The organism is Oceanicaulis sp., from assembly GCF_051859625.1.
In the GTDB taxonomy this organism is placed as follows: Bacteria; Pseudomonadota; Alphaproteobacteria; order Caulobacterales; family Maricaulaceae; genus Oceanicaulis.
This window is the reverse complement of sequence record NZ_JBHYFH010000001.1, coordinates 620,443-730,811: the sequence shown is the minus strand read 5'-3', so window position 1 is coordinate 730,811 and position 110,369 is coordinate 620,443. Positions and strand designations below refer to the sequence as shown.

111 protein-coding genes, 2 tRNA genes, 1 pseudogene and 1 riboswitch (2 of these 115 only partly in view) are annotated in these 110,369 nt (G+C 62.5%); of the genes and pseudogenes, 81 read left to right on the top strand and 33 right to left on the bottom strand.

Features of this window, described 5'->3' with window-relative positions; all coding sequences use genetic code 11:
• Window positions 1-1,125, bottom strand: the 5' portion of a protein-coding gene (locus ACTIGF_RS03455) for a hypothetical protein (protein WP_439635544.1). 12 nt of this gene lie to the left of the window's left edge; 1,125 of the gene's 1,137 nt are visible here — the first part of the coding sequence; the start codon lies at window positions 1,123-1,125; the stop codon falls past the left edge of the window.
• A gap of 182 nt (window positions 1,126-1,307) precedes the next feature.
• Between ACTIGF_RS03455 and ACTIGF_RS03450 the strand changes: the two genes are divergently transcribed.
• Window positions 1,308-1,892 carry a TIGR00730 family Rossman fold protein gene (locus ACTIGF_RS03450; protein WP_439635543.1) on the top strand — a complete coding sequence of 195 codons (585 nt, stop codon included), beginning with the start codon at window positions 1,308-1,310 and terminating at the stop codon, window positions 1,890-1,892.
• Here the strand turns inward: ACTIGF_RS03450 and ACTIGF_RS03445 are convergent.
• Complete coding sequence (locus tag ACTIGF_RS03445) at window positions 1,889-2,821, bottom strand: tetratricopeptide repeat protein (protein ID WP_439635542.1); 933 nt, start codon at window positions 2,819-2,821, stop codon at window positions 1,889-1,891. The two genes, ACTIGF_RS03450 and ACTIGF_RS03445, sit on opposite strands and share 4 nt — an antisense overlap.
• Before the next feature lie 132 nt (window positions 2,822-2,953).
• Between ACTIGF_RS03445 and prfA the strand changes: the two genes are divergently transcribed.
• The 3 genes from prfA (at window position 2,954) to ACTIGF_RS03430 (ending at window position 5,753) form a co-directional block, all read left to right on the top strand.
• Window positions 2,954-4,027, top strand: coding sequence for a peptide chain release factor 1 (prfA, locus tag ACTIGF_RS03440; RefSeq protein ID WP_439635541.1), 1,074 nt, complete (start codon window positions 2,954-2,956; stop codon window positions 4,025-4,027).
• A gap of 5 nt (window positions 4,028-4,032) precedes the next feature.
• A complete protein-coding gene (prmC, locus tag ACTIGF_RS03435; RefSeq protein WP_439636643.1) occupies window positions 4,033-4,881 on the top strand; it encodes a peptide chain release factor N(5)-glutamine methyltransferase in 849 nt (282 codons plus the stop codon).
• A gap of 215 nt (window positions 4,882-5,096) precedes the next feature.
• The gene (locus tag ACTIGF_RS03430; protein ID WP_439635540.1) at window positions 5,097-5,753 is read left to right on the top strand and encodes a DUF4167 domain-containing protein; all 657 of its coding nucleotides are present in this window, start codon (window positions 5,097-5,099) and stop codon (window positions 5,751-5,753) included.
• 76 nt (window positions 5,754-5,829) lie between these two features.
• On the opposite strand, the gene ACTIGF_RS03425 is transcribed toward ACTIGF_RS03430, so the two are convergent.
• Complete coding sequence (locus ACTIGF_RS03425; protein ID WP_028284528.1) at window positions 5,830-6,906, bottom strand: glycosyltransferase family 4 protein; 1,077 nt, start codon at window positions 6,904-6,906, stop codon at window positions 5,830-5,832.
• Window positions 6,907-7,575: 669 nt separating this feature from the next.
• Between ACTIGF_RS03425 and putA the strand changes: the two genes are divergently transcribed.
• From putA to ACTIGF_RS03395, 6 genes are all read left to right on the top strand, one after another.
• Entirely contained in the window at window positions 7,576-10,719 is a 3,144-nt protein-coding gene (putA, locus tag ACTIGF_RS03420) for a bifunctional proline dehydrogenase/L-glutamate gamma-semialdehyde dehydrogenase PutA (protein ID WP_439635539.1), read from the top strand.
• Window positions 10,720-11,016: 297 nt separating this feature from the next.
• Window positions 11,017-12,897 (top strand): ribonucleoside-diphosphate reductase subunit alpha, encoded by a 1,881-nt coding sequence (locus ACTIGF_RS03415; protein WP_439635538.1) that lies wholly within the window; start codon window positions 11,017-11,019, stop codon window positions 12,895-12,897.
• 188 nt (window positions 12,898-13,085) lie between these two features.
• Entirely contained in the window at window positions 13,086-14,045 is a 960-nt protein-coding gene (locus ACTIGF_RS03410) for a lipid A-modifier LpxR family protein (RefSeq protein WP_439635537.1), read from the top strand.
• 52 nt (window positions 14,046-14,097) lie between these two features.
• Window positions 14,098-15,126 carry a lipid A deacylase LpxR family protein gene (locus tag ACTIGF_RS03405; RefSeq protein WP_439636642.1) on the top strand — a complete coding sequence of 343 codons (1,029 nt, stop codon included), beginning with the start codon at window positions 14,098-14,100 and terminating at the stop codon, window positions 15,124-15,126.
• A gap of 187 nt (window positions 15,127-15,313) precedes the next feature.
• Window positions 15,314-16,360 (top strand): ribonucleotide-diphosphate reductase subunit beta, encoded by a 1,047-nt coding sequence (locus ACTIGF_RS03400; RefSeq protein ID WP_439635536.1) that lies wholly within the window; start codon window positions 15,314-15,316, stop codon window positions 16,358-16,360.
• Between the two features lie 115 nt (window positions 16,361-16,475).
• The gene (locus tag ACTIGF_RS03395) at window positions 16,476-16,967 is read left to right on the top strand and encodes a GNAT family N-acetyltransferase (RefSeq protein WP_439635535.1); all 492 of its coding nucleotides are present in this window, start codon (window positions 16,476-16,478) and stop codon (window positions 16,965-16,967) included.
• Window positions 16,968-17,014: 47 nt separating this feature from the next.
• Here ACTIGF_RS03395 and ACTIGF_RS03390 read toward each other — a convergent pair whose 3' ends face one another.
• The gene (locus ACTIGF_RS03390; protein WP_439635534.1) at window positions 17,015-17,572 is read right to left on the bottom strand and encodes a GcrA family cell cycle regulator; all 558 of its coding nucleotides are present in this window, start codon (window positions 17,570-17,572) and stop codon (window positions 17,015-17,017) included.
• Between the two features lie 232 nt (window positions 17,573-17,804).
• On the opposite strand from ACTIGF_RS03390, the gene ACTIGF_RS03385 reads away from it, so the two are divergent.
• The 6 genes from ACTIGF_RS03385 (at window position 17,805) to ACTIGF_RS03360 (ending at window position 23,092) form a co-directional block, all read left to right on the top strand.
• Window positions 17,805-18,641 carry an ABC transporter permease gene (locus ACTIGF_RS03385; protein WP_439635533.1) on the top strand — a complete coding sequence of 279 codons (837 nt, stop codon included), beginning with the start codon at window positions 17,805-17,807 and terminating at the stop codon, window positions 18,639-18,641.
• Between the two features lie 63 nt (window positions 18,642-18,704).
• A complete protein-coding gene (locus tag ACTIGF_RS03380; RefSeq protein WP_439635532.1) occupies window positions 18,705-19,889 on the top strand; it encodes an aspartate aminotransferase family protein in 1,185 nt (394 codons plus the stop codon).
• Window positions 19,890-19,911: 22 nt separating this feature from the next.
• On the top strand, window positions 19,912-20,895 hold the full coding sequence (locus tag ACTIGF_RS03375) for an Hsp33 family molecular chaperone (protein ID WP_439635531.1): 984 nt from the start codon (window positions 19,912-19,914) through the stop codon (window positions 20,893-20,895).
• Complete coding sequence (locus ACTIGF_RS03370; RefSeq protein ID WP_439635530.1) at window positions 20,895-21,392, top strand: GrpB family protein; 498 nt, start codon at window positions 20,895-20,897, stop codon at window positions 21,390-21,392. The genes ACTIGF_RS03375 and ACTIGF_RS03370 overlap by 1 nt, the downstream gene beginning before the upstream one ends.
• A 124-nt stretch (window positions 21,393-21,516) precedes the next feature.
• A complete protein-coding gene (locus ACTIGF_RS03365; protein WP_439635529.1) occupies window positions 21,517-22,335 on the top strand; it encodes an ABC transporter permease in 819 nt (272 codons plus the stop codon).
• A 4-nt stretch (window positions 22,336-22,339) separates the two neighbouring features.
• Window positions 22,340-23,092, top strand: a complete 753-nt coding sequence (locus tag ACTIGF_RS03360) for an ABC transporter ATP-binding protein (protein WP_439635528.1) — start codon at window positions 22,340-22,342, stop codon at window positions 23,090-23,092.
• Here the strand turns inward: ACTIGF_RS03360 and ACTIGF_RS03355 are convergent.
• Window positions 23,089-24,546 (bottom strand): TrkH family potassium uptake protein, encoded by a 1,458-nt coding sequence (locus ACTIGF_RS03355; protein ID WP_439635527.1) that lies wholly within the window; start codon window positions 24,544-24,546, stop codon window positions 23,089-23,091. The two genes, ACTIGF_RS03360 and ACTIGF_RS03355, sit on opposite strands and share 4 nt — an antisense overlap.
• A gap of 19 nt (window positions 24,547-24,565) precedes the next feature.
• Window positions 24,566-24,958, bottom strand: coding sequence for a Co2+/Mg2+ efflux protein ApaG (gene apaG, locus ACTIGF_RS03350; protein ID WP_439635526.1), 393 nt, complete (start codon window positions 24,956-24,958; stop codon window positions 24,566-24,568).
• A 179-nt stretch (window positions 24,959-25,137) separates the two neighbouring features.
• On the opposite strand from apaG, the gene ACTIGF_RS03345 reads away from it, so the two are divergent.
• The 4 genes from ACTIGF_RS03345 (at window position 25,138) to ACTIGF_RS03330 (ending at window position 27,473) form a co-directional block, all read left to right on the top strand.
• A complete protein-coding gene (locus ACTIGF_RS03345) occupies window positions 25,138-26,160 on the top strand; it encodes a 2'-deoxycytidine 5'-triphosphate deaminase domain-containing protein (RefSeq protein WP_439635525.1) in 1,023 nt (340 codons plus the stop codon).
• A 72-nt stretch (window positions 26,161-26,232) separates the two neighbouring features.
• A tRNA-Gly gene (locus tag ACTIGF_RS03340) sits at window positions 26,233-26,306 on the top strand.
• Between the two features lie 93 nt (window positions 26,307-26,399).
• On the top strand, window positions 26,400-26,750 hold the full coding sequence (locus tag ACTIGF_RS03335) for a hypothetical protein (protein ID WP_439635524.1): 351 nt from the start codon (window positions 26,400-26,402) through the stop codon (window positions 26,748-26,750).
• 60 nt (window positions 26,751-26,810) lie between these two features.
• Window positions 26,811-27,473: a YqaA family protein gene (locus ACTIGF_RS03330; protein WP_439635523.1), complete on the top strand. Its 663-nt coding sequence runs from the start codon at window positions 26,811-26,813 to the stop codon at window positions 27,471-27,473.
• 68 nt (window positions 27,474-27,541) lie between these two features.
• Here the strand turns inward: ACTIGF_RS03330 and ACTIGF_RS03325 are convergent, their stop codons facing one another.
• On the bottom strand, window positions 27,542-29,113 hold the full coding sequence (locus ACTIGF_RS03325; protein WP_439635522.1) for a glycosyltransferase: 1,572 nt from the start codon (window positions 29,111-29,113) through the stop codon (window positions 27,542-27,544).
• A 59-nt stretch (window positions 29,114-29,172) separates the two neighbouring features.
• Entirely contained in the window at window positions 29,173-29,670 is a 498-nt protein-coding gene (locus tag ACTIGF_RS03320; protein WP_439635521.1) for a SixA phosphatase family protein, read from the bottom strand.
• 117 nt (window positions 29,671-29,787) lie between these two features.
• Here ACTIGF_RS03320 and ACTIGF_RS03315 point away from each other — a divergent pair, with 117 nt between their 5' ends.
• The 14 genes from ACTIGF_RS03315 to ACTIGF_RS03250 all read left to right on the top strand — a co-directional run bounded on the left by ACTIGF_RS03315 (window position 29,788) and on the right by ACTIGF_RS03250 (window position 38,190).
• Window positions 29,788-30,423: a peroxiredoxin gene (locus ACTIGF_RS03315; protein ID WP_439635520.1), complete on the top strand. Its 636-nt coding sequence runs from the start codon at window positions 29,788-29,790 to the stop codon at window positions 30,421-30,423.
• Window positions 30,424-30,568: 145 nt separating this feature from the next.
• Entirely contained in the window at window positions 30,569-30,718 is a 150-nt protein-coding gene (locus ACTIGF_RS03310; protein WP_439635519.1) for a hypothetical protein, read from the top strand.
• 35 nt (window positions 30,719-30,753) lie between these two features.
• Window positions 30,754-30,996, top strand: coding sequence for a hypothetical protein (locus tag ACTIGF_RS03305; protein ID WP_439635518.1), 243 nt, complete (start codon window positions 30,754-30,756; stop codon window positions 30,994-30,996).
• A gap of 32 nt (window positions 30,997-31,028) precedes the next feature.
• Window positions 31,029-31,436 (top strand): hypothetical protein, encoded by a 408-nt coding sequence (locus ACTIGF_RS03300; RefSeq protein WP_439635517.1) that lies wholly within the window; start codon window positions 31,029-31,031, stop codon window positions 31,434-31,436.
• Window positions 31,433-31,630, top strand: coding sequence for a helix-turn-helix transcriptional regulator (locus ACTIGF_RS03295; protein WP_022700250.1), 198 nt, complete (start codon window positions 31,433-31,435; stop codon window positions 31,628-31,630). The genes ACTIGF_RS03300 and ACTIGF_RS03295 overlap by 4 nt, the downstream gene beginning before the upstream one ends.
• The gene (locus tag ACTIGF_RS03290; protein WP_439635516.1) at window positions 31,614-32,306 is read left to right on the top strand and encodes a hypothetical protein; all 693 of its coding nucleotides are present in this window, start codon (window positions 31,614-31,616) and stop codon (window positions 32,304-32,306) included. Before ACTIGF_RS03295 ends, ACTIGF_RS03290 begins: the two co-directional genes overlap by 17 nt.
• Before the next feature lie 118 nt (window positions 32,307-32,424).
• Window positions 32,425-34,020: a lysine--tRNA ligase gene (locus ACTIGF_RS03285; RefSeq protein ID WP_439635515.1), complete on the top strand. Its 1,596-nt coding sequence runs from the start codon at window positions 32,425-32,427 to the stop codon at window positions 34,018-34,020.
• A 212-nt stretch (window positions 34,021-34,232) separates the two neighbouring features.
• Window positions 34,233-34,496, top strand: a complete 264-nt coding sequence (locus tag ACTIGF_RS03280) for a hypothetical protein (protein ID WP_439635514.1) — start codon at window positions 34,233-34,235, stop codon at window positions 34,494-34,496.
• 56 nt (window positions 34,497-34,552) lie between these two features.
• Window positions 34,553-34,828, top strand: a complete 276-nt coding sequence (locus ACTIGF_RS03275; protein ID WP_439635513.1) for a hypothetical protein — start codon at window positions 34,553-34,555, stop codon at window positions 34,826-34,828.
• A 291-nt stretch (window positions 34,829-35,119) separates the two neighbouring features.
• The gene (locus ACTIGF_RS03270; RefSeq protein ID WP_439635512.1) at window positions 35,120-35,371 is read left to right on the top strand and encodes a hypothetical protein; all 252 of its coding nucleotides are present in this window, start codon (window positions 35,120-35,122) and stop codon (window positions 35,369-35,371) included.
• A 50-nt stretch (window positions 35,372-35,421) separates the two neighbouring features.
• On the top strand, window positions 35,422-35,676 hold the full coding sequence (locus tag ACTIGF_RS03265; RefSeq protein ID WP_439635511.1) for a hypothetical protein: 255 nt from the start codon (window positions 35,422-35,424) through the stop codon (window positions 35,674-35,676).
• Between the two features lie 108 nt (window positions 35,677-35,784).
• Window positions 35,785-35,938: riboswitch (FMN riboswitch) on the top strand.
• A gap of 103 nt (window positions 35,939-36,041) precedes the next feature.
• Window positions 36,042-36,686, top strand: a complete 645-nt coding sequence (ribB, locus tag ACTIGF_RS03260; protein ID WP_439635510.1) for a 3,4-dihydroxy-2-butanone-4-phosphate synthase — start codon at window positions 36,042-36,044, stop codon at window positions 36,684-36,686.
• A 467-nt stretch (window positions 36,687-37,153) separates the two neighbouring features.
• Complete coding sequence (locus ACTIGF_RS03255; protein WP_439635509.1) at window positions 37,154-37,483, top strand: UrcA family protein; 330 nt, start codon at window positions 37,154-37,156, stop codon at window positions 37,481-37,483.
• Between the two features lie 176 nt (window positions 37,484-37,659).
• Window positions 37,660-38,190, top strand: coding sequence for an adenine phosphoribosyltransferase (locus ACTIGF_RS03250; RefSeq protein ID WP_028284521.1), 531 nt, complete (start codon window positions 37,660-37,662; stop codon window positions 38,188-38,190).
• A gap of 77 nt (window positions 38,191-38,267) precedes the next feature.
• Here the strand turns inward: ACTIGF_RS03250 and ACTIGF_RS03245 are convergent, their stop codons facing one another.
• Both ACTIGF_RS03245 and ACTIGF_RS03240 read right to left on the bottom strand, forming a co-directional pair.
• Window positions 38,268-39,761 carry a S10 family peptidase gene (locus tag ACTIGF_RS03245; RefSeq protein ID WP_439635508.1) on the bottom strand — a complete coding sequence of 498 codons (1,494 nt, stop codon included), beginning with the start codon at window positions 39,759-39,761 and terminating at the stop codon, window positions 38,268-38,270.
• A gap of 173 nt (window positions 39,762-39,934) precedes the next feature.
• Complete coding sequence (locus ACTIGF_RS03240; protein ID WP_439635507.1) at window positions 39,935-42,502, bottom strand: zinc-dependent metalloprotease; 2,568 nt, start codon at window positions 42,500-42,502, stop codon at window positions 39,935-39,937.
• Window positions 42,503-42,653: 151 nt separating this feature from the next.
• On the opposite strand from ACTIGF_RS03240, the gene ACTIGF_RS03235 reads away from it, so the two are divergent.
• The gene (locus tag ACTIGF_RS03235) at window positions 42,654-43,547 is read left to right on the top strand and encodes a 23S rRNA (adenine(2030)-N(6))-methyltransferase RlmJ (RefSeq protein ID WP_439635506.1); all 894 of its coding nucleotides are present in this window, start codon (window positions 42,654-42,656) and stop codon (window positions 43,545-43,547) included.
• Here ACTIGF_RS03235 and ACTIGF_RS03230 read toward each other — a convergent pair.
• The 5 genes from ACTIGF_RS03230 to ACTIGF_RS03210 all read right to left on the bottom strand — a co-directional run bounded on the left by ACTIGF_RS03230 (window position 43,544) and on the right by ACTIGF_RS03210 (window position 50,030).
• Window positions 43,544-44,791 carry a multidrug effflux MFS transporter gene (locus tag ACTIGF_RS03230; protein WP_439635505.1) on the bottom strand — a complete coding sequence of 416 codons (1,248 nt, stop codon included), beginning with the start codon at window positions 44,789-44,791 and terminating at the stop codon, window positions 43,544-43,546. The genes ACTIGF_RS03235 and ACTIGF_RS03230 overlap by 4 nt on opposite strands.
• A 47-nt stretch (window positions 44,792-44,838) precedes the next feature.
• A complete protein-coding gene (locus tag ACTIGF_RS03225) occupies window positions 44,839-45,714 on the bottom strand; it encodes an enoyl-CoA hydratase-related protein (protein ID WP_439635504.1) in 876 nt (291 codons plus the stop codon).
• A gap of 73 nt (window positions 45,715-45,787) precedes the next feature.
• Window positions 45,788-46,885 carry a redox-regulated ATPase YchF gene (gene ychF / locus ACTIGF_RS03220; protein WP_439635503.1) on the bottom strand — a complete coding sequence of 366 codons (1,098 nt, stop codon included), beginning with the start codon at window positions 46,883-46,885 and terminating at the stop codon, window positions 45,788-45,790.
• A gap of 100 nt (window positions 46,886-46,985) precedes the next feature.
• The gene (locus ACTIGF_RS03215; protein WP_439635502.1) at window positions 46,986-48,212 is read right to left on the bottom strand and encodes a methyl-accepting chemotaxis protein; all 1,227 of its coding nucleotides are present in this window, start codon (window positions 48,210-48,212) and stop codon (window positions 46,986-46,988) included.
• Between the two features lie 117 nt (window positions 48,213-48,329).
• Entirely contained in the window at window positions 48,330-50,030 is a 1,701-nt protein-coding gene (locus tag ACTIGF_RS03210) for a methyl-accepting chemotaxis protein (RefSeq protein WP_439635501.1), read from the bottom strand.
• Window positions 50,031-50,323: 293 nt separating this feature from the next.
• Here ACTIGF_RS03210 and mnmA point away from each other — a divergent pair, with 293 nt between their 5' ends.
• A complete protein-coding gene (gene mnmA / locus ACTIGF_RS03205) occupies window positions 50,324-51,460 on the top strand; it encodes a tRNA 2-thiouridine(34) synthase MnmA (RefSeq protein ID WP_439636641.1) in 1,137 nt (378 codons plus the stop codon).
• Window positions 51,461-51,526: 66 nt separating this feature from the next.
• On the opposite strand, the pseudogene ACTIGF_RS03200 reads toward mnmA, so the two are convergent.
• Window positions 51,527-51,895: pseudogene (locus tag ACTIGF_RS03200) on the bottom strand (CPBP family glutamic-type intramembrane protease); the annotation flags it as partial.
• 145 nt (window positions 51,896-52,040) lie between these two features.
• On the opposite strand from ACTIGF_RS03200, the gene ACTIGF_RS03195 reads away from it, so the two are divergent.
• Entirely contained in the window at window positions 52,041-53,228 is a 1,188-nt protein-coding gene (locus ACTIGF_RS03195; RefSeq protein WP_022700236.1) for a thiolase family protein, read from the top strand.
• A gap of 55 nt (window positions 53,229-53,283) precedes the next feature.
• Here ACTIGF_RS03195 and ACTIGF_RS03190 read toward each other — a convergent pair whose 3' ends face one another.
• A complete protein-coding gene (locus ACTIGF_RS03190; protein ID WP_439635500.1) occupies window positions 53,284-53,745 on the bottom strand; it encodes a hypothetical protein in 462 nt (153 codons plus the stop codon).
• A 277-nt stretch (window positions 53,746-54,022) separates the two neighbouring features.
• On the opposite strand from ACTIGF_RS03190, the gene ACTIGF_RS03185 reads away from it, so the two are divergent.
• The 17 genes from ACTIGF_RS03185 (at window position 54,023) to ACTIGF_RS03105 (ending at window position 73,097) form a co-directional block, all read left to right on the top strand.
• Entirely contained in the window at window positions 54,023-55,252 is a 1,230-nt protein-coding gene (locus ACTIGF_RS03185) for a thiamine pyrophosphate-dependent enzyme (protein ID WP_439635499.1), read from the top strand.
• 3 nt (window positions 55,253-55,255) lie between these two features.
• Entirely contained in the window at window positions 55,256-56,269 is a 1,014-nt protein-coding gene (locus ACTIGF_RS03180) for an alpha-ketoacid dehydrogenase subunit beta (protein ID WP_439635498.1), read from the top strand.
• Between the two features lie 2 nt (window positions 56,270-56,271).
• Window positions 56,272-57,567 carry a dihydrolipoamide acetyltransferase family protein gene (locus ACTIGF_RS03175; RefSeq protein WP_439635497.1) on the top strand — a complete coding sequence of 432 codons (1,296 nt, stop codon included), beginning with the start codon at window positions 56,272-56,274 and terminating at the stop codon, window positions 57,565-57,567.
• 526 nt (window positions 57,568-58,093) lie between these two features.
• Window positions 58,094-58,543: a DUF4442 domain-containing protein gene (locus ACTIGF_RS03170; RefSeq protein ID WP_439635496.1), complete on the top strand. Its 450-nt coding sequence runs from the start codon at window positions 58,094-58,096 to the stop codon at window positions 58,541-58,543.
• Window positions 58,543-59,163: a TetR/AcrR family transcriptional regulator gene (locus ACTIGF_RS03165; RefSeq protein ID WP_439635495.1), complete on the top strand. Its 621-nt coding sequence runs from the start codon at window positions 58,543-58,545 to the stop codon at window positions 59,161-59,163. The genes ACTIGF_RS03170 and ACTIGF_RS03165 overlap by 1 nt, the downstream gene beginning before the upstream one ends.
• Before the next feature lie 42 nt (window positions 59,164-59,205).
• Entirely contained in the window at window positions 59,206-60,303 is a 1,098-nt protein-coding gene (locus ACTIGF_RS03160) for a serine hydrolase domain-containing protein (protein WP_439635494.1), read from the top strand.
• A 57-nt stretch (window positions 60,304-60,360) separates the two neighbouring features.
• Window positions 60,361-60,558, top strand: coding sequence for a hypothetical protein (locus ACTIGF_RS03155; protein WP_439635493.1), 198 nt, complete (start codon window positions 60,361-60,363; stop codon window positions 60,556-60,558).
• Between the two features lie 115 nt (window positions 60,559-60,673).
• The gene (gene lpdA, locus ACTIGF_RS03150; RefSeq protein WP_439635492.1) at window positions 60,674-62,092 is read left to right on the top strand and encodes a dihydrolipoyl dehydrogenase; all 1,419 of its coding nucleotides are present in this window, start codon (window positions 60,674-60,676) and stop codon (window positions 62,090-62,092) included.
• Between the two features lie 55 nt (window positions 62,093-62,147).
• Window positions 62,148-63,122 (top strand): cation diffusion facilitator family transporter, encoded by a 975-nt coding sequence (locus ACTIGF_RS03145; protein ID WP_439635491.1) that lies wholly within the window; start codon window positions 62,148-62,150, stop codon window positions 63,120-63,122.
• Between the two features lie 173 nt (window positions 63,123-63,295).
• A complete protein-coding gene (locus ACTIGF_RS03140; protein WP_439635490.1) occupies window positions 63,296-63,625 on the top strand; it encodes an energy transducer TonB in 330 nt (109 codons plus the stop codon).
• 84 nt (window positions 63,626-63,709) lie between these two features.
• Entirely contained in the window at window positions 63,710-65,749 is a 2,040-nt protein-coding gene (locus tag ACTIGF_RS03135; RefSeq protein ID WP_439635489.1) for a methyl-accepting chemotaxis protein, read from the top strand.
• A 107-nt stretch (window positions 65,750-65,856) separates the two neighbouring features.
• Window positions 65,857-65,933 (top strand) — tRNA-Met (locus ACTIGF_RS03130).
• Between the two features lie 197 nt (window positions 65,934-66,130).
• On the top strand, window positions 66,131-67,129 hold the full coding sequence (locus tag ACTIGF_RS03125; protein WP_439635488.1) for an efflux RND transporter periplasmic adaptor subunit: 999 nt from the start codon (window positions 66,131-66,133) through the stop codon (window positions 67,127-67,129).
• Window positions 67,126-70,410 carry an efflux RND transporter permease subunit gene (locus ACTIGF_RS03120; RefSeq protein WP_439635487.1) on the top strand — a complete coding sequence of 1,095 codons (3,285 nt, stop codon included), beginning with the start codon at window positions 67,126-67,128 and terminating at the stop codon, window positions 70,408-70,410. Before ACTIGF_RS03125 ends, ACTIGF_RS03120 begins: the two co-directional genes overlap by 4 nt.
• 109 nt (window positions 70,411-70,519) lie before the next feature.
• Complete coding sequence (locus tag ACTIGF_RS03115; protein WP_439635486.1) at window positions 70,520-70,999, top strand: hypothetical protein; 480 nt, start codon at window positions 70,520-70,522, stop codon at window positions 70,997-70,999.
• Window positions 70,996-72,402 carry a peptidoglycan-binding protein gene (locus ACTIGF_RS03110; protein ID WP_439635485.1) on the top strand — a complete coding sequence of 469 codons (1,407 nt, stop codon included), beginning with the start codon at window positions 70,996-70,998 and terminating at the stop codon, window positions 72,400-72,402. The genes ACTIGF_RS03115 and ACTIGF_RS03110 overlap by 4 nt, the downstream gene beginning before the upstream one ends.
• A 26-nt stretch (window positions 72,403-72,428) precedes the next feature.
• Window positions 72,429-73,097, top strand: coding sequence for a hypothetical protein (locus tag ACTIGF_RS03105; RefSeq protein WP_439635484.1), 669 nt, complete (start codon window positions 72,429-72,431; stop codon window positions 73,095-73,097).
• 10 nt (window positions 73,098-73,107) lie between these two features.
• Here the strand turns inward: ACTIGF_RS03105 and ACTIGF_RS03100 are convergent, their stop codons facing one another.
• Window positions 73,108-73,677 carry a DUF3299 domain-containing protein gene (locus ACTIGF_RS03100; protein WP_439635483.1) on the bottom strand — a complete coding sequence of 190 codons (570 nt, stop codon included), beginning with the start codon at window positions 73,675-73,677 and terminating at the stop codon, window positions 73,108-73,110.
• 127 nt (window positions 73,678-73,804) lie between these two features.
• On the opposite strand from ACTIGF_RS03100, the gene ACTIGF_RS03095 reads away from it, so the two are divergent.
• Entirely contained in the window at window positions 73,805-75,652 is a 1,848-nt protein-coding gene (locus tag ACTIGF_RS03095; protein WP_439635482.1) for a sensor histidine kinase, read from the top strand.
• A 28-nt stretch (window positions 75,653-75,680) separates the two neighbouring features.
• On the opposite strand, the gene cutA is transcribed toward ACTIGF_RS03095, so the two are convergent.
• Window positions 75,681-76,016: a divalent-cation tolerance protein CutA gene (cutA, locus tag ACTIGF_RS03090; protein ID WP_439635481.1), complete on the bottom strand. Its 336-nt coding sequence runs from the start codon at window positions 76,014-76,016 to the stop codon at window positions 75,681-75,683.
• Window positions 76,017-76,064: 48 nt separating this feature from the next.
• On the opposite strand from cutA, the gene queC reads away from it, so the two are divergent.
• The 3 genes from queC to ACTIGF_RS03075 are packed head-to-tail and all read left to right on the top strand — an operon-like array spanning window position 76,065 to window position 77,952.
• The gene (gene queC, locus ACTIGF_RS03085; protein WP_439635480.1) at window positions 76,065-76,787 is read left to right on the top strand and encodes a 7-cyano-7-deazaguanine synthase QueC; all 723 of its coding nucleotides are present in this window, start codon (window positions 76,065-76,067) and stop codon (window positions 76,785-76,787) included.
• Window positions 76,784-77,413 (top strand): 7-carboxy-7-deazaguanine synthase, encoded by a 630-nt coding sequence (gene queE / locus ACTIGF_RS03080; RefSeq protein WP_439635479.1) that lies wholly within the window; start codon window positions 76,784-76,786, stop codon window positions 77,411-77,413. Before queC ends, queE begins: the two co-directional genes overlap by 4 nt.
• A complete protein-coding gene (locus ACTIGF_RS03075; protein WP_439635478.1) occupies window positions 77,410-77,952 on the top strand; it encodes a GNAT family N-acetyltransferase in 543 nt (180 codons plus the stop codon). The genes queE and ACTIGF_RS03075 overlap by 4 nt, the downstream gene beginning before the upstream one ends.
• Here ACTIGF_RS03075 and ACTIGF_RS03070 read toward each other — a convergent pair.
• The 6 genes from ACTIGF_RS03070 to ACTIGF_RS03045 form a co-directional block, all read right to left on the bottom strand.
• A complete protein-coding gene (locus tag ACTIGF_RS03070) occupies window positions 77,949-78,167 on the bottom strand; it encodes a hypothetical protein (RefSeq protein ID WP_439635477.1) in 219 nt (72 codons plus the stop codon). The genes ACTIGF_RS03075 and ACTIGF_RS03070 overlap by 4 nt on opposite strands.
• A gap of 90 nt (window positions 78,168-78,257) precedes the next feature.
• The gene (locus ACTIGF_RS03065) at window positions 78,258-78,956 is read right to left on the bottom strand and encodes a pirin family protein (RefSeq protein ID WP_439635476.1); all 699 of its coding nucleotides are present in this window, start codon (window positions 78,954-78,956) and stop codon (window positions 78,258-78,260) included.
• A 109-nt stretch (window positions 78,957-79,065) separates the two neighbouring features.
• Window positions 79,066-81,111, bottom strand: a complete 2,046-nt coding sequence (locus tag ACTIGF_RS03060; RefSeq protein ID WP_439635475.1) for a hypothetical protein — start codon at window positions 81,109-81,111, stop codon at window positions 79,066-79,068.
• Complete coding sequence (locus tag ACTIGF_RS03055; protein WP_439635474.1) at window positions 81,111-83,825, bottom strand: DUF4159 domain-containing protein; 2,715 nt, start codon at window positions 83,823-83,825, stop codon at window positions 81,111-81,113. The genes ACTIGF_RS03060 and ACTIGF_RS03055 overlap by 1 nt, the downstream gene beginning before the upstream one ends.
• Entirely contained in the window at window positions 83,822-84,712 is an 891-nt protein-coding gene (locus ACTIGF_RS03050) for a DUF58 domain-containing protein (RefSeq protein ID WP_439635473.1), read from the bottom strand. Before ACTIGF_RS03050 ends, ACTIGF_RS03055 begins: the two co-directional genes overlap by 4 nt.
• Window positions 84,713-84,719: 7 nt before the next feature.
• Window positions 84,720-85,718 (bottom strand): AAA family ATPase, encoded by a 999-nt coding sequence (locus tag ACTIGF_RS03045; RefSeq protein WP_439635472.1) that lies wholly within the window; start codon window positions 85,716-85,718, stop codon window positions 84,720-84,722.
• A gap of 66 nt (window positions 85,719-85,784) precedes the next feature.
• Between ACTIGF_RS03045 and ACTIGF_RS03040 the strand changes: the two genes are divergently transcribed.
• The 5 genes from ACTIGF_RS03040 to ACTIGF_RS03020 are packed head-to-tail and all read left to right on the top strand — an operon-like array spanning window position 85,785 to window position 90,068.
• A complete protein-coding gene (locus ACTIGF_RS03040) occupies window positions 85,785-86,369 on the top strand; it encodes a DUF1285 domain-containing protein (protein ID WP_439635471.1) in 585 nt (194 codons plus the stop codon).
• A complete protein-coding gene (locus ACTIGF_RS03035; RefSeq protein ID WP_439635470.1) occupies window positions 86,366-87,034 on the top strand; it encodes an NUDIX hydrolase in 669 nt (222 codons plus the stop codon). The genes ACTIGF_RS03040 and ACTIGF_RS03035 overlap by 4 nt, the downstream gene beginning before the upstream one ends.
• On the top strand, window positions 87,031-87,312 hold the full coding sequence (locus ACTIGF_RS03030; protein ID WP_439635469.1) for a hypothetical protein: 282 nt from the start codon (window positions 87,031-87,033) through the stop codon (window positions 87,310-87,312). The genes ACTIGF_RS03035 and ACTIGF_RS03030 overlap by 4 nt, the downstream gene beginning before the upstream one ends.
• A 15-nt stretch (window positions 87,313-87,327) precedes the next feature.
• Complete coding sequence (locus tag ACTIGF_RS03025) at window positions 87,328-88,554, top strand: CCA tRNA nucleotidyltransferase (RefSeq protein ID WP_439635468.1); 1,227 nt, start codon at window positions 87,328-87,330, stop codon at window positions 88,552-88,554.
• Complete coding sequence (locus ACTIGF_RS03020) at window positions 88,551-90,068, top strand: hypothetical protein (protein WP_439635467.1); 1,518 nt, start codon at window positions 88,551-88,553, stop codon at window positions 90,066-90,068. Before ACTIGF_RS03025 ends, ACTIGF_RS03020 begins: the two co-directional genes overlap by 4 nt.
• Before the next feature lie 4 nt (window positions 90,069-90,072).
• Here ACTIGF_RS03020 and ACTIGF_RS03015 read toward each other — a convergent pair whose 3' ends face one another.
• Window positions 90,073-90,897, bottom strand: a complete 825-nt coding sequence (locus ACTIGF_RS03015; protein WP_439635466.1) for a hypothetical protein — start codon at window positions 90,895-90,897, stop codon at window positions 90,073-90,075.
• Between the two features lie 84 nt (window positions 90,898-90,981).
• Window positions 90,982-91,881 (bottom strand): oxygen-dependent coproporphyrinogen oxidase, encoded by a 900-nt coding sequence (gene hemF, locus ACTIGF_RS03010; RefSeq protein ID WP_439635465.1) that lies wholly within the window; start codon window positions 91,879-91,881, stop codon window positions 90,982-90,984.
• A 154-nt stretch (window positions 91,882-92,035) separates the two neighbouring features.
• On the opposite strand from hemF, the gene ACTIGF_RS03005 reads away from it, so the two are divergent.
• On the top strand, window positions 92,036-93,466 hold the full coding sequence (locus ACTIGF_RS03005; RefSeq protein ID WP_439635464.1) for a sulfotransferase: 1,431 nt from the start codon (window positions 92,036-92,038) through the stop codon (window positions 93,464-93,466).
• Here ACTIGF_RS03005 and ACTIGF_RS03000 read toward each other — a convergent pair.
• Window positions 93,463-94,080: a TetR/AcrR family transcriptional regulator gene (locus ACTIGF_RS03000; RefSeq protein ID WP_439635463.1), complete on the bottom strand. Its 618-nt coding sequence runs from the start codon at window positions 94,078-94,080 to the stop codon at window positions 93,463-93,465. The two genes, ACTIGF_RS03005 and ACTIGF_RS03000, sit on opposite strands and share 4 nt — an antisense overlap.
• Window positions 94,081-94,163: 83 nt before the next feature.
• Between ACTIGF_RS03000 and ACTIGF_RS02995 the strand changes: the two genes are divergently transcribed.
• The 7 genes from ACTIGF_RS02995 (at window position 94,164) to ACTIGF_RS02965 (ending at window position 99,533) form a co-directional block, all read left to right on the top strand.
• Complete coding sequence (locus ACTIGF_RS02995) at window positions 94,164-94,607, top strand: PaaI family thioesterase (protein WP_439635462.1); 444 nt, start codon at window positions 94,164-94,166, stop codon at window positions 94,605-94,607.
• 281 nt (window positions 94,608-94,888) lie between these two features.
• Entirely contained in the window at window positions 94,889-95,506 is a 618-nt protein-coding gene (petA, locus tag ACTIGF_RS02990) for a ubiquinol-cytochrome c reductase iron-sulfur subunit (RefSeq protein ID WP_439635461.1), read from the top strand.
• 12 nt (window positions 95,507-95,518) lie between these two features.
• Entirely contained in the window at window positions 95,519-96,811 is a 1,293-nt protein-coding gene (locus ACTIGF_RS02985; RefSeq protein WP_439635460.1) for a cytochrome b, read from the top strand.
• Window positions 96,812-96,823: 12 nt separating this feature from the next.
• Window positions 96,824-97,633, top strand: coding sequence for a cytochrome c1 (locus ACTIGF_RS02980; RefSeq protein WP_439635459.1), 810 nt, complete (start codon window positions 96,824-96,826; stop codon window positions 97,631-97,633).
• A 92-nt stretch (window positions 97,634-97,725) separates the two neighbouring features.
• A complete protein-coding gene (locus ACTIGF_RS02975) occupies window positions 97,726-98,334 on the top strand; it encodes a GrpB family protein (protein ID WP_439635458.1) in 609 nt (202 codons plus the stop codon).
• Window positions 98,331-99,215 carry an S-methyl-5'-thioadenosine phosphorylase gene (locus ACTIGF_RS02970; protein ID WP_439635457.1) on the top strand — a complete coding sequence of 295 codons (885 nt, stop codon included), beginning with the start codon at window positions 98,331-98,333 and terminating at the stop codon, window positions 99,213-99,215. Before ACTIGF_RS02975 ends, ACTIGF_RS02970 begins: the two co-directional genes overlap by 4 nt.
• A gap of 60 nt (window positions 99,216-99,275) precedes the next feature.
• Window positions 99,276-99,533, top strand: coding sequence for a hypothetical protein (locus ACTIGF_RS02965; RefSeq protein WP_439635456.1), 258 nt, complete (start codon window positions 99,276-99,278; stop codon window positions 99,531-99,533).
• A 56-nt stretch (window positions 99,534-99,589) separates the two neighbouring features.
• On the opposite strand, the gene ACTIGF_RS02960 is transcribed toward ACTIGF_RS02965, so the two are convergent.
• The gene (locus ACTIGF_RS02960) at window positions 99,590-100,810 is read right to left on the bottom strand and encodes an alpha/beta hydrolase (RefSeq protein ID WP_439635455.1); all 1,221 of its coding nucleotides are present in this window, start codon (window positions 100,808-100,810) and stop codon (window positions 99,590-99,592) included.
• A 101-nt stretch (window positions 100,811-100,911) separates the two neighbouring features.
• Between ACTIGF_RS02960 and ACTIGF_RS02955 the strand changes: the two genes are divergently transcribed.
• From ACTIGF_RS02955 to ACTIGF_RS02945, 3 genes are all read left to right on the top strand, one after another.
• Complete coding sequence (locus tag ACTIGF_RS02955; protein WP_439635454.1) at window positions 100,912-101,688, top strand: hypothetical protein; 777 nt, start codon at window positions 100,912-100,914, stop codon at window positions 101,686-101,688.
• 140 nt (window positions 101,689-101,828) lie between these two features.
• Window positions 101,829-102,248 carry a hypothetical protein gene (locus ACTIGF_RS02950; RefSeq protein ID WP_439635453.1) on the top strand — a complete coding sequence of 140 codons (420 nt, stop codon included), beginning with the start codon at window positions 101,829-101,831 and terminating at the stop codon, window positions 102,246-102,248.
• Window positions 102,249-102,250: 2 nt separating this feature from the next.
• Window positions 102,251-102,478 carry a helix-turn-helix transcriptional regulator gene (locus tag ACTIGF_RS02945; RefSeq protein ID WP_439635452.1) on the top strand — a complete coding sequence of 76 codons (228 nt, stop codon included), beginning with the start codon at window positions 102,251-102,253 and terminating at the stop codon, window positions 102,476-102,478.
• A gap of 49 nt (window positions 102,479-102,527) precedes the next feature.
• On the opposite strand, the gene ACTIGF_RS02940 is transcribed toward ACTIGF_RS02945, so the two are convergent.
• Window positions 102,528-103,154 carry a S24 family peptidase gene (locus ACTIGF_RS02940; RefSeq protein WP_439635451.1) on the bottom strand — a complete coding sequence of 209 codons (627 nt, stop codon included), beginning with the start codon at window positions 103,152-103,154 and terminating at the stop codon, window positions 102,528-102,530.
• A 138-nt stretch (window positions 103,155-103,292) separates the two neighbouring features.
• Here ACTIGF_RS02940 and ACTIGF_RS02935 point away from each other — a divergent pair, with 138 nt between their 5' ends.
• Both ACTIGF_RS02935 and ACTIGF_RS02930 read left to right on the top strand, forming a co-directional pair.
• Window positions 103,293-103,643 carry a DUF952 domain-containing protein gene (locus ACTIGF_RS02935; protein WP_439635450.1) on the top strand — a complete coding sequence of 117 codons (351 nt, stop codon included), beginning with the start codon at window positions 103,293-103,295 and terminating at the stop codon, window positions 103,641-103,643.
• The gene (locus ACTIGF_RS02930; protein WP_439635449.1) at window positions 103,640-104,683 is read left to right on the top strand and encodes a quinone-dependent dihydroorotate dehydrogenase; all 1,044 of its coding nucleotides are present in this window, start codon (window positions 103,640-103,642) and stop codon (window positions 104,681-104,683) included. Before ACTIGF_RS02935 ends, ACTIGF_RS02930 begins: the two co-directional genes overlap by 4 nt.
• On the opposite strand, the gene ACTIGF_RS02925 is transcribed toward ACTIGF_RS02930, so the two are convergent.
• Together ACTIGF_RS02925 and ACTIGF_RS02920 are read right to left on the bottom strand one after the other, a co-directional pair.
• Entirely contained in the window at window positions 104,680-105,993 is a 1,314-nt protein-coding gene (locus ACTIGF_RS02925) for an MATE family efflux transporter (protein WP_439635448.1), read from the bottom strand. The genes ACTIGF_RS02930 and ACTIGF_RS02925 overlap by 4 nt on opposite strands.
• Before the next feature lie 43 nt (window positions 105,994-106,036).
• Window positions 106,037-107,032 carry an NAD(P)/FAD-dependent oxidoreductase gene (locus tag ACTIGF_RS02920; protein ID WP_439635447.1) on the bottom strand — a complete coding sequence of 332 codons (996 nt, stop codon included), beginning with the start codon at window positions 107,030-107,032 and terminating at the stop codon, window positions 106,037-106,039.
• Window positions 107,033-107,062: 30 nt separating this feature from the next.
• Here ACTIGF_RS02920 and ACTIGF_RS02915 point away from each other — a divergent pair, with 30 nt between their 5' ends.
• From ACTIGF_RS02915 to ACTIGF_RS02895, 5 genes are all read left to right on the top strand, one after another.
• A complete protein-coding gene (locus ACTIGF_RS02915) occupies window positions 107,063-107,491 on the top strand; it encodes a thiol-disulfide oxidoreductase DCC family protein (RefSeq protein WP_439636640.1) in 429 nt (142 codons plus the stop codon).
• Window positions 107,488-107,649 (top strand): DUF2256 domain-containing protein, encoded by a 162-nt coding sequence (locus ACTIGF_RS02910; RefSeq protein WP_439635446.1) that lies wholly within the window; start codon window positions 107,488-107,490, stop codon window positions 107,647-107,649. The genes ACTIGF_RS02915 and ACTIGF_RS02910 overlap by 4 nt, the downstream gene beginning before the upstream one ends.
• Before the next feature lie 140 nt (window positions 107,650-107,789).
• Window positions 107,790-108,143: a UrcA family protein gene (locus tag ACTIGF_RS02905; protein ID WP_439635445.1), complete on the top strand. Its 354-nt coding sequence runs from the start codon at window positions 107,790-107,792 to the stop codon at window positions 108,141-108,143.
• A gap of 256 nt (window positions 108,144-108,399) precedes the next feature.
• Window positions 108,400-108,714, top strand: coding sequence for a UrcA family protein (locus ACTIGF_RS02900; protein ID WP_439635444.1), 315 nt, complete (start codon window positions 108,400-108,402; stop codon window positions 108,712-108,714).
• Window positions 108,715-108,860: 146 nt separating this feature from the next.
• On the top strand, window positions 108,861-109,583 hold the full coding sequence (locus ACTIGF_RS02895; protein ID WP_439635443.1) for a tetratricopeptide repeat protein: 723 nt from the start codon (window positions 108,861-108,863) through the stop codon (window positions 109,581-109,583).
• 58 nt (window positions 109,584-109,641) lie between these two features.
• On the opposite strand, the gene ACTIGF_RS02890 is transcribed toward ACTIGF_RS02895, so the two are convergent.
• Window positions 109,642-110,369 carry the 3' portion of a TonB-dependent receptor gene (locus ACTIGF_RS02890; protein WP_439635442.1) on the bottom strand. The gene runs 1,510 nt beyond the window's last position, so the window shows 728 of its 2,238 coding nt (coding positions 1,511-2,238); the start codon falls outside the window, past its right edge; the stop codon is at window positions 109,642-109,644.

The following is a 110,369-nucleotide window of genomic DNA, read 5'->3' as shown; positions in this document are numbered from 1 at the left end:
AATGCAGCCTATGAGCGCCACGACGCCGCCGCGGGCGTCATTGACGGTGGATTCAAGCCGCAGATCCTTCTCGGTCCGGGCGATATGAACTTTGCGTCCATTATACATGTCCCGGAAGAGGGCATCCATGTCGCTCGGAGCTTTGTCCAGCGTCTTGATATTGGTGCCATTGTCATTGGTGTACGGCACAGCGAACTGGAGCGCGACCCTCAGATCGGACTTTTCCTTGGACGTAAAGACCATCACGCCCTCTGACCCGCGGAATCCGAAATTACGGTCTGCGAAAAAGACGCCGGCGCACACTGAATTATCCGGATCGCCTGGTGCGAAGAAGAAGCGCGATTTGAGCTGGACTTTGGGAGAGTCCAGATCCCCGGTCTCATTGTCCTGCATGAACGACTTCATCTCGCCATGGGCCATGTAGAGATCAGAGCCGCTATCGCCGTCCAGCCCTTTGCGCCAGTTGTTGACGACGAAATTCTGGTCGGTGTTGTTCAGAACAATGCCCAGGATCTTCTTCGGGTTCTCAAGCAGCAGGTAAAGCAGGAAAGCGACCAGAATAACGACGACGGTCGCGATGGCTGTTTTCATCCCCAGTGAGGTCACGCCGATCTTCACCGCACCGAGAAGCGCAGAGCCGGCGCGCAGCGCCTTGATCGTGTAGAACGCCATCGGCACGCCCACCGAGATCAGTCCGCCCGAGACGATTTCGATGGCCAGAGCGCCTTCGCTTTTGGCCGCCGACATGTTCTCGAACCGCTTGGTCAGCGTGAAGACATAGTCATAAAGGTCCTGGCCTCGATACGTGGCCATGACTTCAGCATTGTGTTCGGAGACGACGTAATTGGGTTCGATTTCGACGGCGTCGCCTTTAGCTTTCAGCAGGTCTTCAAATTCGGGCGCCAACGTCGACGGCTCTTCATTGCTGTCTTGCTCGGCGCGCGAAACCTGTTCCACCGCCGCTTCGATCAGCATGGCTTGAGCCGTACGGCGTCGTTCGGAAAGGCTGAGCGCCGGGTTGGTCAGGATCAGGTCGAGCCTGATCCCGTAACGGGCGTTCAAACGCTCGATGACCTGCATGGCGAAGTCTGCAGGTTGTAGGTCTCCATGATGTTCAATATGCATGATTTGTCTCCCTCTGCGCGCATTATGCGCTATCAGGAGTCGTATAACTTTGAGTCGCGAAACACAATTCATAAGCGAAAAATTCTCTTATTTGGGGAATTTCATCGTGTCTGCAGTGCATGAGGTCGGCTATGCGTACAAAAGACTTTCCGCGTCCCGGTCGCGGCGCTAAATCCCTAGACATGAAAAAATCTATCTGTGTGTATTGCGGCTCCAATCCGGGCGCCGCACCCGAATACGCCCAGGCCGCGCAAGCGGTGGGCGTAAAACTGGCTCAAAACGACATCCGTCTGGTCTATGGCGGTGGTCAGGTTGGGCTGATGGGCCTTATGGCGGATGCCTGTATCGATGCAGGCGGCCAGGTCTACGGGGTCATTCCCGACTTCCTGCATCAAAAAGAGATCGCCCATCCGCGCGTTCAGGACATGCATATCGTCCCGTCCATGCATGAGCGAAAGCTGAAGATGGCGGACGCGTCAGACGCCTTCATCGCCATGCCCGGCGGCATCGGCACCATGGAGGAATTGTTTGAGGTCTGGACCTGGTCCCAGCTGGGGCGCCACGAAAAGCCGGTCGGCGTGCTCAATGTGAACGGCTATTATGACAAGCTGCTCGAATTCATCGATCACATGACCGGGGAAGGCTTTTTGATGGACAAGCATCGCGCCATGCTCATGCGCGGCGAGACCATTGAAGAGCTTCTGGAACAATTTGAAGCCTTCGAGCATCCCGGCATGATCGCCACGCTGGCGGCGGGACAGGTCTAGTCCGCTTCCGCATCCGGGTGCTTTTCGTAACTGACGGTCGGTTCTCCAACCACATCAATGCCGGTCGCACGCCGGGCTATTCTGTTTGCAAGCGGAACGTCTGCTTCAAACCCGCGTGCCGATGAGTGCAAGCGTCGGCTGATATGAGCCAGGCCTTCAATGTAGCACAGCTCGGCGCTCCGCAATTCCAGCTCGACCCTGTTGTCCGCATAGTCGGACAAGTCCTCACCTGGAGCCGGGGGGAGGAGGGCGAGGGTCAGCATTGCGATCGGGTCTTCAGCTTCGACGGCTGTGTTTAGAAAACTGCGTGCGGCCGGATAGTCGATATTCTGGCCGTAATATCCGAATGCGTATGCCGCGCCGACTTCTGAATTTGCGACAATGTGGCCGTTCTCAGCCGCTGCGAGCAGCCATTCAAACCCCATCTGGTCACTCACCTCATCGCTTCGATTGCTGTGACCGGATAAATAGCCATAGGCGAGGTCGAACATGGAGTCAGCGTCTCCGTTTTCGGCTCGCTCGACGAGTGCGATTGGCGCCGCCTCCCCCTCATTCCAATACAGGCTCCGCTCAGTCGGCCAATCATACTCACTGACCTCAGAGAGCGCCTCATTGGTGCAAAGCAGAAGATTTTGGACCCTGGCCTGCCGTTCCTCAGTCGGCTCTGGTTCCGCCCATGGAAGGATTATGAAGCCGGGATTGCTGGGGAGGAAAGTCTCGATCCTGTTCTGCGCCAGATGCTGGGGCAGACCATAACCATCATATGAGTAGCAGCCGCCAATGACTCGGCAGTACATGAGCTCCAGCAACTGAGGAAACGTGCTCCGTTCACGCACGGTCCTCTCACTACGCTCATGTCGAGGCGCGAAGAGGCCGATCATGACGATCGCAGCCAGAATCAGACCGCATAGCGTCAGCACGATGCGCACTCTATTCTCTCCCTCGGAAAATTCCCCTCGCGAGCATTCTCCTGAACCGCGTGCGTCCATCAAGGGAAATCTCCCCGGTCGTGCAGCCTCACCCCCTTTCCAAATCCTCTTGCCGGGCGTAACTGATCAAACATGAGTATTCAGGACGCAAAACTGGACCAGGTCATCGACCGGTTCGATCAGGTCGAGGCGCGTTTGGGCGCCGCCGCTGATCCAGAAGAGATCGTTTCGCTTTCCAAAGAGCACGCCGAACTCAAAACGGTGGCCGAGAAGGCGCGCGAGTTGAAAACCGCGCGAGACAGCCTTGCGGAAGCCGACGCCATCATCGAGGACGGCTCGGACAGGGATATGGTCGAGCTGGCCGAGGAAGAGCGCCAGGATCTCAGAAAGCGCCTGCCGGAACTTGAGCGGGACTTGCAGCTTCTGTTGATCCCCAAGGATCGTGATGACGACGCCTCGATCATGATCGAGATTCGCGCCGGCACGGGCGGCGATGAAGCGGCGCTGTTCGCGGGTGATCTGTTCCGCATGTATGAGCGCTACGCCTCCAATCAGGGCTGGAAGGTCGAAGTGGTCGAAGCCAGCGAGGCGGAAGTCGGCGGCTACAAGGAGATCATCGCTTCGGTGAAGGGCCGGGGCGTGTTCGGCAAGATGAAGTTTGAATCCGGCGTCCATCGGGTTCAGCGCGTACCGGTCACAGAATCGGGCGGCCGTATTCACACCTCCGCCGCGACGGTCGCCGTGCTGCCCGAGCCTGAAAATGTCGAGATCGAAATCAAGGACGAAGATCTGCGCATCGACACCATGCGGGCTTCCGGCGCGGGCGGTCAGCACGTGAACAAGACTGAATCCGCAGTGCGCATGACCCACATTCCCTCCGGCATCGTCGTGGTCAGCTCCGAGAAATCCCAGCACCAGAACCGCGCCATCGCCATGCAGGTGCTCAAGACGCGCCTGTATGAAAAAGAGCGCCGCGAGAAGGACGAAGCCCGCGCCGCCGAGCGCAAGGGCCAGGTGGGGTCGGGCGACCGGTCCGAACGCATTCGCACCTATAACTTCCCCCAGGGGCGGGTCAGCGATCACCGCATCAACCTCACGCTCTACAAGCTCGACGAGATTCTGTCCGGCGACGCTTTGGATGAAGTCATCGACGCGCTGCTCGCCGAGGACCAGGCCGCAAAACTTGCGGCGATGGAAGACGCTTGAGCGGGGTGACCCGGGCTGCGCTTGTGCGGGCTGCTGCTGAACGATTAGGCGCGGCGGGGCTGGATGATGCAGCCGATGAAGCGCGGCGCTTGCTGCTGGCGGTCAGCGATCTGAGTCCGGCGCGCTTGCTGACCGAGATGACGCAGCCCATGCCCTCTGAGGAGCGCGAACGGTTTGACGCGTTGGTGACGCGCCGCGAACAGCGCGAACCGCTGTCGCACATTCTCGGCGTCCAGCCCTTCTGGACGCTGGAGCTGAAAGTCACCCGCGATGTGCTGACCCCGCGAGCGGACACCGAGACGGTGATCGAAGCAGCGCTCGCCGCCTTTCCGGATCGATCGACGCCTTTGCGGATACTCGACATTGCGACAGGGTCGGGCGCGATCATTCTGGCTTTGCTGAGCGAATTTCAGAACGCCTCGGGACTGGCGACCGACCTGAGCGAGGCGGCGCTGAAGGTCGCGGCGGAGAATGCGGCGCGCACCGGATTGAGTGATCGCGTGCGCTTTCAGTCCGGCAATTGGGCGGATGGTGTTTCGGACGCTTTTGATCTCGTGGTCTCAAACCCGCCCTATATCGCGACCGATGTGCTTGAGACGCTGGAGCCGGAAGTCCGGGTTTTCGAGCCTCGGTTAGCGCTTGACGGTGGCGTGACCGGATTCGGGCCCTATCCGCATTTGTTCGCCGAGGCCGCGCGACTATTGAAGCCTGGCGGGTTGGCTTTGTTCGAGATCGGGTACGATCAAGGGGCCATGGCGCGGCAGGCGGCGCGTGAAGCTGGCGCTCAAGAGGTCAGCATCTTGAAGGATTTGGCCGGAAATGACCGGGTTGTCAGCCTGAACTTTCCACTCTGAGCGCATGTGCGTGCAGAAAAGTGTTGGAATCTGCCTGCACCTGCGTCTAGGGTGCGGACAAGTCCAGCGGGTGATGCATGTCGGGGCAGGGGCTGTCCTGATTCGATTACCGAGCGCCCCGCTGACCGATCGGCCCACACGCTATCGAGTTCGGACGCAATCTTGATTGCGCTCGCGCAGATAGACGCGAATTTCGCGGTGTCGTGTCGGCCTCAATGGTATCAACAACCCGAAAAGAGATCAGGTTCTTGAACATGAAGCGTCAACGCGGACGAGGGCGAAAGCCCGGATCGCCCAGCAACCGCTCGTATGAGAGCAATGGGCCGGACGTAAAAGTTCGGGGCGCCCCCTCTCATATCTACGACAAATACATGCAGCTCGCCCGCGATGCTTCCTCCGCCGGGGACCGGGTGATGGCTGAAAACTATTATCAGCACGCCGAGCACTATCTGCGGATCGTTCAGGCCAACCAGCCCAAGCGTGATGAGCGTGAGGACAATAACGGCAATCAGGACGACGCTGACGGGGCTGATGAGGCCGCTGAAGGTCAGAACGACGCCGGCTCTGACAACGCTTCCGGCTCCAACCAGGCTGAGGAAGCGCCACGCCAGCGCCGTCCGCGCGGCCGTCGCCGCCGGGACGAACCGTCCGGCAGCGATGATCCGCTTCAGGTGGTTGATCCTGAAAGCTCGGGCGCATCGTCTTCTACGCCTTCTGAAGAGGGCGATAGCCAGCCTTCGACCGAAGAGAAGCCGAAAAAGCGTACGCGCACCCGTCGCCCGAAAGCGGATGTGGACGCCCAGAAAGCGCTCGACGCGGCTGATGGCGAAGGTGAGAAACGCTCATCCAAGGATGCAGGCGAGGCGGCCTGAGCCGTTCAGACCTGATGCACGAAAAAAGGCTGGAGCACTGCTCCAGCCTTTTTTGTATTCAGAAGCGATGCCCTGATCAGCCGCGGCGGCCCAGCCGACGCAGGCGGCGCCAGAAACGGCGGCGCTCGGGACGGGGCTGGGGTTTGAGATTCTGCACGAACTCCTCCGCGCACGACCGCCAGGAGTATTTCTCGGCGTAGGCGCGGCAGTCTTCGCGCTTCATTTCCAGCGCTTCAAGGCAGGCTGTTTTCAGGTCGTCATTCACAGATCCTGCCTTGGAGCCTGGAATGATGTCCTTGGGACCGTTCGCCACATAGGCGGCGACGGGCGTTCCGGTGGCCATGGATTCCAGGATCACCAGCCCGAATGTGTCGGTGAAGCTGGGGAAGACCATGACGTCGGCGTCCGCGAAATGGCGCGCCAGTTCGTCGCCTGACTTGTTGCCGGTGAACACGACCTCGGGATATTTCTTTTTCAGCTCTTCAAGCTGGGGTCCGGGGCCGACGATGACTTTCGTGCCGGGCAGATCAAGATCGAGGAAGGATTCGATGTTCTTCTCGACGGCCACACGGCCGATATAGACGAAGATCGGACCCTGAAGTCCCTCATAGACGCTTTCCCCGCCCATATGGCGCTTGTCAGGGTGGAACAGCTCGGTGTCCACGCCGCGCGCCCAGGGGGTGATGTTGTTGAAGCCGCGCTCGGTCAGCATGTCGCGCATGGACGGGGTGGCGACCATCAGCCGGTTGCCCGAATTGTGGAAGCGCCGCATGAACCAATAGCCCGCCGAGATCGGAATGAACGGCAATCGCGCATTCACATACTCGGGGAACTTGGTGTGATAGCTGGTGGTGAAGGGCAGCTTCCACTTCAGACATATCGCCCGTGCGGCCTGGCCCAGAGAGCCTTCGGTGGCGATATGAATCGCTTCGGGCTCGAACGCCTTGAACCGGGCTTCCAGATCCTTGCGGGCGCCAACCGCCATCTTGATCTCGGGATAGGTCGGCAGCGGGAAGGTTTTAAACCCAAGGCCAGGGTGAATCACCTCGACCTCATGGCCCATGGCGCGGCACTCTTCCACAGTGCGTGAAAGCGTCCGGACGACGCCGTTGACCTGAGGCTCCCACGCATCGGTGACGAGCAGTATGCGCAGCGGAGCGCTTTCCTCCATGGGACGGATCTCCAGAACCTTGTGTCTCTTCGCGCCGGTTTAGCGTGTTTTAGCCGTTTGTCGAAGGGCTGTCGGCGCCAGACGCGCTGGCATAGGGGCTTTGGGTGAGGTTTTGCCGGTGTCGTGGAACGATGGCGGCGTCCGGTCGTTGGTAAAGTGAACAAGCCTTGTCTGCGCGAACGCAGCGCAGCGCGGGCGAGGGCTGAAATTATCAAAGGAGGATGTGTCTGCAGGCGGCGGTCCGCCAAAAAATCAGACTTTGCAGATTTCGCGTGGAAAGCGGGGCGTCATTCCGTTGTATACACGTCGAGATAAATAGATTTTCAAAACTATACAAAGACTTGCGAATTGATTGAAATAGAAAATTTCGATTGTGAGGCGTGGCTGGTTCAAGATTGCTGTCATTAAAATCTGCGAGGAAGTAAAGCTGAGGGGGCAAATGTGACCGGTGCCCTGTAGTTGAAAATACTAAAATCAACTTATATATTTTCAGCTCAAAATAAATTCTATTCAGTCATGCTGCGGTGCGACGCTGTGCGGACTTGTACTGATTTCTAATAGCGGGACTTGAATTCTATGGCTTGAGCAAGCATTGTCATGGATGACAGGGCCGGATGCGCCGGCCGCTCTGGGTTCGAGAGGCTTTCGACCATGCGTGATTGGACAGACGTGAATATCGATTGGGACGTTTTGGACGGCGAGAAATTCGCTGATGAACGTCAGGCGACCCGCCTGCTGGATGATGCTGTGGGCCTGAGCCCGCAGGCGCGCCAGGCGGCGGGCGATGCGGCGATTGATCTGGTCGAGCGCGCTCGCGCCACCCGCCATGGCGGCGGGTTGATGGAAAGCTTCCTGCAGGAATTCGGTCTCAGCAATAAGGAAGGCCTGGCGTTGATGTGCCTGGCTGAAGCCTTGTTGCGCGTGCCGGACGCAGAGACCGCAGACGCACTGATCGCCGAAAAGATCGGATCGGGGTCCTGGGTCGAACACGCGTGGAAATCTGATAACTGGCTGGTCAACGCCTCCACCTTGGGGCTGATGATGACCGGCTCCATCCTGAAGGTGGACAAGGGCGCGCAGAAAAACCCTGGCGAGTACTTCAAGCAGATGGCCAGCCGCCTCGGTGAGCCGGTGATTCGAACCGCTACGCGCCGCGCCATGCGCATTCTGGGCGAGCAGTTCGTTCTGGGCCGCACCATTGAAGGTGCGATCAAACGTGGTCGCGGGTGGAAAACCTATGGCTCGGTGAAGCCGCTGTTCAGCTTTGACATGCTGGGCGAGGGCGCGCGCACCGATGCTGACGCGCAGCGCTATCAAAAGAAATATCTCGACGCCATCAAGGCGGTCGCCGCCAAACGCCAGACGGGCGGCGTGGAAGATGTGGACGGCGTGAGCGTCAAGCTGACGGCGCTGCACCCGCGCTATCTGGCGGTCAAACAAGACCAGGTGATGGACGAGCTGTACCCGCGGGCGCTGGAGCTGGCGCAAGCGGCGAAAGCGGCGGATCTGGGCTTCAGCCTGGATGCCGAAGAGAGCGACCGTCTGGTTATTCAGCTGAAGATTTTCGACAAGCTGGCGCGTGATCCCTCACTTGCGGGCTGGGACGGCCTCGGCATCGTGATCCAAGCCTATCAAAAGCGCGCCTCCGCAGTGCTGCAAAAGCTCATTGAGCTGGGACAGGATTGCGGTCGCCGGTTCATGGTGCGCCTGGTGAAAGGCGCCTATTGGGATACCGAGATCAAGTTCGCCCAGATGAACGGCCAGCCCGATTTTCCGGTCTGGACCACCAAGCCGGCGACCGATCTCAATTATCTGGCGTGCGCCCGTCTGATGCTGGCCGCGCCGGACGCCATCTTCCCGCAATTCGCCACGCATAACGCACACACCTTGTGCGCCGTGCGTCAGATCGCGGCCGAGACCGGCAACCCGCCTTATGAATTCCAGCGCCTGCACGGCATGGGCGAGCCGCTTTACGCCGCCGCCGCCGAGGCGTTCCCCGATCTGGGCGCCGTACGCGTCTATGCGCCCGTGGGCAGCCATGAAGACCTGTTGCCCTATCTGGTGCGGCGCCTTCTGGAGAACGGGGCGAACACCTCGTTCGTTCATGCGTTCCTGGATGAAGACGTGCCCGCCGCAGACGTGGCCAGCGGCCCGTTCAAGGCGGCCCCGACCCTGGACCGGCACCCCTTCATCTCCATTCCGCCCAAGCTCTATGGCCCCGCGCGCCTGAACTCCAAAGGGATGGACCTGACGCAATCGGCTGTGCGTGAGCGTCTGGCGGACGCACAAGCGGCGTTTGACGCCGATGCGCCCTATCCCTGCGGGCCGATCATCAATGGCGAGGCGCTGACCGATTGGGGCGCGCCGATGACGAGCCCCGCCGATGAGAGCTTCCAGGTCGCGACCTTGCATGAATCCACGGAAGACGATGTGGAGCGCGCCTACAAGGCGGCGCGAGACGCCCAGCCAGGCTGGAACGCCAAGGGCGGTCCGGCGCGCGCAAAAATCCTGCGCGATATGGCTGATAGCCTGGAAGCGAACACCGACCGCCTGCTCGCCCTGATGGCGCGGGAAACCGGCAAGACCTTGCTGGACGGCGTGGCGGAAGTGCGCGAGGCCGTGGACTTCCTGCGCTATTACGCTGTCGAAGCGGAGACCAAGTTCGGCGAGCCGGTGCGGCTTCCCGGTCCTGCGGGCGAGACCAACCATCTGGGCCTGGGCGGGCGCGGCGTCTTTGTCTGCATCAGCCCGTGGAACTTCCCGCTGGCGATCTTCACCGGCCAGGTGGCGGCGGCTTTGGCGGCAGGCAATAGCGTGCTGGCCAAACCTGCTGAACAAAGCCCGCTGATCGCGTTTGAAGCGGTCAAGCTCTATCTCGAGGCCGGATTGCCTGAAGGCGTGCTGCATCTGATTCCCGGCGACGGGAAGATCGGCGCGGCGCTGACCGGGCTGCCGGGTGTGGACGGGGTCGCGTTCACCGGCTCCACCGATGTGGCGCGCATCATCAACCGGACGCTGGCGGCCAAGGACGGCCCGATCGTGCCGCTTATCGCCGAGACGGGCGGCCTGAATGGTCTGTTCGTGGACACCTCCGCTCTGCACGAGCAGGTTATCGATGATGCGATTCTGTCCGCCTTCGGGTCTGCGGGGCAACGCTGCTCGGCCTTGCGCTTGTTGCTGATCCCCGACGAGATCGGCGATCATCTGATCGATGGCCTGAAGGGTGCGATGGATATGCTCAAGCTGGGCGATCCGGCGGACGCGTCCACGGATATCGGCCCGGTGATCGACGCAGACGCCTATTCCATGCTCGAAAGCCATGTGGAGCGTATGGCCTCTGAGGCCAAAGTGCTGCACCGCGCGCCGCTGAGTGACGAGCTGGCGGCCAAAGGGCGGTATTTCTCGCCGGCCCTGGTGGAGATCACCTCCATGGATCAGCTGACCGATGAGAAGTTCGGCCCGATCATGCACGTGCTGCGTTACAAGCGGTCAGAGCTTGAGACCGTGGCGCGTCAACTCGCCGACAAGGGCTATGGGCTGACTTTGGGCGTGCACAGCCGCCTGGATCGATTCGCCGAGCGGGTGCGCGCGATCGTGCCGGCAGGCAATTGCTATGTGAATCGCAACATCACCGGCGCGGTGGTGGGCGTGCAACCCTTCGGCGGCGAAGGCTTGTCAGGCACGGGCCCCAAAGCGGGCGGCCCCCACTATATCTACCGGTTCGCATCCGAGCATACGGTCACCATTAACGTGGCGGCGCAGGGCGGTGATCCCGAACTTCTGTCTTTGGGTTAACCCGACCGCCAATAGGGGCATCGGCGCTCTCGCCAGATATCCACAAGAAACCGCATTTATCCCCGGGCCCGGACTCCTTAACGAGTCCGGGCCCGGAGCGTTTTCTGGTAGGACTTTGTTTACGAAAAAAGCGGCTCGGGGCCGGTTTGACCCGTTGACGGTCTGACAGGACCCAAGCACTATATGTTGCGGTTTCCGGGGGAAGCCGCACACCATGTATAGGTTTTTCTTAAGCAGCGCGCGGGAAAACGACCTCTCGCAGGTCAGATGCGCGATGCTGAATTGGAGCGGGTAGAGATGACGCCTTTCGACCAAGCCCACGCTACCGGAGCTCGCGCACAGGAGTCCGCTTCCAGCCTGCGCGGCAAGCCCAAAGCTGTTCAGCTCCGACTGGTTGATAAGGTTAAGATCGACCCCTCGCGCGACGCGCTTCTGACCGATTTCGGCAAGAAGACGCTGGTTGATCGCTACCTGCTGCCCGGCGAATCCTATCAGGACATGTTCGCGCGCGTTTCGACGGCCTACGCCGACGACCTTGAGCATGCGCAGCGCCTTTATGATTACATGTCCAATCTGTGGTTCATGCCGGCGACGCCGGTGCTGTCCAATGGCGGCGCGGATCGTGGTCTGCCGATCTCGTGCTTCCTGAACTCGGTGGACGATTCGCTGGGCGACATCGTTTCAACCTGGACGGAGAACGTCTGGCTCGCGTCCAATGGCGGCGGGATCGGCACCTATTGGGGCAGCGTGCGCTCGATCGGCGAGAAGGTCGGTCAGAACGGCCAGACGTCCGGCATCATTCCTTTCATCCGGGTGATGGATTCGCTCACCCTGGCGATTTCCCAAGGCTCGCTGCGGCGCGGCTCGGCGGCGGTGTATCTCGACATTCACCACCCCGAAATCGAGGAATTCCTCGAAATCCGCAAACCTTCGGGCGATTTCAACCGCAAAAGCCTCAACCTTCACCATGGCCTCAACGTTTCTGACGCGTTCATGGAGGCCGTCGCCAAGGATGAGGATTTCGAGCTGATTTCGCCACGCTCTGGCGAGGTGGTGAAAACCGTCAGCGCTCGCAAATTGTGGCAGAAAATTCTGGAAGTGCGCCTGCAGACCGGCGAGCCGTACATCCTGTTCTCCGACACGGTGAACAACAATATGCCCGCCCACCAGCGCAAGCTGGGCCTGAAGGTGCGCCAGTCCAATCTGTGTTCGGAAATCACTCTGCCGACCGGCATCGACCATCTGGGCAATGACCGGACGGCCGTGTGCTGCCTGTCCTCGCTGAACGCCGAGAAATTCCTTGAGTGGAAAGACGATCCGCGTTTCCTCGAGGACATCTTCCGCTTCCTCGACAATATCTTGCAGGACTTCATCGAGCGTGCGCCGGATGAGATGGAGCGGGCGAAATATTCCGCCGCGCGTGAACGCTCTGTCGGTCTGGGGCTGATGGGGTTCCACTCCTTCCTGCAGCGCTTGAACGTGCCGTTTGAATCCGCCATGGCCCAATCCTGGAACAAGCGCATGTTCCAGCATATCCGCCAGGGTGCGGACAAAGCCTCGGTCAAGCTGGCAGAAGAGCGCGGCGCCTGCCCGGACGCCGGCGAGAATGGCGTCAAGGCGCGCTTCTCTCACAAGCTGGCGATCGCGCCGACCGCGTCGATCTCCATCATCTGCGGCGGCACCTCTGCAGGCATCGAGCCGATCCCGGCCAATGTCTACACGCACAAGACCTTGTCAGGCTCTTTCACGGTCAAGAACCCCTACCTTGAGCAGGTGCTTGAGGAGAAGGGCCAGAACACGCCGACCATCTGGTCCTCCATCTTGGAGCATGAAGGTTCGGTCCAGCATCTTGATTGCCTGGATGAGCTGGAGAAGGACGTGTTCAAGACCGCGTTCGAGCTTGATCAGCGCTGGGTCATCGAGCACGCCGCTGATCGGTCGCCCTTCATCTGCCAGGCGCAGTCGCTGAACCTGTTCCTGCCCGGTGATGTGAACAAATGGGATCTGCACATGCTGCATTGGTCGGCTTGGGAGAAGGGCGTCAAATCCCTCTACTATTGCCGCTCCAAATCGGTGCAGCGTGCGGCCTATGCCGGGTCTGGCGAGAAAGACGAAATGTCCAAGGCCATGGGGGACGCCGCCCCCAAGGACTATGACGAGTGCCTCGCCTGTCAGTAGCGCCAGACTTTTTGTGAATATTGTAAGAACCCCGGCCTCGCGCCGGGGTTTTTCATATTATCTCTATGAAAAAACTGGCTTTGTATAATTTGCGATCTGTTAACCCTAAAGAAGCCTCCTTGATCTCAATATGGCCATTGTTCATGCTATGATTTGAACATCGCAGGTTGAAGCCGATGGGGACCGGTATGACCACGCCTAACGCAAGCAAAGTGCTGAAACCGACGCAGGGCCATCTGGCTCTGGCGGGTGCGTGCGCGGCGGCGTGCCTGGTCTCTCTATCCTCTATCGGCGCCAGTGCTTTCGCTCAACAGGTGCAGGCGTCGCAGGAAATGCGCGCCATGATCATGGGCCCGCTTCAGGACGAGCTGGCGCATCCGCGCCCTCGCCATGACGGCGCGAATTACACGTCTTCCCAGACCATGGGCTGGTCGCCCAGCTATACCGATTTTATCGGCTCTGATTCGCAGTCTGCCCTGCCAGATGCGGCGCGACTGGCCGGGGTCGCGCTCAGTGTTCGCTCCGACAGCGCAGCCATGGAAGGGTTTTCGGCCCTGTATCAGGCTGGAACGACCCTGGTTCAGACACCGGCGGGCGGCCGAATTTCGGTGTCCCTGTTTGACGGCCGGGCGCCGGATGCGGCGCTGTCAGCCCTGTCTGAGTCTTACGCGGACATCGCCGGTAGCGATCTTGATCCGTCAGGTCGCTCCTCTCGCCGGATGACGTTGCGGTATGAGAACGCGTTTGACGCTCGCGGCGGCCTGGACGGGCTGGATGTTGGCGTGGCGCCGCGCGCCGGCGTCTCCATCGGTCAGGATGGCCCTGCAGCAGAAGCGGGTGCGACCGTCCGGCTTGGCCAATATCTCGATGAAGGTTTCGGCGCGGATCGTCCCGCCTGGTGGTTCTTCGCCGGCGCTGACCAGCAAGCGCTGATGTATGATCCTGGCGCGGGCTTCAACATGCGCAATGCGCTCGCCATGGGCCCGTATGCGACCGTGGGCGATGCTCAGGCCGGCGTCGCCGCCCGGTTTGGCGGCGCGGATTTGTCTTTCGCTTATATCCAGCGTGAAACACGCTATGCCTTGCCGAATGAATCCTGGGAAACATCTGAAGGATTTGCGGCGTTCTCATTGACGCTGCGCCGGTAGGACTGAGGACGTACGCGCCGTCTGACGCGCGTCAGAGGGGCGTGCCTTGAGAGTGTCTTGCATTGCGGCGCTGCTGGCGGTCTGTTGCGGCCTCGTTTCGGGGGGGGGCGCGGCGCGCGCGTCAGATCGGTCCGACTTCCCTGATTTGCCTGATTTCTTCCAACCTGAAGACGGTGAAGTGCTGACGCTTGTCATCGAGAATGACATGTTCGGCGGTACGGATCGCCACTATACCAATGGCTTGCGTCTGGAATGGGTGGCGTCTGAAGAGGCGGTCAGCCCCTGGCTGTTGCAAGCGGCCCGCACCCAGCCATTCGTCAATCTCAAGGGCGCGACGGTGCGTGAGGGATATGCGCTGGCGCATACGCTCTACACGGCCAGCGATATCACGGTGGAGGACCCGCCGCTCGATGATCATCCCTATGCCGCCCATCTCAGCCTGAACTGGTTCGCCTCGGCCCGGACGGCCAATAGCGAACACACCATTCTTGTTGATGTGGGGCTGATCGGACCGAGCGCGCAGGGCGAGTTTGTTCAGTCGCGCTGGCATCAGCTGATCGACGGCAAGGAGCCGCGCGGCTGGGATACGCAATTGCATGACGAGTTGGTGTTCGCCATTTCAGGCCAACGGACCGAGCGGATCCATCAATGGGAGATCGGGGCCTATCGAGCCGATCTGATGGGCCATGGCGGGCTTACGCTGGGGACATTGCGTACGGATCTGTCTGTGGGCGCGACTGTGCGATTCGGAACGGATCTGCAGGAATCTTTCGCCCCGCCGCGCATGCGGCCGGCGCTGTCCCCTTCCAGCATCTTTACGCCGAACCAGCCGGTGTCCGCCTATGTCTTCGCCAGCGTTGGCGGTTATGCGGTGGGCCGAGATATCTTTCTCGACGGCAATACGTTTCGCGAGTCGCGCTCGGTGGAGCGCAATATCTGGGTCGGGGATGTGCAGGCGGGGGCCGCGTTGCATGTGAATCGCTACCGACTGGCCTTTACCTATGTGGTGCGAAGCGAGCAGTATGCCGGGCAGAACGGGCCGCAACGGTTCGGCGCCATCGCGCTATCGCGCGCTTTCTAGCCGACGCGGTCACTTGAGTCGCCTTGCGTCAAGTTTCTTCCAGCGTGGAAAACCCGATTAATACACTGGAAACCAGACTCGTTGTGACACAATATCTAGTGGACCTGAGGGGCAAAAGCGCTATCTGTCGTGCCAGCGGCGCTATATAGCCCCTTGAATGATCGCCAGAGCCGAGAAAGAAAACGCCATGCTATCCGTCGCTTCAGACCGTCCGGGCCTTTTGTCTCCCAGCCTGACCTACAAGCCGTTCCGCTATCCGTGGGCGTATGACTTCTGGAAAATTCAGTCCCAGGTTCACTGGCTGCCTGAAGAAGTGCCGCTGGGCGAGGACTGCAAGGATTGGGCGACCAAGCTGACTGACAAGGAGCGCAATCTGCTGACGCAGATCTTCCGCTTCTTCACCCAGTCGGACGTGGAAGTCGGCGCGAACTACATGGAAAACTACATGCCGCTCTTCAAGCCGGTTGAAGTGCGCATGATGCTCGCCTCCTTCTCCAATATGGAGACGATCCATATCGCGGCCTATGCGCTGCTGCTGGAAACCATCGGCATGCCGGACACCGAATTCTCCGCCTTCATGGAGTATGAGGAAATGGCGGCGAAGCATGATTATCTGGGCAAGTTCGGCTGCGAGACCGAGAAAGACATTCTCACGTCGATGGCGGTGTTCGGCGGCTTTACCGAAGGCCTGCAATTGTTCGCCAGCTTTGCGATGCTGATGAACTTCCCGCGCTTCAACAAGATGAAGGGGATGGGCCAGATCGTGTCCTGGTCGGTGCGCGATGAATCGCTGCACTGCGAGGGCATGATGAAGCTGTTCCACACCTTCGCCGAGGAAACCGGGGCGCTGACCAAATCGGTGAAGGACGACATCGCCGATTGCTGCCAGACCGTGGTCAAGCTTGAAGACAAGTTCATCGATCTGGCGTTTGAAGCGGGTGAAGTCGAAGGCATGACGCCTGAGGACATCAAGACATATATCCGCTACATCGCCGACTGGCGGATGAAGCAGATGAAGCTCCCTACAATTTACGGCGTCAAAGAGCACCCGCTTCCGTGGCTGTCCGAGATCCTGAACGGGGTGGAGCACGCCAACTTCTTTGAAGCGCGCGCCACTGAATACTCCAAGGGCGCGACCCAGGGCGACTGGCATGGCGACGCCGGTGTCTGGTCGAACTTTGACAACATGATGCTGAAGCGCGCTGTCCATGGCGCGTCAGCGCCGGCCGAATAGCGCTTGCATCGCAGCGTATTTTCAAACCCCGGCGGGTCCTCCTGCCGGGGTTTTTGTATATGTGTCACCGGCTCGTGATTGGGCGGGCGGCGTCTGGCCTTATAGGCTCGCCGTCATGACCACCCCAGATCATCACGTGTCGATCCGTTTCGGGCGTTTGAGCGACGTCTCCGTCAGTCAACTTCTGACGCATATGAATGACCCGCGTATAGCGGCGCATTTGCCTTTGCTCACCCAGCCTTGGACCGATGAGGACGCTGAGGCGTTCCTCGTCGCCAAGCAGAAACGCTGGCGTGAAGACGGCTTGGGCCATTGGGCGATCTATCAGGGGGATCGCTATGTGGGCTGGGGCGGCTTTGAAAAAGAGGGCGAGGTCTGGGATTTCGGGCTGGTGCTCACCCCGGACGCGTTCGGTCTGGGCCGGCGGGTGCTCGTAAAGGCGCTGGACTTCGCCCGCAATGACGAGCGGATCAATATGATCAGCTTTCTGCTCGCGCCATCGCGCAAGTCTCTGTCCGCGTTGGCGCGCTATGGCGCAGTCTTTATGGGCGAGGACGCCTATGCCGGTCAGCGTTTCCTCAAATACCAGCTGGACGTTCGCCCATAAAAAACCCCGGCGCAAGGCCGGGGTTCTTTGGATCCGTCGAGCGACGCCTAGAGATTGACGCGGCGCGCCGACTGCAGGCTGTCAAGCACCGCCTTGGCGTCGTCGCCCGGCTTGCGCTTGCGCTTGGCCTGCGGCTGGTAGGCCAGCTGGGCGTGGGCTTCGCAGTAGGCGTTGCCGACGCCGGAATGGCGGCCGCAGAAGCGAAATTCAGTGTCGGTCGGATCGCCGATCGGCCATTTGCACATACCCTCGCGCAAGGTCAGCACCGTGGCGTATTCGCCATTGGGCAGACGGGCCGCGTCTTGTGGCGCCACAAGGGCTGCAGGCTTGGCTTCAGCAGCGACAGGTTTCGCCTTTGCAGGAGCGGCGGCCTGGGGGCTGGCTTTCGCGGCCACAGGCTTTGCAGCCGGACGCGGAGCGGGCCGAGGCGCCGGACGACGCGCGGGGCGCGAAGGCGCCGCACGGCCTGACAGGCCCAGGCGGTGTACTTTGCCGATCACGGCGTTTCGGGTCACCCCACCAAGTTGCTTGGCGATCTGGCTGGCGCTCAGGCCATCCGACCAAAGCTTTTTCAGAGTTTCCACACGGTCTTCGGTCCACGCCATGGCGGTGCGCTCCTCGCCCAATTAAGCTCATCCACATATCCCACACCTAGTGATAGGGTCATTGGCTTGCCCTATATCTTGGGTGTGAACACGAGATACAGTATCTCCTGAGCCGCTAGGCACAAGATGCCGACTTGATTCGTCCGTGGATAACTTCATCCGCACCGCATGGCCTGCACAGGGCGGCGGGAGCGTGCTAGATGCGCGTACAGAGCCTTAAGGGGAGTCGCTCATGTCAGATCAAGTCGCTTCGGCGCCGCAATCCACAACTGTCTCCGACGGTCCCCGACCACGCCGGCTGGGCGCGGTGAACTGGCTGGGTCTGTGGACGCTGTACAAGAAAGAGGTGCGGCGCTTTTTGAAGGTCAGCTTTCAGACGGTGCTGGCGCCTGTCGCGACCACCTTGCTGTACATGATCGTCTTTTCTCTCGCGATCGGATCGCGCCGCGGCGATGTGATGGGCGTGGACTTCACCGCCTTCGTCGCGCCCGGCCTGATCATGCTGGGCATGCTCAACAACAGCTTCGCCAATTCGTCCTCTTCGCTGATCGTGGCGAAAGTGCAGGGCAATACGGTCGACTTTCTGATGCCGCCGCTGTCGGCGGCCGAGTTGGCCGCGGCCTTTATCGGCGGGGCGGTCACGCGCGGCGTGATCGTCGGGACGGCGACCGCGCTCGCGGTGGCGCCATTCGTGGACATCACCATCAGCCATATCTGGGCGATGGCGTATTTCGGCCTGTCAGCGACAGCGATGATGGCGATGATTGGTCTGATTGCGGGGCTATGGGCGGAGAAATTTGATCATCTGGCGGTGATCACCAACTTCATCATCATGCCCTTGGCGTTCCTGTCGGGCACGTTCTATTCGGTCGAGATCCTGCCTGAGCCGTTCTACTCGATCAGTCATGTGAACCCGGTCTTCTTCCTGATCGACGGCTTCCGCTTTGGCTTTATCGGCAGTCATGACAGTCCGCTTCTGATTGGCGGTCTGGTGATCGCAGCGATCAATGCGGCGCTTCTCGCCGCGTCCTATCTGCTGCTGCGCTCAGGCTGGCGCTTGAAGAGCTGACGCGTCTGGTCCTAGATCAGCACAGTTGAATTTTCTCACCCCTTTCCACCCAGGGAGCCTTTTATGCCCAAGCCGTTGATGGACACCTATTCGCCGCCCAAACTTGATTTTGAACGCGGCGAGGGCGTTTACCTGATCGAGAAAAGCGGTGACAAATATCTCGACTTCATCTCGGGCATCGCGGTGAACGCGCTGGGCCATTGTCACCCCAAGGCGGTGGCGGCGCTGAAGGACCAGGCGGACAAGCTGTGGCACACCTCAAACATGTTCCGGGTGCCGGGTCAGTTTGAACTGGCTGAAAAGTACTGCCGCGACAGTTTTGCGGATCGGGTCTTCTTCACCAATTCCGGCACTGAAGCGGTCGAGTGTGCGCTGAAATCAGCGCGCCATTATCATTTCGCCAATGGCCGTCCCGACAAATACCGGATCATCACCTTCACCGGCGCGTTCCATGGTCGCTCCTATGGCGGGATCAATGCGGGCGGCAATCCGAAATATCTCGAAGGCTTCGGCCCCGCCATGGAAGGCTTTGACCAGGTGGAGTTCGGTGATCACGAGGCGCTGAAAGCGGCGGTGACTGAAGAAACCGCCGCCATTCTGGTCGAACCGGTTCAGGGCGAGGGCGGCGTGCGCGCCATTCCCGATGTCTGCCTGCGCGGTTTGCGCGAATTGTGTGACGAACACGGCCTGCTGCTCATCTATGATGAAGTGCAGTGCGGCGCCGGCCGGACTGGCAAGATCTGGGCGCATGAATGGGCAGGCGACGCCCGTCCTGACATCATGGCGGTGGCCAAGGGCGTCGGCGGCGGCTTCCCGATGGGCGCCTGCCTGACCACGGACGCGGCTGGCGAACACATGGTCGTGGGCACGCATGGGTCGACCTTTGGCGGCAATCCGCTGGCGATGGCGGTCGGCAATGTGGTTTATGATGAGCTGAGCAAGCCCGGCTTCATGGAGCATGTGGTCTCCATTTCCAACGTTTTGCGCCAATCGCTCTCCGGCGTCGTCGACGCGCATTCCGACAAGGTCGAAGAGCTGCGGGGGCGCGGATTGCTGGTCGGACTGAAGCTCAAGGACGGCTTTGGCAATCGCACGCTTGTCGGCAAGGCGCGCGAGCACCATTTGCTGATGGGCGCGGCCGGCGACAACGTGGCTCGGATGGCTCCGCCGCTGATCATCAACGAAGATCATGTGCGTGAAGCAGTCAGCGCCCTCGACAAGGCGCTCGGCGAGCTGCAGCCTGAGTAGTTAAGCGGAACGAGACGGACGTATGACTGATATGACCTCTACACCTGGCCCGGACTCCTTGGGGGCAGGCGACAATATCGTCCTGACGTTCCAGCTCGAAGGTTTGAGCGTGCGCGGTCGTTTCGTCCGTCTCGGAGAGACGATGGATACGATGCTGTCCGCGCACAACTACCCGGCCTCTGTCGCCCGTCTTGTCGGCGAGTGTGCGCTCGTCGCCATCCTGATCGGGGATTCGCTGAAGTTTGACGGTCGGCTGATCGTTCAGGCCAGCGGCCCCGGCGCGACGGGACAAGCGGTGGAAGGCAATGGCGCGGTCGGCTTCGTCGTTGCTGATTTCGTGCCTGGCCAGGGCGTCCGCGCCTACGCCAAATATGATGCGGATCGCGTCCAGGCTCTGGAAGCTCAGGCGAACGGCCCGTTGGGGCCGCTCGACCTTCTGGGCAAGGGCAATTTCGTCATGACGATTGATCCCGGCGACAGCATGGAACGCTATCAGGGCGTCACCGCCATCGAGGGCGACACCCTGGCCGCCAGCGCCGAGCACTATTTTGCGCAATCAGAACAAGTGCCCACCCGGTTGCGACTGGCGGTCGGCCAGCAAGTCATGGACGGCGGCAAAACCGTCTGGCGCGCGGGCGGCGCCTTGATCCAGAAAATCGCCGCCGATGACAGCCGGCCCGCGGAAGACGCCGAGTTTGATCATGCGCTCGCCCTGTTCAACACCATTGAGGATGACGAGCTGCTGGATCCGGAGCTCACGGCGGGGCGCGTGCTGTACCGTCTGTTCCACGAGGACGGCGTGCGGGTTCAGGCCGAGCGTGAGGTGAACCGGTATTGCACTTGCGGGCGTGCGCGCCTGGCCAAGATGCTGGCGCGTTTCCCGGCGGATGATCGCGAGCATATGAGCAAGGAAGACGGCTCGGTCGAGATGACGTGCGAGTACTGCAAGAGTGAGTGGCGGTTTACGGCTGAAGAGATCGACGCCGCAGCTGTTGCGAACGACTGATGTCAGATGATGAAACGCTCTTTCAGCTCAGCCCCGATCTAGAGGAATGTTGTCATCAGGCGCAGGTCGCGTTTGAAAAATGGCGGCGTCAGCATGCGCGCGCTCTACCCGATGCGGCGTTGATCGAGCATGTGGGCGCGACTTCTGTGCCCGGCTGTGAAACCAAGGGCGATCTCGACATCGCTGTCCGCGTCTCCAGGGATGATTTCCCCGCGGCGCTGAAGCATCTGGACAAGACGCATCAAGCTAAGGACCGGCCGGCCCGGCGCGAGGGGTTCGCCGCGTTCAGCGCGCCCGGTTACGCGCTGGAGGTCGGCGTCCAGCTTGTGGTGGTCGGCGACACGCTTGATCAGTTCAGCGCCTTCCGGGACGCCCTGAACGCCGACAAGGTTCTGGTGGCGCGATACAACGCGCTCAAACGCGCCTATCGCGGACGTAAGACGGCGTCTTACCGCGAAGCCAAAGCAGAGTTTATCAAGACCGTGCTCGACGCCTGACGAGGCGGTTGAGCGCATTGGGACGGTTGCAGGCGGATGGTGGACATCCCCCGGCTTCAAGTCCATTAATGCCAGCGATCAAAGGCTTGGCCCCAGCGCCAATTCCAGCGTTTGGAGTGACTAAGTGCCTGCGCCTTACTCTTACCGGTCCAGCTCGAATATGATCGCCGACGCCTGGCTCGACCTCAAGGAGGGGCTGGAGCGTCACACCTTGTGGACCAATCTGGGCCTTCAGGAAGTCAAGCAGCTCTATCGCGGCTCTTTGCTGGGCGCCGCCTGGATCGTGGTGTCCTTTCTGGTGTTCGGGGCTGGCCTGATCTGGTTTTTTGGCGCGCTCAGCTCCAGTGATGCGCGTTGGTTCGCCGCCTATCTGCTGATCGGATTGTGGGTGTTTCAATACATCGCCACAGTGATTACAGGGGCCTGCACCGTGTTCATTGCGGCGGAGGGCTGGTTACGGTCCCAGCGGCTGCCGATGAGCCTGTTCGCCTACAAGCTGACCTTTCGCAATGTCTTCAATCTGGCTTTGACGGGGCTGTCAGTGGCCCTGGCGCTGGCGTTCTTGCGTCATCCTTTGACCTGGGGCGCGTTGTGGGCGATCCCCGCGCTCGCGGTGATCATCTACACGTCGGTCTGGGTGACCTTGCTGTTGGGCTTCCTCACGGCGCGGTTCCGTGATTTGCAGCATATCGTCGTCACCATCATGCGGTTCGCGTTCCTGATGACACCGGTGCTTTGGGTTGCGGATGAACTGGGAACGCGCGGCAAGTTCGCCAACATCAATCCGCTGACGCATTTCATCGCCATTGTCCGCGAGCCCCTGCTCAACGGCCAGGTGGTGATGGTGCACTGGTGGATCGTGTTGGCGATGACGGGCCTGGGCTCGTTGGTCACCTTTGCGGTCTTCGCGCGTTTCCGCCGCGATCTGATTTTCTGGTTGTAACGCCATGGCCCGAGTCCTGCTCAGAAATGTCGATGTCACCTTCACCTCGCGTCGGGTGAAGCGCAAAACGGCGGAAGACAACGAAGCCAACCAGGAGCGGGTGTCAGGCGGCCTGATCGAGCGTCAGGGCTCGACCCTGAACGTGCACGCCATCCGCGATTTGTCTTTGTTGCTGAAGCCGGGCGACCGGCTGGGCGTGGTGGGACGCAACGGCGCCGGCAAGACCACCTTGCTGCGCACCATTGCGGGCATCTACCCGCCCAAGCGCGGACTGGTGGCCGTGGATGGCCATATCGCCACCATGTTCAATATCGGGCTGGGCATGAATATGGACGCCACCGGCTATGAGAATATTCGCCTGGCCGGCATTGTGGCGGGCAAGAGCCAGCGTGAAATCGACGGCATGCAGGATGACATCATCCGCTTTACCGGGCTGGGCGATTATCTGGATTTGCCGATCCGCACCTATTCGCAAGGCATGGCCATGCGGCTCAAATTCGCCTGCGCCACCGCCTTTGACGCCGATATCTTGCTGTTTGACGAATGGCTGGGCGCGGGCGACGCGGCCTTTCAGGCGCGCGCCAAGGATCGGCTGGACGATATGGTCAAACGCTCGCGCATCCTTGTGCTGGCGACCCATAACGTCAAACTGATGAAGTCGGTCTGCAATCAGGCGATCTTGATGCAGGAAGGCGTGATCACCCATCGCGGCGATGTGGACGAGGTGATCGAGCGCTCGAAAACCGTCAACGGCTAACCGCGCCAGAAGCGCGGCGCCAGCATCACGAAAATCACCATGATCTCGAGCCGGCCAATGATCATGTTGGCCGTCATCACCCATTTCGCGGTTGCGGGCAGTTCCTGGAACGAGCCTGCCGGGCCGATGATGTCGCCGAGCCCCGGGCCCACATTGGCGAGCGTGGTGGCCGCCCCGCTGACCGCGGTGACAGGGTCGAGCCCGATCAGGCTCAGCAGCGAGGCGCTGATCCCGAAGGTCAGAAAGAACAAGAAGAAAAAGCCCAGCACCGAGCGCACGGTTTCATCAGGGACGGTCTGGTTGCGGTAGCGGATGGGTTTGACCGCATTGGGGCGCGCATATTGGGCGATATAGGCGTTCATCGCCGAAGCCGCGATCTGATAGCGGAAGATCTTCACCGAGCATGTGGTCGACCCCGCGCAGCCGCCGATGAACATCAGAACAAAGAAAATACCCGCCGCGCCGCCGCCCCACAGCCAGAAATCCGCTGAGGCGTATCCCGTTCCGGTCAGCACGGAGACGCCGTTGACCGCTGCGATCCGCCAGGCGGGCAGGTGGGCGTGATCATGGGGGTCGTGGACCACCAGCCAGAGCGTCAGGAGGATGGAAGCTGTCAGGGCCACCATCAGAAAGGCGCGCGCCTGCGGATCAAACACCAGCAGGTCCGGCCGCCCCTGAGCGGCGCGCAGGAACAGCACGAAGGGCAATCCCGCCAGCACCATGAACACCAGAGCCACCAGATCCGCGCCGCCGTCGACGAAGGCCCCGATCGAGCTGTCATGGGTGGAGAAGCCGCCGGTCGCCACTGTGGTCATGGCGTGGTTGATCGCCTGAAACGGCGTCATTTCCGCGCCCAGATAGGCGAGAAAGCACAAGAAGGTCAGCACCAGATAGACCAGGCCTACAGCGGCGGCGATCTGACCGGCGCGCGGCAAGGCTTTTTCTGACTTGTCAGAGCTTTCAAGCCGGAAGAGCTGCATGCCGCCAATGCCCAGGAGCGGCCAGATCGCCATGGCGGTGACGATGATCCCCACGCCGCCGATCCATTGCAGGATCGAGCGCCACAGCAAGATGCCCGCCGGCATGTCCTGCAAGCCCGTCAGCACCGTCGCGCCGGTCGTGGTGATCCCCGAGGTCGCTTCAAACAGCGCGTCCGTCCAGCTGATGTCGAGGCCTGAGAGCTTGAGCGGGATCGCCGCCGCCACAGACAATACGATCCAGGCGCCGCCCGTCAGCAAAATCGCGCCGCGGGCGCTGAGGTCCTTGGTCGAGCCGCGGCCCATCAAGGTCATGATGCCGCCCAGCGCCAACCCCAGCCCGCCTGCGCCGAAAAAGGCGTGCGCGGCCTGGGCGTCGTCATTCAGGTCCGCGATCGCCGGCGCGAACATGGCGGCGGACAGGCTGGCGAGCATGACGCCCAGCACAAACAGAACGGTGCGGCCCGAAGCGTTCACAGGATTTCCCGAAGCGGCTCTAGTGCAAGGTCACGGTGTTGTACGGCGAGTCCAGCGCAAACCCGGGAATGACCGCGTCAAATCTCTCGCCGTCCTCGGTGCGCATGGTGTAGGCGCCGCGCATGAACCCTGACGGGGTGCGCAAGGGCGCGCCGGACGTATAGGCGAACACCTCGCCTGGCTTGATCTGCGGTTGCTCGCCGACCACGCCCGGTCCCTGAACGATCTCGGTCTGGTTGAAGGCGTCGGTGATGCGCCATTCCCGGCTCATCAATTGAACGACGGCGTCACCCTGGTTCTCGATCTCGATTGTGTAGGACCAGAAATAGCGCCCCTCATCGGGTTCGGACTCCTCGTCGCGAAAAGCCGGGCGCACGCGGATCAGAATGTCCCGAGTGACTTCTTCATACATGGGCGGGCCTTCCCTTAAAGAGCGAGCGCGTATCAGACCCAGATAGCGCCCATGGCTCAAGCAAAATAGTGTGGGGCGCAGCGCGGCGCTTGTGCGGCGGCCTGGCTTGCTGGACAAGGCGGGGGTCAAGCGCGGACACTCGAACCGCCCAAATGATTCTGTTGTGAAGCCCTGATCTGATGACTTTTGCTCCCGGCATTCTTCCTGATCGCGCCCTGTCTGATGCTGTCGCTCAGGGCTGGATCGCGTCTGATAAGCCGCTGGAAAGCGGGCAGATTCAACCTGCCAGCCTTGATCTGCGACTGGCGCGCCGGGCCTGGCGCTTGCGGGCGAGCTTCCTGCCGGGGCCGTCTCGGACTGTGCTGGACTGCCTCGATGAAGACGTGGTCATGCACGAGCTCGACCTTGAGGGCGGGGCGGTGCTGGAGACGGGCTGCGTTTATCTGGCCGAAATTCAGGAAAGCCTGAGTTTACCCGACGCGGTCGCGGCCTTCGCCAATCCCAAAAGCTCCACCGGGCGCCTTGATGTCTTCACCCGCGTCATCGGCGATCAGTCGAGCGCCTTTGATCAGGTGCGCGCGGGCTATCAAGGCCCGCTTTATGTGGAGATTTCCCCGCGCACCTTCTCGGTGCTGGCCCGCCCCGGCGACCGGCTGGTGCAGGTGCGCCTGCGCGCGGGTGAGATGAAAGCGCTCGACGCGGTGACGCTGTCCGTCGATCTCAAGGCCGGGGACGGCCAGCCCGTGGGCTATCGCGCCAAGCGCCACAGCCCGCTCGTGGACCTGATGAAAGTCGGCGCACACGATCCTGAGCGCTTCTGGGAGCCGATCTACGCCCCCAATGGCCGCATCGTGCTCGATCCCGGTGAGTTCTATATTCTGTGTTCGCGCGAAGCCGTCGGCGTGCCGGTCGATCAGGCCGCCGAAATGGCCCCCATTGCGCCCGAGATCGGCGAGTTCCGCGCCCATTACGCCGGCTTCTTTGATCCGGGCTTTGGCGTCGATGCGGCGGGCGGCGCAGGATCCCGCGCTGTTCTGGAAGTGCGCGGCCGCGACGTGCCCTTCATCCTCGATCATGGTCAGGCGGTCGCCCGCCTTGTCTATGAACCGATGTCGTCAGACGTGAAAACGCCCTATGGCGTCGCCGGCTCGAACTATCAGGCCCAGGGCCTCAAGCTTGCCAAGCATTTCAAGCAGGGCTGAGGCTTGCGCAGAGACTTCCTGCGTCTGCTCGCTTGCCGGGTTCCATCAATCTGGTAAAAACAACGCCCTCAAGCGGGTGTAGCTCAATGGTAGAGCGAGAGCTTCCCAAGCTCCAGACGAGGGTTCGATTCCCTTCACCCGCTCCACGCTTTTCCTGAATACTCGCAGATCGCCCTCACTCTCTCGGCAAATGACTGCGAAAGCTGGCGCGTCCGATCTTTGATGACCTGGGGTTATGAGTGTTTATTCGTGTATTTCGCAGCTTCGCATATGGTGATTGCACGCATCTTGAAGTTAAGCGTTCAATTCATTTCGATTGTAATGTGGAAGAAGTGAGCGGTCCTTATCGTGTGCGTAAAGCCGTGAGCGAAGATAAGTTGGAATTCATCATTGAGATGAGTGACGGCTATGGGCGGTTTTTAATGCTTGCCATGCTCTTTGCGTCACTTGTATGGTTGGTGGCGTACGTCGGGACTGGTTTTGATTTTGAATATATAATGATCGCATTCATCTGGTTTGTTCTTTCCCGTTTGTATATTTATGCCAATCGGCCACGCTCGCTTCGCCTGACTGTTTCCGAGCTTTCATAGCTTCCCCCCTGCGGCGACACGCCGGGTGTGCGGTTAACCCTTCCGGTGTAAGTCAGTCTCATGAGCGAGACCCGCGCGCCTTTCAAACGAACGATACGCTGGCGGCGCCGGCTGAGGCTTTGGCGCGCGCGGCTCGACCGGACGGCGCGGGGGCCGTTGGCGCTTCCGGCGCTGTTTGCGGGCTCGGTGCTGGAAAGCACGCTTTTGCCCTGGCCGATCGAGTTTCCGCTGCTGGCTTACATGCTGCGCGGCCGACGACAGGTGATCGAGGCGACGCTGGTGGTCACGCTCGGCTCGGTGCTGGGCTGTGTGCTGAGCTATTGGGCGGGGCGTCTGGCGCTCGATCTCGCGGAGGCGTTCATCAGCGCGCGGCCCGATCTGGCGCTGTCGCTGGAGGGCGCGCGTGCGCGGATCGACGCCTATGGCGCCTGGGCGGTGAGCGTGTCCATGCTGACGCCGGTGCCGGTGCAGCTCAGCTCGTTCGCTGCAGGGGCAGCGCTGATCCCGGCGCCCCTGTTTGTGCTCGCGGCCTTTTCGGGGCGGCTGGTGCGCTATGGCGCCATGGGCGTTTTATTGTTCCTCTTTGGTCGCCGCGTGCTTTGGCTGTGGGCGCGCCTGCCAAGCGGGCTGCGCCTTGTGGTGCGGCTTGGGGTGCTCGCGCTGTTCGCCCTGATGATGGGGGCGGCGATTATCCTGGTCGCAGGCGGCGCTAGCGCGGCATGAAGCGCTGACCGGTTACAAAGCCGAAATGGCTGAACACATGCGCCAGCAGCATCATGAAAAACACGCCGCTAGCGATGCTGAGCAGAGTCCAGGGAATAAGACGCGGCTTGAGCGGATTTGAGGGCTTGCCGCTGCGCCAGGCGGCGAGCGCGAACAGGCCGGCGGTGGCGAGCATGAGCAAGAGAGTGATCGGCAGCGTCATCAGGCGTTTCTCTGCGGGCGCGGGAAACGCCGTGTTGGGTCTTGTCCCACAGATAGGGGTGGCGGGGCAGCTCGCGCAAGGCCTTGAGCGCGGCAGGCGCCTGCATCAGCCAATAGGCGGGCATGCTGAGCACATGCCTGAGCTGGGGGCGGAACCCCGCCCGGCGCGCGCCGGTGACCGCGCAGACCATGGCCGAGCCATAAGCGACGCCCATCATCAGCGCCCCCAGCGTCCAGAGCGCCCCCCAGCCCGGAACAAGCCCCAGAAGGGTCGCGCCGAGCGCCATCGCCAGCACGGTCGGCGCATGGATCAGCGCGCTGAGCATGTTGGCGAGCACGGTGAAGCTGAGGCTGAACACGCCGCTCCAGCCGAGGGTCTCGATCAGTCCGCGCGGATCGCGCATATGCACCAGCCAGGTGACGAAATGGCCTTTCAGCCAGCGGCTGCGCTGATTGATCCAGGCGCTGGGGTTGAGCGGCGCTTCTTCCAGCGTGCCGGGCTCGATCAGCCCGGCGCGCCAGCCCTGACGTCCCAGCCGAAAGCCGAGATCGGCGTCTTCAGTGACATTGAACGGATCCCAGGCGCCGCAGTGTTCGAGCGCGGATCGGCGGAACACATTGCTGGTCCCCCCAAGCGGCAGCGGCCAGCCCAGCCGAGACAGCAGCGGCAGCAGGGCGTGAAACTGGGTGGCGTATTCCAGTGCGAATTGCGCGGTCAGCCAGTTTTCTTCACGATTATACCAACCCAGCGGCGCCTGAACGACGCCCAGGCCCGGATCCGCCGCGAAGGCCTCGGCGGCGTGACGTAATTGTTGGGGGTGAGGGGAGTCTTCGGCGTCATAAACCGCGATCAGCTCACCCCGTGACGCTTGCAGCGCCAGGTTCAGGGCGCGCGGTTTCGTCATGGGGCCGAGCGGGGGCAGGACCACGACGCGCAAGGCCTGCCGGGCCGCCAGCGCGCGGGCTGTGGCGCGTGTGGCCTCGTCATGGGCTTCCAGCGCCAGGATGATGTCGAGCTTGCGCCGCGGATAGTCGAGCCGGGACAGGGCGGCGATCAGGCCGGGCAGCACCTCCGCCTCGTCATAGAGCGCGATGATGACGCTGATCACGGGCAGGTCATGGTTTGAGAGACGCGCGCGCGCCGCATAGCGCGCCGGGGTGAGGGCCGCCGCGAGCCGCAGTGCGCTCAATACGACCACACCGCCCGCGGCGGCCATGATGACCGCCATGAGCACCAGCCCTTTCAACAGGACGGTCAGCACCAGAATAAAGCAAAGCGGTCCGATGATAAGCGGCGGGGGCGGTCTCAAGGCGTGTCCGGCGCTCGCCAGAGGGTTGAGGTCGCGCAGGCCATAGGCCGCGGCGTGCAGATCGAGCGGTCGTCCGCTGCGAACGGCGAGCGCGCGTCCTGAAAGGGCCGGTCTGATCACAGACGGCATGCCGCGCTCCCCCGTTGAGTACCAGCCGGGGCGTAGTTAATATTCTCTTTATAAGAGAATCAAGACTCTTTCGGGTTGAAATACAATCGGCGCCGGTTTGCGGTCAGGCGCTTGTCCTGCAGCGCGACGTCAAAGGCTGCGAGGGCGCTGGTGGGCCAGCCATAGGGCAGGTCGGACGCGGCTTCGGCCTGACCGGCGAGCATATGCACCAGGGCGCCGATGCCGGGATTGTGACCGACCAGCATGATCGCCTCCGCGCCGTGTTCGAGTTGCTCGGCGACGGCGCGCTCCAGCATTTCTGGCGAGGCGTGATACAGCGCCATGGGATCGGTCACGGGCAGCTCGCCCAGTATGGCGCTGAGACGTTTCCAGGTCTCGCGGGTCCGTCTGGCCGGGCTCACCAGAGCGTGCGTGGCCTTAACACCCGCCCGGTTCAAGGCTTCGGCCGCCCGGTCAGCGTCAGCGACGCCCCGCTCGGTCAGGCCACGGTCAAAATCGTCTTCAGCCATCATACGGTCGACGGCCTTGGCGTGGCGCATGGCGATCAGGAGCGGCATAGGGGCGAATCCTCATGCAAGGGCAATTACACGGCTTACGGGTTGCGTTGCACGACAGCCCACGCCAAGTAAAGCGGTGTTTGACGCCCCTCGCAAATGCTCTGATGGAGATGAATTATGGGTCTGCTGCTTGGCGATATCGCCCCGAACTTTGAAGCGGAAACCACCGAAGGCAAGATCAAGTTCCACGACTGGATCGGTGATGACTGGGTGGTGTTCTTCTCTCACCCCGCCGATTACACCCCGGTTTGCACCACGGAGCTCGGCTACACCGCCAAGCTGAAAGACGAATTCGCCAAGCGCGGCGCCAAGGCGATCGCTCTGTCTGTGGACCCGATCGCTGACCACCATGGCTGGGTCAAGGACATTGAAGAGACCCAGGGCGTGAAGATGAATTTCCCGATCATCGCCGACACCGATCGTTCGGTGTCCGAGCTCTATACGATGATCCATCCCAACGCCGATCCGAAAGTGACCGTGCGGGCCGTCTACATCATCGACCCGAACAAGAAGATCCGCGCCACTTTCACCTATCCGCCGAGCGCGGGCCGGAACTTCAACGAAGTGCTGCGCCTGATCGACTCCCTGCAGCTCACCGACGGCTACAAGGTGGCGACCCCGGTGAACTGGGAAGACGGCCAGGACGTGATCGTGGTGCCGTCCATTTCCGATGAAGAGGCCGACACGCTCTTCCCCAAGGGCTACACCAAGATCAAGCCGTATCTGCGCACCACGCCGCAGCCGGACAAGTAAGCCTTTCAGAGCTTTAGAGATGAATGCGGCCGCTCCGGAACCCGGGGCGGCCGTTTTTTTATCATTTTTTGAGTAAAGGGTGCTTGACGTGAAGTGAGCTTTACATAATATGTGAAGCACGCTTTACATCAAGGAGTGAGCGCAAATGTCTGCTGATTGTTTGAAGGCCCTGCCCTGGATGGCGCTGTACGCCCTCGTCTTTCTGGCGCAGCCCCGGTCTGACGCGCCTGCGTCTCATGAGCCGCTCGCTCAGGACAGGTCTCACAGTGAAGCGACCCTGCAACCGGGCGCATGAACGCCCCGCCTCATGGCGCACAGAAAGGACACATCATGAAAAAGGGACAATCCATCCGCCGCATCGCCGCCTTCGCTCTGATCGGGCTGTGTGCGGCGTCCTGGGCCGCGCTGGGCCTGTCGCTGGCCTTTGACCTCCCACGCGCCTTGAAGGTCTCCGCCGTCATCGCCGCTGCGTTCTCCACCGAAGCGATGATCTGGGGCGGCGGCGCGCTACTGGGCTGGACGGCGTTCGCCAACCGCGCCCGCCTCTGGAAAAAAATCACCGGTTCAGCGTAAGAGTCCCTATCAACCCTGTCGGGAGAGACCCATTGGGACGCTGGCTTGATTATGTAATGCCTGAAACCGCCTCCGCACCGCCCAAGGCGCGGAGGCGTTACGTGGTGAACGGATCATTGGCGGGCGCTCTGGCTGTGCTCGCGACGCTGCTGGTTGATTGGGAATGGGTCCCTGAACCTGTTCTCTTGGGAATGGTCGCAGCCTTGTGTTGGCTGCTGTGGGAGTTTGCCCTTCTGGTCAAGGCTTTGGACGAGCTACAGCATCGCATCCATTTGACGGCTCTGGCGCTGTCAGGCGGCGTGCTGGCTATCCTGACCACCAGTTGGGCGATTTGGGATGTCGTCTGGCCCTTGCCCGATATCCTGCTGGCCTTTGGCTTTCCGGGCTTCATGCTGATGTATTACATCGCCCTGTTCTTCGTCTCTCGCCGCTACGCATGAAGAACCGTCTGAAGGATATGCGTGCGGATCTCGGCTGGAGCCAGGCCGCGCTGGCGGACAAGCTCGACGTCTCACGCCAGACCATCATCTCCATCGAGAACGGCAAATATGATCCCTCCTTGCCGTTGGCGTTCAAGATTGCGCGGGTGTTCGGCCAGCCGATCGAGGCGATCTTTGATGACGAACACAGCTGATCTCGCAGGGACGGCGGCGACGTGGCTCGCGGCCAAGCCGGAGCTGGAAGCCTTTTCGGCGTATTTCAGCGCGAAACAGGCTGGTCTTAAGGCGGCGGCCAAACAGGCTGGCGACACCTTCGCGGCTCAGCTGGAGCAAGCCCCGTTGACGGAGGCGATCTCATTGGTGCGCACGCTTGATGAAGCAAGGCGTCTGTTTGGCGCTATCCCTGGCTTCATGCCCTATCCGGTGGCGATGGCGGCGATCCGGGTCTGCCGGAGATGGGAAGAGGAAGACGCCGCTGCGGCCGATCCGCTAGTGTTCAGGGCCGGATTTGAGTGGAATCCAGACCTGTTCGCACAGGCGTTGGAGCGTGATCCCTGTCATCCGGCGGCCTTGCGCGGACGTATTCTTGATCTGCTGAAGCGGGTTTCCGACGCGTTTCATACTGTCGAGCGCGGCGCCCTGTCAGAACCCGAACCTGATGTGCGCGCAGCCATGCACGCTCTCGCCACTCTGTGCGGACAGCTTCAAGCGCCGGACTTCACACAGGCCGTACTGGAAGAGCTAAACCTCTTTCAAGAGGTGCTGACGGGCCTCGACGCGTGGCGCGCCGCTGGTCAACCTGGAAGCTTTAGCGCCTATATGCAGGCGCAGGGGCTGGATCTGAATGACTTGCCGGGATTCTTCGCCTGATCCGCGTGCGCGTTCTTCGCCATCGCGTGTCGCTCAGCGCTCGCACAGTTGACCAAACCCGCTGGCGGTTCTACTTGCCCTGCTTCAATCCAACTTGCAGCAGGAAAAGAGACCCGCGATGACCGATTTCGCCGCGCTCGCCCAGAACGCCAAGGCCTGGCCCTTTGAGCAGGCCCGCCTGGTGAAGAAACGGGTGGAGAAAAGCGGGATGAAGGGCGGCGCGGTCATCTTCGAGACCGGCTATGGCCCGTCCGGACTGCCGCATATCGGAACGTTTGGCGAAGTGGCGCGCACCGCCATGGTGCGCCATGCCTTTCGCGTGCTGACCGAGGACCAGTATCCCACCAAGCTCATCGCGTTTTCAGATGACATGGACGGCATGCGCAAAGTGCCGTCTAATCTGCCCAATCAGGACATGTTGACCGCGCATCTGGGCAAGCCCTTGTCTGACGTGCCCGATCCGTTCGGCACCCATGAGGGTTTTGCGCAGCATAACAATGCGCGCCTGCGCGCCTTCCTCGACAGCTTCGGGTTCGACTACGAGTTCCGCTCCGCCACCCATGAGTACCGCTCCGGCGCCTTTGACGAGGCGCTGATCCGGGCGCTCGAAAAGTTCGATGACATCATGGCGGTGATGCTGCCCACTTTGGGCGCGGAACGTCAGGCGACCTATTCGCCCTTCCTGCCGATCTCGCCGACCACGGGCCGGGTGCTCTATGTGCCGATGAAGGCCATCGACGCCAAGGCCGGGACCATCACGTTCGAGGATGAGGACGGGACTGACATCACCCTGCCGGTGACGGGGGGGAACACCAAGCTGCAATGGAAGCCCGATTTTGGCATGCGCTGGGCCGCGCTGGGCGTGGATTTCGAGATGTTCGGCAAGGATCACCAGGCCAATGCGCCGGTCTATTCAAAGATCTGCCGGGTCCTGGGCGTCGAGCCGCCGGTGCAATATGTCTACGAGCTCTTCCTGGATGACCAGGGCGAGAAGATTTCCAAGTCCAAGGGCAATGGCCTGGCGGTCGAGGATTGGCTGCGATACGCGCCCCAGGAAAGCTTGTCGATGTACATGTTCCAGAAGCCGCGTACGGCCAAGCGTCTGTATTTTGACGTGATCCCCAAGGCGGTGGACGAGTATCGCCAGCATCTGCGCGCCTATCCCGATCAGGAGCCGGCCAAGCAGCTGGAAAATCCGGTCTATCACATCCATTCCGGCGAGCCGCCCAAGGCGGGTTCTGATATCGGATACTCCTTGCTGCTCAATCTGGTCTCGGCGGCGAACGCTCATGACAAGGCGACGCTGTGGGGGTTCATCGCCAAATACGCGCCGGAGCTGACACCGGAAACCGATCCGTTCCTGGACCGGCTCGCGGGGTATGCGCTGGCCTATTACGAAGACCAGGTGAAACCGCATAAGACCTATCGCGCCCCGACCGATATGGAGCGGGCGGCCATGGAGGATCTGGTGCAGCGTCTGAAGGCGCTGGATCCGGGCGAAACCGATCCGGAAGTCATCCAGACCGAGGTTTACGCTGCGGGCAAGAGCCAGGACTTTGAAAACCTGCGCGACTGGTTCCAGGCGCTCTATGAAGTGCTGCTGGGCCAAAGCCAGGGGCCGCGCTTTGGCGGACTGGCGGCGCTCTATGGTTTGCCGGGCGCGATCACCCTGATTGAACGCGCGCTGGCGGGCGAGGATTTATCTAAATCCTAAGATTGCATATGTTTGATGGAACATGCCCCGTTGTCAGCTGACAGCGGGGTTTTCCATGTTTGAAAGCTCAACCCAAGGTCGGTAGACGAAACAACTCTGAGGGCTTCAATATTCCCCAGATAGGAGAGCATGGCGCAATTGTAGGCGTTATGCATGTCTGGCCCATCTGCGACTTGGTGGATGAGGGTTTTCACGAAAAAGGGGAGAACAGCATGATGCGTTCAATAAAGGTGTTGGCGGTGGCGCTAACAGCGCTCGCAGGAGCAGCGGCTACAGCGGCTTTGGCCTATGGTGGCGGTCCGATGTACTTTCATATTTTTTATGAAGATGCGTCGATGACTGTTCAGGTGGGTGCGCGTCGCGATGTCTGCATGAACGGAGTAATTACTGCTGGGCCTGTGAATGGGCGTGTCAGCAATTATTCTGAACAGATTCCGACGGGTCAGTATTGCCAAGGTTATGCGAGTAGCAACTAGCCGGACATTGCGACTTTCCGTTTGACTGAAAACTTTGCGATCATATGGAGGCTTCCATGCCAATCTTCAAAACAGGTCTGTCGATGTTGGTGCTGGCTTCGGCTCTGGCAATTTCACCCCTTTCGGCTGTGTCGGCCGGACAGCCAGAGCCCGTGTACTGGATCACCTATTTTTCTGATGCGACCATGACGCAACCAGTCGGATCGATCGAGCAATTCTGTGCGAGCTGGGGTGTGGGCGAGAATGCTTTGATGGGGCAGATTTCGCCTTATGAGAGCCGCTTCCTGCTCGGACACTGCCAGGATGGTCAGCTCGTCTGGCTTCCAGGCTAGGACGCCTTCCAAGCACCGATGCCAGATAGGCGACATGACAACCCCGCAGTCTCTTGGCTGCGGGGTTTATTGTGTTGCGAGCACACCAGAAAGCGTGTTGACGCGGCAATTTAAAGGCGCAATGGTATGAGCGCATGGGGTCGCCAAAGACGGCGTCTGGTCGAGAGTGAGCGCGTGTAAACGCCTTCCGCTTCGCCAGATTTGACTGCGTCATCCCAGCCCGTTCAAGGGCGTTCACAAGCGGTTGCGGCAGCCTGCACGGCTGAGCGACCTGCTCGGAGGAGACATGCAATGAAACTGAAAATCATGGGAGCCGCGATCGCGGCCGTTTGTGTCGCGACCAGCGCAGCGATGGCCATGTGGCCCGACACGGAACGGATGTACGAGTACACGTATTACAGCGACGCCAGCAAAACCACTCAGGTTGGTTTCTCGTTTGATCAGTGCATCAACGGCTATGTCGTACCGGGTCAGGCGCATGGAACGGCGACACAGTATTACACCCGTACGGTCATCGGGCAGTGCCCCGGGTATCTGTACTAGGCGACTAGCCTGCCTTCCAAATTGATCCTTCAAAACTTGGAGAGTTTTCCATGCTCAACATGAAAATGATGCTCGCCGGCGCTCTGGTCGCTGCGGCTGCAACGGTTGGATTCTCGAGCCAGGCCGGTTCGTCTGAGCCCATGTATTTCTATTACTTCTATTCTGACGCCAGCATGACGGACGTGGTTGGTTTCAGACGTGACGTTTGCACCAATGGCTATGTCACCTCAGCGCCATTGCTGGGTCAGCGGACGCCTTACGTTGAAACGGAATTGGTCGGCATGTGCCCGGGCTATCTGTTTTAATCGAGCGCCTGGGGCAAGGCCGGAGCTTGCCGCGCCTTGCCCCGATGGCTTGCCTCTGAAGTCGGACGTCTTCAAACTGGCTTGCGACGGGCTTTCCCGTCGTGAAACGCTTGTTCTCAGGGCAGGGTGAAATTCCCGACCGGCGGTAGCCATACTCTGTGTGGGAGCCCGCGAGCGCTCGTCAGCTGTTCAGTCTGGCGAGGTCAGCAGATCCGGTGAGACGCCGGAGCCGACGGTATAGTCCGGATGAAAGAGAACAGAAGGCGGCGCAAGCCGAACGGTCGCACCTGCAGGTGTGGCCGCATTTTGGTTTGGCTGTCTTTCTGACGCCCTGGTTCAGGCCTGTTCAATAGGAAGACAGGACCATGAATCAGATTGAAAAGACCTCCCACTTCACAAGAGAGACGCCGTCCGATCGCGTTCGTTCCGCCATCGAGGCGGTGCGTGCGGGGCGCGGCGTGGTGATCACCGATGACGCCGATCGTGAAAATGAAGGCGATCTCGTCTTCGCGGCTGAAACCTTGACGACTGAGCAGATGGCGCAGCTGATCCGCGACTGCAGCGGCATTGTCTGCCTGGTGCTTGATCCTTTGCGCGCCAAGCAATTGGCCTTGCCGCCCATGGTGCGTGAAAACTCGGCGCGATACGGAACCAATTTCACCGTTTCAATCGAAGCGCGGGACGGGGTGAGCACGGGCGTGTCTGCTGCGGACCGCACCCGGACCATCAAGACGGCTATCGCGCCGGACGCCAAGCCGAATGACCTGGCTCGTCCGGGGCATGTTTTTCCATTGGTGGCGCATCCCGACGGTCTGGCCGCGCGTCGCGGGCATACGGAGGCGAGCTTGGCGTTGATGGCCCTGGCGGGCCGCCAGCCGAGCGGCGTGCTGTGCGAATTGATGCATGCTGACGGAACGATGATGCGGCTTGAGGCCTTGCTCGCGTATTGTGACAGACACGGGCTTGCCTGGGTGACTGTGGAAGACTTGGCCGTCGTCTCGGCGGAGTGAGGGTATTTGTCTCATGAACGGGGGCGGCGCGCGTGCGTCGCCCTCGATTCAATAATTTGATATTATTAGTGTTTCTAGAGTTATCAAGAGGTCTGATTGAAGCGTGACATAAAACTGCAAAATTACGAATTTTGCTAAACCCCTCTAAAATCTACAAAAATTGAAGTTCAAGAAAATCCCGGAATGGGAACCGATTTCACGCTTTCAGAAAAACCGCATATAAATCATATTATTAAGGCCCGTTAGGGAAGCGTGAAGTGTAATTCTCTCGCCCACTTTTCATCCGTATCCAGATGTATTACATTTATATGACTGTTGGGTGACAGAACAATAACCGAGACGGTTGTCGAGGCTTCAGCGCGCAGGATTCACCCCCCTGGTGAGGATCTGAACCGACCTTCCGTCCATAGAGCAATCCGCAATGCCGTGAGGCGCGGCGGATTGCGTCAAAATGAGGAGTGAACCCAATGAAGCATTTCATCAAAACCGTCGCGGCGGCCTCCATCCTGGCGTCTGCCGGTCTATTCGCAGCTTCTGCGCAGCAATCTGAAGAGTTCACCTTTGCGGTGGATCGCGCTGAGCTGACCTCCCAGTCCGCTGTGCGTGTGGCGTATCAACGTTTGAATGCGGAAGCTGAACGCTATTGCGGATCGCTGCCGCTCCAATCCGACACCGAGATGGCCTATTGCCGGGCTGACGTGGTGGACCATGTGATTAGCGCGGTGTCCCATGAAGGCCTTCAGGCGCTTCATGTCGAACGGACGCGCGAAGCCCGCTACGTGGCTGACCGCGGATAATCGCCGGCAATCCTAACGTCGTTTTTGCGGCGCGAACCAAACCGGGCTCGTCAGCACACGCTGACGGGCCCGTTTGTTTTACGGTCTAGGCGCTTGACGCTGCATGCGCCCTCTTCAATGCTCGGCCTGACACGGGCAGGGTGCGCCTGCCTTTTTCCATTCAGCCGGAGCGCCCTATGGACCACATCAAGTCCGCCATTCGCACGATCCCTGATTATCCCAAGCCGGGCATCATGTTCCGTGATGTGACAACGCTTCTGGGCGACGCCGGCGCATTTCGCGCCGCAGTGGATGCGATGGTGTTTCCCCATGCGGGCAAGAAAATCGACAAGGTCGCCGGGATCGAGGCGCGAGGCTTCATCCTGGGCGGCGCGGTGGCGCACCAGCTCAGCGTCGGCTTCGTGCCGATCCGCAAGAAGGGCAAGCTGCCCCATTCCACGCTGAGCCAGAGCTATGAGCTTGAATACGGCACGGACGAGGTGGAGATCCATACAGACGCCATCAAGCCGGGTGAAACCGTGTTGATCGTGGATGATCTGATCGCCACGGGCGGTACGGCGGAAGCGGCGATCAAGCTGATCCGCTCAGCCGGCGGCGAGGTGGTCGGCTGTTCCTTCGTCATCGACCTGCCCGATATCGGCGGCGCGAAGAAGATTGAAGCGCATGGCGTGAAAGTCGCGAGCCTGGTGGCGTTCGAGGGCGAGTAGTTCGACCGACACCCTTAAAGAAAAAAAAGCCCCGGAGCATCGCTCCGGGGCTTTCTCGTTTTCAGCTGGCCTCAGGCCTATTCGATGAAGTCACGAACGTCCTGCGCCACCTGCTCGAAAGAGGGTTGGTGCAGATACATCATGTGACCGGCCGGATAATAGGTCAGCTCGATGCGGTCCTGATCGAAATAGCCGGGGCGGTTGAACGTCATCTCGGTGGCGAAGAAGGGCGTCGCCAGATCATAGATGCCATTGGTGGCCAGCACGCGTAGCTCCTGGTTCTGGCGCATGGCGCGCTCGAGCCAGACCGAGGTGTTGACGTAATTGTTGCGACCGCCGGCGGGACCCGCGTCCCAGTTCCAGTCGCGCACGCCGCCCAGCGTGGTGTAGGGGCGCGTCTCGTCCACACCCAGCACGCGGGTGTAGTAATCCATCATCGCCGCAGTATAGGCGCCGTCAATGCCATAGCCGGACGGATCGCCTTCCGGGCTGTCAGACACGCCGATCGGCTCCACGCCGGTGAAGCGCGAATCAAAGCGACCCACGGACAGGCCCTGGTCACGCAGCAATTCCGTGCGGAAGCGTGACAAGGTCACCCGCATGTCGGAGCGTTCGATGTATTGCTCTGACAGGCCGGTCAGCGCGCTCATGCGCTCGATGACGTTCGCCTTGCGGGTGGCGTCGATGTCATGACCACGCACCAGCGCCGGCAGGTATTCATCGGTAGCGAAGCTGCGAGCGTCGTCCAGGAAGGCGTCGCGGTCATTGTTCCAGGCGGAGCGGTCCACAATATTGTGGTGCCAGGCGGTGGCGGCGTAGCCCGGGATCAGGCCCACATAGCCGATTTCGTTGCCCGGATCCGTCGCGTCCAGACGGAAGTCGAGCACCACCGAGATCAGCACGACGCCATTGATGGAGACATCGTTCCAGCCCGCTTCGAGCTGACGCATCAGGGCGCCGATACGGGTGGTGCCATAGCTCTCGCCCAGCAGGTATTTCGGCGAATTCCAGCGTTGATGCTCGGTCAGCCATTTGCGGATGAACGCTGCTACGGAAGCTGCGTCTTCATCCACGCCCCAGAATTCTTCGGCCGGGTCGGTGTCGCCCAGAGCCCGGCTCCAGCCGGTGCCGACGGGGTCGATGAACACAAGGTCGGCTTCGCCCAGCAGCGTTTCAGGGTTGTCGCGCAGATCAAACGGCGCGGCGCCGTCATCGCGCGCATCGCTGGGCAGGACCACGCGCTGCGGGCCGAACAGGCCCATATGCAGCCAGAGCGAGGCCGAGCCTGGCCCGCCGTTGAAGATGAAGGCCACCGGGCGCGTGCGCGGATCAGACACGCCGTCACGCAGATAGGTGGTGGAGAAGATCGAGCCGGTGGGCTCGCCGTCTTCGTCTTCCAGATAGGTCTCGCCTGCGATGGCCGTGTAGCGGATACGTTCTCCGCCAGCCGTGATCTGACCGGTGGATTCCCAGCGCTGCGGCTCTGGAATGTCGGGCGTCTCGTCCTGAGCCATGAGCGGGCTGGCGAGCATGAGCGCCGCGCTGAGCGCGGCGACGGCGGTGCGGATCATATCCGTCTCCTTTTCCCCGTGTTTTTCCGGCTCTTCGGCGTCGCCGCCAAAGCCGATGTTATAATAGTACGTTGTGCGGTCTTGGCGCTTGTCAGGTCAAGTCCAGACATAACGCTGTCCACAAACGCAAACCGCCCCCGTCTTGCGGACGGGGGCGGCGGAACGCGTTGATCCTAGCCTTCGAAGGCGTTGATCAGAGTGCGCAAATGGGCTCGGTGCGCTTTGGCTTCGCGCGATCCCATCAGGTCGGGCATCCAGTCCGGGCCGACCCAGCCTTTGACGTCATGGATAGCGGCCAAGGCGGCGGAGCGCGCCACCGGCGAATAGTCGCCATCGCCGGCGATCGAGATCAGTCGGCGCAGATATTCCACCTGCAGATTCTGGCGATAGGTGTTCGGCTCACCGCGAATATCGGCGGCGTAGACCACTTGCGTCAGGTCTTGCAGATAGTCAGCGACCGGATACTCCCCGCCATACTGGCGCGCATCATTCATACGCTCGAGCATGTTGGGGTGCAGAAGGTGCGCCATGACGGCCCGTTGCTGGCTGAAGGCCCGGGCGTGCAGCGCCGGATCTTCATCTTCGCCGAAATGATCAAAGAAGCGCCGCTGACGCTGCAAATGATCAAGATAGGCTTCTTCCGCCGCAAAGGCGTCCGGTCCGAACAATGCCGCGTCGAGCACGTCCAGCGCCTGTTCCTGCTTTTCGCGGGACACCGGGATGAACGGGGTTTCAGCGCCTGGCTGGCCCACGACCGAGCGGTTGTTGTAGATCCCGCCCACATGGCGGCTGGCCACATTGGCGGCGCCGAAGCGCTGACCGGACAACACCAGATAGCTGGTCAGCAGGGGCTGATAGCTTTCCCCTTCAACCTCGAAGCGTTCCGGCAGGGTGCGCAGGGTCTCGTTGATCAGCTCCACGCGTTGGCCGGCCCAGCTCACCGGGTCGGACGACAGGTCATTGATCATCACGCGCGGGTCAGAGTGCATGCCCGGCGAGCGCAGATCGTCGGCGTCATTGCCGAACGCCAGCGCAGGATCGGTCGATTGCTCCAGAAGCGCGGGCAAAGCCGCCTCATCCGGGGTGTAGCCGTAGCTGATCGCCCAGATGTCATACGGTCCCGGCGTCTCCTGGGAATACTGCACGCTGGCGCCGTCTTCTGCAGGCAGGTTCAGCGCCGGGTAATCCATGATGGAGCCGGTCACCGTCTCGCCATTGGCCAGATCATCGAGCGAGATGGTGGAGGTCGCCCGCATATTGTGCATCAGACCCAGCGTATGGCCGATCTCGTGGATCACCAGATAGTGCAGGGACTGACGGATCAGTTCGTCCATCTCGACAGTGGACGCGCCTTGCGCCTGCAAGGCCGCGACGCCGGACAGGGTCTCCATCTGCAGATGTTCGGCGAAGTTGCACATCGCGCCATGGGCGTCGTGATCATGCTCGATGACGGGGTCGCCGGTCATCTCGGACAATTGCTCGGCCGGCAGCCACTGGCTCAGACCCGCCACGTCAAACAGCTCCGAATAGCGGATGCGGTTCGTCATGAAGACGTATTCCAGCATGATGTCCGCGCCCATGATCTCGCCGGTGCGCGGATTGGTGAAGCTGGGGCCATACCCGCCGAAAGGCGGTGTGGGCGACGACGTCCAGCGCAGCACATTGTAGCGAATGTCGCCGGCGTCCCAGTCTGCGTCATCCGGCTGGACCCGCACTTCCAAGGCATTGGAGAAGCCCGCGGCCTCAAAGGCGATATTCCATGTCAGAGCGGCGTCGCGAATGGTGTCGCGCAGCTCGACGGGCGTGGTGTTCTCGATCCACCACACAATCGGCTCGACCGGATCGGAGATCTCCGCGGTCGGGTCCTGTTTGACCAGACGCCAGCGATTGATCACATCGTCATAGGGCGTGACGCTGGTGTCGGTCAGATTTGTGATGCGCTGGCCGAAATAACCCACGCGGAAATCATCTGCGCGTGGCTCATAGCCCTCTTCGGGAAGGGCCAGGAAGCTGTGCTGCACCGTCACCGCCACAGCGCGCGCGTCGGTGATCTCGGCGCCGCCGCCATTGCGCGGGGAGTCCTCGGTGTAGACGTACTCGACGACCACATCGGTGTTCTCAGGATAGTTGCGAATGTCCAGAACGCGGGTGCGGTCACCGGACAGACGGCCCATCGAGAACGCGTCTTCGGCGCCGGGGCCACGCGGAGCGTTGGGTTTGATCTGGGAGAGATCTTCGCCGCTCAGAAGCGAGTCGATCTGCACCAGGAAGCGGTCCGGCGCGTCGTCTTCGCCTTCGGTTTCAGCCTCGATCTCAAGCACGGCCAGCGGCGCGCGAGTGATGTTGGCGCTGGAGGCGCGCGACAGGGCATTGTCAGGATCAAACGAGAAGCTGGTGTTCTCGGCGCTGATCTCGATCTCGCCGTAATGGCGGGAGAAGGTCAGAACGCGGTTGTCGCGGAACTGGCCGCGGAACAGGCCAGTGCGCGGCGCGCCATCTTCCGCATAGCTGAAATAGACGAACTCATCATCGAGCTGATCGGCGGCGATCTCCATATAGAGCGCGCCGTCTTCTGGATTGCGATAGAGCGGAAACAGACCGTCGATCGTTTCAAACTCTTCGGTGAACCCTTCGATGGTTTGCGCTTCGTCCTCATCGCCCTCGTCCTGGGCGAATGCGGGCGAACCCGCTGTTATGGCGGCTATGGCCGCCGTGAACCACAGGCTGCGAAACTGCGACATTTCCAAGCCCTCCCCTCTTGATTGCCGTACAAAGATGACAAACTAGGCTGGAGATGGGGCGAGAGCAAAGTCGTGATCGGTTACACTTTCGTCACGTTGTGCGCCGCCCGCATGCAAACCCGATCCGATCCAAGGCGCAAAGCGAGCCCTTATGAACTATCGTCACGCGTTCCACGCTGGTAATTTCGCCGATGTGCTCAAGCATCTGGTGCTCGCTCAATGCCTTGAGCATCTGGGCGACAAACCCAAACCCTATCGCGTGATCGACACCCATGCGGGTGTGGGCGCCTATGATCTGACGGGCGACGAGGCTCAGCGCAGCCCGGAATGGATGCAGGGGATCGGCCGTCTGATGAAGGCGGACATTCCTGCTGATCTGCGCGAATCGCTCGACCCGTATCTGAACGTGGTGCGGGCGATGAATCCCGGCGAGGCGCTGACCGCTTATCCCGGGTCGCCCGAAATCGCGGCCCGACTGGCGCGCGCGGAAGACCGCATTCATCTGTGCGAGCTTCACAAGGATGATAGCGTCACCCTGGACAAGCGCTATGCGCGTGACGCCCGGGTGAAAGTCCAGGCCATGGACGGCTATCGGGCTCTGCCGGGCCTCGTCCCGCCTCGGGAAAAGCGCGGACTGGTGATGATCGACCCGCCGTTCGAGCATCGTGACGAGATGGCGTTCATGGCGCAGGCGGCGAAGTCGGCCTTGGAGCGCTGGCCGACAGGCACCTTCATTTTCTGGCGGCCGCTGAAGGACTTATGGGCGCAAGAGCGCTTTGACGTCGGACTGGCGGAATGGCTGATCGCAGATCAGGGCCTTGAAGGCGAAAAACTGTTGCGCGCGGACATGTGGGTGCGCGAGCTGAAAGAAGACGGGCCGCTCGCTGGCGCTGGCGTCGTGGTGGTCAATCCTCCCTTCAAGCTCGAAGAACGCTTGCTGAAACTCTTGCCCTGGCTGACCGAGCTTCTGGCGCAGGATGAGGATGCAGGCTGGCGGCTCGACGGCTGCATCAATGATGACAGCCTGATGGTGGACGAATTCTAGGCGTCTGTCTCGTCACTGGTCTCTCCGACGCCGAACAGCTTGCCCTTTTCCGTCCACAACACCGTCAGCAGGGCCGCAGCGCCCAGCACCGTGAACCCCATGGTGATGGGCAGCACCGTGCCGTTATAGCCCTGGCCGATCACGGAGCCGAGCACGGCGCCGGCCATTGCGGTGGATGAGCCATAGAGCGCGGCGGTCGTCCCGGCGCGCTCGCCCGCCGGCTCCATGGCGAGGGCGGAGAAGTTCGCCCCGATCATGGAAAACAGCATCAGTGCGGCCATCAACAGTACGAAATAGACGATGAAGGGCGGCTGCCCGAACAGGGCCAGCGTCATGTTCACGCCGTTGACCAGCAAATAGGCGATCAAGGCGGAGTGCGAAATCCGCCGCATGCCCAGCCGACGCACGATCTTGGCGTTGACGATATTGGCGCCCGCCAGCCCGATTGCGATCACCGCGAAGGCGATGGGAAACCAGGCGCCCAGCTCATAAAGCTCGGCCAGCACCTGTTCGGATGTGGCGATGAAGGCGAAGAGGGCGCCCATGATGAAGCAGGACGCCGTCAGATAGCCCAGCGTGATCCGGTTGGAGGCGGCCAGCACGTAATTGCGCATCGCCGAGCCGAACCGCAGCGGGGTGCGTTTGTCGGGGTGCAGGGTTTCAGGCAGCCGGATCAGCATCCAGACCGACAGCGCCGCCGCCATCACGAACAGGAAGATGAAGATCACCCGCCAGCTGCCGCCGAACAGGATCAGCTGGCCGATGCTGGGGGCCAGGATGGGCGCGACTGTGAAGACGGTCATGGCGAACGACATGATCTCCGCCATCCGGCGTCCCGACACCAGATCGCGCACGATGGCCACCGCGATGACCCGCGTCGCCGCCGCCGCGACCCCTTGCAGGGCGCGCGCCGCCACCAATTGCCACAAGCCTTGGGAGCCCAGGCACAGGATCGTCGCCGCCAGATACGCCACCAGCGCGATCAGCAAGGTCCGGCGGCGGCCCAGTGAATCCGACAAAGGCCCGAAGCCCAGCTGGGCCAGTCCGAAGCCGAACACATAGGAGGTGATCACCAGCTGGCGGTCATTGCCCGGCGCGCCGAGCGCATTGCCCACTTCGGCCAGCGCCGGCAGCAAGATGTCGATGGACAGGGCGTTGAGCGCCATGAGGAAGCCGACCATGGCGATCAGCTCCCGCGTGGAGATTTGCGGACGGAGCGGGTCGGGAGAGGGCAGGTGCTGCAAGCGGGCCTCCTGGGCGCCGTCCCGACCGCGATAATTGGGGTTGGGGCTTAGTATTGCGGGTCCGTATCCCAGGGCCAGCCTGCTGGATAATCAGCGGGAACCTGACCGGGGAAGTTCGGGGTACGCTTCTCCAGGAAGCTTGTCACGCCCTCAGCCGCATCTGGCGACATGCCGCGATGAAGGATGGCGCGGCTTTCAAGCCGGTGCGCCTCCATGGGATGGCTCGCGCCCAGCATCCGCCAGAGCAGGCGGCGGTTCATGGCGACCGAAACCGGGGCCGTGTCTTTCACGAACAGGCGCGCCCGTTCCAGCGCCCGTTCCAGAACCGCTTCGGGCGTATCCTGAAGCTCGCTGACCAGTCCGCGCGCCAGCGCTTCCTCAGCCAGGAAGGTCCGGCCTGACAAACCCCAGTCCAGCGCGGCTTCGACGCCCACAAGGCGGGGCAGGAACCAGCTCGCGCAGCCATCCCAGGCGATGCCGCGCTTTGTGAAGGGCAGGGCGAATTTTGCGCCCGCCAGCGCCACGCGTGCGTCCATGGGCAGGATCATGGTGGCGCCGATGCCGACCGAGGCGCCGTTGATGGCGGCTACGACCGGTTTCTCGCTGTCAAAGATGCGCAGGTTCAGCCGTCCGCCGAAATCGCGCCATTGCGGGTCCGTGTCGACCAGCTCGCCTTCGGCCTGGGCTGTAGCGACGGCGTTGAAGGTCTCCGCGCCCAGCGACAGATCCGCCCCGGCGCAGAAGGCGCGGCCCTCGCCGGTGACGACCATGGCGCGCACGGAAGGATCAGCGTCCGAGCGATCAAACGCGTCCGCCATTTCCTCACCCATCTGGGTGGTGAAGGCGTTCATGGCGTCTGGACGTGAAAGGGTCAGGAGGCTGATGCCGTCCTGAGCCTCATAGCGAATGGTGGAATAGCTCATATCACTCCCCGAAAGTCTGTTTTTCGGAGAGCTTAAGCGCTTAACGCCCGGGCGTCAGCTGCTGTGTCGCGCTTTAGACGTTGAACTTGAAGAGCATGACGTCGCCATCCTGGACGACATACTCCTTGCCTTCCTGACGCAGCTTGCCGGCTTCGCGCGCGCCGCTTTCCCCGCCGTTGGAGACGTAATCGTCATAGGCGGTGGTTTCGGCCCGGATGAAGCCACGTTCAAAATCGCCATGGATGACGCCGGCGGCCTTGGGCGCGGTCCAGCCCTTGCGGATGGTCCAGGCGCGCGCTTCTTTCGGGCCGACGGTGAAATAGGTCTGAAGATCCAGCAGCGTGTAGCCCACATGGATCAGACGATCGAGGCCGGGCTCTTCAAGGCCGATCTCGGCGAGGTATTCCGCGCGTTCGTCATCGTCCAGCAGAGCCAGCTCGGATTCGATCTTGGCGGAGATCACCACGCAGGCTGCGCCGTCCTGAGCGGCGCGCTCTTCGACGACCTTGGAAAAGGCATTGCCGGTCCCCGCGGAGTCTTCGTCCACATTGGCGACGAACATGACAGGCTTGGAGGTCAGGAGCTGGAGCATTTTCCACTCCTTGGCCATGTCTTCAGGCACGTCCGCATTGCGGGCCGGGCGGCCTTCCTGCAGCTCGGCCAGGGCCAGATCCACCAGGGCGATGGTCGCTTTCGCGTCCTTGTCGCCGGACTTGGCTTTCTTCTCGAGATTGGCGCGGCGCTTTTCCAGGCTGTCCATGTCGGCGAGCATCAGCTCGGTCTCCACGGTCTCGAAATCGGCCAGCGGATCAATCTTGCCTGCGACGTGGGTGATGTCGCCGTCTTCAAAACAGCGCAGCACGTACAGAATCGCGTCGGTCTCGCGGATATTGGCCAGGAACTGGTTGCCGAGGCCCTCGCCCTGGGATGCGCCTTTGACGAGGCCGGCGATGTCCACAAAGTTCATCCGCGCCGGGATCACAGTGGCCGAACCGCCGATCTCGGCCAGCTTTTGCAGGCGCGGTTCGGGAACCGCCACTTCGCCCACATTGGGTTCAATGGTGCAGAAGGGATAGTTCGCCGCCTGGGCGGCCGCTGTCTGGGTCAGCGCGTTGAACAGGGTGGATTTGCCCACATTCGGCAGACCGACAATCCCGCATTTGAAACCCATGGCGCGCGCCTCTCTTCAGCTCAGCGTGTGTAGCGACTTTGGCGGGCCGTATAGGCCGAACGCGCAAATGAGGGAAGGGGGGCGGGCAGAGAGGGCGTTGCTATGCGGCGTTCACCGCCTCCAGAAACCCGTCGATCCGGTCAGACAGGTCGTTGGCGTTGGTGCGCAGCTGGTTGGCCATGTCTGCGATCTGATTGGCGGCCGCGACGGCGTTTGCTGCGCCTTGCATGACCTGGGCGCTGTCTTCATCCACGGCTTGGGTTTTCTGCGCGGCGGTTTGAGCCGTGCCTGAAATTTCCGCGACGGCGGCGGTCTGCTGTTCGACGGCGGAAGCGCTTTCCGCGGAGGCCGCGTCGATCTCGCTGATCTCCTCCACAATCGCAGCCGCCGTCTTGGACGCGTCCTGAACGCTGGCTTCAAAGCGGGAGATCCGCTCACCGATGGTCTCGGTCAGCTTGGTGGTCTGGGTGGCGAGGGCTTTCACCTCGCTGGCGACAACGGCGAACCCTTTACCGGCTTCACCGGCGCGGGCCGCCTCGATGGTGGCGTTGAGCGCCAGAAGATTGGTTTGCTCGGCCACGGCGTTGATGCCGGAAATGATCTCGACCATGTCCGTCAGCGCCGAGGCCATCTCGTTCATGCTGGCCTGGCTCTCCTGGGTGCGCTCGGCGGTGCGGCGGGTCAGGTTTGAGACGCGTTCGGCGGAGCCGCGCACTTCGTTGATCGAGACGTTGAGCTCTTCAGTGGCCGCCGCCATGGTCTGCACGCCATTGCTGGCCTCGCGCGCGGCTTCGTTCATGGAGGAGGAACGGGTCTTGCCGTCTTCAGCGGCGTTGCGGGAGGTTTCCGCGGCCTCGACCACTTGTTCTAACAGCGCTTCCACAGCGCGCAGGGTCTGGCCAGCGCCGGTCTTGAACGTCTCGATCTCAGCCTGCAGCGCCTGCGCTTTTTGCGCTTCGCTCTCTTTGCGCGACAGTTCGCCCGCCTGGGCGGTTTCCGCTGCATGCAGCTGTTCGGTCATGTGGTTGAGCGCCTTGGCGATCCGGCCAATCTCGTCCGCCCGGTTCTGAAAGGCGTTATCCGCGCTGCGATCGCCTTGCGCCACTGCGTCCATGCGTTTGGCCAGGTCGAGCATGGGTTTGAACATGCGCTGGATGACAGGCCAGGCGAGCGCCGCCGTAATCGCGCCTGCGATTGCGGTGGCCATCAAGAAACCCAGCCAGCCCGCGCCAAAGGCGGCGTAAAGCCCGGTTTTGAGCAAGACGCCGAAGGTCATCAGGCCGAGGAAGACGAGGATGAAACGAACGGAAAGCGGAAGGGAGGGCATGGCGCATCTCACAGTTTGCCTGTGTGTTGCTGATGCGGCCTGTTCGGTTAATCCCCCCCTAATGAGTGTGGAGAAAACCACACTGATTAGAGGGGAATAAGGTGAATATTCTTATGCTTAGGCTGAGCGCACCGAATGCAGGAACGCGTTGATCGTGGTCGACATGCTCGAAGCGTGACTCTCCAGCTCAGAGCAAAGCTTGGCGATCTGGTCGGCGTTGGCGACGGAGTCTTCAGCGCCTTGCATGACGGTGCTGGTTTCCTCATCGACGAGCCCGGTGCGTTCGGCGGCGGTCTGGGCGGAGCGGCTGATTTCGGAGACGGCGGCGGTTTGTTGCTCGACCGCCGAGGCGCTTTCCGCAGAGGCCTGATCAATCTGCATCATGGCGTCCGCCACGCTTTGCGTGGCCTGACCGGCGTCCTGGACCAGGGATTTGAAGTTCACGATCCGGGCGTTGATGGTCTCGGTCAGCTTGGTGGTTTGCTCCGCCAGCGCCTTGACCTCGCTGGCCACGACGGCAAAGCCCTTGCCCGCTTCACCGGCGCGCGCGGCCTCGATGGTGGCGTTCAGCGCCAAGAGGTTGGTTTGTTCGGCCACGGCGTCGATGCCGGCGATGATTTCGGTCATGTCGGTCAGGGAGTCGCTGATGTCTTCCATCTTGGACCGGCTTTGCTGGGTCTGGTCGGCGGACGCAGATGTCAGCTCCGCCACGCGCGCTGCAGACCCGCGCAGCTCGCCGATGGAGGCGTTCAGTTCTTCAGTTGAGGCGGCCATGGTCTGGACGCCCGCACTTGCGGCCTGGGCCGCCTGGCTGACCTTGGACAGACGGTCCCGGCTTTCGATGGAGGTCGCGCGGGTGGATTGAGCGGTTTGCTGCACGTCCTGCGCGGCTTTGGTGACGGTGCTCAGGACCTGATTGGCGGTGTGTTCGAACTTGGTGATTTCGTCAGACAGGGTTTTCGCCCGCCGCGCTTCCACCGCCTGATTGTCCATTTCCTTGCGGCGCAACTCTTCAGCTTCGCTCAACTTGGCGCACAGGCCGCGAACGGCGTTGGCGATGCGGCCGATCTCATCCGTGCGCTCGAGGAATTGATGGTTCGGCGCGTACTGGCCCGCCGCGACGTCATCAATGGTGCGCGTCACCACATTGATCGGCGCCAGAGCGCGTCGGCTGACCCAGAAGCCGACCCCGCCTGCAATCGCGAGGGAGATGAGCGCCAGCAGGCCCGTGATCATGAGAACCGTATTGCGCGTGGCGATGATCGCCGCTTTCTCCACGCCCACATACAAGATGCCGATGGTCTCGCCCTCGGGGGTGAAGACGGGCTGGTAGGCGGTGAAGTAATCCTTGCCCAGAATGGTCGCCTGGCCGCGGAAGCCGCGCCCCGCCATCATGGAATCGTAAACGGCGCCGGCGCCCAACGGGGTGCCTACGGCGCGATTGCCATCGGGTTTGACGATGTTGGTGGTGCGGCGGAAGAAGTCATTCTCGGCTTCAGACCAGATAAACAAGGTGGCGGTCTGGCCGGTCTGGCGGCCCACGGAGTCAATCATTTCGTGGGAGGTGAATTCGGGCAGGGCCGGCGCTTCAAGACGCGTGATCTCGCCATCGGCGTTATATCGAATGTCCAGTTCAGGCAGGCGTGTGGTTTGCAGCGTGGCGGCGGCGACCCGCAAATTCATTTCCTGCGCTTCAGAAGCCGAGCGTGAGATTGAATTGTTGATCACCCATCCGGCCGAGAAAGCTGTCAGAGCGATCCCGACGGCGACAAGTCCCAGAATAAGAGCGACCAGACGCGTAACCAGTGACGTGAACATATGGGTTCTCTCTTGATTTTAGAATGCCCTCTGAGGTGACTGGGTTTTGGCTAATAAAGTCTGAAGCACCGTCGCTCTGCGCCCGTCTGGATAGACATTGTGATCAGACTGACTGGCTTTATTGCCGCATTACTCTTATATGCAGGCACCTTTTGCTGTTCGTCGTCGGCCTTGACCCGGCGAGGGAGAGGATGATGACCACACTGATTTCCAACGCCCCGCGCCCTGGCGCGGGCGCCGTTTCCAATCCTGTTTCTGCTCCGGTGCTTGATACAGCGCGTGTTGACGCGTTGATGGACGCGTACGGGCTGACAGGCGAGTTCCTCAATCTGGGCGGCGAGCCCGCGGATCACCGCGTCGTCGCGGCCATGTCAGGCGGCGTGGACAGCTCGGTCGTGGCGGCCGTGCTGCATCGCGCGGGCTATCAGGTCGTGGGCATGACGCTGCAGCTGTATGATCATGGCGAGGCGGTCCACCGCAAAGGCGCGTGCTGCGCGGGTCAGGACATTCACGACGCGCGCCGCGTGGCCGAAGCCATGGGGTTCCCCCATTATGTACTCGACTATGAAACCCGGTTCCGTGAAGCGGTGATCGAGGATTTCGCCGACACCTATCTGGCCGGCTTCACCCCCATCCCCTGCGTGCGGTGCAATCAGTCTGTGAAGTTCGCGGACCTGCTGGCCACGTCCAAGCAGCTGGGCGCGGACTGTCTGGTCACGGGGCACTACATTCAGCGCACGATGAACGGGAACCGGCCCGAGCTGCGCCGCGCCGCAGATGCGGGCAAGGACCAGTCCTATTTCCTGTTCGCCACCACGGAAGAGCAGCTCGATTATCTGCGCTTCCCGTTGGGGCATCTGAACAAGGACCAGACCCGCGAGCTCGCCGCCGCCCTCGGCCTGACCGTGGCCGCCAAGCCCGACAGTCAGGATATCTGTTTCGTGCCCGATGGTGATTACGCTTCGGTGGTGGAGAAGGTGCGTCCAGGCGCCTCGCGCCCGGGCGAGATCGTGCATCTGGATGGCCGCGTGATGGGCCGGCACGAGGGCGTGTTGCGCTATACGGTGGGCCAGCGCCGCGGGCTTGGCATCGCCACAGGCGAGCCGCTGTATGTGGTGCGTCTGGATGCGGAGAACGCCCAGGTCATCGTGGGCCCGCGCGAGGCTTTGCAAGTGCGCAAGATCACGCTTCAGGATGTGAACTGGATCGGCGATGGCGATCTGAGCGAAGCCGATGGTCTGACCGTGGGCATCAAGGTGCGCTCCACCCGTCCGCCCAAATCAGCGGTTCTGGAAGTGGGCGAGGACGGTGTCTTCGTGCTGCTCGAACAGGGCGAAGAAGGCGTCGCGCCGGGTCAGGCGTGCGTGTTCTATTCCCACCCCGATCATGACCGGGTGCTGGGCGGCGGCTGGATCCGGGCGACGGGTTAACCCGTCCCCGCCTTCCAGCCGACCACCACCAGCCAGTGGACGATGACGGCGGGCAAGACTGCCTGAGCGGTGGGTGAGGGCGGTGCAGAGCGCGCCCAATAGGGCGACGAGGATCAGGAAAGCCGGGTCGGTGAAAACCTCCTGCGCCATGGGCAGGCCGAGCCAGACCTGAACCGGATGCCAGAGCACGAACACCGCCACTGACAGCAGGCTGCTGATCAGGGTCTGCAGCCATCCTTGAACAGGCGGCAACAGAATCCCGCGGAACACAAACTCTTCACCCAGAGCGGGAGTGAAGAAGGCGATGATCGCTAATATGAGAAATTGGTCCGGATTGATCCGCACCCCCGGCGCGTTCAAAGAAAAATGAATGGGGCTGATAAAGCGATGTATGATCCAGGCCAGACAGGCGAAAACGATTAATCCTGCAAGCATATCGGGCCCGTCGACCCATCTTGGGGGCCGTCTGAGCCCCCCTGCTGCGTATGCGAGCACTCTTGACGCGGTGCGAAACAAGGCCTTTCTCTCCTCTCAATGACCGGCCCGAGCCGGCCGAGATAAAACTATTAGGAGACGGACCATGAGTTCCGAAGATCCGATTGTCATCGTTGGCATGGCGCGCACCCCGATGGGCGGCCTGCTGGGAGAACTGGCGGGGATGTCCGCCAATGAGCTGGGCGCGGAAGCCGTCAAGGCCGCGCTCGCTGAAGCCGGCGTCGCCGGCGACGACGTGGACCTGATTTACATGGGCAATGTGCTCAGCGCCGGCCAGGGTCAGGCCCCGGCGCGCCAGGCGGCCATCAAGGGCGGTCTGCCCAAATCGGTCGAGGCGACCACGCTGAACAAGATGTGCGGCTCTGGCATGCAGGCCGCCATCATGGGCCGCGCCTCCATCGCGTCGGGCGACGCCTCGGTGATCGTGGCGGGCGGCATGGAATCCATGACCAATGCGCCGCACCTGATGCCGAACCATCGCACCGGCTTCAAATACGGCCATGACGTGATCAAGGACCACATGGCCCAGGACGGTCTGGAAGACGCGTATGAAGGCAACGCCATGGGCGTGTTCGCCGACATGATCGCGCGCGAGCACCAGTTCACCCGCGAAGACCAGGACGCCTATGCGCTGGAAACTCTGGCCCGCGCCATTCGCGCGACCGAAAAAGGCGATTTCAAGCGCGAAATCACCCCGGTGACCATCAAGAGCCGCAAGGGCGACGTGACGGTTGAAACCGACGAGCTTCCCCGCAAGGCGCGCCCGGAAAAAATCCCCAGCCTGAAGCCGGCCTTCGGCAAGGACGGCACGGTGACGGCGGCGAACGCCTCAGCCATCTCTGACGGCGCGGCTGCGCTGGTGATGATGCGCCAGAGCGAAGCCGAGCGCCGCGGCCTGAAGCCGCTGGCGAAGATCGTCGCCACCGCAGCCCACGCCCATGAGCCGGCCTACTTCACCACCGCGCCGGTTCCGGCCATGCGCAAGGTTCTGGAGAAGGCGGGCTGGACCAAGGACGATGTGGATCTGTGGGAGATCAACGAAGCCTTCGCCGTGGTGCCGATGATCGCCATGAAAGAGCTGGGCCTCAGCCATGATGTTGTGAACGTCAATGGCGGCGCTTGTGCGCTGGGTCACCCGATCGGCGCGTCCGGCGCACGGATCATGGTCACCCTGATCGCGGCTCTGGAAAGCCAGGGCAAGACCAAAGGCGTCGCCTCGCTGTGCATCGGCGGCGGTGAAGCCACGGCGGTCGCGATCGAACGCCTGAACTAATCGGTTTGAACGCCGTATGAAGAAGCCCCGGTCATCTGGCCGGGGCTTTTTTTGTTTAGTCCAGCAAGAAGACGTCGTCGTCTTCATCGCCGCCGTCAGCCGGCGGCGATGACAGGCCCGGCAAGGGGTCGGGCGTGTTTTTCGGCAACCCCACCGTCATCAGCGCGGCCTGCCAGTTCAGGCAATACTGCGATAGGGCGCCCGCTTTCTGAGCCGCTTGCGCGAGTTGCTGCGCCGCGTTGGCGCCGTGGGCATGCGCGATCCAGGCAATAGGCAAGCCATGCGGCGTATAGGCTTTCAATCCCTTTAGAAAGCCGACCCAGTCCTGTTGGGGGTCATAGCCTTCGAGCTTTCGAAAATCGAAGAGGGCGCCGCGGATATGCTCTTTTTCGACCCGCTTTTGCAGCTCTTGCAGATTGCCCATCGCGCCATGGACGGTCTCGATCCCGCCCACAGCGAGATACCAGATGCGAGGGCGTTGGGAGATCAACTGGTTTGCAAGATTCACACGCGTCATGTGGCTCAACCGTTTTGTCTGAACGCTCCAAGATTGCGCGCGGCGTAACTTATGATTTCTAAATCAAGTGGCTGGGGTATCGAGTTCGCCTTGTGATACGGCTTGGTGGATGCAGGAAATGGCTTCTGGCGGGGTCTGGTTTTCACCAGAAACAGAAGAATTATGACGCGCTGCAGCATGGCTTTGCTTGCCGCGCTTCGCTTGCCAAAACCGATTCTGAACGCTACCTCGCGGCCTGAAAAGCCTTGTATGGCTTGAAGAAACGTACGGACAAAGCATGTCGAACGGACAGACTCGTTTCCACGTTCCGACCCCGCCGTATCGGCCGGGGGACGAGCCCGACTTCGCCCATCTCGATCTTCAGAAAGCCGGCGAGGCGCCGCGCCCCGATCCCGCCGCGTCCTGGCAAGAGACCCGAGATCTGGCGACAGGGCTTGTCGGCGTTCTCGATCACAATCATCAGGCCGTCGGCGACTGGAATCCCGAGCTCAGCCCGGAAGTGCTGCGCGAGGGGCTGAGCCATATGGTGCTCACCCGGATCTATGACGAGCGCATGCTGAAGCTGCAGCGTCAGGGCAAGATGAGCTTCTATATGAAGTCCACAGGCGAGGAGGCGGTCGCCGTCGCCGCCGCCATGGCGCTGAAGCCCACCGACATGGTGTTCCCCAGCTACCGCCAGCAGGGCATCCTGTTTGCGCGCGGTCGCAACATCGTCGACATGATGTGCCATTGCATCTCCAACAGCCGCGACAATCTCAAGGGGCGTCAGCTGCCGGTGCACTACGCCTGGGCCGAGGGCAATTTCTTCACGATCTCGGGCAATCTGGGCACTCAATTCCCGCAAGCCGCCGGCTACGCCATGGCCTGCGCCTATAAGGGCGAAGACCAGATTGCGGCGAGCTGGATCGGTGACGGCACGACCGCGGAAGGCGATTTTCACGCCGGTCTGACCCTGGCGTCCACCTATCGCGCGCCGGTGATCTTCAACGTCGTGAATAACCAGTGGGCGATCTCGTCCAACCAGAACATCGCCCGCGGCGATGCGCCGACCTTTGCGGCGAAGGGGCTTGGTTATGGCCTGGCCTCGATCCGGGCGGACGGCAATGACTTCCTGGCTGTCTACGCCGCCACCCAATGGGCCGCCGAGCGGGCGCGTCAGGGCAAGGGCGCGACGGTGCTGGAGCTGTTCACCTATCGCGCCGATGCGCACTCCACCTCGGACGACCCGACCAAATACCGTCCCAAGACCGAGTTTGACCGCTGGCCGCTGGGCGATCCCATCGAGCGCCTGAAACAGCATCTGATCGGCAAGGGCGAGTGGGACGAGACCCGTCAGGCCAAGCTCGAAGAGCAGATGACCGCTCTGGTGGTGAAGTCCTACAAGGAAGCGGAAAGCCACGGCACGCTGCACGAAGGCCCGCTTTCGCCCACCGAAAGCATTTTCGAAGACGTCTACGCCAAGCCCGATTGGCGGCTGCGCCGTCAGCGCCAGGATCTGGGGGTTTAAGTCATGCCAGCGATGAACATCATTCAGGCGCTGAACTCCGCTATGGACGTGCTTTTAGAGCGTGATCCGGACGTCGTGGTCTTTGGTGAGGATGCAGGCTATTTCGGCGGCGTGTTCAAGGCGACCGACAAGCTGCAGGACAAATACGGTCTCGACCGGGTGTTCGACACCCCGATCAACGAGGCGGCCATCGCGGGCATGGCGGTCGGCATGGCGGCGAAGGGGCTCAAGCCCATCGCCGAGATCCAGTTCGCCGACTACATCTTTCCCGCCATCGACCAGATCATCTCCGAGATGAGCCGCATCCGCTATCGCTCGGCAGGTCAATTCACGGCTGGCTGCGTGGTGCGGTCGCCCTGGGGCGGCGGCATTCGCGGCGGCCAGACCCACTCGATGAGCCCGGAAGCGTTCTTCACCCATGTGCCCGGTCTTCAGGTGGTGGTTCCGTCCAATCCCTATGACGCCAAGGGCCTGCTGATCTCCGCGCTGGAAAGCGGCGATCCGGTGATCTTCTTTGAGCCCAAGCGGATCTATAACGGCCCGTTTGACGGCGTGCCGGACACGCCGCTGAAATCCTGGGCCAAGCACGCCAAGGGCGAGGTGCCCGAAGGTCATTACACCGTCGAGCTGGGCAAGGCCGAAGTGGTGCGCGAAGGCGAAGCCTGCACTGTCATCGCCTATGGCACGCTCGTTCATGTGGCCCAGGCCGCCGCCGAAGCGGCGGGCGTTGATGCCGAGATCATCGATCTCAAGACGCTCGTGCCCTATGATATCGAGACCATCGCCAAATCGGTGAACAAGACCGGCCGGGTCGTCGTCGCTCAGGAAGCGCCGCGCACGTCCGGGTTTGCAGCCGAGCTGGCCGCCCAGATCCAGGAAGAATGCTTCTATGCGCTGGAAGCGCCGATCTTCCGTCTGACCGGCTGGGACATTCCTTATCCGCACGCCCATGAATGGGCGTACTTCCCCACGCGCGACCGCTTTGCGCGCGCGATGAAGACCGTGACGGAGGCCTGAGCATGAGCGAATACAAGTACAAGCTCCCCGATGTGGGCGAAGGCGTCGTCGAGGCGGAAATCGTCGAATGGCACATCAAGGCCGGCGACAAGGTCACCGAAGACCAGCACATCCTGGATGTGATGACTGACAAGGCCACGGTCGAAATTCCGTGCGCGGTGAACGGCGTGGTGAAATCCATCGTCGGCGAGCCCGGTGAAGTGATCCCGGTCGGCACTGAAATCCTGATCATCGATGTGGACGGCGAAATCCCCGACGATATCGAGAACACGGCTGAGCCCGAGACCAAGGAGGCTCCGAAAGAAGAGCCCAAGGCCGAGACGCCGAAGGCTGAACCGAAACCTGAGCCCAAGCCTGAGCCGAAACCGGCGCCTGCGGCGGCGAAAACCGCCGCGCCTGCACGCTCCAACGGCGACCGCCCGCTCGCCAGTCCGGCGGTGCGTCAGCGCGCCCTGGAGGCTGATATTGATCTCGCCGATGTGCCTGGCACCGGTCCGGCTTGCCGCATCACCCATATCGATCTTGATGATTTCATCGCCGCCGGCGGTCGCTTCGTCTCCCGTGCGGAACGGGCGGGCGCGGGCAAGGCGCGGCGCATGGGCAAGGAAGACATCAAGGTCATCGGCCTGCGCCGCAAGATCGCCGAGAACATGGCGCACGCCAAGCGCACCATTCCGCACATCACCTATGTGGACGAGATCGACCTGACCGCGCTCGAAGACCTGCGCGCGCACATGAACGCCAGAAAGTCAGACGATCAGACCAAGCTGACCCTCATTCCGTTCCTGGTGATGGCGCTGACGAAAGCCTTGCCGAAATTCCCGCAGGCGAACGCGCATTTCGACACCGAAGGCTCTGTGCTGACCCAGCATGACGGCGTTCATTGCGGCATCGCCGCCGCCACGCCCAACGGGCTGATGGTGCCGGTGATCAAGCACGCCGAGAGCCTCGATATCTGGGAAGTCGCCGCCGAGGTGAAGCGTCTCGGCGACGCGGCCAAGGCTGGCAAGTGCACCAAGGACGAGCTGACCGGCTCGACCATCACCATCACCTCTCTGGGCGCCATCGGCGGCATCGTCACCACCCCGGTGATCAACCATCCCGAGACCGCCATTATCGGCGTGAACAAGATGCAGACCCTGCCGCGCTATGACCGCGAAGGCCGCGTCGTGCCGCGCAAGATCATGAACCTGTCCTCGAGCTTCGATCACCGCATTGTGGACGGCTATGAAGCCGCTCTTCTGGTGCAGGAGATGAAGGGCTATCTCGAAAACCCCGCGACCCTGTTCATGGATTAGGGCTTAGCCCCCTCCACAAGCTCAAAGCCCGGCACTCGCGCCGGGCTTTTTGTTTGCGAGTTGAAACCCCGGCCAAGCGCAGCGCCGAGCCGGAGGCCTGCGCCGGGAAAGAGAATGGGTGGATACCTCTCCCCTTGTCATCCCGGCTCAAGGCCGGGATGACGGTGTGCGTCATGGCAGGCGCTGCATAGGCCTCCGGATCAAGTCCGAAGGCCGAGAGATGTTCGTTCTATGGTCTCGGTCCTCGGGCTTGACCCAGGGACCCACTCAATCGCTCAGTTGCAGAAATAAGCTCGACATAGGCGAGCGTCCCTCTCCCCTTTTTGAGGGGAGAGGACAGGTGAGGGGTGAGCGGCGCCTGATCATGCAAGAGTGCCCCTCGATGAAGCGCACCCCCTCACCCGACCTCTCCCCCTTGTCCAAGGGGGAGAGGGGAAGCGCCGCAGCCTCAATTGCTCCCACTTCTCCCTTGCCTCCAGCACGCTTTACCTCCTAATGTCACCATTGGTGACATTAGGAGGGTTTGATGTCGATTTACGAGATGATCCGCGATCATATGGACAAGTCGGTGCCGTTTGCGACCGTGACGGGCGTGGAGCTGGTTGAGGTTTCGCCCGAGCGCGGCGTGGCGCGTCTCGCCAAAAGACCTGAGGTCGAAAACCACATCCAGACCATGCATGCGGGCGCCATGTTCACCCTGGGCGAGGCGGCGTCGGGTGCAGCGCTGGGCGGCGTGCTGGGCGATCAGCTGATGGCGGCTCGGCCCGTGGCGGCGGACGCCAGCATCAAATACCTCAAGACCGGCAAGACCGATCTGACCGCAACGGCGATCGCTAATTCTGACGCTGAAACCATCCGCAAGGAACTCGCAGACATCGGCAAGGTGGTGTTCGACATCAAGGTCGCGATCACCGACGCCGAGGATGTGACCGTCGCCGAAATGGTGGTGAACTGGCACGTCAAGAAAACGGGGTGATGGCGAAGGCGCGCAAATATCACCATGGCGAGGTGCGGGAAACGGCGGTAGGCGCAGCGCTCGACCTGATCGAAGCGGATGGGCCTGATGCGCTGACCATGCGAGCCCTAGCGAAGGCGGTGGGCGTCGATCATCGCGCGCTCTACCGCCATTATCCCGACCGGGACGCGGTGCTGGCCGAAGTCGCCGCCGAGGGCTATCGTCAGCTTCTCAGCATTCAGCTTGCCGGGTGCGTGGACGCTTCGAACCCGCTTCAGACCGCTTTTGAGGTCTATGTCCATTTCGCGCTCGACCGGCCACATCTGCACGCCTTGATGCTGACCCGGTCCCGTCAGGAGATGGACGCCCATGCTGCGCTAGGCGAGGCAGTGAAGGCCGAGCTTGACCAGCTGATGGTCTGGTCACGTCTGGCGCTCGGCGCCGGGCCGGGTGAGCGGGAGACGGATGCGCGTGATCTCGCCTTTGCGGCGCTGGCGGCGGCTTATGGTCTTTGCAGTCTCGCTTCAAGCGCATCGCTGGCGCCGCGCAGTCCTGAAGATCTCAGGCAGTTCGTTGCAGATCAGGTGCGCGGCGTTCTGGAAGGGCAGCTGTTGCGGCTTACGCCGAATTCACACCGGTAAGGCGATGTCTCTGATAGGCTTTCTCCAAATAGGAGGACGGTGATGATGAAACGGACTGTCTGGGCTGCAAGCCTCGCAATTCTGACCGGCGCCCTGGCGCAAGCTCAAACGCCCGCCGAGACCTTTGAAGACGGTTTGGCGGAGTACCGGCGCAGTCATCATATTCCCAGCCTCTCGGTTCTGGTCTTGCGGGACGGAGAGCCCGAAGTTGAAGCCTATCTTGGATGGTCGGATGACGAAGGCGAGGTCGCGACCGACGCTGACACCGCCTATTTCGTTGCGTCCGTAACGAAAACCGTCAGCGGAACCACTCTGTTTCTCGCCGATCAGGCGGGAGAGATTGATCTCGACCGTCCCATGTCGGACGCCGAGGACTGGCGCGACCTGTGCGAATGGTTCCCGGACTCAGATATTCCGCTCGCCGGCGGTGATGTGGACGGGGTGATGTTCCCGGACTTCACCTGTCAGGGGCAGACATTGCGTCAGGTCGTGAACATGCAGGTCAATGGCGAGCCGGGAACGGACTTTTATTACAATGCCCTGGTCTTCGCGCGGTTGGGCCGTTTTGTGGACGAGGCGCATGATCGCGATTTCCGCGCCCTCGTGCGCGGTTATGTGATCGACCCGCTTGAGATGACCGACACCATGGCGGGCTGGCGTGACACGCAGAACTTTCATGTGCTGAGCCATCTGGCGCCGCCTTTCGTGTTTGACGGAGAACGCCTGGTCAAACAGCCTTTTCCTGACGACGACTTCCGTGGCGCGGCCGGGCTTTATATGACGCCGCTCGACCTGGCGCGCTTTGACCGGGCGCTGGATGACGGCGCGCTCTTGACGCCCGAGCAGCGCGAGGCGCTGTGGACTCCGCCCAACAATGCCGACGGCACGCCGTCTGAATACGCCCATGGCTGGTTCTTGCAGGAGCATCACGGCGAGCGTCTGGTCTTTCATTCAGGCTGGCAACCAGACGCCTATTCCGCGATCTATCTGAAACTGCCCGATCGCGGGTTGACCCTGATCGCCTTCGCCAACACCGAAAGCCTGTGGTGGGGCAACCGCGCGGACCGGTCGGAAGTCGACCGCTCTGATCTGGTCCAGGCCTTCTTCGCAGCCTACGGGGTTGGCGAAGAGGCGCCCTGATCGGGAACGGTCGCGCCTGCATCCGCGTTCCTCTCTCAAGCAGGACAGGATGAGGCGATGAAAGCGTTTGGGATTTTTCTGGTGGGCGCTTTGCTCGCGATTGCAGGGCTGACCTGGGCGATGATCCAGCTGGGCATCCCCACAAGCTGGATTGTGATCGTAGTTCTGATCGTTTTCGGGATATCTGTCGCCAGCGGCGCCGGGCTGACCAAACCCTGGGCTGACAAGACCTCGGTCAACGTCCAGAAGGACTAATGTGTCCGGACCTTTTTAAGAAGACGGGGCAGGTTTCAGCCTGCCCCTTTTTTGTTGCGCGCCAAGCGTCTAAACCTCAGCCAAATCCCTCTCGGACCCAGCAGGAGTGTTACGCATGGCCCAGTCGAAAACATGTCAGGTTCTCGTCGTCGGCGGCGGTCCGGGCGGCTATCCCGCTGCGATCCGTGCGGGCCAGCTGGGGCTCGACACCATCATCGTGGACAAGCACGGCCTGGGGGGCACCTGCCTGAACCGCGGCTGCATTCCTTCGAAGGCGTTTATCCACGCCGCCTCCAAATATGAGGAGATGGTCCATCACGCCAAGAAAGACGAGATGGGACTGAAGGTCTCTGACCCGACCCTGGACATGGCGGGCGTGACGGCGTGGAAGGACGGCATCGTCTCAAAACTCACCAAGGGCGTCGGCCAGCTCATCAAGGCGGCCAAGGTCGAAGCGGTTTCCGGTTGGGCGACTTTCAAGAACGCCAAGACCTGTGTCGTCGAGATGGAAGACGGCGAGACCGTCGAGATTACGGCGGAGAACGTCATTCTCGCCACCGGCTCCAAGGAAACCGAGCTGCCCTTCATGACGTTTGGAGGCAATGTCATCGGCTCGACCGAGGCGCTGGAGCTGACCGAACGGCCTGAAAAGCTGGTCGTCGTGGGCGGAGGCTATATCGGCCTTGAGCTCGGGATCGCCTTCCGCAAGATGGGCTCCGAGGTTGCTGTGGTGGAAGCCGCGGACACCATTCTGCCCAGCTATGACAAGGAAATGATCCGTCCGGTCCAGATGTGGCTGAAGAAGAACAAGGTCGCGCTGCACACCGGCTGCAAGGCCAAGGGCGCGGTCGAGGAGGGCGGTCAGACCTATCTCGAGTTTGAAGACGCCAACGGCGAGACCCAGCGCATCGAGGCGGACAAGATCCTCGTCGCCGTCGGTCGCAAGCCGGTCACTGAAGGCTGGGGCCTTGAAAACATGGGCGTCGATATGGACGGCCCGTTCGTGAAGATCGATCATCAGTGCCGCACCGCCATGCGCGGCGTCTACGCCATTGGCGATCTGGTGGGTGAGCCGCTGCTGGCGCACAAGGCCACCAAGCAGGGCGAGCTGGTCGCCGAGATCATCGCCGGCCACAAGCGCGCCTATGACCCGGTCTCCGTCGCGGCGGTGTGCTTCACCGAGCCCGAGCTGGTCGGCGTGGGCCTGACGCCGGATGAAGCGAAAGCCAGGGGCGAGACCGTCATCACCGGCAAGTTCCCGCTGGCGGCTTCGGGCCGGGCGCTGACCATGGAGGGCGGCGCGGATGGCGGTTTCGTGCGCGTCACCGCGCGCGAAAGCGATCATGTGATCCTTGGCATTCACGCCGTCGGCAAGCATGTCTCCGAGCTCTCGGGCGAGTTCGCCCTGGCGCTGGAGATGGGCGCGACGCTGGAAGACGTAGCGGGGACCATCCACGTGCACCCGACCCTGACCGAAGGCTTCGCGGAAGGCGTGCTGACCGCGCTGGGCCATCCCATCCACATCTCGGCCTAGCCGAAACGTTATGTCATCGCTTTTCCCCGCCCGCCAAAGCGGGTAGGGGAGGATGATGACCGACGAACACACGACTTCCAACGCCCCGCATCATCACCGCCACGAGCATGACGACCACCATTCCCATGGTCATGGTCATGGTCATGGTCACTCTCATGCGCATCCGGTGGATGGACGCAATGAAAGCCGCACGCTGATCGCGGCCGCGTTGACTGGCGGCTTCATGCTGGCCGAGGTCATCGGCGGTCTTCTGACCGGGTCTCTGGCCTTGCTGGCGGACGCGGCGCACATGCTGACGGATTTCGCCGCATTGCTTCTGGCCTGGGGCGCGTTTCGCCTGTCGCGGCGGCCCGCCACTTCCAAGCGCTCTTACGGCTATGATCGCATGCAGATTCTGGCGGCGTTCGCCAACGGGGTGACGCTGTCCATTCTGGTGGTCTGGATCGTCTGCGAAGCGGTGATGCGCCTGTTTGATCCCAACGAGATTCAGGCGACCGGCATGGCGGTGATCGCGGTGCTCGGGCTGTTGGTCAATATCGTCGCCTTCGCCGTTTTGCATGGGGCGGACACCAGCAACCTCAATATTCGCGGGGCGTTGGCCCATGTGATGGGCGATCTGCTGGGGTCGGTCGCGGCGATCATTGCGGCGGGTGTGATCTGGTGGACAGGCTGGACGCCCATTGATCCGCTGTTATCGCTCTTGATCGCGGGCCTGATCGGCGTCTCCGCCTGGCGCCTTGTCCGCGACGCCGGACGGGTTCTTCTGGAAGCAGCGCCGGATCATATCGACCCTGAAGCGCTCCGCACGGATCTCATGGCGTCAACGCCGGGCGTGCTCGATATCCATCATGTTCATGTCTGGTCGCTGACGCCCGACCGGCCCATGGCCACACTTCACGCGCGAATTGAACCGGAGGCGGACGTCGCCCAGATCGTGCGTCGCCTCAAGGCCCGCCTGGCGGAGCAGTACAAACTGACCCATGCCACGATTGAAGTAGAGACGGGGTCTTGTGCGGACCAGACGCTCTAGACGCGCAATTTTACCGATTGTTAGTCATACCCCTTAAACGAAGATTCAGCCCTTTCTGTCACAAACCGTACCTGTCGATTGTCGGAAGAGCGGGCGACACGCTCAGACGACGACGTTTTGGGAAGACAACGGGCCTCAAAACGAGGACCCCTTTGCTAGGTTTGGGTGTGACTATGAAAAAGTTTGCTGGTGTTTTCGCTGCTGTGTCTCTGATCGCTGGTCTCGGCGCAGCTCCCGCTTATGCGTTCCAGGAGCCGGAACTGGTTCAGGCCGAAGCGCCGGAATTCCCGCGCGCTGCTCAGCGCCGCGAGATCGAAGGCCATGTGGTCGTGCGCTACAACGTCTCCGCTGACGGCGCCGTGTCTGATGTGGAAGTGGTCGAAGCGACCCCTGCCGGCGTGTTCGAGCGTTCCGTGATGCGCGCCCTTGAAAGCTGGCAGTACGCCACCGGCCCGGGCGCTGAAGGCGTCGAGCGCCGTTTCGACTTCAACTTCGGCGACTAAACCTTTTGTAAAGGCGGCGCAGTCAAATAATGGCTGCGCCGTTTTTGTGCGTTTGAATGAATTAACCTTAATTGGGGCTGATAGATGGCGATCTCGATCCATTCCGTTCAGACACGCCTGCTGGCCGCTTTCGCTGCAGTGATTATTATTACACTGGCGACCAGCGCTGCGGGCTTGTTTGCCTTCTCCAGTTCCAGGACTGCCCTCGACGCCATTGTTGAAGAATCCGCGCCCCGCGCCGCCGCCGCACAGCGGCTGGAAGCGGCGTCCGGCGCTCTGACGGGTGAGTTGGCGGCGTTCTCCCGCTCCCGCGACACCATCGACCAACAAGTGTCCGCCTCGCGGCTGGATGCGCTGACCCAGGAAGCGAGCGCCGCGATCGACGCCCTGCGCCAGGCGGGGCTGAGCACCGAGAACGCCAATGCGCTGAGCGAAGCGTTGAACGGATTGAGCGCGTCAGTGAATGACGCTTCCGGCCCGGTCGGCGCCAAGCTTGAAGCCAACGCAGCCCGTGAACGCGCCATGCGCGATGTGTTGCGTCAACGTGCGGCCGTGTCTGAAATGCTCGAAGGCGCGCTGGATGAAACCAGCGATGAGGGCGTCATCGAAACGCTTCTGCGCTCGTCCATGTCGGTCAATCTGGCCGCCGCGCGGTTCGCCGAGCTGAGCACGGCGAGCAGCGACAGTGAAGTCAGCAGCATTCAGGACGATTTCTACATCGCCGCCGATGATCTCAGCATCAACATGGCCATCCTTGGCGATGTGGCGACGCCCGAGCTGCGGGACGCCGTGGATACGCTCCTGGCCTATGCTGAAGGCCCGCAAGGCATGTTCAGCCTGCGCGAGACCGAGCTTGAGATGATCGACGAGACCGAAATGCTGGTCGAGGACGCACGCATCATGGACGCCGCGCTCGCCGAGCTGGTCACCGCGACCCGCGAAGGCGCGCTGAATGAGCAAGACGCCGCCAGCAATGCCGGTCTGAACGCCATGGCGTTCGGTTCGGCGCTGATGTGGGTGTTCGCCATCCTCTCCGTCGCGGTCGGCGGTGCGGTTGGTTACTTCTATGTCTCGCGCAATCTGCTGAATCGTCTGACCCGCATCGCTCGCGCCATGGCCACCCTCGCCAAGGGTGATCTGGGCAATGAGATCGAAGACGACTCCAAGGACGAGATTGGCGAGATGGCCAAGGCCGTGGCCGTGTTCCGCCAGAACGCCGTCGAGCGTCAGCGCCTGGAGCAGGAAAGCGAAGCCGAGCGGATCGCCCGCGAAGCCCGCGCCCAGAAGATCGAAGAGCTGGTGGCCCAGTTCGACGATGTCTCGCGCCGCGCGCTGGACGCCGTCGGCACCGCCGCGGAAGAAATGGAAAGCGCTGCGACCGCGCTCGACCATTCCTCGCGCAGCGCTGGCGAAACCACCGCACGTGTGAACTCGTCGGGCAGCCGCGCCGCTGAAAACGTGGACACCGTGGCCGCCGCCGCTGAAGAGATGACCGGCTCCATCGCCGAAATCGCCCAGCAGATCTCGCGCTCCACCGAGATCGCCCAGGACGCCGCCAATCGCGTGCAGGCGACCAATACGGACGTGTCCCAGCTGGATGAAGCCGCCGCTCGTATCGGTGACATCGTCAACCTGATCGAAGGCATCGCCGAGCAGACGAACCTTCTGGCGCTGAACGCTACCATCGAGGCGGCGCGCGCTGGTGAAGCCGGCAAGGGCTTTGCGGTTGTGGCCAGCGAGGTGAAAACCCTGGCTGAGCAAACCGCCAATGCGACCAAGTCCATCTCCGATCAGATCTCCGGCATTCAGGGCGCGACCAGCAAGACTGTGGGCGCCATCGAGAATATCGGCGAAGTGATCTCTGAGATGAACAACATCTCCGCCGCTATCGCGGCCGCCATGGAAGAGCAGCGCGCTGCAGCGTCCGAGATCACTCGCGCCGCCCACGAAGCCGCGTCGGGCACCCGCGAAGTGTCTGAATCCATCGGCCAGGTGGACGCCGCCGCCTCTGAAACCGGCCAGTGCGCCGCCCAGGTGAACGCCGCCAGCCACGCCCTGACCGAAGAATCCACCGGCCTGCGCAAAGCGGTCGGCGAGTTCCTCTCCTCGGTCCGTGCGGCCTAACTGATTTATGTGACGCCGCATCAGCGCGGGCCCCTTGCAAGGCGGCCCGCGCGCGGTTATACGCCTCCCTCCGGTTCGCAGCCGACCCAGTTGCGAACATACGGTTTGGCTGGGTAGCTCAGCTGGTTAGAGCGCACGACTCATAATCGTGAGGTCGGGAGTTCAAGTCTCCCCCCCGCCACCACTTCTCTTCCTTAAGTTCAATTTGCATCAACGTCCCAACGGGACGTTTTTCTGCGTTTGGGCATCAGATCTACCGAGTCCACCCCCTACCTGCGGCAGAGCAGCGCGGGGCGGTGACAAGTCTCTCACACTTATCTATTTTGATAAGTGTTCAGCGCGGCGGGAGGCTTCCCGCGCTCGCGCACAGGGAGAGACTGCATGATCCGCTGGCTGGCTTTGGGATGTCTTGCGCTGGGTCTGACCCCGGCTGCGAGCTGGGCGCAAGATGAGCCCTATCAGGTTTCCGAGACCGAGATCACCGACCAGAAGGCGGTCTTCGCCACGGTGCAGAGCGTGGACGTGACCATGGCGCGGGCGCGTCTGTCCGGCACCATCGGAGAATTGCGGATCGACGAAGGCGACCGGGTCGAGGCCGGCGAGGTGATCGCGGTGGTCGTGGACAACCAGATCGCGCCCCAGATAGGGTCTTTGAATGCGCAATTGGCGGCGGTCACCGCCCAGCTGGAGCAGGCGCGGGCCGACCTGGCGCGCGATCAGCGCCTGTATGATCGCGGCCTTGTGGCTGAAGCGCGGCTGGAAGCGGCGCGTACCCAGGTCGAAGTGTTTGAAAATCAGGTGGCTTCCGCGCGCCAGCAGCGCGCCGTGACCGTCCAGCGCTCGCGTGAAGGCGATGTGCTGGCGCCCGCGACCGGCGTGGTGCTGTCGGTGCCGGTGACGGCGGGCAGCGTGGTGATGCCGGGCGAGCAGATCGCCGAAATCGCCACCGATCTTTATGTGCTGCGGCTGTCCCTGCCCGAACGCCATGCCCGCTTCGTTCGGGAAGGCGACCCGGTGCAGCTGGAAGGCGGGGCGTTGACCGAGGACGGTCTGGCCGCGACCGGCACCATCCGTCAGGTCTATCCGCGCATCGAGGCGGGCCGGGTGACGGCGGACGCGGTCGTTGAGGGTCTTGGCGATTTCTTTGTAGGCGAGCGCGTGCGCGTCCTGATCAATACTGACGCCCGGCGCGGCATCGTCATTCCGGCCGGCTTGATCGAGACCCGCTACGGGCTCGACTATGTCAGCGTGCTGGATGACGCCGGACATACCCGTGACGTGGTGGTGCAGCGCGGCGGCTTGCAAGCAGGGCCTGAGGGCGAACCCCGCGTTGAAATCCTGTCCGGCCTGCAGACCGGCGACCTGCTGGTGCAGCCATGAAGCTGGGCCTGTCTGGAAATCTGGCGAACGGCTTTATCCGCTCGCCGCTCACCCCGCTGTTTTTGCTGGCCGCGCTCGGCCTGGGTCTGATCGCGCTTCTGACCATCCCGCGCGAGGAAGAACCGCAAATCTCCGTGCCCATGATCGACATCATGGTGCGCGCGGACGGATTGGCCGCGGCGGACGCCGTCGAGCTGATCACCGAACCGCTCGAGGCGGTCATTTCGGGCATCGCCGAGGTCGAGCACACTTATTCCAACACCATGGATGACCAGGTTCTGGTCACCGCCCGCTTCAAGGTGGGCGTGGCTGAGGACCTGGCCGTTCTGCGCGTGCATGAGGAAATCCGCGGCCATTACGACCAGCTGCCCCTGGGCGTGCCCGAACCCTTGATCATCGCGCGCGGCATTAATGACGTGCCGATCCTGACCCTGACGCTCAGCCCGGAACCGGGGCTTGGCGAACGCTGGACGGACGCCTCGCTGCTGACTTTGGCCGAAGAGCTGCAATCGCGGCTGACCTCGGTGGACGGCTCCGGCTTGAGTTTCATCGTCGGCGGACGCGCCGATCAGGTGCGCATCGAGCCTGATCCTGAACGGCTGGCGCTTTATGGCGTCACCTTGCAACAGCTGGCGGGCAAGATCGGGGCGGCCAATTCTGCGTTCCCTGTGAGGCCCGTGTTTCAGGACGGCGCGGTGGCGCAGACGCTGGTGGGGGAAACCCTGCGCGACCCCGCCTCCATCGGTCTTTTACTGCTGACAACGCGTGACGGACGCCCCGTCTATGTCCGCGATGTGGCGGACGTGGTGATCGGGGCGGAGCCTTCAGATCACCGCGTCTGGTCTTTGACGCGTCAAGGCGACGCCCATGCTGAAGACGCCCAGGCCGAAGCGGCGCATGGCGCGACCGGCGACTGGGTGCGCACCCCGGCGGTGACTTTGGCCTTGGCGAAACGCCCGGGCGCGAACGCCGTGGTGGTGGCCGAGCAGGTGCTTGAGACCGTCGAGACGCTGCGCGGCACGCTGATCCCGGATGGGGTGCGCGTTGAGGTCACGAGAAACTACGGGGAGACGGCGGCGGAGAAAGCCAATGAGCTGTTCTTCCATCTGGGCCTCGCGACGATTTCCATCGTGGTGCTGATCGCGCTGATGGTGGGCTGGCGGGAATCCATCGTGGTGCTGGTGGTCATTCCCACCACCATTCTTCTGACCCTGTTCGCCTCAAACACTTTGGGCTTCACCATCAACCGGGTCAGCCTGTTCGCGCTGATCTTCTCCATCGGCATTCTGGTGGATGACGCCATCGTGGTGATCGAGAACATCGCCCGTCACTGGGCGATGAAGGATGGCCGCCCGCCGATCAAGGCCGCCGTCGAGGCCGTCGCTGAAGTGGGCAATCCCACCATCGTCGCGACCCTGACCGTGGTGGCGGCGCTCCTGCCCATGCTCTTCGTGTCCGGGTTGATGGGGCCGTATATGGCGCCGATCCCGATCAACGCGTCTGCGGCGATGATCTTCTCGTTCTTCGTGGCGATGATCATTACGCCCTGGCTGATGGTGAAAATCGCCAGCAATGCCGGCGAGCATGGTCATGACGCGGAAGACAGCGAGACCCGGCTGGGCCGCGGCTATCGCGCCATTGCGGGCTGGGTGGTCAAAAGCCGCGCCCGCGCCTGGATATTCCTGATCAGTGCGGGCGTGCTGACGCTCGTCGTCATGATGGCGATTCCGCTGGGGATCGTGACGGTCAAGCTGCTGCCGTTTGACAACAAGTCAGAGTTTCAGGTGATCGTGGACCTGCCCGAGGGCGCGAGCCTTGAAGACACAGAACGGGTCCTGTTTGAAGCGGCGGACGTGTTGTCGGGCGTCGAGGAAGTGATCTCCATCCAGGCCTATGCCGGCGCGTCTGCGCCGTTCAACTTCAACGGCCTGGTGCGCCACTACTTCTTCCGCACCAATCCCGAGCAGGGCGACCTTCAGGTCAATCTGGCCTCGCGCCATCACCGCAAACGCCAGAGCCATGACATTGCGCTGCAGGCCCGTGAGCTGTTGAGCGAGATCGCCATGCCAGAAGGCACAGTGATCAAGGTGGCCGAAACGCCGCCCGGCCCGCCGGTGCTCGCGACCTTGCTGGCGGAGATCTACGGCCCGGACGGCGAGACCCGTCGCGCGGTGGCGTCTGAAGTGCGCCGCATCTTTGATGAGGTCGACTTCATCGTGGATGTGGATGACAGCTTTGGTCAGCCGCGTCCGCGTCTTCAGATCGTGCTCGATCAGGACAATCTGGAATTTTACGGGGTGGAGCAGGGCGATGTGTTTGACACCCTGCGCATTCTCCTGGATGGCCGTGCGGTGGGCTACGCCCAGCAGGGTGACGGCCGGAACCCGCTGGAGATCACGATTGATCTGCCCCGCTCAGAGCGGATCTGGGCCGAGCGGCTGCTCTCCACGCCTGTCCCCGCCAATCTCTTGCCGGGCGACCGCACCGTGGTCGAGCTCGGCGATGTGGTCAGCGTGCGCGAAGTGGAAGGCTCACCCGTGATCTATCGCCGGGACGGCCGGTTCGCCGACATGGTGATGGGCGAGCTGGCGGGCCGCTATGAAGCGCCGATCTACGGCATGGGCGCGGTCGCCGAACTGATCGAGGGCGAGACCTGGCCGGACGGCCTGCCGCGGCCTGAGATCCGGCTGTTCGGTCAGCCGATCAGTGATGACGCGCCGACCTTGCTGTGGGATGGCGAGTGGGAGATCACCTATGTGACCTTCCGTGATATGGGCGCGGCCTTCATGGTGGCGCTGGCGGGGATTTACGTGTTGGTGGTGGCCCAGTTCGGGTCGTTCCGGGCGCCTCTGGTGATCCTGACGCCGGTGCCGCTGACGCTGATCGGCATTCTGATCGGACATGCGCTGTTCGGGGCGCCGTTCTCGGCCACGTCCATGATCGGCTTCATCGCGCTGGCGGGCATCATCGTGCGGAACTCGATTCTGCTGGTGGACTTCATCCGCCATGAAGCCCAGCCGGACGAGACCTTGCGCGAGACCGTGCTGCGGGCGGGGGCGATTCGCTTCAAACCGATTCTTCTGACCGCGCTGGCGGCGATGCTCGGCGCCTCGGTGATCTTGTTTGATCCGATCTTCCAGGGTCTGGCGATTTCGCTGCTCTTCGGCCTGCTGTCCTCGACTCTTCTGACACTGCTGGTCATTCCGGCGGTCTATGTGGTCTTCAAGGATCCTGACACGCCCTATCTCGGTGATGTGGGAAAAGCGCACGTCGAAGAATAAAAAGGGGAACTCACCGAAACTTGATCCGTTCTGGTTGCCGGGCAGGCGTCCTAAGCGTACGTTAACCTTAACAGGGGGTAAACGCTTGGACGAGGCGGGACAGGCGCACATGAACGAACGAGATCAATTCTCATACGGACTGGGATGGGTCTGGGCCCTGGCGGGCCTGATCTTGATCGGATTGCTTGTTTTCGGCGGTTGGCGCATGAGTGACATCATGCGCGGCGACGATGACAGCGAGCCCATCTATGCGGCCTGCATCGACACCTATGGCGACAATAATTGCCGGTGTTTTTCGGGCGTGCTCAGCGTTCAGCTCTCACGCTACGGCTATCAAAGCTATGTGCGCGAGCTGGAGCGTGACGCCTATCGTCGGCGCTATTTCGACGGTCGGCTGGCGCAAAACACCCTCACCGGACGCGATGCCCGGGTCTGTGTCGACGCGTCAGACATTTGCGGCGTGCCGGTCTGTGAACCGCCTCGTTATGACTATTATCAAAATGGTGCGGACGCAGATCCCGCCTATGCCCCGCAATCACAAGAACGTCCGTTCGGCGCGACCCAGAGCGGGTGGGGCGAGGGCTCATGAACCGGTTCTCCATTCTTGTGACGCTGGCTTTGGGGTTGGCTCTGGCGGGCGGGACGGCGGCTTTTTTCGCCTCTGACAGCGCGGCGCGGCAGTCGATCTTCAACTTTCAGTCCGAACCCGAGGACGAGGACATCCGGGTGACGCGCTCTCCCAGTGATAACGACTGGCAACCGCGCACCCTGTCGGAAGCCTCTCGTCAGCAAGGGCGCTGGACGCCCCGCGGCGGTCGCGCTCAGGGCTATCAGCCGCCGACCTATCAAGGACCCAGCAGCTGGCTGAACCCGAACCGCAGCTGGTTTCCGCGCCAGCGCGACGCGTTCCCGTCCGAACCCTGGACGTTTCATCTTGAGACAACCGACCCGGAAACCGGCGAGACCAACGCGACTCTGGTGTGCGTGGACGGCGCTGCGGAATGCGTGCCTCGGCCTATCGCGGCGCGCGTTTACAGCGAGGCGGCGCGGTATTGGCTGTTGCGTGGCGATGCGGAGCTGACCACGCTGGAGCTCGATTGCGGCGACAGTTTTTCCTCCCTCATCGACTTTGGCTGTGAACAGGCCGGCGGACGCCCGCTCATGCCTGAATCGCGCGAAGCGGCCATGCGCTTCTGGAACCGGTCGGTCGCCTGGGGGCGTCCGTTCGGCGCGCAATCCTCGATCCTGGCGCAACGCCGGCTTCAGGCCCATCTGGTCGATTGCCCGGTGACCCAGGACAGCCTGGCGCGCATCGCCCGTGATCCTGAAAGCCGTCTGGCGGACGTGATCGGGCTCAATCTGCGGCAGGCGGCCTTGTCCGCGCTGGGGTATTACAATGGCTCGATCGACGGCACGTACGGGGCTGAGACCCGCCGGGCCGTGCGCGCGTTCCAACGCGAGCTTGGCTATGACGAAACCGCTTCGCTGACGCCGCGCCAGACCGCCCAGCTGATGTGTCACGCCGCCCAGACCGCGCGCGATCCCGGCGTCCAGAACGTTCTGGGGATCATGCACGCCGTCGGACTCGGCGTCGTCCAGAACACGGACCTGGCGCTTGAATGGCTGGAGATGGCCGCCGTGCGCGGCGACCCTGACGCCAATTTCAATCTGGCGGTCATTTACGGCACGGGCGCGGTGTTCGGCTCGTATCGTTTGTGCGCCATTGTGGAAAATCCCGAACGCGCCGACGCGTATCTGCGTGATGCAGCCGAGTTGGGCCATGGCCTGGCGCGGCGCTTCCGCTCGACGCCCGAACTGACGAGCGCGCCCAACGCGCATGTGAGATGGGCGCGGATTCGCGAAGAGATCGAAGAAGAAGCCGCCTCCGAGCCGGGCCGGGGAGCCCGGGCCATGGAGATTCTGCGCAACGCCATGCGCGCCCGCGTCCCGCCGGCTCATGCCGGATGCCTGGACGCCAACGCGAGCCGATAACCGGCGAGATCAAGAGGACAGGACTGATGCGCAATTCAATCTTACTCAGCGTGCTGATCAGCGCCGCCGCGCTCGCAGGCTGCAAGACCGAGCCCGGCTATATTCCGCCCGTGGATCCCTATTATCCGCCCGCCAGCGCGCCGGTCGTCGCCACGGCTGACGCGATCGCGCTCGATACCGCCCTGCAGGTCTGCGAAGTGGATTCCTTGCGGGCTCAACGCGATGAGCGCATCGAGTCCGCACGCGCGCTGCTGATCACCGGCTATGCATCGGGCGGGGATGTGAACGAGCGCTGGGAGGACCGCGAAGGCACGCTTCGCGTGGACCAGCCGCCTTCAGGGCCGCAAACCGAGCGTACGGAAATGCTGCGGGCTTTCGAGCTGGACCTGGACGCCGCCTATCGGTTTGCAGCGGGCTCATGCCGCGCCTATTCCGCCTGCATGCATCAGCGCGATTATGAGGAGCGCGATTGCGTGGCGTCGCTCAATTCGTGGGAGCGGGCGCAAGATCGCTTCACGGACGTGTCGCTATCGCTGGCGGAAATCCGCGCGGATATCGCGGCGCCGGCGCGTCATCATCGCGCGCATGGCCGGGATCGCTATGACCGCCGTCATGCTCGGCCGCGCCGGGATCGTGATTGCGAGGGTGTGATCGCGGATCTGTTCACCACAGACGCCTGCGACCGCCAGCACTAGGCCTGGCGGCCTAGCGCACCTGATAGGGTTCGACGGAACGCACCACCATGGAATAGGCGGTGGCGGCGAGATCTGTGTCCACACGTTCGATTTCCATGCGGCCTTCCACCCAGACCGGCTCCCACAGACTGTCAAAACGGATGGGCTCGAGCGCGCGCAGATAGACGATCTGGTTGGGGGGCGGCGGCGGAACATGGACGCAGGCGCCGTGATAGGGCAGCAGCAAAAACTCTTGCGCCGATCCATTTTCAGCGAAATCGAGCGGCAGGATATAGCCCGGCATCCGCACCACCAGCCCGTCGAGGTCTTCGACAATATTGAAGGTGCCGATCTGGCCTTCGATCGTGCTTTGCTGCCCCAGTTGACTCATCAAGGATGGATCGGCGCGGCCTTCATTGAGCGCTTCGAGAACTTCCAGGTCTGAATCAGGCAGCAAATCGCGCCAGACCAGCATCTCGGCTTCCGCGTCAGGGTCGACCGCCACCAGTCCGGAAACGCTTTCGCTGCTCTGTGTCGATTCGGCTCCACACGCTGTCAGTGCGAGCAGGGCGAGCAGGCTCAGACCAGATATGCGCAACATGTGACCAAGGCTCCAGTAAAGGGTGTGGGCGTCTCAAGAACTGCCAGAGGGAAATGCACGCAGTTTTAAGAACTTCCTGTCATAAACCTACAGAAGAGCCGCGAAAAGCGGTCCTGGAGGTGGCTTGATGGGTCAATTTAACCCGGCGGACGACATTCAAACACACGACATTGCGCATCGCGCGAGACAAGCGCAGTACGAACTCGTGTCCAAAGGGGCGCTTCGCGCTGTTCCCCTGAACATCGTCAACGCCCTGCTGCTTACCGCAATAATCCATCCCTATGTGGCGCCGGTCGCGTTCTGGACCTGGCTGGCCGTGCTCTGCGTTGGCCCGGTCTTGCGCTTTTCCGCCATGTTGCGCGCCCGCAAGGCTGACCGTCCGCCCAACGACACCGAGATGTATCTCTATGTCGCCCTGTCCGCCCTGGTAGGGGTGGCCTGGGGCGCGACGCCGCTCATTCTGTCCGATGCGGCCCCGGCTCTGGTTGCACAGATCGTCGGCCTGGTGATCGCCGGCATGGCCGCCGGCGCGGTGCTGACCTCTGCGGGCGAACGCCGGGTCATTCTGTCTTACGCCGGTCCGGCGCTCGGCTTGTGGGCTGTGTCTCTGATCAATGTTGACCCTGTGATCGGCACGTTCGGCGCCGTGATGCTGCTGGGCTTCCTGGCCGGCATCACCATGCTGGCGAAGACCTATGCCGAGACCTTGAAGGAATCAGTCGCCGCTACGGTGGCGCTGGAAAGCGCCAACAAGAAAACCCTTGAACAGGCCGCCGCCTTGGCGCGCCTCGCCGAGCATAATGACCAGGCGGCCCGGAAAGCCGAAGAGACGGCGCGCGCCAGCGCCGTCATGCTCGCCAATATGGGGCATGAATTGCGCTCCCCGCTGAACGGCGTGCTGGGCATGGCGCAATTGCTCGACAAGACGACTCTGACCGATGAACAGACCTTGATGGTGTCACGGCTTCTGGAAAGCGGTGGAACTCTGGAAAGCCTGATCAATACGGTGCTTGAAGTCTCTCGCATTGATGCGGGCCGGATGGAGCTGGTGGTCGAGGATCTGACGCCCATCGATCTCGCCGACCGCTTGCGCCGCGAGCACACCCCCCATGCCATCGCCAAGAAACTGGACCTGCAGATCGAGCTGACGGGCGACGCCGAGCGCACGCTACGCGCTGATGGCGGGCGCCTGCTGCACATGTGCCGGATCCTGACCAGCAATGCGCTGCGCTTCACTGAGAGCGGCGGCGTGACCATCCGCCTGCACCTGGATGAAGCGCCGAACGCTTCGTCGTCGCTCCGCATCGAGGTTCAGGACACAGGGTCCGGCGTGCCCGAGAGCTCACGCGAGCAATTGTTCAACGCCATGGGGCGCGACACGATGGACGAAAACATCAAGCAGTCGGGTACGGGGCTGGGTCTGCATCTGGTGCGCAAACTGGCTGAAATGATGCATGGTGATGTCGGTTACGCGCCTGTCGAGGGTGAGACCGGATCTGTGTTCTGGTTCGAGGTGAAGCTGCGTCATTCTGCGAAAGCGGACCGGTTCGCCGATGGCGAGCAAATGTCGGTGTCCAGCCGCCGGTTGCGTGTTCTGGTCGGAGAGAGCGAGCCGGCGCTGCGCTCTGTATTGTTAGGCTATCTCAAATCTTTCAATTGCGTGGTCACCTGTTCCAGCAATTCCGCCGAGCTCGTGGACGCACTTGGGGCCTCAGCTTACGACGCGGTCGTTCTGGGACATGAACTCAGTGATGCAGAGCCCGAGGACGCGGCCGCAGATGTGCGCGCCTTGCCGTCGACCGCGGCTATGACGCCGGTTTTGCGCCTGGTGGAAGGCCTGGATACGCCGCTGCGGGTGAATGCCATGGAGACGCTGATCCGCTCTCCGGTCAGTGCGGAAGTTCTGATGGAAGGGCTCAAGCAGGCGCTCGCCAATGATCCGATCGCCAACGCCCAGCTGTACCGGATCGCCTGACCGGGTCAGCGCCGGGTCAGCGCCGGGGTCATGAAGTCTGCTCAATCACCCAGTCTTGAAAGCCTTCGGCGCTGAGTGCGCTGTTGACGTCGAGCGTCAGAATACAGGGCTCGTCATAAGGGTGCAGCGCGGCGATCTCCGCTTTGGCCTGACCTGCAGCGCCGACTGAGGTCTTGAACAGCGCGATGATTTCGCGCTCGCTTTGCACCTCGCCCTCCCAGCGATAGATGGACTGGCCCGCGCCCAGAATATTGGCGCAAGCGATCAGGCTTTTCTCAAGCAGGCGATGCGCAGCGCGCGTCACGCTCTCTTCATCCGGCCAGGTGGTGTAAAGCAGACAGATCGTGGAGGCGGGGTCAGGCATGGACGTGATCCTTGCAGGCGCGCGTTGAAAGCAAGATATACTGGCTACATGGATACACGCTCTTCTTCAAACGCGGCCCTGGTGCTGTTCTCCGGCGGCCAGGATTCCGCCACTTGCCTCGCCTGGGCGCTGTCGCGCTTTGATCGGGTGGAGACCATCGGCTTTGACTATGGCCAGCGCCATGATGTGGAGCTGACGGCACGGCAAAAGGTGCGCGAGGCCATGCTCGATGCCTTTCCGCACTGGGCGGACCGGCTGGGCGAGGACCGGCTGGTGGACCTGTCCGGCTATGGCGCGCTGGCGGAAAGCGCGCTGACCGCGGACATGGAAATCGTCATGACCGAGGCGGGCCTGCCCTCCACCTTCGTGCCTGGGCGCAATCTCGTCTTTCTCACCGTCGCCGCCGCGCTCGCCTATCGCCGCGGCGTCGACGTGCTGGTGGGCGGCATGTGCCAGACCGATTACTCAGGCTATCCCGACTGCCGCGAAGACACGATCCAGACCCAGGCCAAAGCGCTGGGTCTGGGGCTGGACCGCCCGACAATGGTCGAGACCCCGCTGATGCATCTCGACAAGGCCCAGACCTGGGCGCTCGCCCATGAGCTGGGCGGCGATGCGCTCGTCGATCTGATCGTCGAGCACAGCCATACCTGCTATCGCGGCGAACGTGGCCAGCGTCATGACTGGGGTTATGGCTGTGATGACTGCCCGGCGTGTGATTTGCGCAAGACCGGCTGGACCAAATGGCGCGAGGTCGTCGCGGCTTCATGACCTATTCCGTCAAGGAAATGTTCCTGACCGTTCAGGGCGAGGGCGGCCAGACGGGCCGACCGGCCGTGTTCCTGCGCTTTGCGGGCTGCAATCTCTGGAGCGGGCTGGAGCGTGATCGCGCCAGCGCCATCTGCCAGTTCTGCGACACCGATTTTGTGGGCGTGGATGGCGAAAATGGCGGCAAGTTCAAGACCGCCGAGGCGCTGGCTGGAGCCGTCGCCAGCCTGTGGCCGGGCGGGGGCGAGCCCTATGTGGTCTGCACCGGCGGCGAACCGCTCTTGCAGCTGGACGCGCCGCTGATCGACGCCCTGCATGCGGCGGGGTTCAAGATTGCGGTGGAGACCAATGGCACCATCAAAGCGCCGGACGGCATTGACTGGGTGTGCGTAAGCCCCAAATCCACAGCGCCGCTCAAGCAGATCACTGGCGATGAGCTGAAGCTTGTCTACCCCCAGCCCGAAGCCATGCCTGAGTTGTTCGAGCATCTCGATTTCAGGCAATTCCGGTTACAGCCCATGGACGGGCCGCAGCAGGCGGAAAACGCGCAAGCCGCGTTCGACTATTGTCTCAAGCATCCCAAATGGATGCTCAGCCTGCAGACGCATAAATGGATCAATGTGCCATGACAACGAACGCCCTGACCCTGCGTATCGCTCAGCAAAGCGATATGCCGGCCCTTTCGGCGCTGATGGATCTGGCGATCAACCGTTTGCAGGATGACTTTCTGAGCCCTGAACAGGTCGTGGCCAGTCAGGCGGTCATGGGCATCGACACCCAACTCATCAAGGACGGCACCTATTTCGTGGTGATGCGCGGGGATGAGATTGCTGGCTGCGGCGGCTGGAGCTATCGCGCCACGCTCTATGGCGGCGATCACACCACCGATCAGCGCGATGCGCGCGAGCTTGATCCCAAGACCGAACCCGCCAAGGTGCGCGCCATGTACACCCATCCCGACCATACCCGGCAGGGCGTCGGGCGCTTGATCCTGAACGCTTGCGAAGATGCGGCGCGAAACCATGGCTTTGTGCGGGCGGAAATGATGGCGACTCTGTCCGGTCAGCCGCTTTACGCCGCTTGCGGCTATACGCCGATCAGCGAGGAAAGCGCCAAGGTGCAGGGCGTCAGCGTCCCGTTGGTCAGGATGGGCAAGGCGCTCGTCTAGGCGGGGGTCTGCTCGCAAAGCTCGGTGACGAACTTGTCTTCGGGCGCGATCTTGCCGGGCGTGACGATGTCCACCGCGCCGCCCACCACCTTGCCGGCGGTTCCCACCACGGCGCCCGTCGCGCCGACCGCGAGATCGGCGGTCTGCACCACGATGCAGCCGGGCGTCAGCATCAGCGTGGCGAGGGCGAACATCACAAGGGCGGGGCGCATCATGGCGAACTCCAGAAAGCCTCGGGGGAGCCAGTCGCTCCTCCGAAGCTCTCTGTGTAGTCCTTGGCGCTTAAGGCCCGGTGAACGCGAGCGTCAAAGCGAGTCCACCAAAACGATTTCGGCGTCCTCTATCGCTTTAATCTCGATCACCGGTTCATCGACGATTCCCGCGCCGTCACGCGGACCCAGGGTTTCGTCATTGACGGTCACAGCACCCTTGGCGAGCGCCAGATAGGCGTGACGGCCTGGCTCCAGCGCATAGCTTGCGGACTGGCCGGCCTTGAGCGTGCCGCCCAGCACCCGCGCATCGGCGCGGATGGGCAGGGCGTCGTCATCGCCCTTGCGGCCTGAGGCCAGCACCACCAGCTCGCCCGCCCGGTCATCCTTGGGAAAGCTGCGGCTGTCCCAATAGGGCTCGCCGCCGCGTTCATCGGGCATGATCCAGATCTGGAAGATGCGGGTCAGCTCGCTTTCCTGATTGTACTCGGCGTGGCGGATGCCCTTGCCCGCGCTCATCACCTGCACATCGCCCGCCACGGTGCGGCCCTTATTGCCCAGACTGTCCTGGTGTGTGATGGCGCCGTCGCGCACATAGGTGATGATCTCCATCTCGGCATGCGGGTGCGGGGGAAACCCCGTGCCGGGCTGGATCTCGTCATCGTTCCAGACGCGCAGCGCGCCCCAGCCCATGCGCTTGGGATTGTGATAAGAGCCGAAGCTGAAATGGTGTTTCGCGTTCAGCCAGTCGATCCGGAACGCGCCCAGATCCTCGAAATAACGCACATCGATCATGACGAACCTCCTTAGCTCGCTCGTGTTGAACACACAGATAGCGGCTGAAGGCGCTCAGATTAATGGGAGGGTTGGACGGTGAGTTATGCCGTTCTGGAAAGGATCAGCGTTACTCGCCCTCGCGTCGCCAGGCCAAGGCGAACAGGCCCAGTATCAACAGCGCGATCAACAGGCCCGGCGCCAGCGGCGTGGATTGCGCATCGATGACCCGATAGGCGGCGTTGCGCTTGAGGCCCGCCCAGTTGATCCCTGCCTGACGCGCGCGCTCATTGGTGCGGCGCAGGTCGGGCAGGTCGATGCCGTCGCCCAGGGCGAACACGCCGCCGCCGCTTGAGTCCACCAGCGTGGCGAAGCCTTCAGGATCGGGGCGCAGATCGCGATATTCCAGCGGGTTGAGCGGACCGGAGGCGGTGACCGTGGTCAGCTCGCCTGACCGCAACCGCACCAGACCTTGCTCGCGCGCCGGCAGGCGCTGCACATAATCGCCAAACCCGTTGGACGTCATCCCGACCGTGTCGCGGGCGCCGGACGGCCATTCGATCTCAAGATCCGGCACATCATCGGCGAGGGTGTTGCGTGTCACTTCCAGCTCGCCATTCACCACGCGGGCGCTCAGGCGTTCTTCGTCGAGCTCGGGCTCGCCCATCAGCCAATGCGCCACCCGGCGGAACAGCTCGTCATGGGGCCCGCCGCCTTCATAGCCGCGCGCCCAGAGCCAGGCCTGATCAGACAGCAGGATCGCCGCGCGGCCCTGACCTTCGCGCGACAAGGTCAACAGCGGATCGCCATTGGGCGCCTGCAACACCGTCTCGCCGGACAGGGCGCGGGCGCCGATGCTGCGGAACCAGGGCCCCCATTCGCCCTCACCGGTCAGCATGGGCCGGGTGACGGGGTGTCTTTCGCCGATATCGCTGATCTGCGGGACAAAGCGTTCTTCGCTGATCAATCCGGTCGGCACAGCGGGTAAAACGCTGGCCAGCGGCGAGCGCGCCACGCTTTCCCCGCCGGCGAAGGGCGGGCCGGTGGTCACCAGAAGCGCGCCGCCGTTCTCCACATAATTGGCGATGTTATCAAAATAGAGCGGGCGCAGGATGCCGCGGCGGCGATAGCGGTCGAAAATGACCAGATCAAATTCCTGCAAGCTCAGCTGGAACAGCTCGAACACCGGAAAGGCGATCAGCGCCAGCTCGTTGGGCGGCACGCTGTCATCCTTGTCCAGCGGACGCAAAATGGTGAAGTGCACCAGATCGACGCTGGGATCGGACTTCAGCAGATTGCGCCAGGCGCGCGCCCCATTATGCGGCTCGCCCGTCACCAGCAAAACCCGCAAGCGGTCGCGCACGCCGGTGACGTTCACCGCCGCGCGATTGTTGATCAGGGACAGCTCGCCGGGGCCGGGCTCCACCTCGATCTCGACCACATTGGGGCCGCGATTGGCGATCTCGGCCTGCACGGTGACATCCTGACCGATCTGAACGCGCGCGCTGATCGGCTCGCCGCCGTCTACGTAGAGATTGACCATGGCCGTGCCGGTCGCGGCGCCTTCATCCTCGACGCGCAGCGTGAAGCTGACCGGATCGCCCACCAGCCCATAGCGCGGCGCCTGGGAGACGATCAGGCGGCGGTCGCGCGCATTGGGATCGCCGGTGAGGAAGTGATGCACGGGCGCATCCAGCCCGAGCTCATCCGCGCTGGGCGCCGTGTCATGCACCTGGCCGTCAGAGGCGATGATCACCCCGGCCAGCCGGTTGCGCGGCGCTTGTGACAGGCCCTGCTGGAGGGCGCGACTGAGGCGCGTGCCGTCTTCGGACGCGCCGCCGCTCACTTCAATGAGGTCCAGAAGCGGATCACGCTCGGCCAGCGCGCGCACCGCTTGCGCGACCTGTGCGGCGGCGTCGCTGCGGGTTCCGATCTGCATGGAGGCGCTGTCGTCCGTGATCAGCACCGCCACATCGCTGAGCGGTTCGCGGGTTTCCTGCACCAGGGCGGGATTGAGCAGCGCCCCCGTCAGCACCAGCGCCGCCAGCGCGCGCCATAGCCAGCCCTTCAGGCCGCGCACCAGCGCAAATCCGGAGACAGCCAGCGCCAGCGCGCCCAGCCCATAGGCCAGAACCGGCGGGATGAGCGGAGAGAGGGAGAGCGTGACGGCGTCCATCAATCCTGCCCCAATCGTTCCAGAATGGCGGGCACATGCACCTGATCGGCCTTGTAGTTGCCGGTCAGGGCGTACATGGCGAGATTGACGCCGAACCGGATGGCCAGTTCGCGCTGTCGCGGGCCGCCCTCCACCGGGGCCAGCGGGCGACCCTGTTCGTCAATCGCCCAGGCCGAGGCCCAGTCCGCCGAGCCGATGACCACCGAGGAGGCGCCGTCGCGGCCCGAGCTCTCAGGATTGGCTTCCACCCAGATCTGGGTTTCGGGATAGCGACCGGGGAACTCGGTCAGAAGATAAAACGCCCGGCCCAGAACATGATCATCGGGCATTTGCTGCAAGGGCGGCACTTCAACGGAATCCAGAAGCCGGACCAGGCCGGGATGCGGGGCGAGCCCGCGGCCGCGGGCGCGGCCGTCGCGGGTGTCAAAGACGATCAGCCCGCCCGCATTCATATAGGCGGTGACGCGGGCCGCAGCCTCGGGCGACAGGCCTTGCGCGTCTTCGGTCACCGGCCAGTAGATCATCGGGTAGAACAGGATTTCATCGGTTTCGATATCAACGCCGGCTGGCGTGCTGGGTTCGACCGCGCTGCGCCGCGTGCTCTCGCGCGACAGTCCGGCGAGGCCCGCGCGGCTCAGTTCGTCAATGCGCGCATCGCCTGTGCGCACATAGGCGAGCCGGACTTCCAGCGCCTGTTGATCGATCCCCGTCACGCCTTGCGCAAGCGCGTCTTGCGGCATGCCGCCCAGGGCCAGCGCGAGCACGGCGACTGCGCCGAAATTGCGGGTGGCGAAGGGCATGCGGCCTGACAGGACCAGGGTGATCAGGCCATCAAGGCACAACAGGATCAGGGCCAGACTCAACAGCGGTCCAGCCAGTCGCGTCTCGATCGCGCCATCGCCCAGCCGATAGGTCGCGCCGGGCAGGTCGCGCGCCATCAACGCTAGGTCATCACCGGGCTGCATCACATTGAGCGCGGCGCTCGCGGCGCCCAGGCTCCAGACGCCGGGGGGCGTCTGAGCGCTGGCGCGCGCCTGGGTGAACTGATCCGCGGCGATCATCTGCGATTGGCCAGTCGGGTCCGTCAAAAGCCCGTCGGCGGTCAGCTGACGCTCCAGCCCCCATGCGCCACCCTGGGGCGGGGTCGGGTCTGCGCCGCCGCTGAGCGACAGCACGCGTTCCAGCATGGCCGGATACAGCCCGGACAGCGGCAGGGAGGACCAGTCGGGACCGGCGGTGACGTGAAACAGCACGATCCAGCCTTGCCCGCGCCGATCTGCGGTCACCAGCGGCGTGCCGTCTTCAAGGCGCGCCCAGACCTTGGCGTCGAGATCCGGGCCGGGCTCGGCCAGCACCTGCCGGGTGACCTGCGCTTCGCTGGACACTTCAAGACCGGTGAACGGGCTCTCATCGGGGAAAGGCGCCAGACCTTGCGGATCTTCCCACGCCATCGCGCCGCCAAACAGGCGTCCGCCCTCGCGCAGACGCACGGGCAACAGATCATCGGCGCGGGTGGCCAGATTCGGTCCGGAAAAGCGGATCAACACGCCGCCCGCTTCGACAAAGGCGGTCAGGCGATCATCTTCCAGACGGGCGTTGTCCACCATCACCAGCGCCGAGGGTTCTGTGCCCAGCAGCGTGTCCAGATCCCCGCTCACAAGTTCTGTGGACCCCGCCAGCGCTTCGCGGGCGTAATGATAGTCAGACAATAGCGGTTGCCGGTCGCCGCCGGTTTCAGGCGTCAGCAAACCCACCCGCGGCCTGCGCCAGCGGTCGCCGGTGATGTGTGTCGCGCCCGCGGACCCGAAGCGGTCGAGCGCCAGGCGCGAGATCTGATTGCGCAGGTCCAGCGGCAGGCTGGCGGACAGATCCAGGCGCTGTTCTCCGGCTTCAAATACGCCCTCCAGACGCGCCAGCGCCTGACCGTCCGCGCCTGTGGCGGTCAGCGTGACCGGGCGCTGGGCGTCGCTGTCCGCGCGCACCAGCCGCACGGTGAAGCCATCGGGCTCCACCCCGACCCGCGTCAGGCCGATGGCGGTGCGCTCAGGTTCAGGCAAGATGATCGTCACCGGCCCTGATGCGCTGAGCACCCGCGCCAGCGCGCGATCGTGGTCTTCATTTGAGACGCCGTCGCTGATCCACACGGTGTCAAAGCGCTCAGGCGCGCCTTGCTGGCTCAGACCTGTTTCAAGGCGTTCCGCGGTGATATCGCGAGCGGGCGGCCAGGCGCGCAGCTCATGGGCGTTCAGGCGCGCCAGGGCGTTGCTGGCGGGGCCGAAGGAAAGATCGCTCTGGCTGGCGGGCGCAGCGGTGAAGACCAGCAGCACGTCCCGGCCTTCACTGCGCGCCGCGATCAGCTGGCTGCGGGCCTGGGCCTGCATTTGCGGCCAGCCCGGCGCTGAACGCCAGCCGTCATCCACCAGCAGCAGAAGCGGGCGATCCGTGCTGATGTCGGTCTGCGGGCTCAGGATCGGTCGCGCCAGCGCCAGGATCACCAGCGACGCCATCACCAGCCGCAGCACAAGAAGCCACCAGGGCGTGGATTGCGGGGTTTCCGGCGTCCGCGCCAGGTTTTGCAGCAAGCGCAGCGGCGCGAAGACGATCCGCGCCGGGGCGGGCGGGGTGGCGCGCAGCAAGAGCCAGAGCAGCGGCAATACGGCGAAGGCGGCCAGCGCCCAGGGCGCGGCGAAGGCGAGCGGACCCAGGCTGATCATGAACGGGGCTCTGACAAGGCTTGATAAAGGGCGAGCACGGCGCTCGCAGCCGGGCGGTCGGTGCGATGGGTGATCAGCCGCCAGCCATACTGGCGGGCCAGATCGTTCAGCTGTGCGCCATGACGGCTCCAGGCCTCGCGATAGGCGGTGCGGGCGTCTTCAGCGCGACCAAACAACAAACTGTCTCCGCCGCCGGACGCCGCTTCAAACCTCGTGCGGCCCTTGAAGGGGAAATCATCTTCGGCGGGGTCGATCACGCGCAACAAGGCGCCGCTCGCGCCTTGGGCGGCGAAGCGGCTGAGTCGGGCCTGCCAGGTTTCGACCGGGTCGAGAAAATCACTGGCGATCACAAGACGCGCATGACGCGGCAGGTCCGCGGCTTCGACGCTGTCCGCATGTCCGTCGCCCAGCGCCAAAGCGCGGCTGACGGTTTCAAACCCGGATCGGCCTGCGCGGGCGCGTCCGGTCTCACCCAGCACGGACAGGCGTTCGCCGCCGCGGCTCAGAAGACTGGCGATGGCCATCAGGGCCACCGAGGCGCGTTCGGCTTTCGTTGGCAGTCCTGGCGAGTGAAGCTGCATGCCGGCGGACCCGTCGCGCCAGAAATGGATCGCGTTCGCCGCCTCCCATTCCACTTCGCGGATATACAGATGATCGCCCTGGGCCGAGCGTCGCCAGTCTACAAAGCGCGCGCCGTCTTCAGGCCGGTGATGGCGGTATTGCCAGAAGGTCTCGCCCTGTCCCGCGCGCCGGCGCCCGTGTACGCCATGGGCGACGCTGGCGGCGATACGCTCCGCCTCGGCCAGCAAGGCCGGGAAGCGCGCCGCCGCCTGCTCCGCTTCGTGGCGCAGGCGGGTCTGTCGGGAAGGGGCGGGAGCCTGGCTCATCAAGATGTTACGCGGCGGCTTTCGCAAGGCGGTTGATCAGGGCGTCCAGCTGCAAGCCCTCGGCGCGGGCGGCGAAGCTGAGCGCCATGCGGTGCTTGAGGACGGGCTCGGCGAGCGCCAGCACGTCTTCGGTCGATGGCGCGAGGCGACCTTGCAGCAAGGCGCGCGCGCGCACCGCCAGCATCAGCGCCTGACCGGCGCGAGGACCGGGGCCCCAGCTGACGCCGTCGCGGACTTCTTGGTCATTGGAGCGGTCCGGGCGGGCTTGTTCGAGCAACGCCAGAATGGCGTCGAGCACGGCTTCGCCCACCGGCATGGCGCGCACCAGCTGTTGCAGATCGAGGATTTCCTGAGCGTTCAGAACCGGCTCGGCGACGGAGTCTTCAGACCCGGTGGTGGCCAGCAAAATGGCGCGCTCCTGATCCTTGTCCGGATAAGGCACGTCGATCTGCATCAGGAATCGGTCAAGCTGGGCTTCGGGCAGCGGATAGGTGCCTTCCTGCTCGATCGGGTTCTGGGTCGCCAGCACATGGAAGGGCTGGGGCAGGTCATGGCGCTCGCCCGCCACGGTGACGAAGCCTTCCTGCATCGCCTGCAACAGCGCCGCCTGGGTGCGCGGGCTGGCGCGGTTGATCTCGTCCGCCATCAGCAAGCGGCAGAAGACCGGGCCGGGGATGAAGCGGAAATGGCGTTTGCCGTCCGCGTCCTGGTCGAGCACTTCGGAGCCCAGAATATCGGCTGGCATCAGGTCGGGGGTGAACTGCACGCGCTTGTCCTCAAGCCCTGTGACCACCGCCAGCGCATGAACGAGGCGGGTCTTCGCCACGCCCGGCGGGCCGACCAGCAGGCCATGTCCGCCTGACAGGATCACGGCGAGTGATTGTTCGACCACGTCATCGAGCCCGATAATGGAGCGGGCGATGGAGTGGCGAACCTCGGCCAGGCGTGCGGTTGCAGCGTCTGCGCGTGCTGAAAGCGCCTGTACGTCTTCCTTCGAGGTGGGCATCGGCTTACATCCTTGAACGAGGCAGGTTTCTGACCTCAAACATGGCCGCAGCCAGAGGAGGTGTCCATGGGCGCACCGAAGTCTGAACAAGATGCAATGCAGTCGCTGCTCTCCGCGGCGGAAGCGATCGACACCGCAGACGGCTATCCCCCGGTGGATCGGTGGGAGCCGGAGTATTGCGGGGAGATGGATCTCGTCATCAAACGCGATGGCAGCTGGTGGCATGAGGGCGCGCGAATCGGGCGCGAAAAACTCGTCAGATTGTTCGCGCGCATCCTTCGAAAGGACGAGGATGGCGAGACCTATCTCGTCACCCCGGTCGAGAAAATCAAAATCAAGGTCGAGGCCGCGCCCTTCACCGCAGTGCGCGTGGACCGGTCAGGCTCCGGCCCGGATCAGAAGCTGGCCTTTCTGACCAATCTTGATGACGCCGTGATTGCGGGTCCTGAACACCCCCTGCGTGTCGAAATTGCGGAGGATGGCGAGCCTGAACCCTATGTGCATGTGCGCGGTCGGCTGGAAGCGCTGATCACGCGCGCCGCCTTCTATGATCTCGTGGAATTCGCCGAGCGCGGCGAGGACGAAAATGGCGAACCCTGCATGGGCGTATGGAGCCGCGGCGTCTTCTTCCCGCTGGGCCCTGTCGCATGAGCCAGGGTGTCGAGGCGATACTGAGCCGTTTGCGCAGCGTGCTCGATCCTGTGGACGGCCCGGCTCACGCGCGTCCGATCCATGGCGACGGCGATCTTGATGACATTCAGCGCCCCCTGGGCCGCAAACTCAAACCCGCTGCGGTGCTGGCCCTGCTGGTCAAGCGCGAGACCGGTTTGACGGTCCTGTTCACCCGGCGGGCGGACCATTTGCAGGCCCATGCCGGACAGGTCAGCTTTCCGGGCGGACGCCAGATGGCGGGGCGTGAAACCCTGGCCGAATGCGCGCTTCGTGAAACCGAGGAAGAAGTGGGTCTGCCGCCCAGCGCGATCACGCTGTTGGGACGCTGGGAAAGCTATGAGACCGTGACCGGCTATGCGGTGACGCCTTTTGTGGGCGTGATCGAGCCGGGCTTTGCTTTGAACCCTGATCCTGGCGAAGTGGCTGAAGTGTTCGAGACGCCGTTCGATTTCCTGATGGACAAGGACAATCACAAGCTCGAAGCCCGCGAGTTCCAGGGCATGTTGCGGCGCTATTACGCCATGCCCCATAAAGGCCGGTATATCTGGGGAGCGACGGCGGGCATGCTGCGCGCCCTGTCGATCCGCTATGCGCAAGGACGACCAGGCGAGCCCGTCAGGCGTTCAAAGGAGACCAGCCGATGACCCGCATATTCCTGTTGATGCTGGTGGCGTTCGCCCTGCCCTATATTGTCGCGCGACTGCTGTCGGCGGCGGGCGTGCTCGAACAGCCCATGTCCGCGACCCTGGGCGTTTTGTCCGGCATGGGCGCGGCTTTGGTCATGCTGGTGGTGCTGGTGCTGCTTGAAACCGACGCCAGCTCCCGGGACGGCGCCTATCAGCCGCCGCGCCTGGAAGATGGGGAAATTCGTCCCGGTCAGTTTGAAGAGCGTGACCCGCCCCCTGCCGACGAACCGATCTAGCGAAGGTGTGAGGGGATGAAGCTCGATCCCGATCAACACGCCTTTCTGAGAGACCCGGCGACGATCGCGGTTATGGACGCGATCAGTCCCGCCGATGCAGATACGGCGCGCTTTGTCGGCGGCTGCGTGCGCAACGCCATTCAGGGCGAGCCGGTCGAGGATGTGGATATCGCCACACAGCTGACGCCGGACGAAACACTGGCGGCGCTTCAGGCTGCCGGGATTAGGGCGATCCCCACCGGCTTTGAACACGGCACGATCACTGCGGTGGTCAATGGCGCGCCATTTGAAATCACCTCCCTGCGCAAGGATGTGACCACAGATGGTCGTCGTGCGGTGGTGGCCTTCACCACGGACTGGATGCTGGACGCCGGTCGCCGCGATTTTCGCCTCAACGCGATCTATGCGCGACGCGACGGCAGCCTGTTTGATCCCTGGAATGGCGTTGCAGACGCCCAGGCGCGTCGCGTGGTGTTCATTGGCGACCCTGATCAAAGGCTGGCGGAAGACGTTCTGCGCATCCTGCGCTTTTACCGGTTCAACGCCTGGTATGGTTCTGAGCTTGATGCGGCCGGTCATGATGCGTGCATCCGGGCTGCGCCCAGGCTCGCCGGTCTGGCGCGGGAACGGGTGTGGAAAGAGCTCAAGAAACTCCTGGCCGCGCCGGATCCCGGAGCTGTGGCCAAAGCGATGCATCTGGGCCACGTTTTCGAACCGGTTTGGCCGGAACCGCTCGACTTAAACCTTCTCTTAAGCATAATTAACGCCGACAGAGGGAAAGGGCGCGCGCCCGATACGCTCTTAAGAGCGGCGGCGCTGTGCGGGGGAAAGGGTGACGCCGTGCGTAGCCTGTGTGACCAGATGAAAGCGTCAAACGCGGAGACGAGCCGTCTTGTCGCCATGTGCGACCCGGCGCCGGAGCGTGCAGGAGACGTGCGTCCAGGGCTTGATGGCAAGGCTCTGTCTCGCGCGCTCTACGCTCTCGGCGGTCAGACTGTGTCAGATCGCTTGCGCCTGGCTGAAGCGCGGGGCGAGGGCGATGCGGACGCGGATTTGCGAACGGCTGCGGCTTGGCGCGCCCCTGATCTGCCGATCAATGGCCGCGACCTGATTGAAGCGGGGTTGCAAACCGGGCCGCAGCTGGGCGCCGTTCTCAGCCAGCTCGAGGAGGCCTGGATCGAATCACGATTCACGCTGGACCGTCAGGCGCTTTTGGCGATGGCGAGCGAGGGGCGGGGATGAGCCTGTCCGAGCTTTTTTCCCTGCGCTATCGCGCCCGGGTCGGCAGCGGCGAGTTGTTCGCCGCGGATTTGCACCTGCATGATCGCCGCGCGTTGGAAGAGAAGGCCAAGGCGCTCAACTACACCGAAGACGAGGTCGAGAACGCGCTGGTGGACGCCGAGCTGGCGCTGCGAATCCAGCTCGCCAAATCCATCAACAACGCCAATGAAAAGCGCAAGATCAAGGATCTTCCCCGGCGGGCGCGCCAGATCATGGCGGACGCCTATTTGCAGGCGAACCGCGCGCACTGGTCGGCGGTTCTGGACGCGCCGGGGTTTGAGAACCTGTTCCAGGCTGAAGGCGGGGTCAGTGCACGCGATCCGCTCAATGGCAAGAAATGGAGCATCGCCGCCAACCTCATGATCTTTGATTATGTGGAGGCGTTCTTTGATCTGTTGCCGGGTGAGGAGCAGCTCGAATTCAGCCGCGATCTGAACCAGCGGCTCCAGCGCGGAGAATCGCGCTGGTATTTCCAGCTGGGTCGCTGGCGCCGCGATGACTGGCCGCGTGAACGCGACAGCCAGTTTGATCAGATCCTGTTCTCGCTCAAAAGCCAGGCCGATCAGGCGCTGACCGCGCAGGACAACAAGATTCGCAATGGCGAAGAGGTCACCGCGCAAACGCTCGACCCTCTGAAGGTCTCTGCGTCATTGTCAGAAGCGGCGCGCAGCCTGTGGGAGGCGGATCGCCTTCTGGAATCTGATCTGTTGTCCAAGAAAGTGCGCCATGGCGCCGCCGTGCGCGCGGCGCGTCATGCGCTGGATCAGTGTCTGGTGCATTTCCGGGGCAAGCTCGACGGGCCGTTCGTCAAGGCCAAACCGCCCAAGGACAAAAGACCGGCCAAGGGGCTGGGGCGACTGGCGGCGCCGACCCTGGACAAGAGCGCGCTCAAGGGCGTCTCCGAAGGCGTGGCGGCGGCGATCCGGATCGAGATGATCGGCAAATGGCTGGCCCATGGCGGCGGTCTGAAAGACCAGCGCCTGAACGCGCTCGACCGGGCCGGGCTGGCGGAAATGCTGTTGCGGCTGGTGCTGTTTGGTCTGCCTGAGGACAAGGACAGCCCCTACGATATCGAGGAAGCGGAAGCGGACGAGATTCGCAGCTATTCCAAGATCACCGCGGTGCGAGACGTGCCCAAGCGAGACGGCAAGCTGCTCAACCACGGTGAAGGCAGCCTGATGCTGCACATGGATGATGAAGCCAGCGCCCGGCTGGCGGTCGATGTGCTGGCCCGGCTTTGCCAGTTTGCGACAGGGGCGGCCGGTACGCCGAAAGATGCGGCGGAAATGCGGGCCGAACAGCCGATTCGCAGAAATCTCGGAGCGCCCTTGGACGTCCGCAGCGCCCCGAACCCGATCTGGCTGCAGATGACCAATTGGCTGATTCTGGGCGGCGTCGCCGCATCGCTGATCGCGCTGGGCTTTATTTTCGGATTGCTGAGTGCGGGATGGTCGCCGGGCTTCGTCTCACCCTGAGGGGTTATTCGTCCGTGCCGGTCTCAGCTGTTGGGGCGATCTCAAGACGGTTCTCGGACAGAGCTTCAAGTCGGGCGTAGGCTTTGTCGTCCCCGCGTCGGGCTTGCTCGATCAAAGCCTGCAAGGTGACGTAGCGGCTTTCCAGGTCCTGGCTTTCACGTTGGCGGGCTTCAGATCCGACCTGGCTCTCAATGCGGGCGCGGAATGCGTCGACCACGTCTTGACTGTCACGTTCTGCGATGCCGCCTTCACCATCCGACAGGGCGTTCAACAGCGCATCAAACGGGCTTTGAGACAGTGACAGGTCAGGCGCCTCAACTCCGGCATTGGCCGATTCTTGCTCAACGATCGCCTGCATGGTCTCTCGGGTGCCGCGATAGCGTTCGGAATTTTGTTCTTCCTCGGACAGAGAATCGTAAAACTCGATATAGGCGCGCGCGCGGGTCAGGACGTCGCCGGTATGTTCGGGCGCTGTGAAGGCCTCGCGTTCGCGTTCAAGCATTTTCATGCGGGTGTCGCGCGCGATGTCCGGATCGAGGCCCGGCTGTTCCAGAGTGGCGGCGAAATTGTCCTTGTAGGCGCGGGCGCCGGACAGGGCGTTGCGGAAGATCGCGTCTCCGCGTTCGCCAAGCAGGGCGTCCACGCGCGCGGAGGCGCCGTTCAGCACCGCTTGCGCCGCCGCGGACAGGCTGACGGTGTCATTGGTTTTTGAAGAATTTTCACCCTGCCCGGAGGCGCCGGATCGCGCTTTTGCGATCTCGGCTTGCGTTGCTGCATTGGCGCCGTTCGGGCCCAGATATGGACCTTGGGTTCCAACCGTATTGACCATGTAACGCTCCATAGGCGGGGTGCCGTTTAAAGGTAGCGTTCGATGAGTCTGCTAACCGGTCGTTAACGCAGATTAAGATTTCGCTTATGGCCAGCGGGCGTGGGGCGGCATGGAGGACAGGATGGAATTGATGTTTCCGCCGGTCTCGAGCCCGAATTTGGTGCCGCGATCATAAAGAAGGTTGAACTCGGCATAGCGGCCGCGGCGCACCAGTTGTTCCTCGCGGTCGTCATCAGACCAGGGCGTGTCCATGCGCGTTTTGACGATCTGCGGGTAAGCGTTCAGGAAGGCCTCGCCCACATTACGGGTAAAGGCGAAGTCCGCCTCATGATCGCCGGTGTCGAGATGGTCGTAGAAAATCCCGCCCGTGCCGCGTGCTTCCTGACGGTGCTTGAGCCAGAAATACTCGTCGCACCAGTCTGTGAAGCGCGGGTAATATGCGGGGTCATGGGCGTCGCAGGCGGCTTTCGCGGCCTCATGAAACAGCACGCTGTCCTCAAAGCTCTTGTCGCGTTGGTAATCCTGGGTCGGGTTCAAATCCATGCCGCCGCCAAACCAGCTTTGCGTGGTGGTGATGAAGCGCGTGTTCATGTGCACGGCGGGCACATGGGGGTTGCGCATGTGGGCGATCAGGGAGACGCCGGTCGCAAAGAAGCGCGGATCGGTTTCAGCGCCGCGGACGCGCGCAGCGAATTCCGGGCTGAACTCGCCAAAGACCGTGGAGACATGCACCCCGACTTTTTCAAACAGACGGCCATGCATCATGCCCATCACGCCGCCGCCAAGCTCTTCATCGCCGTCGCCGCGCGTCCAGGGCGTGCGTTCAAACCGTCCGGCCTCGCCTGGATAGAGCGCCGGATCGGCGGCGTCTTCAAGCGCTTCGAACGCCAGGCAGATCCGGTCTCGCAGCTCCTCAAACCAGGCTTTGGCGCGGGCGCGACGATCAGCCAGAGCATCAGCGCTAGGTTTGGCGGTTGCAGACATGCTCGCTCCTCAAGGGTCTGGGCGATGTGAAAAGATACATCTCGGCTCGCGCTGGCAAGTCCAAACGGCGCCTGAAGCGCTGGCGCGCGCGACAGGCGGGCATTAGTCTGCGCCGCCATATCAAGCCTTGTCTGAATGTGGATTGCTGACCGCCATGATTGACCCTTTGACTGACCTGCGCGACGCGCGTCGTCGTGAAGACCTGTTGTCCGTCTCTGTGGAGGCGCGCCGCCTGATCGAGGCCGCGCCCCAGCTGGGCAGCCAATGGGGGGAAGTGGCCAGCCTGGCGCTTGAAGTCGGTGACGAGGTCGGCGCCTTGCAGGCGGCGGAACGCCTGACTGAAGCCTCTCCCAATTATCAGCAATCCTGGCTCTGGCTCGTCGCTGCGCTGACCGGTCTGGGCCGTCATCAGCGAGCGCTCGACGTCCTTGAGAAGCTGATCGCCCAAGCGCCCAATGACCCGGCTTTGCAAAGACGGGCGGGGCGCGCCCTTCTGGCGCTGGGGCGCACAAATCTGGCGGCGTTGAGCTTTCGGCGTGCGATCAGCCTGGACCGGTTCGACGTCATGGCGTGGGAAGGCCTGTCTGAGTGCATCACGTTTGAATCGGGCTCGGCGGAGCTGGCCGCGCTTGAGGAAATGCGCATCCAGAACACCGCCAACATGTCCTCCACCCAGCGCGGCGTTCTGGCCTATACATTGGCCAAGGCCTATCGCGATGTGGGCGAGGACGCAGTCGCGGCCATGCGCGTGGCGGAGGGCGCCTCCTTCTGTCTGGGCGATACGGCGTTTGACACAGATCGGCACGAGCAGTCGATCAAGGCGCTGATCGCCAGTTATGAGCCACAATTTGTCGACCAGCACGAAGAGGCGGGGGTTATTGACGCGCGCCCGGTGCTGCTGATTGCTCCGCCGTGCGGCGGCGCGAACTGGCTCAGCCAGGTTCTGGCGGCGGACGCCGATACTGGCGCGCTGATGCGTAGTAACAGCGTGTTCTGGCTCAACGCCGCATCGCTGGGCGATCAGACGCTGTCAGAGATTTCAGCCGCGATCGAAGCCGGGTGGGGCCGCAATGTACTGGGCGATGTCGCCAAGCGCTATCTGGGTCAGGCCGAGGAAGCCTTGGATGGTCCGGCGAAACGGATCATTGACCCCAGCTCCCTGTCTGAAATGGCGGCGGGCGCGTTCGGCGTCTGCTTGCCGGCGTCAAAAATGGTGCGGATTTTCCGCGACCCGCGCGATCTGGCCTGGTCGATCTACAAGACCCGGTTCCGCAAGGCGCGGCACTGGACCTATCATCCGGATGACATCGCCCGTGTTCTGGCGTGCCATAATCTCCTCTGCGAGCACTGGGAATCGATTTTCCCCGACCGGATACTCACGGTGCGCTACGAAGACATGCTCAGCGATCCGCAAGCCGTGGCGCGCGAGGTTGCGACGTTCATCGGTGTGGACGGCGATACGGCGGCGGCTGAGGCCTGGCTGCGCAGCGAAGCCCTCAACGCGGATCCCGTGGGCGTTCATGCAGAGGCGGGAGACCGCTTCGAGCCGTTGAGCGCCGCGTTGGAGCGGGCGGGGCTGATCTAGGCTGACGCCTCGCTGGCAATCAGACGAGCAAGCTCTTCGCCGGCCATGCGGACCGGATCGCTGGAGCGCTGCGATCGGGCGAGAATGAGCGCCCCTTCCAGCGTTGATAAGCACAGTGTGGCCAGTTGATGGGCCCGCTCGGGCGTCTGGCCTTCAGCGATCAGTTGCTCCGCCAGCCCCTCAATGACGCGATCAAAGGCCGAGCGGATCGCCGCAACGAGCTCAGGGGCGCCATTGGTTTGCTCAAGGGCGACCGTGGCGATAGGGCACCCTTTTGTAAAATCAGAGCCTTCCAGCCAACCGGCCAGATCCTCAGCGAAAGCGCGAATGGCCCCGGCCGATGACCCCTGGCTCTCCTGGCGGGCGGTCAAAGTCTGATGCAAGACCTGCCCGGCTGACTCCATGGCGGCCACGCCCAGCTCGGCCTTCCCACCTGGAAAGTGATGATAGAGCGAGCCTTTGGGCATCTGTGCGCGGTCGAGAATTTCTGACAATCCCGTCGCGGCGAACCCTTGCTCCTGAAACAGTTGAGCGGCGGCGCTGATCAAGCGCGTCCGCGACGCGCCGCGTTTGCGAGCAGGGCTCGCCGTCGAGGGGCGTTTGGATGACGACATTAGCGAAATCTCCTTGATCAAGAGCTTGAACGAAGAGGCCGGAAATGTCTATGTAGACCGGTCGGTCTAATTGGGAGGTTTCCATGTCATCTGCACAACGCCCGCCTGAAGCCGCCGTGGCGGATGCTGCGCTTCTTCGAGAGATCATCAAGGTCCAGCCCTTCACCCGGTGGACGGGGTTGGAGGTCATCAAGGCCGAGAACGGCGAAGTCGAGACGCGTCTGGTGCTTCGCAAAGACGACATGACCCAGCACCATGGCTTCCTGCATGGCGGTCTCGTCGGCTTTCTGGCGGATAACGCCGCCGCTTACGCGGCGGCCACTGTGGTGGGAGACGTGGTCACGTCACAGTTCACTGTGAACTTCCTGTCGCCGGGAATCGGGTCTGCGTTTCGCGCCCGGGCTCAAGTGATCAAAGCCGGCAAAAGACAGGTCGTTGTTCGTGTGGACATCATCGCAGAGCAAGACCAGGGGGAAAAACTCATCGCTGTCGCTCAGGCCACGATTTCACCCGTCAGTGAGCGGTGAAGGCCAAGCCTGCCTCTGAATTCACCTCGTCATTTGTGATTTTAACTGGGGAAAATCTGCGTTTGCGGCGAAATCACGCGCAGGAAACGGGATAATCAGGTTGAAAAATATGGGGGCGCACATTAATCCGCCTCGATGACACGTTGTATGTTTAGCGGGGCTGCGTCAGCAAGCCGCACCGTAAAACAGCAACGCTGCGCTAAGTCTGAGATCGCGCGCTAGCGTGCGTGGGGCCTGCCAGGTTCTGCGGGGCGGGCAGTTCGAATTCAAGAGGTCGGCACGTGACGGACGTGAACAGCAATCCTGAGACCGGCGGCGATGAGCCGTCGCGCCGGGACTTTCTCTACATCGCATCGGTTGGAGCAGTGGGCGTCGGTGGCGCTCTGACGCTGTGGCCGTTCATCGATCAGATGAACCCGGCGGCGGATACGCTTGCGTTGTCCACCACCGAGGTGAATGTCGGCGCACTCGAAGAAGGCGCGGTGATCACGGTCATGTTCCGTGAGCGCCCGCACTTTGTGAGCCGCCGCACAGCGACCGAAATTGCGGAAGCTGAGGACGTGGAGGTGTCTCGCCTTCCCGACCCGCTTGCGCGTAACGCCAATCTGGAAGACAGCGCGCCTGCGACCGACCACAACCGGTCCGCTCTCACCGCCCTGATCGACGATGGCGTCGAGGTGGACGAAGCCCTGCGTGGTTCTCTTCTGATTTCCAGCGCGAACTGCACCCATCTGGGCTGCGTGCCGACCGAAGGCGCAGGCGATTATGACGCCTGGTTCTGCCCGTGCCATGGCTCGCACTACGACACAGCCGGCCGGATTCGCCGTGGCCCGGCCCCGGAAAATCTGCCAATTCCGCCGATGACCTTCATCTCGGCGACGACATTGCGTCTGGGCTAGGGAGAGCGAAGAATGAGCGGACCGAGCACATACGAACCCAAAACCGGTGTGGAGCGCTGGCTGGACCAGCGCCTGCCGATCGTGCGCCTGGGCTGGGATTCCTTCGTGGATTTCCCCACCCCGCGCAATCTGAACTACTGGTACACATTCGGCGGCATCCTGACCGTCTGCCTGATGATCCAGATCCTGTCCGGCATCGTGCTGGCCATGCACTATGTGCCTCACATCGATTATGCGTTCGCCTCAGTTGAGCGCATCGACCGCGATGTGAACTTTGGCTGGCTGCTGCGCAACATTCACGCCAACGGCGCGTCCATGTTCTTCCTGGCCGTCTACCTGCACATGCTGCGCGGCCTGTATTACGGCTCCTACAAGGCTCCGCGAGAGCTGTTGTGGATCCTGGGCGTCGTGATCTATCTGCTGATGATGGCCGCCGCCTTCCTGGGCTATGTGCTGCCCTGGGGCCAGATGTCCTATTGGGGCGCGATGGTGATCACCAACCTGTTCGGCGCGCTGCCGCTGATCGGCACGCCGATCACCGAATGGCTGTGGGGCGGGTTCTCAGTGGGCAACGCCACGCTGAACCGCTTCTTCTCGCTGCACTATCTGATCCCGTTCCTGATCGCCGGCATCGTCGGCCTGCATGTCTGGGCGCTGCACGTTCCGGGCAACAACAACCCGACAGGCCTGAGCATCAAGACCAAGGCGGACACGCTGCCCTTCCACCCGTACTACACGGTGAAAGACGGCTTCGCGATCATCGTCTTTATGATCATCTTCGCCTTCTTCGTGTTCTACTGGCCGGACGCTCTGGGCCACGCCGACAACTATATCGAGGCGAACCCGCTGGTGACTCCGGCGCACATCGTGCCGGAATGGTATCTGCTGCCCTTCTACGCGATCCTGCGGGCCGTGCCTGACAAGCTGGGCGGCGTGTTGATGATGTTCGGCGCCATCGCGGTTCTGTTCATCCTGCCTTGGCTGGACACCTCCAAGGTGCGCTCCATGCGCTATCGTCCGCTGGCGCGCTGGTTCTTCATCTTCTTCGTGATCGGCTGCGTCGGCTTGGCGTGGTGCGGCGCGGAGCTGCCGGACAACAAGGTTCCGGTGCTGGGCGCGATCGGCCTCAACTTCTTGTGGCTGGGCCGTATCCTGACCCTGTACTATTTCGCCTATTTCCTGGTGATCCTGCCGCTTCTGGGCTTCATCGAGAAACCGACCCAACGTCCGGCCTCCATCGAGGAATCGGTGCTGGGTTCAGGCAAAAAAGACATGCCGGCGGCGTCCGCCGCTCCGGCCGAATAAGGAGAGCGATAGATGAAAATGATCCAACGCCTCCTCACCGTGGCTGTCAGCGCTCTGGCGCTGGCGACCCCGGCGGCTCACGCCGCTGCTGGAGAGACCCATCACCCGGAAGAGCATGAGTTCAGCTTTGAAGGTCCGTTCGGCACGTTCGACAGAGGGCAGCTGCAGCGGGGCTTCCTGGTGTACCAGCAGGTCTGTTCGGCCTGTCACAGCATGAACCAGCTTCACATCCGCAATCTGGGTGAAGAAGGCGGTCCCTTCTTTTCGGCGGAGTATCCGAACCCGAACGACAACCCGGTCGTGCGCGCCATCGCGGCGGAGTACATCGTGGAAGACGGTCCGGATGAGTATGGCGACATGTTCGAGCGTCCCGGCCGTCCGGCTGACCGCTTCCCGAACCCGTTCGCCAACCCGCAGCAGGCTGCGGCGTCCAATGGCGGCGCGATCCCGCCGGACTTCTCGGTGATCGTGAAAGCGCGCCATGGCGGTCCGGAATATATCCGGTCACTGATGCTGGGCTACGACTATGAAGTGCCTGAAGACGTTCATGTGGGCGTCGGCCAGTACTACAACCCGTACATGCCCGGCGGCGTCATCGCCATGCCGCCGCAGCTTCAGGACGGCCTGGTTGAATATGCTGACGGCACCGAAGCCACCAAGCGACAGATGGCGACAGACGTCGCCGCTTTCCTGGCCTGGGCGTCCGAACCGCATATGGAAGTGCGCAAGAAGATGGGCCTGATGGTCATGATCTACTTGCTGGCGCTGGCGGGCTTGCTGTACGCCGCTTACCGTCAGGTCTGGTCAAACGTGAAGCACTAGGCTTTCGCGTTTACACCGAACACGATTGCGGGCCGTCCGGACATCCGGGCGGCCCGTTTCTATTGAAGGCTGCCGGTGTTAAAGGTCCGATCATGAGCCGCGATCCAATCCATGTGTCACCCCATGATCCCGCCTGGGCGGAAGAAGGTCTGGCCTTTGCCGACGCCGTGTGCGTGGCCCTGGGCTCTCGCGCCTTGCGCGTTGACCATGTGGGCTCGACGGCGGTGCCGGGATTGGCCGCCAAGGATGTGATCGACATTCAGGCGCTGGTTATTGACCTGGATGATGACGGGCTGGTGGACGCCATGAAGGCGGCGGGCTTTGTTCATCGCCCTGACAATACTGGCGACGACCCCAATCTGGACACCACCCCCTCGCTGGGCCCGGATGACTGGCGCAAGGTTTATTTCCGAGAGGCGAAGGGCCAGCGCCGCCTGCACATCCATATCCGGCGCAACGGCGCGGCGGGCGCGCGCAACATGTTGTTGATGCGCGACTTCTTGCGCGACAATGAGAGCGCGCGCCGGGACTATGGCGACTTCAAAATGGCGTTAGCGGACAAGACTCGCAGCGACCGCTCAGCGTATCAGGCGATCAAGCGTCCCTTCATCTCGACCGTGCTGCGGTCTGCGGAAAGCTGGGCGGAGATCCATCACTGGGCGCCGGGCGTGCCTGATTCATACTGGAGAACCGAAGAATGAGCTGGAAACTCGGGATTATCGGCGGCTCCGGCCTTTACGGTCTGGAGGGCTTGGAAAACGTGCGCAGGGAGACGGTGGGCACGCCCTGGGGCAATCCGTCCAGCACGTTGGTTCACGCCACGCTTGAGGGTGTGGAGCTGGTGTTCCTGGCACGCCATGACGAAGGCCATCGCATCCCTCCGAGCGATCTCAATTACCGCGCCAATATCGACGCCCTGAAGCGCGCCGGGGTGACCGACGTGCTGTCTCTGTCAGCTGTCGGCTCGCTCAAGGAAGAGCTGGCGCCCGGCGCCTTTGTGGTGGTCGATCAGTTCATCGACCGCAGCTTCGCGCGCAATAAAAGCTTCTTCTCCGAAGGCTGCGTCGCCCATGTGGCGATGGCCGATCCTGTCTGCTCGCGCCTGTCCGCCATGGCGGCGGATGCCGCAGAGGCGGCCGGCGTTGAAACCGTTCAGCGCGGCGGAACCTATCTAGTGATGGAAGGCCCGCAATTCTCCACCCGCGCGGAAAGCCAGCTCTATCGTCAATGGGGCTGCAGCGTGATCGGCATGACCAACATGCCTGAAGCCAAGCTCGCCCGTGAAGCCGAGCTGCCCTACGCCAGCGTCTCCATGGTCACAGACTATGATTGCTGGCGCACCGAGGACGCGGACGTGGACATTTCCGACATCCTCAAGACCATGCACGCCAACACCGTCCATGCTCACGCTCTGGTGCGCAATCTGGTGAAGGCGATGGCCGCAAGCCCGCGCACCGACAGCCCGCAAGGCATCGAGAAAGCGCTCGAATACGCCATCATCACCGCCCCGGAAAAACGCGATCCAGCGCTTCTGGCCAAACTCGACGCTGTTGCGGGCCGGGTTTTGGGGAAAACATCTTAGCGCTTTCCCCTCAGAGGGGAATTGTCTAGGCTCTGCCCATTCAAAATGGAGGAGAGCGTTATGCGTGCCCTGAAACTAATCGCCGGACTGGCGGCTGGACTGTGCGTTCTGGTCTCGTCACAGGCGTTCGGCGCCAGCCTGACCACGACCAATAACTACTATTATGTTGATTTCTATATGGACAACGTTCAGGTGGGCCATGGTGAAGTTCACTGTGCGGACCAACCGTTCGAGTACATCCTGATCTGGGGGATCAATCAGGGCGAGCGCGTGGTGTCCGGGCGTGAGAATTGCCCCAGCCTGCCTTTCCCCTTCTGAGTGACACAGGGTGGGGCGGACACGCCCCACCCGCGTCCCAGAACACGAGCAGGCCGTCAGCGAGCCGACTGCGGATAGGCTTCGGCCAGCCAATCGGCCAGCACCACATCGCGGACATCGCGAGTATGGCCTGTGCTGAATAGAGTGAGGCGGCTGTCATAGCCCGCCTCGCTTAACCGCTCATGGGTCAGCTCGGAGGACAGCTTGAAGCCGGGCTCGTACAGACCCGCGGCGAAGCGGAAGCGGGCATGGGGCGGATCGAAAGGCTCAACGCTGCGCAGGCGTCCATAGCCTGACGAGTACGCCATCACCCAGCCAAACACGTCGCCGCGCAAATAGCCGGCGTGACGGGCGAAGCTGGCCCCGTTTGAAAAGCCCAGCACCGTGCGTTGCGTCCGGTCTGTGCTGGCCCCGAACTGAGCGCTGGCCCAATCGGTCAGCGTCTCGGCGAAGAAGGTCAGGTGCTGTTCGGCGCGGTCCTCATCGGCATACCAGCCGATCAGATAGTCAGCCGCCCGCAGATCGGTGGGAAAGTCCGAGCGGTCCTCGACCACGCCCGCAGGGCCGGACAGCGCGCCCACAAGGATCAGCGGCGCCAGATCGCCCGCCTGGATCGCAGCCTCGATCTGATGGGCGAAGTGTGCGGTTTCCGCCCCATCGGTCATGAACACGACTGGATAGGGGTCTGCCGCCGGATCATGGTTGGGTGGCAGATAGACCTGGACCCGGCGGGTTTCGCCATGCTCGGGGCTGAAGACTTCATGGTGTTCGATATGCCCGTCCAGCACCCCCACCCGCGCCGCATTCATCGGGGCGTTGGGGCCGCGCCAGTCAAGGCTCGGCGCTGTCTCGTCATCGAGATCGGGCGAGAGGATAAGATGGACCATCGCCCGGTCCATGTCAGCAAGTCTCAGCCTGGCCGCGAAGCGTCCCTTCCCGACCGGGTTGAGCGGCATGTTCAGCGTGCCCGAGACAGAGAGCGTCTCCTCAGTCTCGCTGCGCGCCAGCACGGTCAGGGCGCCGGTTTGCAGATCCGGCACAAGAGCGAAGGCGTCGCCCGCCAGCCGGGCGTCAATGCTGGCGAGGGTCGGGTCATCAAGGGGCGTCTGACACGCCAGCAAGGCCGTCTCTTGCTGTCGCGCCAGCAGGCTGCCGCTCTCGGACTCATAGGCCTCCACCTCACTGCAGGCAGGGTAGGCGCGCCAGTCAAAGGGCGGAGGAGCATCGGCCTGGGCCAGGGTGAGAACGGCCCAGAGTGCGGATGTGACTGTGAGCATGATTGAGGCCTCCTCAAGGTTATGGTCTTCTTAGACGCACCAGGCGTCAGCTCGAGCCATAAATGAGCTGGACGCCAAAGCCCTCATGAGGATTTTTCACAATGATGCGAGCGCTTTGCCTGTCGGTCCTTCTTCTCTCGGTATCTTCTGCGGCCTTCGCCGAGGCGCCTGTGCCGGGGATGCAGGCGTTCGAGACCGGCCAATGGGGCGCGGCGGAAAGCGCGGCTTCCAGCGCGGCGTCTGATGTGGATGCGTTGATCCTGGCGTCCGAAGCGGCGTTGATGCCGATCACGCTCGATCAGGCCGAGGGGCTGTCACGCCGGGAGCGCCGTCAGGCGGCTCTGCGCGCGCAAGACTATGCGGAAGCGGCGCTGGCGTTGGAGCCGGAGAACGCCCAGGCGCATCTGCGCCTTGCTGCGGGGCTTGGGTATCAGAGCCGCTATGTGAACAAGGTGCGCGCCGTGATGATGGGGCTGCCGCAGCGCGGGCGCGATCACATGGTTGAAGCGTTGCGCCTTGACCCGACAGAGCCCTGGGCCCCGGCCATGCTGGGCGCCTGGCATCTGGAAGTTGTGCGCCGGGCGGGCGAGGGCATGTTTGACGCCAATGAGGCGGAGGGCCTCGCCCTGATGCGTCAGTCCGTCGAGATGGATGGCGCGCCCGCCGCCATTCCTTACCGCTTCGCTGTGGCGCTGGTCGCCGCCGACCCGGCCGTTCATGGCGAGGAAGCGACGCTGATGCTGAACCGGGCGATCAATGCCTCATCCCAGGATGCGGTGGGGCAGGCGGTTTCAACGCTTTCAGAGCATCTTCTGGGACTGCTGCAGACCGATCCCGCTGCGGCGCAGGTCGAAGCGGTGCGTCTGCTGGAAGAGTAAAAACAATAGCTTGAGACGAAGCGGGGCAGATGCTCGGTCAAAAACCCGATCTTAAGGTCGAAAATATTTGACATGAGGTCTGCCCCATTTTACATCTCAGCATGTCAAAAAAATTCGACATTAGATCAAAGGAGTTTGACATGTCGTTTCAAGAAAAAAGCAATCTGGTCATGACGGTCATCATCACCCTGGTGTTCGGGGCGTATTTCGGGGATTTGGGCGTTGCGTTGATCCGCGGCGAGGCGGAGCCCGCCCAGCTGGATATGTCCTTTATCGGGCTTACGGCCGCCGTGATTTTCTATTCGATCATCGCCCATATCATCGTGGCGGTCTGGTCGCCGGACGAGGCTGAAGAGGCTGACGAACGCGACAAGTTCATCGAAATGCGCGCAGACGCCCGCTCAGGCTATGTGCTGGGCGTCGGCGCCATTCTGGCGTTGAACCTCGCCTGGCTGGGATTTGATGTGTACTGGGTCGCGCACATGGTGCTGGCGGGTCTGGCGGGCGCCGAGATCTTCAAGGGCGTCCAGCGCATCATCGATTACCGGATGGGGGTATAGGTTTGGCGAAACCCACCTCGATCCGAAACCGTATCCGTGAGCTGCGTTTTCACGCCGGAGAGATGACCCAGGCCGAACTGGCCAAGCGGATCGGCGTCACCCGGCAGACTGTGCTCGCCATCGAACAGGGCAAATACTCCCCCTCCCTGGAAGTGGCGTTTCAGATCGCAGCCGTCTTTGAAACCCCTCTGACAGAGGTGTTTGAGTATGCGCCTGACGGTTCCCCCTAAGACCTGATGGCGTTCAGCGCCCTCGCAGTTTCAAATGCGGGGGCGTCTGCTATTGGCTGGCCCAGACGATGCGCGCCATCCACACAATGTCACGCGTGGGCAGATTGCGGTTGTCATAGGCGGGGTTGAGCGAGATCAGCTCGACGCTGTCGGCCGTGACGCGGCCCAGCTCCTTGGCCATCACTTCACCCTCGCGGGTTTTCACCACGACCCGGTCGCCGCGACGCGGCGGCGCTTCGGGGCTGACGACGATACGGTCGCCATGGCGATAGACGGGCGCCATGGAGTCCCCGGAAATCTCGAGCGCATAGGCGCCGTCGCCTTCCTCGCCGGGAAACAGGATGTCCTCCCAGCCCGAACCCGAGGGGAAACCGGCATCGTCGAAATAGCCATGATCGCCCGCTTGGGCGAAGCCGATGAGCGGCACGGAGCGGCCCTGGCTGCGGCCCATGGCGAGGGCGGCGAACTCGTCAAACCCCACATGCGTGGCGTCCAACGCCTTGGCGAGGCTTTCCGTGGAGGGCCAGCGCGGTTTCGCGCCGTCCGCGCTTTTGCGCTTGGAGGGGTTGAAGGTGGTCGGGTCCAGCCCGGCGCGGCGCGCCAGCCCGGAGGGCGTCAGGCCGACGCGGTTGGCCAGCCGGTCTATCCCGTTCCAGATCTGGGCATGGGTCAGCATAAGTATACCGTATAACGCGACTCTTTACGCTCTTATAGCAGGAAAAAAATCCTTGAGGAATGCCAAGGGCGTTTGTGGGCGCAGTCAGAAGGGACGCACGCTTGCGCGAAACCCGTTGGCGTCGTATCGGCCTGTGTCATGACCGAGCTTATTTATCGCATCGCTGATCCGGCGGCTCTGGCCGCGGCTTCGCTCGCGGGCGCCTATGAAGGCGAGGCCCATGACAAGGCTGACGGCTTCATCCACGCCTCGTCTCTGGACCAGCTCGCGGATACGCTGCAGCTGCACTATGCCGACGCCGAACGTCTGGCGGTGGCCGAGATCGACGCAGCGGCTCTGGGCGAGACGCTGAAATGGGAAAAATCCCGCAATGGCGCTCTGTTTCCTCACATCTATGGCGACATCCCGTTCAGCGCGATCACCGGCATTCACTTGCTGCAACGTGATGAGCGCGGCGGCTGGCGACTGCCTTCGGAGTTGAGCCGATGAGTGACGCCCTCGCCAAACTGCTCACCCTGCTGCCGGCGGAAACCGCGCACCGCACCGCCCTGATGGGTCTGAAGGCCGGGTTCGGCCCCAAGGCGCGCACGGCCGCCGACCCGGTGCTGAAAACCGCGCTGGCGGGGCTGGAGCTGAGCCATCCGGTCGGTCTCGCCGCCGGGTTCGACAAGAACGCCGAAGCGCCGGACGCCCTGCTCAACGCCGGCTTCGCCTTTGTGGAAGTGGGCGCCGTGACGCCCCGCCCGCAGCTCGGCAATCCGCAGCCGCGCCTGTTCCGCCTGCGCGAGGACAAGGCGGTCATCAACCGCATGGGCTTTAACAATGAGGGGCTTGATGCGGTCAAAGCCCGGCTCGAAGCCCGTCAGGACAGCCCGACGAAAGCTGCGGGCGCTGTGGGCGTCAATCTGGGGGCCAACAAGGATTCTGAAGACCGGGCGAATGACTATGCGGTCCTGTTGAAGGCGCTGTCAGGTCTGGCGGACTTCTTCACCGTCAATATCTCCTCGCCCAATACGCCTGGCCTGCGCACCCTGCAGAGCGGGGATGCGCTGGATGAGCTTTTGAAGAAGGTCAATGACGCGCGCTGGGCCGAACCGGTGTTTTTGAAGGTTGCGCCTGATCTGGTCGAAGCCGACATCGACGCCATCGTCAAAGCGGTTCAGGTTCACGCCCTGTCCGGCCTGATCGTCTCCAACACCACGCTGGAACGCCCTGAGAGCCTGAAAAGCGCCCATAAGGGCGAGGCGGGCGGTCTGTCGGGCTTGCCGCTCAAGACGCGCTCCACCGAGGTTCTGCGACAGTTCCGTCAACGCACTGGCCCGGATATGCCGATCATCGGCGTGGGCGGGATTGACGGGCCGGAGGCGGCCTACGCCAAGATCCGCGCCGGGGCGAACGCCGTGCAGCTGTACACGGCCCTGGTGTATCAGGGGCCGGGGCTGGCGCTGAAAATCCGCGACGGCCTCGCGGCGCTTCTGAAAGCGGACGGCTTCGAGCATGTGTCAGAGGCGGTGGGCGTCGACGTCTAGGCGACAAAGCTGCGCTTGAGGCCCGGCCAGCCCACCATCAAGGTTCCCGCCCGGGCGACATAATACGCCAGGAAAGCCAACCACAGCCCGTGCGCCCCGAAGGCGGGCCGCAGCACCGCGTCGAGCGCCAGATAGATCACCAGCGCTGCGATCATGGCGTTACGCATGAGCGGGCCCTGGGTGGCGCCGATCATCAACCCGTCCAATTGCCAGCTGGGCATGCCCAGCAGCGGCGTCAGCGCGCACCAGATCAGAAAACTGCGGGCGGTGGCGCGCGTGGCCTCATCAGTGGTCATCATCATGATGAACTGATCGCCCAGCAGCAGAAAGCCGAGGCTGAGCAGAACAGAGAAACCCAGCGCCAGCTCGCTGGTCAGCCGGAAGGCGCGCAACAGCCGTTTCCAGTTCTTCGCCCCGGCGGCGCGGCCGGTCTCGGCTTCGGTCACATGGGCGAAGGCGTCGAGGAAGAAGGCGCAGATCGAGATGTACTGCATCAAAATGGCGTTGCCCGCCAGAACGTCCGCGCCCTCGCGCAGGCTGGCGATATTAAACCAGGTGAACCCCGCCAACAGCGCCATGGTGCGCAAGAAGATGTCACGATTGACCGAGACCAGGCGCCGAATGGCGGTTCCGTCAAAGAGCGCGCTGGCGGGCGCTGCGCCGCGATTGCGCAGGATCAGGATGATCAGTCCGGCCGCCGCCAGAAGGTGCAGCCACTGCGCCGCGGCGCTTGCCGCGCCGACGCCGGCCACGCCCATGTCAAACCCCAGAACGAAGAGTACGGACAGGCCTGCGTTTGTGAGGTTCAGCACCGCCTGCAAGATCAAAGCTCGCCCGGTGAGCCCCAAGCCGATCAGCCAGCCATAGACGGCGAAGCCGGCGAAGGCGGCGGGCGCGCCCCATAGCCGTGCATCCACATAGGCGCGGCCCAGCGTCTCGACATCGTCAGGGCTGTCAAAGAGAGCGAAAGCGCCTGCTTTCAGCGGCCATTGCGCGAGCAGCAAGACAAGGCCGATGGCGACGCCGATCATCCCGGCTCGCCACAGAACGGCGCGCACTTCGCCTTCATCCTCGCGTCCGTCCGCCTGGGCGGTGAGGGCCGTCGCGCCCATGCGCAAAAAGGCGACAGACCAGAAAAAGACGTTGAACACCAGGCCGCCCAGCGCCACAGCGGCGATGGCCTGGGTGTCTGCGGTGCGTCCGATCACGGCCAGGTCGACCAGCCCCACCAGAGGCGAGGCGATGTTTGCGCCCATTATGGGCAGCGCGCGCAGAAACACGTGCTTGCGGGTCAGGGACGGCACCGTCATTCAGGCTGGATAACCGCTCAAACCTTGGGAAGCGAGCGGCAAATCAGTCCGCTAGCGCGTCGCCCAGAGCATCGCCTGAGTCCCAGGCGAACTCGGCGCGTGGTCCCAGCCGCCAGTCGCCGGCGCACCCCAATGTCCCGGTAGGGTCAAGGGCGAAGGGCGTGCCCGGCGCCTCGGTGACGAGCGCATAGCGCCAGCGATGCGCCTGGCGCCAGACCGGCATGGGCAGGCCGAAGCGGACAAAGGCTTCCTCGGTCAGGGCGCGGGCGACGGTGTCCGGATCGCTTTCCAGAAACGCCTCTGACCAGTCCGGCGATGCGTGCAGCACCCAGGAGTCAGGGCCTGTCTGGCCGGGGCGAGAGGTCATGCGCGCCATCCAGCGCAACGCGCCGCCCAGAAGCTTCGCGCCGTCAAAGCCGAGATCCGCCTCGGTCTCAGGCACGGTCATCACCGCCCAGCACGGCGAGAGTTTCGCCGCCAGCGCTTCTGCGATCATGGTGGAGAAATCACCGTCGCTGCGCGCCAGAAACTCGATCAGTTGTTCAGGCGGCAGGGTCAGGACCACTTTGTGGAAGGGGCCTTCAGTGTCGCCGTTTTCAAAATGGACGAGCCAGGCGCCGCCGTCTCCGCTCACCTTGACGGCGCGGCGGCCAAACTGAACGTCCTGGCCGGCCAGGGCGATTTTCACGATCGCGCTCATGCCCGGCACGCCAACCCATCGCGTCTTGTCGCGCAGGGATTCGGCATTGCCGCCACGGTCGATGGAGACTGTCCGGCCGGTCCACAGACCGGCGGCGCCGGCGCTTTGCGCCTCGGTCAGCAAAGCGTTGAAGCTTTCCCCCGTCGCCGTCAGGAATTGAGCCCCATGGTCAAAACTGACATCGCCCAGCGGCGTGCTGGCCCGGCGTGTGGACATGCGCCCGCCCGGCCCACGCCCCTTGTCGAACAGGACGACGCCCAGCCCGCGGGCGGACAAGGCTCTGGCTGCGGCTGCGCCAGCCAAACCGGCGCCGATCACTGCTGCGCTTTGCCTGGCCACCTGTCATCCTCTTTGCTGCGATCTAAATTGATGATTGTTATGGATCAGAAAAGTTCAAAACCGAGTGAATCCCAACCCGATGATGCAGTCGCAGCTGCACCTGTCGAGGTCTTTTATGACGGTGGATGTCCGCTCTGCCGAGCGGAGATCGGCTATTATCGCAAATCAGGCGCTAATGCTCAGTTCACGGACGTAACGCAAGATGGGGCGACGCCGTCCGGCGTCACGTGCGAACAGGCGCTGAAGCGCTTTCATGTGCGGGATGCGCAGGGGCGATTGCGCTCAGGTGCGGCGGCGTTTGCGGCGCTCTGGCGTGTGACGCCGGGCTGGCGCTGGCTGGGGCATGTCGGCGGCACGCCGCCTTTTGTCTGGATCGGGGAGGGCGCATACCGCTTTTTCTTGCCGGTGAGACCCTATATTCAAAAACTTGTCAGACATGGAAACCGGAGAGATTCATGACGAGAGGCCCGGCGCCACGGTCCAAGAAGCCCGATATTCCCGACAAGATCTGTCCTGTCTGCAAGCGCCCTTTTTCCTGGCGAAAGAAGTGGGAGCGCAATTGGGAAAGCGTGAAGTATTGCTCCAAGCGATGCGCCTCAAATCGGCAGAGCGCATAAATTGCAGCACATGACAGAAGTCTCATGCGACGGTCAGGGCGCGGTTAGGTGAGGCGACCTAGGGTCGGCCATACGGAATGACGAGACCCGCTCCGAAGAGGGTGGTCCGGTTCCGCAAGGTCGAACTTAGGAGATAAGTCATGTCTACGTTTTCTGTGATGCTCGCCAGCCTGGCTGGACTCACGCTCGCCCCCGCCGCAGAACTCCCGTCTGAGACTCTTCTGGTCCAGGATCGGGTCATTCATTTCACATCCGAACAATTGCTGGCTGAGGATGGCGTTGAAGCGCTTCGTCAGCGTATTGCGCTTTCTGCTCGCATGGTGTGCCGAGAGTCTGGCAACCCGCTTTCACGCATGGGTCGCGAAGCCCGCATCTGTATGCAGAACGCATATCGTGACGGGGTGGAGCAGCTTGAGATCAAGGTCGCTGAAGCCCGTGAAACCAACCGTCAATACGCGCTGACCTCGACGGATTCTGCGCGGTCGACTCAATAAGTTTTCGAACAACAGCCGTTCATGCTCACGAGGCTGTTCCCCTGGCCCCCGGTCTCTTTTGAGAGCGGGGGCTTTTCTATTGGCGCGCGATTTTCGCGCCATGCATTTTTGCAAGACGGAGCTGCGTGCAAACCGGCGCAAGTGTCATCGGGCTGTAGCAAAACACGGGCAGAACGCATCTCAGCCGGAGCGTCCGGCCTGGTTGGATTAGAACCGCCGCAAGAGTGGTTCGTTTGTGAACAAAAGGATCTCCCCCATGCGCTTCATCGCTGTCGCCCTGATCGCCGCCGCCGCCCTGACCGGCGCCGCGTCCGCCACCGAAACCTCCAAATCTGTTGAGATCGATTTCCGCGCCTCAGACCTGACCAATGTCGAGCGCCTGGACAGCCTGCGCGCCCGCATTCGCAGCGCGGCTCTGGATGTGTGTGATGTTTACGCCGCTCGCTCGCTCGCCGAGCGCCGCATGGCTCGCGAATGCATGATCGAAGCCCAGCGTCAGGGCGAATCCCAGCTCAACATCGCCGTCGCTCGCGCGAACGGCGTGATCGAAGTGGCTGCGGAAGTTCGCTAGGCTCACTTGTCGATCTGACGATCTGAAAAGCCCCGCAGGATATCCTGCGGGGCTTTTTATTTGTACAGGCTTGAAAAAATCGCTTTAAGGGATTTCAGGGCGCGTATTCAACGCGTGAGGGATTTACTGACAGCAGGTGACCTTTCATGCCTTTTATTTTTGGGGCTCATTTCCTAATCGCGCTGGCCTGCGCTGTGCACGTCATTCGGACTCGTCAGGAAATGTATTGGCTGTTCTTGCTGTTCATGTTTCCGATGTTGGGCTCAGTCGTATACCTGCTTGCAGTCGTTCTTCCTGAAGTATCGGGTTCTTCTCGCGCACGCGCCGCCAGAGCTGCGATGGACCCCGGGAGAGAGTTGCGCCTGGCTCGAAAAGAACTCGATGTACGCAGGACACCGGCCGTGCTCAAACGCATGGCTGAGGCTCATATGGAGTTGGGTCAGTATCAGGATGCGCTTGGCCTCTATGAAGAAGCCTCCCGCAGCGCCTTCGCTGATGATGCGGCCTTGCTGCAAGGTCAAGCTCGTGCGGAATTTGAATGCGGCCGTTATGAAGCAGCGCTTGAGACGCTCGGCGTACTGAGGGCGAGCAATCCCTCGGCACGGCTGCCGGCGGCGCATCTGGTCTTGGCGCGAACGCTGTTTGAGCTGGGGCGACGCGAAGAGGCGTACTCAGAATTTGAAGCGGTGAGCGGGTATTTTCCTGGCGCAGAAGCCAAGGCGCGCTGGGCGGAAGCGCTGGAGCGCGATGACCGTCATGAAGATGCGCGGCAAACTTGGCTGGAGATTGTGCAAACGGCCCGCATTATTCCGGCGCATAGCCGGAGACTTCAATCGCGCTGGATCAACCTAGCACGCTCCAAGGTCTAAAGTAGAACCAGGCAGGTTTTCAGGCCTGCCTGGTTCATTGGCCGTCTGAATTTAACTCTTAGTATTGAACGCGCAGTTCAACACCGAAGGTGCGAGGGTCCCCCGGCTGCACGAAGGTGGCGTCATAGGGATAGCTGCCTGAGAAGGGCGGCGTGAACGGCGCGGTGCGCGACGAGTTCCGGAAGGAAATGTTGTCGATATAGTCCTCGTCCAGAAGGTTATCGACGAACAGGTAGATCGCGTAATTGTCCGCTTCATAGCCGATTTTGGCGTCCACAACCGTACGGGCGTCAATGGTGGCGGGATACTCGGTCACGCCATATTCCAGCGTGCGCGGGTTCTCGATGCTGACGGTGCTGGCGTTGTCGCCGCCGTCAAAGCTCTCATCCTCGAAGGTGACCGAGCCGGTGGCGAAGAAGCCGCGATCATTGCGGTAGGTCGCCCCGAAGCTGCCCGAGAAGGACGGCGCCTTGCCGAACTCATTGCCGACGATAGAGCCAGCTCCCTCTACGCCTCGGGCGTCGGAGGTGAACTCGGTGTGCAGATAGCCAAAGGTCAGGAAGGCGTCGATGTTGTCGGTGATGTCATAGGACGCCTCGATCTCCAGGCCATAGGCTTCTGACGAACCCAGATTGGCCGGTACGTCTTCACCGGTGGGGCCTTCCACCGAGCCGATCTGGTTGGTCCAGTCGATGAAGAACACATTGGTGTTCGCCGTCAGCCGGTCGTTCTGGTAGCGGAAGGCGACTTCATAGTTCCACAGCTGCTCCTCATCGGCGTCAAACA

What these genes read in the sequence shown, in the direction of transcription:
- ACTIGF_RS03450 (WP_439635543.1), top strand. Translation starts at nt 1,308, where the DNA reads ATGAAAAAATCTATCTGTGTGTATTGCGGCTCCAATCCGGGCGCCGCA.
- prfA (WP_439635541.1), top strand. Translation starts at nt 2,954, where the DNA reads ATGAGTATTCAGGACGCAAAACTGGACCAGGTCATCGACCGGTTCGAT.
- ACTIGF_RS03430 (WP_439635540.1), top strand. Translation starts at nt 5,097, where the DNA reads ATGGTATCAACAACCCGAAAAGAGATCAGGTTCTTGAACATGAAGCGT.
- putA (WP_439635539.1), top strand. Translation starts at nt 7,576, where the DNA reads ATGCGTGATTGGACAGACGTGAATATCGATTGGGACGTTTTGGACGGC.
- ACTIGF_RS03415 (WP_439635538.1), top strand. Translation starts at nt 11,017, where the DNA reads ATGACGCCTTTCGACCAAGCCCACGCTACCGGAGCTCGCGCACAGGAG.
- ACTIGF_RS03410 (WP_439635537.1), top strand. Translation starts at nt 13,086, where the DNA reads ATGACCACGCCTAACGCAAGCAAAGTGCTGAAACCGACGCAGGGCCAT.
- ACTIGF_RS03400 (WP_439635536.1), top strand. Translation starts at nt 15,314, where the DNA reads ATGCTATCCGTCGCTTCAGACCGTCCGGGCCTTTTGTCTCCCAGCCTG.
- ACTIGF_RS03395 (WP_439635535.1), top strand. Translation starts at nt 16,476, where the DNA reads ATGACCACCCCAGATCATCACGTGTCGATCCGTTTCGGGCGTTTGAGC.
- ACTIGF_RS03390 (WP_439635534.1), bottom strand. Translation starts at nt 17,572, where the DNA reads ATGGCGTGGACCGAAGACCGTGTGGAAACTCTGAAAAAGCTTTGGTCG.
- ACTIGF_RS03385 (WP_439635533.1), top strand. Translation starts at nt 17,805, where the DNA reads ATGTCAGATCAAGTCGCTTCGGCGCCGCAATCCACAACTGTCTCCGAC.
- ACTIGF_RS03380 (WP_439635532.1), top strand. Translation starts at nt 18,705, where the DNA reads ATGCCCAAGCCGTTGATGGACACCTATTCGCCGCCCAAACTTGATTTT.
- ACTIGF_RS03375 (WP_439635531.1), top strand. Translation starts at nt 19,912, where the DNA reads ATGACTGATATGACCTCTACACCTGGCCCGGACTCCTTGGGGGCAGGC.
- ACTIGF_RS03370 (WP_439635530.1), top strand. Translation starts at nt 20,895, where the DNA reads ATGTCAGATGATGAAACGCTCTTTCAGCTCAGCCCCGATCTAGAGGAA.
- ACTIGF_RS03360 (WP_439635528.1), top strand. Translation starts at nt 22,340, where the DNA reads ATGGCCCGAGTCCTGCTCAGAAATGTCGATGTCACCTTCACCTCGCGT.
- apaG (WP_439635526.1), bottom strand. Translation starts at nt 24,958, where the DNA reads ATGTATGAAGAAGTCACTCGGGACATTCTGATCCGCGTGCGCCCGGCT.
- ACTIGF_RS03345 (WP_439635525.1), top strand. Translation starts at nt 25,138, where the DNA reads ATGACTTTTGCTCCCGGCATTCTTCCTGATCGCGCCCTGTCTGATGCT.
- ACTIGF_RS03330 (WP_439635523.1), top strand. Translation starts at nt 26,811, where the DNA reads ATGAGCGAGACCCGCGCGCCTTTCAAACGAACGATACGCTGGCGGCGC.
- ACTIGF_RS03325 (WP_439635522.1), bottom strand. Translation starts at nt 29,113, where the DNA reads ATGCCGTCTGTGATCAGACCGGCCCTTTCAGGACGCGCGCTCGCCGTT.
- ACTIGF_RS03320 (WP_439635521.1), bottom strand. Translation starts at nt 29,670, where the DNA reads ATGCCGCTCCTGATCGCCATGCGCCACGCCAAGGCCGTCGACCGTATG.
- ACTIGF_RS03315 (WP_439635520.1), top strand. Translation starts at nt 29,788, where the DNA reads ATGGGTCTGCTGCTTGGCGATATCGCCCCGAACTTTGAAGCGGAAACC.
- ACTIGF_RS03310 (WP_439635519.1), top strand. Translation starts at nt 30,569, where the DNA reads ATGTCTGCTGATTGTTTGAAGGCCCTGCCCTGGATGGCGCTGTACGCC.
- ACTIGF_RS03305 (WP_439635518.1), top strand. Translation starts at nt 30,754, where the DNA reads ATGAAAAAGGGACAATCCATCCGCCGCATCGCCGCCTTCGCTCTGATC.
- ACTIGF_RS03295 (WP_022700250.1), top strand. Translation starts at nt 31,433, where the DNA reads ATGAAGAACCGTCTGAAGGATATGCGTGCGGATCTCGGCTGGAGCCAG.
- ACTIGF_RS03290 (WP_439635516.1), top strand. Translation starts at nt 31,614, where the DNA reads ATGACGAACACAGCTGATCTCGCAGGGACGGCGGCGACGTGGCTCGCG.
- ACTIGF_RS03285 (WP_439635515.1), top strand. Translation starts at nt 32,425, where the DNA reads ATGACCGATTTCGCCGCGCTCGCCCAGAACGCCAAGGCCTGGCCCTTT.
- ACTIGF_RS03280 (WP_439635514.1), top strand. Translation starts at nt 34,233, where the DNA reads ATGATGCGTTCAATAAAGGTGTTGGCGGTGGCGCTAACAGCGCTCGCA.
- ACTIGF_RS03275 (WP_439635513.1), top strand. Translation starts at nt 34,553, where the DNA reads ATGCCAATCTTCAAAACAGGTCTGTCGATGTTGGTGCTGGCTTCGGCT.
- ACTIGF_RS03270 (WP_439635512.1), top strand. Translation starts at nt 35,120, where the DNA reads ATGAAACTGAAAATCATGGGAGCCGCGATCGCGGCCGTTTGTGTCGCG.
- ACTIGF_RS03265 (WP_439635511.1), top strand. Translation starts at nt 35,422, where the DNA reads ATGCTCAACATGAAAATGATGCTCGCCGGCGCTCTGGTCGCTGCGGCT.
- ribB (WP_439635510.1), top strand. Translation starts at nt 36,042, where the DNA reads ATGAATCAGATTGAAAAGACCTCCCACTTCACAAGAGAGACGCCGTCC.
- ACTIGF_RS03255 (WP_439635509.1), top strand. Translation starts at nt 37,154, where the DNA reads ATGAAGCATTTCATCAAAACCGTCGCGGCGGCCTCCATCCTGGCGTCT.
- ACTIGF_RS03250 (WP_028284521.1), top strand. Translation starts at nt 37,660, where the DNA reads ATGGACCACATCAAGTCCGCCATTCGCACGATCCCTGATTATCCCAAG.
- ACTIGF_RS03245 (WP_439635508.1), bottom strand. Translation starts at nt 39,761, where the DNA reads ATGATCCGCACCGCCGTCGCCGCGCTCAGCGCGGCGCTCATGCTCGCC.
- ACTIGF_RS03240 (WP_439635507.1), bottom strand. Translation starts at nt 42,502, where the DNA reads ATGTCGCAGTTTCGCAGCCTGTGGTTCACGGCGGCCATAGCCGCCATA.
- ACTIGF_RS03235 (WP_439635506.1), top strand. Translation starts at nt 42,654, where the DNA reads ATGAACTATCGTCACGCGTTCCACGCTGGTAATTTCGCCGATGTGCTC.
- ACTIGF_RS03225 (WP_439635504.1), bottom strand. Translation starts at nt 45,714, where the DNA reads ATGAGCTATTCCACCATTCGCTATGAGGCTCAGGACGGCATCAGCCTC.
- ychF (WP_439635503.1), bottom strand. Translation starts at nt 46,885, where the DNA reads ATGGGTTTCAAATGCGGGATTGTCGGTCTGCCGAATGTGGGCAAATCC.
- ACTIGF_RS03215 (WP_439635502.1), bottom strand. Translation starts at nt 48,212, where the DNA reads ATGCCCTCCCTTCCGCTTTCCGTTCGTTTCATCCTCGTCTTCCTCGGC.
- ACTIGF_RS03210 (WP_439635501.1), bottom strand. Translation starts at nt 50,030, where the DNA reads ATGTTCACGTCACTGGTTACGCGTCTGGTCGCTCTTATTCTGGGACTT.
- mnmA (WP_439636641.1), top strand. Translation starts at nt 50,324, where the DNA reads ATGGACGCGTACGGGCTGACAGGCGAGTTCCTCAATCTGGGCGGCGAG.
- ACTIGF_RS03195 (WP_022700236.1), top strand. Translation starts at nt 52,041, where the DNA reads ATGAGTTCCGAAGATCCGATTGTCATCGTTGGCATGGCGCGCACCCCG.
- ACTIGF_RS03190 (WP_439635500.1), bottom strand. Translation starts at nt 53,745, where the DNA reads ATGACGCGTGTGAATCTTGCAAACCAGTTGATCTCCCAACGCCCTCGC.
- ACTIGF_RS03185 (WP_439635499.1), top strand. Translation starts at nt 54,023, where the DNA reads ATGTCGAACGGACAGACTCGTTTCCACGTTCCGACCCCGCCGTATCGG.
- ACTIGF_RS03180 (WP_439635498.1), top strand. Translation starts at nt 55,256, where the DNA reads ATGCCAGCGATGAACATCATTCAGGCGCTGAACTCCGCTATGGACGTG.
- ACTIGF_RS03175 (WP_439635497.1), top strand. Translation starts at nt 56,272, where the DNA reads ATGAGCGAATACAAGTACAAGCTCCCCGATGTGGGCGAAGGCGTCGTC.
- ACTIGF_RS03170 (WP_439635496.1), top strand. Translation starts at nt 58,094, where the DNA reads ATGTCGATTTACGAGATGATCCGCGATCATATGGACAAGTCGGTGCCG.
- ACTIGF_RS03165 (WP_439635495.1), top strand. Translation starts at nt 58,543, where the DNA reads ATGGCGAAGGCGCGCAAATATCACCATGGCGAGGTGCGGGAAACGGCG.
- ACTIGF_RS03160 (WP_439635494.1), top strand. Translation starts at nt 59,206, where the DNA reads ATGATGAAACGGACTGTCTGGGCTGCAAGCCTCGCAATTCTGACCGGC.
- ACTIGF_RS03155 (WP_439635493.1), top strand. Translation starts at nt 60,361, where the DNA reads ATGAAAGCGTTTGGGATTTTTCTGGTGGGCGCTTTGCTCGCGATTGCA.
- lpdA (WP_439635492.1), top strand. Translation starts at nt 60,674, where the DNA reads ATGGCCCAGTCGAAAACATGTCAGGTTCTCGTCGTCGGCGGCGGTCCG.
- ACTIGF_RS03145 (WP_439635491.1), top strand. Translation starts at nt 62,148, where the DNA reads ATGACCGACGAACACACGACTTCCAACGCCCCGCATCATCACCGCCAC.
- ACTIGF_RS03140 (WP_439635490.1), top strand. Translation starts at nt 63,296, where the DNA reads ATGAAAAAGTTTGCTGGTGTTTTCGCTGCTGTGTCTCTGATCGCTGGT.
- ACTIGF_RS03135 (WP_439635489.1), top strand. Translation starts at nt 63,710, where the DNA reads ATGGCGATCTCGATCCATTCCGTTCAGACACGCCTGCTGGCCGCTTTC.
- ACTIGF_RS03125 (WP_439635488.1), top strand. Translation starts at nt 66,131, where the DNA reads ATGATCCGCTGGCTGGCTTTGGGATGTCTTGCGCTGGGTCTGACCCCG.
- ACTIGF_RS03120 (WP_439635487.1), top strand. Translation starts at nt 67,126, where the DNA reads ATGAAGCTGGGCCTGTCTGGAAATCTGGCGAACGGCTTTATCCGCTCG.
- ACTIGF_RS03115 (WP_439635486.1), top strand. Translation starts at nt 70,520, where the DNA reads ATGAACGAACGAGATCAATTCTCATACGGACTGGGATGGGTCTGGGCC.
- ACTIGF_RS03110 (WP_439635485.1), top strand. Translation starts at nt 70,996, where the DNA reads ATGAACCGGTTCTCCATTCTTGTGACGCTGGCTTTGGGGTTGGCTCTG.
- ACTIGF_RS03105 (WP_439635484.1), top strand. Translation starts at nt 72,429, where the DNA reads ATGCGCAATTCAATCTTACTCAGCGTGCTGATCAGCGCCGCCGCGCTC.
- ACTIGF_RS03100 (WP_439635483.1), bottom strand. Translation starts at nt 73,677, where the DNA reads ATGTTGCGCATATCTGGTCTGAGCCTGCTCGCCCTGCTCGCACTGACA.
- ACTIGF_RS03095 (WP_439635482.1), top strand. Translation starts at nt 73,805, where the DNA reads ATGGGTCAATTTAACCCGGCGGACGACATTCAAACACACGACATTGCG.
- cutA (WP_439635481.1), bottom strand. Translation starts at nt 76,016, where the DNA reads ATGCCTGACCCCGCCTCCACGATCTGTCTGCTTTACACCACCTGGCCG.
- queC (WP_439635480.1), top strand. Translation starts at nt 76,065, where the DNA reads ATGGATACACGCTCTTCTTCAAACGCGGCCCTGGTGCTGTTCTCCGGC.
- queE (WP_439635479.1), top strand. Translation starts at nt 76,784, where the DNA reads ATGACCTATTCCGTCAAGGAAATGTTCCTGACCGTTCAGGGCGAGGGC.
- ACTIGF_RS03075 (WP_439635478.1), top strand. Translation starts at nt 77,410, where the DNA reads ATGACAACGAACGCCCTGACCCTGCGTATCGCTCAGCAAAGCGATATG.
- ACTIGF_RS03070 (WP_439635477.1), bottom strand. Translation starts at nt 78,167, where the DNA reads ATGATGCGCCCCGCCCTTGTGATGTTCGCCCTCGCCACGCTGATGCTG.
- ACTIGF_RS03065 (WP_439635476.1), bottom strand. Translation starts at nt 78,956, where the DNA reads ATGATCGATGTGCGTTATTTCGAGGATCTGGGCGCGTTCCGGATCGAC.
- ACTIGF_RS03060 (WP_439635475.1), bottom strand. Translation starts at nt 81,111, where the DNA reads ATGGACGCCGTCACGCTCTCCCTCTCTCCGCTCATCCCGCCGGTTCTG.
- ACTIGF_RS03055 (WP_439635474.1), bottom strand. Translation starts at nt 83,825, where the DNA reads ATGATCAGCCTGGGTCCGCTCGCCTTCGCCGCGCCCTGGGCGCTGGCC.
- ACTIGF_RS03050 (WP_439635473.1), bottom strand. Translation starts at nt 84,712, where the DNA reads ATGAGCCAGGCTCCCGCCCCTTCCCGACAGACCCGCCTGCGCCACGAA.
- ACTIGF_RS03045 (WP_439635472.1), bottom strand. Translation starts at nt 85,718, where the DNA reads ATGCCCACCTCGAAGGAAGACGTACAGGCGCTTTCAGCACGCGCAGAC.
- ACTIGF_RS03040 (WP_439635471.1), top strand. Translation starts at nt 85,785, where the DNA reads ATGGGCGCACCGAAGTCTGAACAAGATGCAATGCAGTCGCTGCTCTCC.
- ACTIGF_RS03035 (WP_439635470.1), top strand. Translation starts at nt 86,366, where the DNA reads ATGAGCCAGGGTGTCGAGGCGATACTGAGCCGTTTGCGCAGCGTGCTC.
- ACTIGF_RS03030 (WP_439635469.1), top strand. Translation starts at nt 87,031, where the DNA reads ATGACCCGCATATTCCTGTTGATGCTGGTGGCGTTCGCCCTGCCCTAT.
- ACTIGF_RS03025 (WP_439635468.1), top strand. Translation starts at nt 87,328, where the DNA reads ATGAAGCTCGATCCCGATCAACACGCCTTTCTGAGAGACCCGGCGACG.
- ACTIGF_RS03020 (WP_439635467.1), top strand. Translation starts at nt 88,551, where the DNA reads ATGAGCCTGTCCGAGCTTTTTTCCCTGCGCTATCGCGCCCGGGTCGGC.
- ACTIGF_RS03015 (WP_439635466.1), bottom strand. Translation starts at nt 90,897, where the DNA reads ATGGTCAATACGGTTGGAACCCAAGGTCCATATCTGGGCCCGAACGGC.
- hemF (WP_439635465.1), bottom strand. Translation starts at nt 91,881, where the DNA reads ATGTCTGCAACCGCCAAACCTAGCGCTGATGCTCTGGCTGATCGTCGC.
- ACTIGF_RS03005 (WP_439635464.1), top strand. Translation starts at nt 92,036, where the DNA reads ATGATTGACCCTTTGACTGACCTGCGCGACGCGCGTCGTCGTGAAGAC.
- ACTIGF_RS03000 (WP_439635463.1), bottom strand. Translation starts at nt 94,080, where the DNA reads ATGTCGTCATCCAAACGCCCCTCGACGGCGAGCCCTGCTCGCAAACGC.
- ACTIGF_RS02995 (WP_439635462.1), top strand. Translation starts at nt 94,164, where the DNA reads ATGTCATCTGCACAACGCCCGCCTGAAGCCGCCGTGGCGGATGCTGCG.
- ACTIGF_RS02985 (WP_439635460.1), top strand. Translation starts at nt 95,519, where the DNA reads ATGAGCGGACCGAGCACATACGAACCCAAAACCGGTGTGGAGCGCTGG.
- ACTIGF_RS02980 (WP_439635459.1), top strand. Translation starts at nt 96,824, where the DNA reads ATGAAAATGATCCAACGCCTCCTCACCGTGGCTGTCAGCGCTCTGGCG.
- ACTIGF_RS02975 (WP_439635458.1), top strand. Translation starts at nt 97,726, where the DNA reads ATGAGCCGCGATCCAATCCATGTGTCACCCCATGATCCCGCCTGGGCG.
- ACTIGF_RS02970 (WP_439635457.1), top strand. Translation starts at nt 98,331, where the DNA reads ATGAGCTGGAAACTCGGGATTATCGGCGGCTCCGGCCTTTACGGTCTG.
- ACTIGF_RS02965 (WP_439635456.1), top strand. Translation starts at nt 99,276, where the DNA reads ATGCGTGCCCTGAAACTAATCGCCGGACTGGCGGCTGGACTGTGCGTT.
- ACTIGF_RS02960 (WP_439635455.1), bottom strand. Translation starts at nt 100,810, where the DNA reads ATGCTCACAGTCACATCCGCACTCTGGGCCGTTCTCACCCTGGCCCAG.
- ACTIGF_RS02955 (WP_439635454.1), top strand. Translation starts at nt 100,912, where the DNA reads ATGATGCGAGCGCTTTGCCTGTCGGTCCTTCTTCTCTCGGTATCTTCT.
- ACTIGF_RS02950 (WP_439635453.1), top strand. Translation starts at nt 101,829, where the DNA reads ATGTCGTTTCAAGAAAAAAGCAATCTGGTCATGACGGTCATCATCACC.
- ACTIGF_RS02940 (WP_439635451.1), bottom strand. Translation starts at nt 103,154, where the DNA reads ATGCTGACCCATGCCCAGATCTGGAACGGGATAGACCGGCTGGCCAAC.
- ACTIGF_RS02935 (WP_439635450.1), top strand. Translation starts at nt 103,293, where the DNA reads ATGACCGAGCTTATTTATCGCATCGCTGATCCGGCGGCTCTGGCCGCG.
- ACTIGF_RS02930 (WP_439635449.1), top strand. Translation starts at nt 103,640, where the DNA reads ATGAGTGACGCCCTCGCCAAACTGCTCACCCTGCTGCCGGCGGAAACC.
- ACTIGF_RS02925 (WP_439635448.1), bottom strand. Translation starts at nt 105,993, where the DNA reads ATGACGGTGCCGTCCCTGACCCGCAAGCACGTGTTTCTGCGCGCGCTG.
- ACTIGF_RS02915 (WP_439636640.1), top strand. Translation starts at nt 107,063, where the DNA reads ATGATTGTTATGGATCAGAAAAGTTCAAAACCGAGTGAATCCCAACCC.
- ACTIGF_RS02910 (WP_439635446.1), top strand. Translation starts at nt 107,488, where the DNA reads ATGACGAGAGGCCCGGCGCCACGGTCCAAGAAGCCCGATATTCCCGAC.
- ACTIGF_RS02905 (WP_439635445.1), top strand. Translation starts at nt 107,790, where the DNA reads ATGTCTACGTTTTCTGTGATGCTCGCCAGCCTGGCTGGACTCACGCTC.
- ACTIGF_RS02900 (WP_439635444.1), top strand. Translation starts at nt 108,400, where the DNA reads ATGCGCTTCATCGCTGTCGCCCTGATCGCCGCCGCCGCCCTGACCGGC.
- ACTIGF_RS02895 (WP_439635443.1), top strand. Translation starts at nt 108,861, where the DNA reads ATGCCTTTTATTTTTGGGGCTCATTTCCTAATCGCGCTGGCCTGCGCT.